Origin of the sequence: Bacillus sp. NTK034, from assembly GCF_017303275.1 — a bacterium.
GTDB lineage: Bacteria > Bacillota > Bacilli > Bacillales > Cytobacillaceae > Cytobacillus.
Genome location: NZ_JAFKOJ010000003.1, coordinates 1 through 115,343, shown reverse-complemented (window position 1 = coordinate 115,343; position 115,343 = coordinate 1). Strand labels below are relative to the sequence as shown.

113 protein-coding genes, 1 other RNA gene and 2 pseudogenes (1 of these 116 running past the window's edge) are annotated in these 115,343 nt (G+C 42.2%); 25 read left to right on the top strand and 91 right to left on the bottom strand.

Annotated elements, in window-relative coordinates; all coding sequences use genetic code 11:
- The 4 genes in view from JI665_RS11305 to JI665_RS11290 are tightly spaced (at most 13 nt apart) and all read right to left on the bottom strand, a layout consistent with a single transcriptional unit that may run on beyond the window.
- On the bottom strand, positions 1–1,111 hold the 5' portion of the coding sequence (locus JI665_RS11305) for a 6-phospho-beta-glucosidase (RefSeq protein WP_206839457.1). The gene continues 212 nt to the left of window position 1, outside the view; 1,111 of the gene's 1,323 nt are visible here — the first part of the coding sequence; it begins with the start codon at positions 1,109–1,111; its stop codon lies off the left edge, out of view.
- Positions 1,112–1,124: 13 nt separating this feature from the next.
- Positions 1,125–1,439, bottom strand: coding sequence for a PTS lactose/cellobiose transporter subunit IIA (locus JI665_RS11300; protein ID WP_206839456.1), 315 nt, complete (start codon positions 1,437–1,439; stop codon positions 1,125–1,127).
- Positions 1,440–1,451: 12 nt separating this feature from the next.
- On the bottom strand, positions 1,452–2,786 hold the full coding sequence (locus tag JI665_RS11295; protein ID WP_206839455.1) for a PTS sugar transporter subunit IIC: 1,335 nt from the start codon (positions 2,784–2,786) through the stop codon (positions 1,452–1,454).
- A 2-nt stretch (positions 2,787–2,788) separates the two neighbouring features.
- A complete protein-coding gene (locus JI665_RS11290) occupies positions 2,789–3,094 on the bottom strand; it encodes a PTS sugar transporter subunit IIB (protein WP_206839454.1) in 306 nt (101 codons plus the stop codon).
- Between the two features lie 284 nt (positions 3,095–3,378).
- Between JI665_RS11290 and JI665_RS11285 the strand changes: the two genes are divergently transcribed.
- Entirely contained in the window at positions 3,379–4,110 is a 732-nt protein-coding gene (locus tag JI665_RS11285; protein ID WP_206839452.1) for a GntR family transcriptional regulator, read from the top strand.
- 14 nt (positions 4,111–4,124) lie between these two features.
- Here JI665_RS11285 and JI665_RS11280 read toward each other — a convergent pair whose 3' ends face one another.
- From JI665_RS11280 to JI665_RS11270, 3 genes are all read right to left on the bottom strand, one after another.
- Positions 4,125–4,280, bottom strand: a complete 156-nt coding sequence (locus JI665_RS11280; RefSeq protein WP_206839451.1) for a hypothetical protein — start codon at positions 4,278–4,280, stop codon at positions 4,125–4,127.
- Positions 4,281–4,790: 510 nt separating this feature from the next.
- The gene (locus JI665_RS11275) at positions 4,791–5,312 is read right to left on the bottom strand and encodes a GrpB family protein (RefSeq protein ID WP_206839450.1); all 522 of its coding nucleotides are present in this window, start codon (positions 5,310–5,312) and stop codon (positions 4,791–4,793) included.
- A 24-nt stretch (positions 5,313–5,336) separates the two neighbouring features.
- Positions 5,337–6,035 (bottom strand): class I SAM-dependent methyltransferase, encoded by a 699-nt coding sequence (locus JI665_RS11270; RefSeq protein WP_206839449.1) that lies wholly within the window; start codon positions 6,033–6,035, stop codon positions 5,337–5,339.
- A gap of 343 nt (positions 6,036–6,378) precedes the next feature.
- On the opposite strand from JI665_RS11270, the gene JI665_RS11265 reads away from it, so the two are divergent.
- On the top strand, positions 6,379–6,654 hold the full coding sequence (locus JI665_RS11265; RefSeq protein ID WP_009334318.1) for a YqhV family protein: 276 nt from the start codon (positions 6,379–6,381) through the stop codon (positions 6,652–6,654).
- 31 nt (positions 6,655–6,685) lie between these two features.
- On the opposite strand, the gene JI665_RS11260 is transcribed toward JI665_RS11265, so the two are convergent.
- Together JI665_RS11260 and ssrS are read right to left on the bottom strand one after the other, a co-directional pair.
- On the bottom strand, positions 6,686–7,396 hold the full coding sequence (locus JI665_RS11260) for a polysaccharide deacetylase family protein (protein ID WP_206839448.1): 711 nt from the start codon (positions 7,394–7,396) through the stop codon (positions 6,686–6,688).
- Between the two features lie 93 nt (positions 7,397–7,489).
- Positions 7,490–7,685: non-coding RNA, 6S RNA (ssrS, locus tag JI665_RS11255), on the bottom strand.
- 220 nt (positions 7,686–7,905) lie between these two features.
- Here ssrS and JI665_RS11250 point away from each other — a divergent pair.
- Entirely contained in the window at positions 7,906–8,403 is a 498-nt protein-coding gene (locus JI665_RS11250) for a CBO0543 family protein (RefSeq protein ID WP_206839447.1), read from the top strand.
- A 21-nt stretch (positions 8,404–8,424) separates the two neighbouring features.
- Here the strand turns inward: JI665_RS11250 and JI665_RS11245 are convergent, their stop codons facing one another.
- From JI665_RS11245 to JI665_RS11225, 5 genes are all read right to left on the bottom strand, one after another.
- The gene (locus tag JI665_RS11245) at positions 8,425–8,934 is read right to left on the bottom strand and encodes a hypothetical protein (RefSeq protein WP_206839446.1); all 510 of its coding nucleotides are present in this window, start codon (positions 8,932–8,934) and stop codon (positions 8,425–8,427) included.
- A gap of 108 nt (positions 8,935–9,042) precedes the next feature.
- Positions 9,043–9,924, bottom strand: a complete 882-nt coding sequence (locus JI665_RS11240) for a LysM peptidoglycan-binding domain-containing protein (protein ID WP_206839445.1) — start codon at positions 9,922–9,924, stop codon at positions 9,043–9,045.
- Positions 9,925–10,407: 483 nt separating this feature from the next.
- A complete protein-coding gene (locus tag JI665_RS11235; protein ID WP_206839443.1) occupies positions 10,408–12,768 on the bottom strand; it encodes an FdhF/YdeP family oxidoreductase in 2,361 nt (786 codons plus the stop codon).
- A gap of 473 nt (positions 12,769–13,241) precedes the next feature.
- Complete coding sequence (locus JI665_RS11230) at positions 13,242–14,504, bottom strand: L-lactate MFS transporter (RefSeq protein ID WP_206839441.1); 1,263 nt, start codon at positions 14,502–14,504, stop codon at positions 13,242–13,244.
- 367 nt (positions 14,505–14,871) lie between these two features.
- Positions 14,872–15,711: a glycerophosphodiester phosphodiesterase gene (locus JI665_RS11225; RefSeq protein ID WP_206839908.1), complete on the bottom strand. Its 840-nt coding sequence runs from the start codon at positions 15,709–15,711 to the stop codon at positions 14,872–14,874.
- Positions 15,712–15,987: 276 nt separating this feature from the next.
- On the opposite strand from JI665_RS11225, the gene JI665_RS11220 reads away from it, so the two are divergent.
- The 3 genes from JI665_RS11220 to JI665_RS11210 all read left to right on the top strand — a co-directional run bounded on the left by JI665_RS11220 (position 15,988) and on the right by JI665_RS11210 (position 16,883).
- Positions 15,988–16,161: an aspartyl-phosphate phosphatase Spo0E family protein gene (locus JI665_RS11220; protein WP_206839439.1), complete on the top strand. Its 174-nt coding sequence runs from the start codon at positions 15,988–15,990 to the stop codon at positions 16,159–16,161.
- A 209-nt stretch (positions 16,162–16,370) separates the two neighbouring features.
- Positions 16,371–16,538, top strand: coding sequence for a hypothetical protein (locus JI665_RS11215; RefSeq protein WP_206839438.1), 168 nt, complete (start codon positions 16,371–16,373; stop codon positions 16,536–16,538).
- A gap of 18 nt (positions 16,539–16,556) precedes the next feature.
- Positions 16,557–16,883 carry a redoxin domain-containing protein gene (locus tag JI665_RS11210; protein WP_280516087.1) on the top strand — a complete coding sequence of 109 codons (327 nt, stop codon included), beginning with the start codon at positions 16,557–16,559 and terminating at the stop codon, positions 16,881–16,883.
- A 30-nt stretch (positions 16,884–16,913) separates the two neighbouring features.
- On the opposite strand, the gene JI665_RS29195 is transcribed toward JI665_RS11210, so the two are convergent.
- The 15 genes from JI665_RS29195 to JI665_RS11140 form a co-directional block, all read right to left on the bottom strand.
- A complete protein-coding gene (locus JI665_RS29195; protein ID WP_019381338.1) occupies positions 16,914–17,006 on the bottom strand; it encodes a putative holin-like toxin in 93 nt (30 codons plus the stop codon).
- A 349-nt stretch (positions 17,007–17,355) separates the two neighbouring features.
- Positions 17,356–18,426 (bottom strand): hypothetical protein, encoded by a 1,071-nt coding sequence (locus JI665_RS11205; protein WP_312886176.1) that lies wholly within the window; start codon positions 18,424–18,426, stop codon positions 17,356–17,358.
- A 116-nt stretch (positions 18,427–18,542) separates the two neighbouring features.
- Complete coding sequence (locus JI665_RS11200) at positions 18,543–19,802, bottom strand: ATP-binding protein (protein ID WP_206839434.1); 1,260 nt, start codon at positions 19,800–19,802, stop codon at positions 18,543–18,545.
- Positions 19,803–19,967: 165 nt separating this feature from the next.
- On the bottom strand, positions 19,968–20,975 hold the full coding sequence (gene pdxA / locus JI665_RS11195) for a 4-hydroxythreonine-4-phosphate dehydrogenase PdxA (RefSeq protein WP_206839432.1): 1,008 nt from the start codon (positions 20,973–20,975) through the stop codon (positions 19,968–19,970).
- Complete coding sequence (locus tag JI665_RS11190; protein ID WP_211202535.1) at positions 20,962–22,290, bottom strand: four-carbon acid sugar kinase family protein; 1,329 nt, start codon at positions 22,288–22,290, stop codon at positions 20,962–20,964. The genes pdxA and JI665_RS11190 overlap by 14 nt, the downstream gene beginning before the upstream one ends.
- Positions 22,283–23,275 (bottom strand): 2-keto-3-deoxygluconate permease, encoded by a 993-nt coding sequence (locus JI665_RS11185; protein WP_206839431.1) that lies wholly within the window; start codon positions 23,273–23,275, stop codon positions 22,283–22,285. Before JI665_RS11185 ends, JI665_RS11190 begins: the two co-directional genes overlap by 8 nt.
- Before the next feature lie 185 nt (positions 23,276–23,460).
- Positions 23,461–25,155 (bottom strand): sigma-54-dependent transcriptional regulator, encoded by a 1,695-nt coding sequence (locus JI665_RS11180; protein WP_206839429.1) that lies wholly within the window; start codon positions 25,153–25,155, stop codon positions 23,461–23,463.
- A gap of 83 nt (positions 25,156–25,238) precedes the next feature.
- Positions 25,239–26,471 (bottom strand): glutamate-5-semialdehyde dehydrogenase, encoded by a 1,233-nt coding sequence (locus tag JI665_RS11175; protein WP_206839427.1) that lies wholly within the window; start codon positions 26,469–26,471, stop codon positions 25,239–25,241.
- Entirely contained in the window at positions 26,462–27,631 is a 1,170-nt protein-coding gene (gene proB, locus JI665_RS11170) for a glutamate 5-kinase (protein WP_211202534.1), read from the bottom strand. Before proB ends, JI665_RS11175 begins: the two co-directional genes overlap by 10 nt.
- A 368-nt stretch (positions 27,632–27,999) precedes the next feature.
- Positions 28,000–29,799: an IucA/IucC family protein gene (locus JI665_RS11165; RefSeq protein ID WP_206839423.1), complete on the bottom strand. Its 1,800-nt coding sequence runs from the start codon at positions 29,797–29,799 to the stop codon at positions 28,000–28,002.
- Positions 29,800–29,811: 12 nt separating this feature from the next.
- Positions 29,812–31,140: a lysine N(6)-hydroxylase/L-ornithine N(5)-oxygenase family protein gene (locus JI665_RS11160; RefSeq protein WP_206839420.1), complete on the bottom strand. Its 1,329-nt coding sequence runs from the start codon at positions 31,138–31,140 to the stop codon at positions 29,812–29,814.
- Positions 31,112–31,699, bottom strand: coding sequence for a GNAT family N-acetyltransferase (locus tag JI665_RS11155; RefSeq protein WP_211202533.1), 588 nt, complete (start codon positions 31,697–31,699; stop codon positions 31,112–31,114). Before JI665_RS11155 ends, JI665_RS11160 begins: the two co-directional genes overlap by 29 nt.
- On the bottom strand, positions 31,683–33,464 hold the full coding sequence (locus JI665_RS11150; protein ID WP_206839418.1) for an IucA/IucC family protein: 1,782 nt from the start codon (positions 33,462–33,464) through the stop codon (positions 31,683–31,685). The genes JI665_RS11155 and JI665_RS11150 overlap by 17 nt, the downstream gene beginning before the upstream one ends.
- Positions 33,461–34,933, bottom strand: a complete 1,473-nt coding sequence (locus tag JI665_RS11145) for a pyridoxal phosphate-dependent decarboxylase family protein (RefSeq protein ID WP_206839416.1) — start codon at positions 34,931–34,933, stop codon at positions 33,461–33,463. Before JI665_RS11145 ends, JI665_RS11150 begins: the two co-directional genes overlap by 4 nt.
- Positions 34,930–36,279 (bottom strand): aspartate aminotransferase family protein, encoded by a 1,350-nt coding sequence (locus tag JI665_RS11140; RefSeq protein WP_206839415.1) that lies wholly within the window; start codon positions 36,277–36,279, stop codon positions 34,930–34,932. The genes JI665_RS11145 and JI665_RS11140 overlap by 4 nt, the downstream gene beginning before the upstream one ends.
- A gap of 340 nt (positions 36,280–36,619) precedes the next feature.
- On the opposite strand from JI665_RS11140, the gene JI665_RS11135 reads away from it, so the two are divergent.
- Positions 36,620–38,293: a ribonuclease J gene (locus JI665_RS11135; protein ID WP_206839413.1), complete on the top strand. Its 1,674-nt coding sequence runs from the start codon at positions 36,620–36,622 to the stop codon at positions 38,291–38,293.
- 105 nt (positions 38,294–38,398) lie between these two features.
- On the opposite strand, the gene JI665_RS11130 is transcribed toward JI665_RS11135, so the two are convergent.
- The 17 genes from JI665_RS11130 to JI665_RS11050 all read right to left on the bottom strand — a co-directional run bounded on the left by JI665_RS11130 (position 38,399) and on the right by JI665_RS11050 (position 56,548).
- Entirely contained in the window at positions 38,399–38,851 is a 453-nt protein-coding gene (locus JI665_RS11130) for a S1 domain-containing RNA-binding protein (protein ID WP_009334297.1), read from the bottom strand.
- Positions 38,852–39,262: 411 nt separating this feature from the next.
- Positions 39,263–40,225, bottom strand: a complete 963-nt coding sequence (locus JI665_RS11125) for a bile acid:sodium symporter family protein (protein ID WP_206839411.1) — start codon at positions 40,223–40,225, stop codon at positions 39,263–39,265.
- 111 nt (positions 40,226–40,336) lie between these two features.
- Complete coding sequence (locus JI665_RS11120; protein WP_244671154.1) at positions 40,337–41,953, bottom strand: ABC1 kinase family protein; 1,617 nt, start codon at positions 41,951–41,953, stop codon at positions 40,337–40,339.
- 121 nt (positions 41,954–42,074) lie between these two features.
- Entirely contained in the window at positions 42,075–42,839 is a 765-nt protein-coding gene (locus JI665_RS11115; protein WP_206839409.1) for an alpha/beta hydrolase, read from the bottom strand.
- A gap of 145 nt (positions 42,840–42,984) precedes the next feature.
- Positions 42,985–43,947, bottom strand: a complete 963-nt coding sequence (locus tag JI665_RS11110; protein WP_206839408.1) for a VOC family protein — start codon at positions 43,945–43,947, stop codon at positions 42,985–42,987.
- A gap of 30 nt (positions 43,948–43,977) precedes the next feature.
- Entirely contained in the window at positions 43,978–44,763 is a 786-nt protein-coding gene (locus JI665_RS11105; protein ID WP_206839407.1) for an SDR family NAD(P)-dependent oxidoreductase, read from the bottom strand.
- A 15-nt stretch (positions 44,764–44,778) separates the two neighbouring features.
- Positions 44,779–45,288 carry an aromatic-ring-hydroxylating dioxygenase subunit beta gene (locus JI665_RS11100; protein ID WP_206839406.1) on the bottom strand — a complete coding sequence of 170 codons (510 nt, stop codon included), beginning with the start codon at positions 45,286–45,288 and terminating at the stop codon, positions 44,779–44,781.
- A gap of 38 nt (positions 45,289–45,326) precedes the next feature.
- Complete coding sequence (locus tag JI665_RS11095; RefSeq protein ID WP_206839405.1) at positions 45,327–46,634, bottom strand: aromatic ring-hydroxylating dioxygenase subunit alpha; 1,308 nt, start codon at positions 46,632–46,634, stop codon at positions 45,327–45,329.
- Between the two features lie 86 nt (positions 46,635–46,720).
- Positions 46,721–47,503 (bottom strand): aspartate dehydrogenase, encoded by a 783-nt coding sequence (gene nadX, locus JI665_RS11090; protein ID WP_206839404.1) that lies wholly within the window; start codon positions 47,501–47,503, stop codon positions 46,721–46,723.
- A 12-nt stretch (positions 47,504–47,515) separates the two neighbouring features.
- Complete coding sequence (locus tag JI665_RS11085; protein ID WP_206839403.1) at positions 47,516–48,961, bottom strand: aldehyde dehydrogenase family protein; 1,446 nt, start codon at positions 48,959–48,961, stop codon at positions 47,516–47,518.
- Between the two features lie 13 nt (positions 48,962–48,974).
- Positions 48,975–50,693 (bottom strand): thiamine pyrophosphate-binding protein, encoded by a 1,719-nt coding sequence (locus tag JI665_RS11080; RefSeq protein ID WP_206839402.1) that lies wholly within the window; start codon positions 50,691–50,693, stop codon positions 48,975–48,977.
- A 27-nt stretch (positions 50,694–50,720) separates the two neighbouring features.
- Positions 50,721–51,512, bottom strand: a complete 792-nt coding sequence (locus JI665_RS11075; RefSeq protein WP_206839401.1) for an SDR family oxidoreductase — start codon at positions 51,510–51,512, stop codon at positions 50,721–50,723.
- A 23-nt stretch (positions 51,513–51,535) separates the two neighbouring features.
- Positions 51,536–52,450: a VOC family protein gene (locus JI665_RS11070; protein WP_206839399.1), complete on the bottom strand. Its 915-nt coding sequence runs from the start codon at positions 52,448–52,450 to the stop codon at positions 51,536–51,538.
- A gap of 164 nt (positions 52,451–52,614) precedes the next feature.
- Positions 52,615–53,151, bottom strand: coding sequence for a cupin domain-containing protein (locus JI665_RS11065; RefSeq protein ID WP_035329812.1), 537 nt, complete (start codon positions 53,149–53,151; stop codon positions 52,615–52,617).
- 147 nt (positions 53,152–53,298) lie between these two features.
- Positions 53,299–54,576, bottom strand: a complete 1,278-nt coding sequence (locus JI665_RS11060; protein ID WP_206839397.1) for an MFS transporter — start codon at positions 54,574–54,576, stop codon at positions 53,299–53,301.
- 292 nt (positions 54,577–54,868) lie between these two features.
- Positions 54,869–55,651 carry an IclR family transcriptional regulator gene (locus JI665_RS11055; RefSeq protein ID WP_206839395.1) on the bottom strand — a complete coding sequence of 261 codons (783 nt, stop codon included), beginning with the start codon at positions 55,649–55,651 and terminating at the stop codon, positions 54,869–54,871.
- Positions 55,652–55,729: 78 nt separating this feature from the next.
- Positions 55,730–56,548: an alpha/beta fold hydrolase gene (locus JI665_RS11050; RefSeq protein WP_206839393.1), complete on the bottom strand. Its 819-nt coding sequence runs from the start codon at positions 56,546–56,548 to the stop codon at positions 55,730–55,732.
- Positions 56,549–56,809: 261 nt separating this feature from the next.
- On the opposite strand from JI665_RS11050, the gene JI665_RS11045 reads away from it, so the two are divergent.
- Genes JI665_RS11045 through JI665_RS11035 form a run of 3 tightly spaced genes read left to right on the top strand, consistent with a single transcriptional unit; the run spans position 56,810 to position 59,947 of the window.
- Positions 56,810–57,373, top strand: coding sequence for a biotin transporter BioY (locus tag JI665_RS11045; protein ID WP_206839392.1), 564 nt, complete (start codon positions 56,810–56,812; stop codon positions 57,371–57,373).
- A gap of 35 nt (positions 57,374–57,408) precedes the next feature.
- Entirely contained in the window at positions 57,409–58,860 is a 1,452-nt protein-coding gene (locus JI665_RS11040; protein WP_206839390.1) for an AMP-binding protein, read from the top strand.
- Positions 58,856–59,947, top strand: coding sequence for an acetyl-CoA C-acyltransferase (locus tag JI665_RS11035; RefSeq protein WP_206839898.1), 1,092 nt, complete (start codon positions 58,856–58,858; stop codon positions 59,945–59,947). Before JI665_RS11040 ends, JI665_RS11035 begins: the two co-directional genes overlap by 5 nt.
- A gap of 168 nt (positions 59,948–60,115) precedes the next feature.
- Here the strand turns inward: JI665_RS11035 and JI665_RS11030 are convergent, their stop codons facing one another.
- From JI665_RS11030 to JI665_RS11015, 4 genes and pseudogenes are all read right to left on the bottom strand, one after another.
- The gene (locus JI665_RS11030; protein ID WP_206839389.1) at positions 60,116–60,703 is read right to left on the bottom strand and encodes a DUF6944 family repetitive protein; all 588 of its coding nucleotides are present in this window, start codon (positions 60,701–60,703) and stop codon (positions 60,116–60,118) included.
- Between the two features lie 12 nt (positions 60,704–60,715).
- A complete protein-coding gene (locus JI665_RS11025) occupies positions 60,716–61,372 on the bottom strand; it encodes a DUF6944 family repetitive protein (RefSeq protein WP_206839387.1) in 657 nt (218 codons plus the stop codon).
- Between the two features lie 232 nt (positions 61,373–61,604).
- A pseudogene (locus JI665_RS11020) lies at positions 61,605–62,152 on the bottom strand (GNAT family N-acetyltransferase).
- 91 nt (positions 62,153–62,243) lie between these two features.
- Complete coding sequence (locus JI665_RS11015) at positions 62,244–62,669, bottom strand: VOC family protein (RefSeq protein WP_206839386.1); 426 nt, start codon at positions 62,667–62,669, stop codon at positions 62,244–62,246.
- A gap of 194 nt (positions 62,670–62,863) precedes the next feature.
- Between JI665_RS11015 and JI665_RS11010 the strand changes: the two genes are divergently transcribed.
- Positions 62,864–63,088 carry a hypothetical protein gene (locus JI665_RS11010; protein WP_206839385.1) on the top strand — a complete coding sequence of 75 codons (225 nt, stop codon included), beginning with the start codon at positions 62,864–62,866 and terminating at the stop codon, positions 63,086–63,088.
- Between the two features lie 33 nt (positions 63,089–63,121).
- Here JI665_RS11010 and JI665_RS11005 read toward each other — a convergent pair whose 3' ends face one another.
- Positions 63,122–64,126 carry a LysM peptidoglycan-binding domain-containing protein gene (locus JI665_RS11005; RefSeq protein ID WP_211202531.1) on the bottom strand — a complete coding sequence of 335 codons (1,005 nt, stop codon included), beginning with the start codon at positions 64,124–64,126 and terminating at the stop codon, positions 63,122–63,124.
- 139 nt (positions 64,127–64,265) lie between these two features.
- On the opposite strand from JI665_RS11005, the gene JI665_RS28565 reads away from it, so the two are divergent.
- Complete coding sequence (locus JI665_RS28565) at positions 64,266–64,997, top strand: hypothetical protein (RefSeq protein WP_244671153.1); 732 nt, start codon at positions 64,266–64,268, stop codon at positions 64,995–64,997.
- A gap of 33 nt (positions 64,998–65,030) precedes the next feature.
- Here the strand turns inward: JI665_RS28565 and JI665_RS10995 are convergent, their stop codons facing one another.
- The 5 genes from JI665_RS10995 to JI665_RS10975 form a co-directional block, all read right to left on the bottom strand.
- On the bottom strand, positions 65,031–66,203 hold the full coding sequence (locus JI665_RS10995) for a Ger(x)C family spore germination protein (RefSeq protein WP_206839384.1): 1,173 nt from the start codon (positions 66,201–66,203) through the stop codon (positions 65,031–65,033).
- Positions 66,200–67,291 (bottom strand): spore germination protein, encoded by a 1,092-nt coding sequence (locus JI665_RS10990; protein ID WP_206839383.1) that lies wholly within the window; start codon positions 67,289–67,291, stop codon positions 66,200–66,202. Before JI665_RS10990 ends, JI665_RS10995 begins: the two co-directional genes overlap by 4 nt.
- Before the next feature lie 24 nt (positions 67,292–67,315).
- Entirely contained in the window at positions 67,316–68,878 is a 1,563-nt protein-coding gene (locus tag JI665_RS10985; RefSeq protein ID WP_206839382.1) for a spore germination protein, read from the bottom strand.
- 500 nt (positions 68,879–69,378) lie between these two features.
- On the bottom strand, positions 69,379–70,380 hold the full coding sequence (locus JI665_RS10980; protein WP_206839381.1) for an LLM class flavin-dependent oxidoreductase: 1,002 nt from the start codon (positions 70,378–70,380) through the stop codon (positions 69,379–69,381).
- 375 nt (positions 70,381–70,755) lie between these two features.
- The gene (locus JI665_RS10975; protein ID WP_206839379.1) at positions 70,756–71,709 is read right to left on the bottom strand and encodes an EamA family transporter; all 954 of its coding nucleotides are present in this window, start codon (positions 71,707–71,709) and stop codon (positions 70,756–70,758) included.
- 103 nt (positions 71,710–71,812) lie between these two features.
- Here JI665_RS10975 and JI665_RS10970 point away from each other — a divergent pair, with 103 nt between their 5' ends.
- The gene (locus JI665_RS10970; protein WP_206839377.1) at positions 71,813–72,691 is read left to right on the top strand and encodes an AraC family transcriptional regulator; all 879 of its coding nucleotides are present in this window, start codon (positions 71,813–71,815) and stop codon (positions 72,689–72,691) included.
- A gap of 10 nt (positions 72,692–72,701) precedes the next feature.
- On the opposite strand, the gene JI665_RS10965 is transcribed toward JI665_RS10970, so the two are convergent.
- Positions 72,702–73,310: a hypothetical protein gene (locus JI665_RS10965; RefSeq protein ID WP_206839376.1), complete on the bottom strand. Its 609-nt coding sequence runs from the start codon at positions 73,308–73,310 to the stop codon at positions 72,702–72,704.
- A 224-nt stretch (positions 73,311–73,534) separates the two neighbouring features.
- Here JI665_RS10965 and JI665_RS10960 point away from each other — a divergent pair, with 224 nt between their 5' ends.
- A complete protein-coding gene (locus JI665_RS10960; RefSeq protein WP_206839375.1) occupies positions 73,535–74,014 on the top strand; it encodes a DinB family protein in 480 nt (159 codons plus the stop codon).
- A 67-nt stretch (positions 74,015–74,081) separates the two neighbouring features.
- Here the strand turns inward: JI665_RS10960 and JI665_RS10955 are convergent, their stop codons facing one another.
- The 4 genes from JI665_RS10955 to JI665_RS10940 form a co-directional block, all read right to left on the bottom strand.
- Positions 74,082–74,267 (bottom strand): hypothetical protein, encoded by a 186-nt coding sequence (locus JI665_RS10955; protein ID WP_206839930.1) that lies wholly within the window; start codon positions 74,265–74,267, stop codon positions 74,082–74,084.
- A 383-nt stretch (positions 74,268–74,650) separates the two neighbouring features.
- A complete protein-coding gene (locus JI665_RS10950; protein WP_206839374.1) occupies positions 74,651–76,480 on the bottom strand; it encodes an LTA synthase family protein in 1,830 nt (609 codons plus the stop codon).
- A complete protein-coding gene (locus tag JI665_RS10945) occupies positions 76,467–78,077 on the bottom strand; it encodes a GNAT family N-acetyltransferase (RefSeq protein WP_206839373.1) in 1,611 nt (536 codons plus the stop codon). Before JI665_RS10945 ends, JI665_RS10950 begins: the two co-directional genes overlap by 14 nt.
- A 3-nt stretch (positions 78,078–78,080) precedes the next feature.
- Positions 78,081–78,659: a glycerol-3-phosphate acyltransferase gene (locus JI665_RS10940; RefSeq protein WP_206839372.1), complete on the bottom strand. Its 579-nt coding sequence runs from the start codon at positions 78,657–78,659 to the stop codon at positions 78,081–78,083.
- Positions 78,660–79,009: 350 nt separating this feature from the next.
- Here JI665_RS10940 and JI665_RS10935 point away from each other — a divergent pair, with 350 nt between their 5' ends.
- Genes JI665_RS10935 through JI665_RS29125 form a run of 4 tightly spaced genes read left to right on the top strand, consistent with a single transcriptional unit; the run spans position 79,010 to position 81,998 of the window.
- Complete coding sequence (locus tag JI665_RS10935) at positions 79,010–79,756, top strand: metal ABC transporter ATP-binding protein (RefSeq protein ID WP_206839894.1); 747 nt, start codon at positions 79,010–79,012, stop codon at positions 79,754–79,756.
- Entirely contained in the window at positions 79,756–80,613 is an 858-nt protein-coding gene (locus JI665_RS10930) for a metal ABC transporter permease (protein WP_206839371.1), read from the top strand. The genes JI665_RS10935 and JI665_RS10930 overlap by 1 nt, the downstream gene beginning before the upstream one ends.
- Positions 80,614–80,647: 34 nt before the next feature.
- A complete protein-coding gene (locus tag JI665_RS10925; protein ID WP_206839368.1) occupies positions 80,648–81,589 on the top strand; it encodes a metal ABC transporter substrate-binding protein in 942 nt (313 codons plus the stop codon).
- Positions 81,590–81,623: 34 nt separating this feature from the next.
- Complete coding sequence (locus JI665_RS29125; RefSeq protein ID WP_312886175.1) at positions 81,624–81,998, top strand: metal-dependent transcriptional regulator; 375 nt, start codon at positions 81,624–81,626, stop codon at positions 81,996–81,998.
- A 151-nt stretch (positions 81,999–82,149) separates the two neighbouring features.
- On the opposite strand, the gene xylE is transcribed toward JI665_RS29125, so the two are convergent.
- The 4 genes from xylE to xylA all read right to left on the bottom strand — a co-directional run bounded on the left by xylE (position 82,150) and on the right by xylA (position 87,647).
- Complete coding sequence (gene xylE / locus JI665_RS10915) at positions 82,150–83,550, bottom strand: D-xylose transporter XylE (RefSeq protein WP_206839365.1); 1,401 nt, start codon at positions 83,548–83,550, stop codon at positions 82,150–82,152.
- A gap of 96 nt (positions 83,551–83,646) precedes the next feature.
- A complete protein-coding gene (locus JI665_RS10910; RefSeq protein WP_206839364.1) occupies positions 83,647–84,684 on the bottom strand; it encodes an aldose epimerase family protein in 1,038 nt (345 codons plus the stop codon).
- Positions 84,685–84,705: 21 nt separating this feature from the next.
- Positions 84,706–86,208, bottom strand: coding sequence for a xylulokinase (gene xylB, locus JI665_RS10905; protein WP_206839363.1), 1,503 nt, complete (start codon positions 86,206–86,208; stop codon positions 84,706–84,708).
- 107 nt (positions 86,209–86,315) lie between these two features.
- Complete coding sequence (gene xylA, locus JI665_RS10900; protein WP_206839362.1) at positions 86,316–87,647, bottom strand: xylose isomerase; 1,332 nt, start codon at positions 87,645–87,647, stop codon at positions 86,316–86,318.
- A gap of 181 nt (positions 87,648–87,828) precedes the next feature.
- Here xylA and JI665_RS10895 point away from each other — a divergent pair, with 181 nt between their 5' ends.
- Positions 87,829–89,010, top strand: a complete 1,182-nt coding sequence (locus JI665_RS10895; protein WP_206839361.1) for an ROK family transcriptional regulator — start codon at positions 87,829–87,831, stop codon at positions 89,008–89,010.
- Between the two features lie 236 nt (positions 89,011–89,246).
- Here JI665_RS10895 and JI665_RS10890 read toward each other — a convergent pair whose 3' ends face one another.
- The 8 genes from JI665_RS10890 to JI665_RS10860 all read right to left on the bottom strand — a co-directional run bounded on the left by JI665_RS10890 (position 89,247) and on the right by JI665_RS10860 (position 95,687).
- Positions 89,247–89,747, bottom strand: coding sequence for a GNAT family N-acetyltransferase (locus tag JI665_RS10890; RefSeq protein WP_244671152.1), 501 nt, complete (start codon positions 89,745–89,747; stop codon positions 89,247–89,249).
- Between the two features lie 6 nt (positions 89,748–89,753).
- A complete protein-coding gene (locus JI665_RS28550) occupies positions 89,754–89,966 on the bottom strand; it encodes a hypothetical protein (RefSeq protein ID WP_244671151.1) in 213 nt (70 codons plus the stop codon).
- Positions 89,967–90,047: 81 nt separating this feature from the next.
- Positions 90,048–92,288 carry an ATP-binding cassette domain-containing protein gene (locus tag JI665_RS10885; RefSeq protein WP_206839360.1) on the bottom strand — a complete coding sequence of 747 codons (2,241 nt, stop codon included), beginning with the start codon at positions 92,286–92,288 and terminating at the stop codon, positions 90,048–90,050.
- 142 nt (positions 92,289–92,430) lie between these two features.
- Positions 92,431–93,279 carry a GNAT family N-acetyltransferase gene (locus JI665_RS10880; RefSeq protein ID WP_414635269.1) on the bottom strand — a complete coding sequence of 283 codons (849 nt, stop codon included), beginning with the start codon at positions 93,277–93,279 and terminating at the stop codon, positions 92,431–92,433.
- A 420-nt stretch (positions 93,280–93,699) separates the two neighbouring features.
- Positions 93,700–93,840, bottom strand: coding sequence for an FbpB family small basic protein (locus JI665_RS10875; protein WP_244671149.1), 141 nt, complete (start codon positions 93,838–93,840; stop codon positions 93,700–93,702).
- 34 nt (positions 93,841–93,874) lie between these two features.
- Positions 93,875–94,324 (bottom strand): flavodoxin, encoded by a 450-nt coding sequence (locus JI665_RS10870; RefSeq protein WP_206839359.1) that lies wholly within the window; start codon positions 94,322–94,324, stop codon positions 93,875–93,877.
- A 15-nt stretch (positions 94,325–94,339) separates the two neighbouring features.
- On the bottom strand, positions 94,340–95,227 hold the full coding sequence (locus JI665_RS10865) for a hypothetical protein (protein ID WP_206839357.1): 888 nt from the start codon (positions 95,225–95,227) through the stop codon (positions 94,340–94,342).
- Complete coding sequence (locus tag JI665_RS10860) at positions 95,220–95,687, bottom strand: flavodoxin (RefSeq protein ID WP_206839356.1); 468 nt, start codon at positions 95,685–95,687, stop codon at positions 95,220–95,222. Before JI665_RS10860 ends, JI665_RS10865 begins: the two co-directional genes overlap by 8 nt.
- A 275-nt stretch (positions 95,688–95,962) precedes the next feature.
- Here JI665_RS10860 and JI665_RS10855 point away from each other — a divergent pair, with 275 nt between their 5' ends.
- Positions 95,963–96,691 (top strand): TIGR02206 family membrane protein, encoded by a 729-nt coding sequence (locus tag JI665_RS10855; RefSeq protein ID WP_206839355.1) that lies wholly within the window; start codon positions 95,963–95,965, stop codon positions 96,689–96,691.
- Positions 96,692–96,859: 168 nt separating this feature from the next.
- On the opposite strand, the gene JI665_RS10850 is transcribed toward JI665_RS10855, so the two are convergent.
- Together JI665_RS10850 and JI665_RS10845 are read right to left on the bottom strand one after the other, a co-directional pair.
- Entirely contained in the window at positions 96,860–97,255 is a 396-nt protein-coding gene (locus JI665_RS10850; RefSeq protein WP_206839354.1) for a hypothetical protein, read from the bottom strand.
- The gene (locus JI665_RS10845; protein WP_206839353.1) at positions 97,252–97,389 is read right to left on the bottom strand and encodes a hypothetical protein; all 138 of its coding nucleotides are present in this window, start codon (positions 97,387–97,389) and stop codon (positions 97,252–97,254) included. Before JI665_RS10845 ends, JI665_RS10850 begins: the two co-directional genes overlap by 4 nt.
- A gap of 514 nt (positions 97,390–97,903) precedes the next feature.
- Between JI665_RS10845 and JI665_RS10840 the strand changes: the two genes are divergently transcribed.
- The 5 genes from JI665_RS10840 to JI665_RS10820 all read left to right on the top strand — a co-directional run bounded on the left by JI665_RS10840 (position 97,904) and on the right by JI665_RS10820 (position 100,178).
- On the top strand, positions 97,904–98,716 hold the full coding sequence (locus JI665_RS10840; protein ID WP_206839352.1) for a hypothetical protein: 813 nt from the start codon (positions 97,904–97,906) through the stop codon (positions 98,714–98,716).
- Between the two features lie 195 nt (positions 98,717–98,911).
- Positions 98,912–99,415 carry a sigma-70 family RNA polymerase sigma factor gene (locus tag JI665_RS10835; protein WP_206839351.1) on the top strand — a complete coding sequence of 168 codons (504 nt, stop codon included), beginning with the start codon at positions 98,912–98,914 and terminating at the stop codon, positions 99,413–99,415.
- Between the two features lie 64 nt (positions 99,416–99,479).
- The gene (locus JI665_RS10830) at positions 99,480–99,698 is read left to right on the top strand and encodes a DUF1659 domain-containing protein (protein ID WP_206839350.1); all 219 of its coding nucleotides are present in this window, start codon (positions 99,480–99,482) and stop codon (positions 99,696–99,698) included.
- Between the two features lie 43 nt (positions 99,699–99,741).
- Complete coding sequence (locus JI665_RS10825; RefSeq protein WP_206839349.1) at positions 99,742–99,960, top strand: DUF2922 domain-containing protein; 219 nt, start codon at positions 99,742–99,744, stop codon at positions 99,958–99,960.
- Between the two features lie 80 nt (positions 99,961–100,040).
- Positions 100,041–100,178 (top strand): YvrJ family protein, encoded by a 138-nt coding sequence (locus JI665_RS10820; protein ID WP_206839347.1) that lies wholly within the window; start codon positions 100,041–100,043, stop codon positions 100,176–100,178.
- Between the two features lie 54 nt (positions 100,179–100,232).
- Here JI665_RS10820 and JI665_RS10815 read toward each other — a convergent pair whose 3' ends face one another.
- From JI665_RS10815 to JI665_RS10740, 16 genes and pseudogenes are all read right to left on the bottom strand, one after another.
- Positions 100,233–101,360, bottom strand: coding sequence for an NAD(P)/FAD-dependent oxidoreductase (locus JI665_RS10815; protein WP_206839345.1), 1,128 nt, complete (start codon positions 101,358–101,360; stop codon positions 100,233–100,235).
- 15 nt (positions 101,361–101,375) lie between these two features.
- Positions 101,376–101,708: a DUF1904 family protein gene (locus JI665_RS10810; protein WP_206839344.1), complete on the bottom strand. Its 333-nt coding sequence runs from the start codon at positions 101,706–101,708 to the stop codon at positions 101,376–101,378.
- A gap of 87 nt (positions 101,709–101,795) precedes the next feature.
- Entirely contained in the window at positions 101,796–102,869 is a 1,074-nt protein-coding gene (locus JI665_RS10805) for an NAD(P)/FAD-dependent oxidoreductase (protein WP_206839343.1), read from the bottom strand.
- Complete coding sequence (locus JI665_RS10800; RefSeq protein ID WP_235192236.1) at positions 102,870–103,208, bottom strand: (2Fe-2S)-binding protein; 339 nt, start codon at positions 103,206–103,208, stop codon at positions 102,870–102,872.
- A 20-nt stretch (positions 103,209–103,228) separates the two neighbouring features.
- On the bottom strand, positions 103,229–104,308 hold the full coding sequence (locus JI665_RS10795; RefSeq protein WP_206839342.1) for an NAD(P)/FAD-dependent oxidoreductase: 1,080 nt from the start codon (positions 104,306–104,308) through the stop codon (positions 103,229–103,231).
- On the bottom strand, positions 104,298–104,621 hold the full coding sequence (locus JI665_RS10790) for a (2Fe-2S)-binding protein (protein WP_206839341.1): 324 nt from the start codon (positions 104,619–104,621) through the stop codon (positions 104,298–104,300). The genes JI665_RS10795 and JI665_RS10790 overlap by 11 nt, the downstream gene beginning before the upstream one ends.
- A gap of 15 nt (positions 104,622–104,636) precedes the next feature.
- The gene (locus tag JI665_RS10785; protein WP_206839340.1) at positions 104,637–105,437 is read right to left on the bottom strand and encodes an ABC transporter permease; all 801 of its coding nucleotides are present in this window, start codon (positions 105,435–105,437) and stop codon (positions 104,637–104,639) included.
- Positions 105,434–106,351, bottom strand: a complete 918-nt coding sequence (locus JI665_RS10780; RefSeq protein WP_206839339.1) for an ABC transporter permease — start codon at positions 106,349–106,351, stop codon at positions 105,434–105,436. The genes JI665_RS10785 and JI665_RS10780 overlap by 4 nt, the downstream gene beginning before the upstream one ends.
- 5 nt (positions 106,352–106,356) lie before the next feature.
- Positions 106,357–107,433 carry an ABC transporter ATP-binding protein gene (locus JI665_RS10775; RefSeq protein ID WP_206839337.1) on the bottom strand — a complete coding sequence of 359 codons (1,077 nt, stop codon included), beginning with the start codon at positions 107,431–107,433 and terminating at the stop codon, positions 106,357–106,359.
- A gap of 16 nt (positions 107,434–107,449) precedes the next feature.
- Complete coding sequence (locus JI665_RS10770) at positions 107,450–108,535, bottom strand: ABC transporter substrate-binding protein (protein WP_206839336.1); 1,086 nt, start codon at positions 108,533–108,535, stop codon at positions 107,450–107,452.
- 204 nt (positions 108,536–108,739) lie between these two features.
- Positions 108,740–109,459 (bottom strand): GntR family transcriptional regulator, encoded by a 720-nt coding sequence (locus JI665_RS10765; protein ID WP_206839335.1) that lies wholly within the window; start codon positions 109,457–109,459, stop codon positions 108,740–108,742.
- A 999-nt stretch (positions 109,460–110,458) separates the two neighbouring features.
- Positions 110,459–111,223 carry a LysR substrate-binding domain-containing protein gene (locus tag JI665_RS10760; RefSeq protein ID WP_370223192.1) on the bottom strand — a complete coding sequence of 255 codons (765 nt, stop codon included), beginning with the start codon at positions 111,221–111,223 and terminating at the stop codon, positions 110,459–110,461.
- An 85-nt stretch (positions 111,224–111,308) separates the two neighbouring features.
- Positions 111,309–111,677: a DUF2750 domain-containing protein gene (locus JI665_RS10755; protein ID WP_206839333.1), complete on the bottom strand. Its 369-nt coding sequence runs from the start codon at positions 111,675–111,677 to the stop codon at positions 111,309–111,311.
- Positions 111,678–112,256: 579 nt separating this feature from the next.
- Positions 112,257–113,551: pseudogene (locus JI665_RS10750) on the bottom strand (IS110 family transposase).
- 143 nt (positions 113,552–113,694) lie between these two features.
- Positions 113,695–114,468 carry an alpha/beta hydrolase family protein gene (locus tag JI665_RS10745; RefSeq protein WP_206839332.1) on the bottom strand — a complete coding sequence of 258 codons (774 nt, stop codon included), beginning with the start codon at positions 114,466–114,468 and terminating at the stop codon, positions 113,695–113,697.
- A gap of 233 nt (positions 114,469–114,701) precedes the next feature.
- The gene (locus tag JI665_RS10740; protein WP_206839331.1) at positions 114,702–115,184 is read right to left on the bottom strand and encodes a hypothetical protein; all 483 of its coding nucleotides are present in this window, start codon (positions 115,182–115,184) and stop codon (positions 114,702–114,704) included.
- Positions 115,185–115,343: the final 159 nt, after the last annotated feature.

Genomic DNA, 115,343 nt, shown 5'->3' with positions numbered 1-115,343 from the left:
CTATCGGCTTCGGTCCATCCTTCGTTATTACGCAGCTGACTTCAACGGCTGAATCAGACGGAAGGCCTGCAATGGCACCATTATTCCGGGTGTTAACCGGCTGTATATCCCTTTTATCAGTATATATCGAATGAATCAGCCTGCATGCTGCATCACTATAGTATGCCCCTCCCCTTTTTTCCAGCTGAGGAGGCTTTTCAGCAAGGTCTGGATTCTGATATAACTGGAACAGCTCTTCCTCGAGCTTTTTAACCACTTCAGCCCGGGTTCCGCCTTCTGATGCTGCCTTGACTTCTTCTTCCACCATTTCACGTGTCTTATAATAATAATTATGGTAAGGACAAGGAAGCACATTTAATGCCTGCAGAAATTCCGGTTCCCATCCCATTGCGTGGATATTTTTCATCGTGATCGAATGTTCTTTGTCCGTAAGCATTTTCAGCAGCTTTTCCTTGACGCTTACTCCATCGGCATAGACATCAAGTCCGTAGACAAGGTGATTAAGTCCGGCAAAATCAATCCTTACTCTGCTGTGTTCCACGTTCAATAAGTGGGCTGCCCCCATCTCCATCCCAATCGGCACGTTGCATAAACCAACCACTTTTTTGATATTGCTGTACCGCAGGACTGCTTCTGTTATCATTCCTGCGGGATTGGTAAAATTGATGAGCCATGCATTGGGGCACAATTCCTCCATTTCACGGCAGATCTCCATAATGACTGGAATCGTTCTGAGTGCCTTGGAAAATCCTCCCGGGCCATTCGTTTCCTGGCCCAGCACTCCATATTTCAGCGGAATTCGCTCGTCTTTTGCTCTAGCATCCAAAAGCCCGACACGGAATTGGGTTGTAACAAAATCGGCATTCGTAAGCGCTTTTTTCCTATCTAATGTAAGCTGAATCTGTATGGGAACCCCGGCTTTTTCAACCATCCGTTTCGCTAATTGGCCAACTATCTCGAGCTTTTTCCTTCCTTCCTCCACATCCACAAGCCAAATTTCCCTGACAGGCAATTCCTGATGTCTTTTAATAAAGCCTTCAATTAATTCAGGTGTATAGCTTGAACCTCCGCCTATTACAGCTATTTTTATACTATCTGGTTGCTTTGCCATTCGTTACCCTCTCTTAGTTAAGTTTCTTGTATAAGTCGATAAATTCCTGCGCCATGTCTTTGACAGTCAGGGCATTCATCAAATGATCCTGGGCATGGACAAGAATGATGGGCAGATCGATTTGATTCCCGGATGCCTCGCCCTGAATTAACTCAGTTTGATGTCTGTGTGCCAGCACAAACTCCTCCTCTGCTTCCCGGATTTTTGCTTCCGCTGCTTCGAACTTTCCGGCCTTTGCTTTCTGGATGGATTCCATTGCCAGACTTCTGGCATTCCCGCTGTGCAAAATAAGCTGAAATGATATTTGATAAAGCTTTTCTTTATCCATTCATTAACCCGCCTAACCTTGAATTGTTGGTGTTTGTTCCGGCTGCACCTGCTTCAGTTTCTTTTCGTCCATTTTCCCTGTTATATAGACGAATGGAAGATAGATGACAATGGAAATAGCTAAATTCACAAGTGCCAGCACTGCACCGGAAATATGTCCTCCTGTAGCAAGATAGCCGCCAATTCCTGCAGGCGTCACCCAAGGGATGCTTGCCACAACGACCGGATAAACAAGGCCCCATTTTATCGCAAGATATGCCACTACAGTCATAATGACAGGTGCCGAAATAAATGGTATTAGCCAGATTGGATTTAACACGATCGGAAGACCGAATAATAATGGTTCATTGATTTGAAAGATTCCTGGCGGCGTTCCCAATGCCAGCATTTGCTTGTGCCTCTTTCGTCCTGCAATAAACATGGCAATGATAAGGCCCAGCGTTGCCCCGGAGCCGCCTAGATATACGAAGGCATCCAGGAAAGGACCTGCCAAAATGGCATACTTATCAAGATCCGCCACACCCTGAGCATACAAATCTGTATTTTTGGTTCCGAGAGATGTGAATAAAGGCGTTGTAACACCTCCAAGAATATTAGGCCCATGGAGACCAACCGCCCAGAAGCCATGCACCAGAAAGACAATAAGGATCGCAAATGGCAATGAATCAGCTGCATTTGTCAAAGGTGCGACCAGGGTGGCATTGAGCCAGTCATTCAAAAATTCCCCATTTGTCATTTTTCTGAACAGTAGGCCTGCCACCCCAAATACGAAAATCGTCAGCATGCCCGGCACCAATTTGGCAAAAGCCCCTGCGACAGCTGGAGGGACTCCATCCGGCAGTTTGATAATAAACGCTTTTACTCTTGTCAGTCGTATAAATAATTCGGTTGCAAGAAGGGCTATCACAATCCCTGTAAACAAAGCCGTAGCATTAAAGTATCCATAGCCAATGAACCCCCAGACACCTTCTGTATCAGGCACCTGGCCAACCTGAGGGATTAAGAGGAAGAAGCATGCTGCAGCAACCAGCATCGCCTCGAATCCATCATCCCCATAGGATTTGGCAAGCCTGTGGGATATGCCAAACACGGCGAATATGGTTAAGAAGGCAAACGTGCCCCACCAGATATCTCCGCCCAGTGTTTTCCAGGATTCGCCGAAAATGCTTTCCATGAGTCTGCCGTACGGCTTAATGATTTCCCCCAAATTATTAAATAGAACAGCAAATGATCCTACCATCGTGATGGCGATCATCCCGATCAAGGCATCCCGGATAGCAAGCAAATGCCTGTTATTGCCGAATTTCATAGCATAAGGCATGATATATTTCTCAATAAACGTCATCATCACTATTCACCCTTTATTAATGAAATAGCTTGCTTTAATACTTCCTCGCCATTGCATAAGCCATAATGCATAGGGTTTATGGGAGCTACAGGAATCCTGCCGCCTGCCTCCTTCTTCAATTGCTCGGTCATAAACCGAATCTGCGGTCCAAGCAGCAGGACATCTGCCGAATCAATATGATTTCTAACCTCCCCGTTGCCAATAGCCCAAATTTTACAGTCGATTCCCTGGCTTTCAGCACTTGCCTGCATTTTTGTCACTAGAAGACTAGTAGACATTCCAGCCGAACAGCATAACAAAATATTCATGATTGACCCCCTTTTTCTGTAAGCGATTTCAAAATAATAGAATGATTGCTTATCCTAATAGTACCATCAATAAAACAGATTATTCAGTTAATTTAAATGAAAAACATTCCTTTTTTGAAGTCATTCACCCCCCTTCAATATTCTATGCTTGAAATCAATTGTAATGACAAATATATATTTTTTCAATACATTTTTAAAATTTGTTATTACAAATTATTTTATAATTGATATGACAATAAGTTTTATGGAATAATAGAAAGAAGAACAGAGTAGGAGGAACGGGTATGAAAGACGGTTTCACCGAGGATAGTGCCCTGCACTTGAAGGTTAAAGAAAGCATTCTTGAACTTATTCGAAATGGAGAATACAAACCGGATACAAAATTGCCGACAGAAGCGGAGTTTTGTGAAAAATATGGAGTCAGCCGGACGACCATTAGAACAGCACTCCAGCAGCTGAGCACAGAGGGCCATATTTATCGCCAGCAAGGCAGAGGCACTTTTGTATCAAGCAATAAAGTTAAGCAGCGGCTGACTTCTACAGTCGAAAACTTTTCAAAGCAATTGGCAATGCAGGGGAAAAACCCGCTTATAAAAGTAATAAATCTGGAAGTGATCCCTGCCGATCCCTTCTTAGCAGATGTTTTTGAGCTGTCAGAAGGCGATCCCGTAAATGTTCTCGAGCGGATCAGATATGCGGATGACGAGCCGCTTCAATATGAAAAAGCCTTTCTGCCATGGAAAAAGACCCCCAGCTTGAACCGGCAGGCCTGTGAAAAATCCTTATACAATTTGCTGCAGACTCAATACAACTTAAAAATCCAAAAGACCGTCGAGCATTTAGAAATTTCATTCCCGGAAGATGAAATTAGCGACCTGTTAAAAATCAAACCTGAAACACCGTGTTTCGCTCTTGAAACCTTTGCCCATATTGAAGACGGAAGCCTGATCGAGTATTCGAAAACGATGTTCCGCGGGGACTATGCTCATTTTATTATTGAACGGAATTATGAATAAAAGGTAGGCGGAGGCTACTGTAAATGCGGGAACTCTATTGTTGGCTGCAGAGGTGCAGCTGAATTGGGCAGCGTGATCTTTTTGGCTTTTTTGTTGAATGCGTGCCTGATTCGGACACCGTGAACACCGATTTGACCTTTCCTGTCCGAATGCATGCTTAATTCGGACACCTTCTTCTCCCTTTTGACCTTTTCTGTCCGAATGCATGCCTAATTCGGACAGAGTGAACTGTGATTTGACCTTTCCTGTCCGAATGAGTGCCTAATTCGGACACCTTCTTCTCCCATTTGGCCTTTCCTGTCCGAATGCACGCCTGGTTCGGACACCTTCTTCTCCCTTTTGGCCTTTTCTGTCCGAATGCGTGCTTAATTCGGACACCTTCTTCTCCCTTTTGACCTTTCCTGTCCGAATGCATGCCTAATTCGGACACCTTCAACTTCCATTTGACCTTTCCTGTCCGAATGCATGCTTAATTCGGACACCTTCTTCTCCCATTTGGCCTTCGCTGTCCGAATGCGTCCCTAATTCGGACACCTTCTTCTCCCATTTGACCTTCGCTGTCCGAATGCATGCCTAATTCGGACACCTTCTTCTCCCATTCGGCCTTCGCTGTCCGATTCAGGGTTTAAAAAGGTTTTTATGTATCCTCATTTTAAAAATTGATAGAAATAAATAATGGATTAACCCTCATATTCATACCACTTTATTGCCTTCATCTCAATTTCCCTCACCAGTGCTTCCTTCCCCTTTATGTATGCCTCAATGTCCAAGGGGTGCTGTTTCGCTAACTCCATTTTTAAAGCTCCATATTTTTTTGCTTCTTCTGCGTTTAATCTTAAATAATCACGAAATGCAAGATGCCGGGTGATATGAGGATTCCCTTTTTCGTAGATATGGACATGATGGGTCCGCTGATTGCCACCCTTCTGAAAATACCGCCGGCCAGGCAGTCCGTTTTCTCCGCGCGGTTCGTAATCCAGTGAAATCATTTCCGCATTGAAGCGATCAACCCTCTCAATATCATTAACTATAGGCATTAAATCGATGACCGGCTTAGCTGCCAGACCTGGAATGGACGTGCTGCCTATATGGTGAATGTCCAGAATCTCTCTTTTAAAAATAGTCTTGAGGAGTGCTGCCTCGCTTTTAAATAAGGATGGCCAATCGGGATTATATGGAGCAACTGCCACTTGCCTTGTCATGATTTCCTCCTAATCTGAAAACTTCTATTTTGGCCTCATCAAACAAGCCCATAAAAAATCTTCTCCAAATAGATTACTAGGCTGCTGAATCTTTTTCATTCTTCTAAACTCCATGAAAGTAAAATCCTTGTTAAATATCTCTTTCAAGCGTTCTTCAGTATACCCGATGCCTCCCTTTAAGCTGCCGCTGTGATATACCTCCCAGTCTGGAGTAGGAAGCGCGCCATCCGTATTAAAGCAAACAAGTCCGAACTTTCCGCCGGGCTTCAGTGCAGCTTTGATTATCTCCAAATATGTCAGCCTTCTATGCGGGGGGAGATGATGAAACATGCCGCTGTCATATATCAAATCATAGGTGTGAGGTTCAAATTGGAAATCAAAAAGAGATACGCATTTAAAGCTAATATCCGCTTGTGCTTCTTTTGCTCTTTCAGCAGCCCATTCCATCGCCTTTTCGGAAAAATCAATGGCATCCACTTGCGCTCCATTCTTCGCCAGAAAAATGGCATTCCTCCCTGGACCGCAGCCAATCTCTAGGGTTCTTCCCGGCCGCAAGCCATTTTGAACATACTCATCCAGGTTTTCATCTGGCCCATTCGCTATGAAAAATGGAATCTCTTTGTCCCGGTCTTCATAAAAATTTTCCCAGAAGGCTTTTGGTTCTCTTAACAATCCATCCAGCATTTCCAGTAAATCATCATATTGTAAAATAGCTTTCTCCACGGCAATACCCCCTTTCCTTTATTTTACTAAAACCCTCATAATCAAGGATTACATCTCCATTAAAAATAGATTATTTATGCAAAATCGACCTGTTAATCCTTCATTATTTTTCCAATTAGAGACCCTATAAGGGGGTCTTTTCAACTCAAATAGTCTAATAAATATTAAGTCTTTTAACATATGAAAACGCTCGGATACGCCCAATATGAACCTTTGGCGATCTTCACACTTTTACCATTTCGTAACATTCGAAACATTTATGAAATATTTTCTTCTCAAAACTTGTCCTTCATTTAGTGTAGCCCACATATAATGACTGACAAGAAGGTATAGGAGGTACATGATGTTTATTTTTCTTGATAAGGCGATTCTTGGGATGGCGATTCTGCGGCTAATATCTGGCAGCATTGAAATTTTTGTTGCCCTACTAATTATAAAAATGAATGATATCGAAAAGGCACTGGTTGTGAATAGTTCACTTGCCCTGATTGGACCGCCTGTGCTTCTCTTGACGACAGTGATTGGATTGACTGGAATGGCAGATAAAGTTTCACTAAGCAAGATCTTATGGGTACTTTGCGGAGTTGGCTGCATTCTTTATGGGGTAAAAGGCAACTAATCCAATAAGAAAAAGAGCTGTACAGACAGCTCTACTTCTGATGCTTAAGCAATTCGGAAACCGTAGTCATATGGTAACCCTGCTCTTTCAATGAAGAAATAATTGTCTTAACAGACTTCAAAGACTCTTCCCGGCTTTCATACATGACATGAAGAAGAATAATGGAGCCGGGTTCTATATTCTCAGCAACATGCTCCGTGATTTTATTGGCATCCCCTTCTATTTCCGGATGACTTTCAGGCTCAATGTTCCATAAGATCGTCTGACGCTCCTGTTTAGATAAGTAGTAAGGCAGAAAAAATAGTTTTTTTCCATATGGAGGACGAAAATGAATTTCTCCCTCATAGCCTGTCTGCCTGATCAAATCATCTGTTTTCTCAATTTCATCTTTAATAAAAGAGGGAGATTTTAGAACCATTCGTGTATGAGAATAGGAATGATTGCCAATTTCATGCCCTTCTCCGGCAATCCTTTTAGCGTCGTCCATATTTTGCTCAATCTCTTGCCCTGTCAGGTAGAAAGTGGCCTTAATTTCTTCTTCCCTCAGAATGTCCAATATTTCCTCCGTGTTGACTCCTGGTCCATCATCAAATGTTAATGCTGCCACTTTTTCCTCTGTTTCTGCTTTGTTTACAAGGCCGCCGAAAAACTGAAAGCTCCTTGACTTGGAAATTTCAAACAGCAAAAAGCAAAGTCCTAAAATCAAAATGATCAATAAGCTGATTTTTAGCAGTTTTTTCATAATTCCTCCTGACAGCTACAGTATCAGGCTAATTATAATTTCTATATAATAAAAAAACCAGCCCCCGATTGGAAACTGGTTTGTTAATATAAGTATGGAGCCGCTTTTGCCGTAACTGTTATAAGAAAGTTTTAAACCACCACTCCTCAAAGTGGGTGTCCGCAGAAACATTCCTGCCTGTCCTCCTTGTCATATAGACAGAGGCTTGTCATTCCTGTTCCGATGTTAAACTCCCTATTTCAGCTTAAAGGTTAAAACTTTAGTATGATTACGTACAATGCAGCTTGTTTTATTATAATAAAATAATTATGTGATGATTTCAATAGAAATGTTTTCCTGCTCTTTATAACCCCTAAATGGCGTCCCATGCTACATTTTTTCCCACTGCCTTATACAAAAATGATGGAATTTTTTACAATCCAAACCTTTGGAAAATATCGTATAATGCGGGTTAAACAACTTAACAATATAGGAAGACTGTTTAGGTTGTGTATAAGGGGGATTAACAATTGGGAAGAAAATTCGAAAGAAATCTATTGCGTTTGTTATTTATATTCGGAATTATGTCTTTCTTTAATTTGATTAGAAAGCCCCCAATGAAGGAATGGCTTATCATATTCTTTTTAAAAAGCTATATTGCCACCTTTTTAGATAATCTGCTAGTGCGTAAAGGCTATCTCAAATACCCGGTAAATCTGTTTAAAACCTTTGATGTCAGCGTGCTTTTCAGCTATATAATATTCCCGGTAACGTGTGTTTATTTTAATCAGCTGACAAGGAATAATGGTATTAAGGTTATTTTGTTAAAGTCCCTGATTTTCAGTGCTCCATCAGCAGTCGCTGAACATTTTCTTGAAAAATATACACAGCTGATCCGATATAAAAAATCATGGAATTCATATTATAGTTTTGTAACTATAATGGCAACATTTTTAGTGACACGCGGTATTATGGGATTAATTCGTAAATCTTCGGAAAACCAGCAAACATCAGCTCCAAAATCATAATCGGAAATTGGTGTTTTTTTTCTACGAAGACTTCTTATCTTCCCCAGTGCCGGGTGGTGCAGCCTTCCTGGCTAGAACACCTCCATCATAAAACTTGCCGTACTGTTTTAAGATATCTTTCACCTCCGCAACGGAAGGGATTGTCTCTTTTGCAGAGTATGTAAGATAGTAGTTTTTAGTGTTTTTCCGATGAATGATCCATGTGAAAAATTTCATTGCAAAGCCATGTGTATTGTGATTTCTGAATTTCGGCATCTGCTTTCCATCCCATATGGTCATGGTCTGCCCGTTTCCCTTCCATTCCTTCAGCTCTCCATTAAGTTCAGCATAGATTAGACCGGGTGCTTTTTTCATCTGATTCATTACCAATAAGGTCAGCACCTGATTAATAAACAACTGAATGAGATTTAATCCTTCCCCTCTTGTCAGAGAAATATATGCCTGTTCAGGCAGCATTTCCGGCTTATCGCCAAAAATCAGCGTATTTGATCCGTCCAATTCCTTTTTTGGTGTCCATTTTTTTTGCTTCATAGCCTTCCCTCCTGGTTTGGTAAAAAATGCCCAGATATATAAGTATTCTCCAAAAGGAAGAATATTCCTTCAAAAAAAAACGGAGGCTCAGGAGGCCTCCAAAAGGAATTATCGATAAGTCAGATCCGTTATTTCAAGAAACTGAACAGTGGCTTGATCCCTGTCAATCCGGGCTTTAAGTTCCAATTGATCCAGCTGGTAGGTTAATTCTTCACACTGGGCTGATTCGTAACATGTCACCGTTTTTGACTTGTTAGCATCACCGTACATTTTTACTACTTCGGCCTTAGTAAAGGGAAGAGCAGGAAACATACGCGGGCTTAAATATTCTGGATATACAGCAAGACTGCCTATTGTACCATCCTTCATATTTAAGGTTACCCTTAGCCCTGCTCCATCACCCTGATAGTAAAGGCTTTTAATATTGAGCTGGGTTTCAGTCTTTTTTGGCTTGCCCATTCTGGATACTATCTCTTCATAGGCATCTCCCGGCTTTAAGCCAAAAATATGAAGATCTTCTTTGGAAAGTATGAAGGCATCATTAATTCCTGCCTTTTTAACAGCCTCCAGCTGCTTCACAGCATTCTTTTTGTCTTTAAAAGCACCTGCCTGCACACGGTAATAGGTTTTGCCATCAATAACTGCCGTGCCAATTGCCGCCGGGATTTCTTTTTTCTTTAATTGTGCTGCCCGCTTTTCCGCATTCTCTTTTTTGCTGAAAGATCCGGCAATAATCTTATGGTATCCAGCTTCCTCCCCGGATAGAATGAGACGCTGCCCCGGATAGATTATCGTACCAGCTAAATGATTCAGCTCCTTAAGCTGCTCCACACTCATATGATGCTTCTTAGCCAAGGAATAAAGTGTATCCCCTTTTTTCACCACAGCTATTTCTTTATCTCCGCCGTGGTCCGCTAAAACGGCTCCCCCTGAAAAAATAACTGCCAGAGATATGACTCCTGCAGCAATTGCCTGTTTGATTTTCTTCATTATTTTCACCTCACTATATATGACGAAGGGAAATAATGGATGTCGCAGAGGGACGGGCCTATTTTGAAAATTGGGCATAAGCGGTGTTATAGATTTACTGCATTTTTTCGGCGCTATTTATTCGGATTAAGTGCCATTTTTCATGTTGTCACTTTTGGTCGGAATTCTTTCGGAGACTACTGCTATTTTTCTTAAGGCGGCTCTCTTTTCGGCTTTGTTCGCTCAGTTTAACTACCATTTCTCCTTAGGCACCTCTCTTTTCGGCTTTATTCACTCAGATTAACTACCATTTTCCCCGAGGCACCACTCTTTTCGGCTTTATTCATCCGGATTAACTACCATTTTTCTTGAGGCAGCTCTTTTTTCGGCTTTATTCATCCGGATTAACTACCATATTCATTGAATCATATTCAATTTGGTCGTTAATCGCAATTTCCTCTCAATACACAGAAAAGAGATGGCCTTAAGCCATCTCTCTCCCTTTTATGCTGGTGCATCTATTTCATCTTCAGCAATGTGTTTTTCGTTATAATCCACGTCTTTGCGTGCATTGTAGCGGTCTGCTTTTTCGAGGGTAACCGTGATGTTGTAGTCAGGGATACCAGCGAATTTTTCGTAGCGGCCCCTTGGCAATAGGAAGTTTCCTTCCGGGAAGTGGACTTCGACGTTGCCGCGGGCGATGTCGACGAATTTGGCTCTTCCCTGGAATACTCCGAATCCATTGTATAGGACGATCCCTTCACCCTCTGCAATGCTTAAATCCTTTCCATCTTCTGCGTTTATTAGTACATCATATCGTCCGGCACCATTCAGCGGGTCCACCTCTTTATAGACCATGGAATTAAACTGCTTCCCGCGGCGTGACGTTACAATGAATTGGCCTTCTTTCTTACCAAGGTCGGGAATATCCACGGTAATAAGTGTGCCTTTTCCATCCGGAGTCGGGCAGATGCCGTCCTCACATAACCATGCCCCGCCCCACTGGAAGACATCCCCAGCTTTTTTCAGATGCTGGATGCCATCATAACTAGGGTTAGCCACTGCAATTTCATCACGGATTTCCTGTGCATTTTTGAATTCAACAAGATGTGCAGTTTCAGGCTTTACGCGTTTGGCAAGATCAATGTAGATTTTCCATTCCTCTCGTGCCTCTTCAATTTTATTCTTATTCCCTTCAATTTCCGGGCTGAAGTATACCATCCGTTCTGTTGAAGTGGAAGTACCGCCGCCCTCCTGCTCATATCGTGTTTTAGCCGGAAGCACGATGACCGCTTCTTTCGCATCAACCAGTGTAGATGTATTCAAAATAATATCCTGGTGAACACGAATATCCAGTTCGGACAGTGCTTTTTCGATAAAATCAGGGTCTGGCATTGTCTCAAGGAAGTTACCTCCTGAAAGATAGTAAAGCTTGATTTTCCGTTCATGGTCTTCAGGGAGCAGAATATTCTCCAGTGTCACCCCGACAATATCACCCTGCCATTTCTCAAGCTCGAAGCCCCATAGATTTTGAATGCGGGAGAAATTGTCACCATAAAAGTCGCCGCCAGGCAATACGAATGGATCTGCACCCATTTCACCGCTTCCCTGTACAGATGAATGGCCGCGGAATGGCATAAGCCCATTATGTTTTCGGCCCAGATGACCGCGAAGCAGCGCAAGATTCGCAACCTGTGAAATGTTATCAGTGGCAAAAGAATGCATGGTCAGGCCAAGAGCCCAGGCATAGACGGCATTTTTGCTGTTCGCAAGCAGTTCCGCAAGCTCAATGATACGCTCTTTGCTTACACCAGAGGATTTAATAATCTCTTCCCATGACTGCTCTTTCACTTTCTTTTTCAAGTCTTCGTAGCCATTTACATGCTCGTTCACAAACTTATGATTGATGGCAGAACCGCGCTCCGCTTTCTCCATTTCAAACCAGTGTTTCATGATGCCATGCATAAAGGCAATATCTCCGCCGATATTTACCTGATAAAAATCATCTGCGATTTTTGTGCCGAACAAAGCAGATTCAGGATTTGACGGAATCCAGTATTTGTCCATCGCCGGCTCTTTATATGGATTGACGACTATAATTTTCGTGCCGTTCTTCTTCGCTTCAAGCATGTATTTGGATGATACTGGCGAGCTGTTTGATGCCACACTGCCCCAGAATAACAGGACATCTGTCCCAATCCAATCAAGGTAGTTGGCCGTGGAAGCCCCTACTCCGATGGAACGCTTTAACGCAGTTTTTGAAGGCGAATGGCAGATTCGGCTCGCATTGTCAATGTGGTTTGTGCCCAGGAAGCGGGCAACTTTTCCGGCCACATAATAGGATTCATTCGTAATTCCGCGGCTGGTCAGGTAAAACGCATACTGTTTAGGATCTAGAACCTTCATTTTTTCAGCAATCATGTTCATGGCATCATCCCAAGTAATCCGGGAGAATTTGCGCTCTCCCTTTCTGCGGATCATCGGATAAGGAATGCGGCCCAATTTACGAAGCTCGGTGCTGTCATACTTGCGCAGCTCATCGATATCAGCATGCAGAATTTCCGGTTTAATTGCGCCGGCCGTATTCAAACGAAGGACATTTAATCTTGTAGTACATACATGCGGCCCCTTAAGTGTCTGGTCATAAAGGCCGGAAACGCCAAGGGCACATCCGTCACATACACCTTTCGTTAAAATATTCGTGGCATACCCGATATTATCTTTGTTTTCCCACAGGATTTTTGCTGTATCCCTCATATGCTTCGGCTTTATTTTGCCGAGCCCAAATGGAATGGGGCTCACCCAATGCTTCGGATCCGGCATTGCCTTTTTATTCTGAGGTCCTGGATGCTTTGTTTTTCCCACCTAAAACACTCCCTTGATTTTTTCTATTTAATAGAGATCCTGAATCTCTTAATTTCCAATGTTTAAATAGCGTTTATTATTGTATATGGCCAAATGGAATAAATTTGACCTTTTTGCATAAAAAACCACCGCAAAAAGCCTCTACTACTAGATGCTGATTTCTGCGGCGGTTAGTCTTTAGCAGGATCGCTGCCAAGTGCCATACCATAAGAAAAGCGGAAGCGCCTTGCTGAGATGAACTTCAACTAAAAACCGCCACGTCCTGTGGCAAACGTTGAAGCCCGCACATCCTGTGCAAGTTCGACAGGCATAAGACGAATCACGCAGGAAACCTCCCAAACAAGCTTTGGTCGGGCGATGTATCGCTGACGAAGCGTTCCTTGTCCTGATTTCTGGAGTGATTTGGCTTATGACCCGAGGGGCTAGGCGCTGGAGCTAGACACTATCTATCTTGAATGCTGTTTTTATTTAATTTAACTTGCCATACGCTTATTTGCTTCATTTTGCTTGCGCAATTTTTTAATATCGAACCGGATCAGGATGGACACTATAAGCGCCACCACAAAAAGTCCAGCAAAGCTTGTCAGACTTGAAGCATAGCTTCCTGTTGAATCCTTCATCCAGGCTGCAAACATTGGACCTGCAAGTCCTGCGGCAGCCCAAGCTGTAAGAATGTATCCGTGAATGGCGCCAAGCTGCTTTGTTCCAAATACATCACCGATAAATGCCGGGATGGAAGAGAAGCCTCCGCCATACATAGTGTACACAATGGCGAGCATGATCTGGAATAAAATGGCTTCTTTTGTTATCGGCAGGAATAGGAACAGAGCAATCTGTGATACGAAGAAAATCGTATACGTATTCGGGCGGCCAATGTAATCAGAAATGGATGCCCATGCCAGACGGCCAAGTCCATTAAAGATGCCAAGCACACCGACGAGCGTAGCCGCTTCAGCTGTTGTCAGGCCAATGCTTTCCTGTGCCAGTGGCTTTGCAGCGGACAAAATCGCAATTCCGCAGGTTACATTAATGAACAGCATGATCCATAAATAATAGAATCTGGAAGTCTTTACTGCTTCATTCGCCGTTAACTGTGCCAAATCCTGTTTGATTTTGATTTTTCCGGCTGCAGCTTTTTCTTTCATGCCTTCAGGTGCCCAATCTGCAGGCGGTTTTTCTAAATATAATGATGATAATGTCATGATGATTAAGTAAGCTGCACCTAAAATGAAGAACGTGTTTGATGTCCCAACAGATTTAATCAGTCCATCCATGACCGGGCTCGCTACTGCTGCAGCGAAGCCAAATCCCATGATGGCGAGGCCGGTTGCGAATCCACGGCGGTCCGGGAACCATTTTACCAGAGTGGAGACCGGAGCAATATAGCCGACTCCCAGACCAATTCCCCCAAGAACACCATAGGTTATGTACAAAAATGGCAATGACCCCATATTTACTGCCACACCGGCTCCAAGCATGCCGGCTCCAAAGAATCCTGCTGCCAGAAGACCAGCCTTTTTCGGTCCATGCTTTTCAACAAAATGGCCAAGGAATGCGGCTGACAGCCCTAAGAATAGGATCGCCAAACTGAAGGTCAGCTGTACCTCCTTTGATGTCCAGCCAAACTGCTCAATCAATGGATTGGTAAAGTTGCTCCAGGCGTAAACCGAACCGATTGAGATATGAATCCCAACGGCCGAGGCGGCAATCAGCCACCGATTTTTTGTCTTTTTCACTCTTTTTCCCCCTCATAATGCTCGTATCCTGCTTTTTAAAGCGGTTACAGGATTGTTTCTTGAAATAAAAAAACCGCCAATCTCTCCCGCATTCCCGAATTTGGGCATGCCGAAGCAGGATTGACGGTTAGTATCAAGCAGGAATCGCTGCTTAAAGGACCAACTGTTAATCTTCATAGAATCTGATGACATTTTAACCGACGACAGGTTCGCTATCTCAAATCAAAATGTGACAGATTTTTGAACTATAAAAAATCATATCACTTTGAAATAACATGTTCAAGCCCTTTTTAGCAATTTTTCACTATGGCGGTGTTGGTTTATATACAAAAAGAACTCCGGAAATGATCCCCGAAGTTCTTTCTATTTATTTCCCTTTTTTCACTTCATGCAGCAAATCCGGATGGTTTGTGAACATACCGGTTACTCCCCAGTTTATCAGCTGCTTCATTCTTTCCTTGTCATTGACCGTATACGGGTGCAGTTCAAGGCCGCTGTTCACAACCTTTTGCACATATTCCTCATTCAAATACGTATGATTAGGACCGATGCCCATCGCGTATTGCTTGATTTCCTTAATCTCTGCATCAGTAATTTCTGCGTTCGCTTTATATGAAATTAATTGTACGAGTTTAATTGAGGAGTCCAATTCATTCATCACTTTAAGGCTTTGAGGACTGAAGGACTGTACTAGCAATTTATTTTTAATAATCTTATACTTATCAACCAGTCGAAGCAGTTCTTTTTCCATGCCAGGGTAAACATCCGGTGATTTTGTTTCAATGTAGTAGCTGTTGTTTTTTCCAAATTTCTTGAAAACCTCTTCAAGTGTCGGCACCTTTAAGCCTTCGTATTCCGCTTTTGCTGCATACGGGTACTTCTCGTTAAACCAGCTGCCTGCATCAAGCTGCTTAATTTCGTTTAAAGTATAATCCTTTACGGACCCTGTTCCATTTGTCGTCCGGTCAAGCGTCACGTCATGCATCGCAATGAGATGTCCATCCTTTGTCATCTGCAAATCAATTTCGATATAATCCCCATGCATTTTCTCGCCCATATCATATGAAGCGAATGTATGTTCAGGTGCATAAGCTGACGCACCGCGATGCGATACATTCACAATGTCCTTATGCATATCCTTTGCCAATGCTGCACCTCCTCCAAAAACATTCAGCCCAATGACAGCCGCACCAATTACCGAAATCATTTTCTTTTTCAATGTCTTCGTCCCCTATCTATAATGGTTTACACATTAAGAATAGTGACGAAATATTAACCCTGTTATAAGTCTATGTAAAGTCTGGAAGAATAATAGTTTACAGGAATATTAATACAAGCATTTCGAAATAGGCCTCATTCACTAGAAAGTCTTTAATGTAGAAACTTGTAATCTTTTTATAAGTTTTGTCGAATCTGTTTATTTGCAGTTTAATTTGTCGATAATAGAATATAGTATTTCATCCCCTGATTAGGAGCCGAATCAATGACCACAACTTCGACTACTATAAAAAAACTTCATCATGACATCGATGTCCTGCGCAAAAAGATGATTTCTGTTGGAAAAAGCAAGGGATTGTCACACCCAGAAACGCTCATGTACTCAGAGGAGCTCGATAAGCTCATTTATAGGGTGCAGCGCAGCAAATTCATCCTTTAGAATTTCCCCGGTTATTACCTCAAAAGTAATAAATATTCCATAAAACGCACACTCTTTTAAATAGGGGTGTGTTTGTTTTATGATTGAGCGCTTCCTCAGGAATAACTGGGAGAAACTACATTCGTTCGCACACTTAAGCATTTTTATTGAGAAAAACTAAAAATATAGCCATAATGAGAGGATAACAACTACAAGGAATTGGAGATCTTATGAAGAAAAAATTCATGATTTTATTAGGAATCCTGCTTCTTGTTCTGACAGCCTGCGGTAAAGATCAGGCACAGGAAGCGATCACCTTAAAGGACCAAACCAGCAATGAAGTTACCTTCCCGCAGGACAAGCCAAGTGTTTTCTTCTTTATCACGACATACACCTGAGGACTCTGTCAGCAGCAACTGGTCGAGTTGCATCAGAATATGGATAAATTAGAAGGCATGGACGCCAACATGTACATCGTCAGCAACGATCAGCCTGAGCAGCAGCTTGAGCTGTATAATGCGCTTGAAGAAAAAATGGGGCACAGCCTCCCATTTGTGTCAGATCCTGAAATGAAGCTCATTGAAAAGGCTGATATGAAAAATGGTGACGCAGCCTATAGAGGCTACGCTTTAATGGATACAAAAGGCAATATTGTGTTCAACAAGGTCAATGACCATTGGGGAGAAGAAATAGATAAAACCGCAGAAGAAATTAAGAAAGAATATGAGGAGCTTTCCAACTAAAGACGAAAAAAAACACGCTTGAGAGCGTGTTCATGAATCCCTGTCTCTATTTGTGAACTGGAGCATGGCGATAACAAACATACCGAAACTGATCATCAAAGACAACACTTCAAAGGTACCCATTTATACATCGCCTCCTTATCTTCAGCCTTCCCGGAACCAAACTTGTCCTATACTCAGGATAAGTGCCCATTTGAAAATCCGTCCAAAAGGCCTAAAAAGAGCCAGCCACATTGCAAAATTGCATGTGACTGGCTCTTTTTTGTGAAATTCCGCTATTTTCTTAAGCTTTCCTCAAAATCGCCTCACTCTTATGCGCGTTTTATTCAAGACTTATTTGTGCAAAGCTTGAATTTATATATGATTTCCAAATTTACTTGCGGATAAGCGATTATTACTTGCGGAAAGCCAAATTTATTTGCGGATAAGCGATTTTTACTTGCGGATAGAAAAATTTATGTGCGTTTTGCACTTATCCCGAACTTTCTTTTCCAAATGCCAGCGGAACCTTGACATGTTTCCTTCTTAATGAATCAGCACTTAAATATAATTCAACAATCAATAACATTAGAATGATCCAAATGCCAGTATTTAAGATAACTGCCTGCACCGGGCTTTCTATGAAAAAGGTAAACGTAAAGAACATCGCAAAAGTGAAAATTCGGCTCCACTGTGTCACATCGTATGTGAAGATGCCTTCCTTCAAGCCGTATATTCGAATGCGCCATACCAGCCTTACTATTTCAATAGTCTCCACCACAATGAAAACCAGGAAAACGGCAAGCCAAAACCAGGCAGCCGCCTGATGGGCTACAACGCCGGATTTATACATGGCGAGCCCGCTGATGGACAGGGCACCGTGAAAAATGCAATTGGTATTATTCCAATCCTTCGCAATGTTCCAGCCGCTAACGGCATAACGTTTAAGAATATACCACGCACTGATGGAGTAAAAAAGCAGACCGGAAATAATAAGAGCGGCATTTAGAACGCCAGGTACATCCGAGAAGACAGTATTGAATAGCAGCACAAGAGATTGTGTGCTGACCGTCGTCAGCAGCAAAACTCCATGTGCCTGCTGTCCAAAGGATGTATCCTTGAGCTCCTTGAAGCCTATTAAACTAATCCCAATATAAATAATCCATAATCCCGCATTGAGAATGGCCAGCGCCTGGGCTTCTGCACTTGCACCAAATTGCTTGAAGAACATGATTCCGCAAATCGACGTTCCTGCCACCCAGGTTCCAATGCCAAATCGGTTAATGGGATTAGTGTAATGCAGCTTCTTAAACTCTCCTCTATAAATGGTCATTCCGATCGATACCAAAATGGCCATCCATAAGGCTAAATCTGCTATACTTAAAATCTTACCGACGCTCCCCAAAAAGAAGGACAAACCGAAGAAATTCAGCAAAACTCCCTGTGTTACAATGCCAAGCGCCATCACAGCCGCCATTGCAGCCGTATGGATATTAACTTTTTTGCGAATGATAACCAAAACAGCCCCGATAAACAGAAGGCCAAGCAAAATGAAATAAAACACTATAATCACCATTAAAATGAATTTATTATAATTATAACATCCTATGCAAGTGACCCTTTCGGTGGGGATAAAAAAAACAGCGCATTTCCATGCACTGTCAGCCCCCGCTCAACTATTTAAATCAAAACGCTGTTCCGGTTTTGATTACCTTCTGCCTGTATCGAATCCCCCTCATATGGGAGTTCTATCTCAATCTTCGTGCCTTCCCCAACTTTACTTTCGACTATTAAGCGGCCATTATGGTTTTCAATAATTTTATAGCAAATCATCAGTCCCAGCCCGGTTCCTTTTTCCTTTGTCGTATAGAAAGGTTCACCCAGACTTGAAATGCGGTCTTCTGATATGCCTACACCCTGATCGATAAATTGAACGGAAATGGTATTGTCCGTCTTTTTCAAGACATTAATGGTTAACTGGCCTCCGCCTGGCATAGCTTCAATGGCATTCTTAATAATGTTAAGGAAAACTTGTTTCAATTGGTTCTTTTCACAATGAATCATGGGGTCGTGAAGATTATTTTCTACTGTTATTTCCACATTATTTAAAATGGATTGGGTGCTGCTCAGAAGAATCACTTCGTTGATTAATTTAGTAAGGTCCTGCTTTTCGAAAATGTCTGCAGTCGGCTTTGCAAGCACTAAAAATTCACCGACGATTCCATTTATGCGGTCCAGTTCCGATAGTACAATGTCAAAGTATTCGTCTTTTTGGCTATTTGACTTGAAGAGCTGAACAAACCCTTTGATCGAGGTAAGAGGATTGCGGATTTCATGCGCGATTCCGGCTGCCATTTGGCCCAGAAGTGCCAGCTTTTCCGATTTTTGCAGAAGCTTTTCCTGTTCCTCTTTTTTATCGGAAATATCAGTTCCGATAGAGAGTATGGCCTCTTTTCCTTCATATTCAACATATAGTGATGAAACTTCAAAATACCTCCTGGCTCCATCCAAACGTTTTACCTGATATTCTATATTGTTTAAAAGCTGCTTCTCTGACTTAATGTACTGATATCGCTCCTGCAATCGGCCCTTATAGTCCATTTCGATAAAGTCAAGAAGCGACCTGCCAATTAATGCATCTTTATCTGATGCCGACAATACGCTGACAGCAGAGGAGTTTGCATACAAAATTTCAAAATCCTTATGTATGAGCACGGAAACCGGAAGTGATTCCAGAAGCAATTTGTAGCTCCTCTCGCTGGCCCGCGCTTTTTCTGCATAGTACCTGCTTTTGTCAAACTGCCAGCCAACAAACCAGGCAATACATGTAAATAGAAAAAAATCAAAAGTAAAAAACGTTTCATGCGAGAAAATGGATTGATAAGAGGTAAATAGAACCGAAATAAGCACAAGTGAAATTTGACCTGTCCGTTTACTCATATAGTCCTCTTTTTGTGTTTTTTTCTATATTTTAGCATCAAATGTGAGGTTACCGATAACATTTTCAAAAAAAAATTAAATAAGTGAACAAGTCTATTATCTATTAAATTCCATAAAAAAACCCGCCTGGGGCTGCTGATAATCCCCGAGCAGGTTAAAATAAGCCTATTTCTTCTTAGGAGCAAGCTCTACTGCCTGACGCATGGCTTCCATTAAGCTTTTCTCGTCAGCTATGCCTTTTCCGGCAATATCGAAGGCTGTACCGTGATCAACACTTGTACGAATGATGGGAAGGCCGACTGTGATATTAACCCCGGCATCCAGACCCAAAACCTTAACAGGCCCATGCCCCTGATCATGGTACATAGCAACTACAATATCAAAGTCGCCCCGCACAGCTCTGAAAAATAATGTGTCAGCCGGCAGCGGTCCTATAGCATCAATACCCTCTGCCTGTGCTTTCTCTACTCCCGGAACAACTTTTTCTTCCTCTTCACCATACCCGAATAATCCATTTTCGCCTGCATGAGGATTGATTCCGCAAACAGCTATTTTAGGTGATTCAATGCCGGCTTTTTTCAATGTGTCATGAGCCAGCTTCAGCACGTGGTACACTCTTTCTGGATTGATCATTTTAACTGCATCAATAATCCCGACATGTGTTGTCACATGGATAACCCTTAAATTTGGTGCGGATAACATCATGGAATAATCTTTCGTATTGGTCAAATCCGCTAAAATCTCTGTATGGCCTGGATACATATGGCCGCCCTTTTGTAATGCTTCCTTGTTTAAAGGTGCAGTACAAATCGCATCAATCCGATTTTCTTTTGCCAATTCGATCGCTTTGGCTAAATATTGAAATGCTGCGTTTCCAGCCTCCGGAGATACCTGTCCAATCGGAAGGTCTTCCGGCAAAAGGTCCAAATCAAGGCAATGTACTACCCCATGCTTAAATGGGATCTCGTGTAATTGCTCTGCGCTTACCGCTTCAATAACAAGCCCGCTGTTAACAAAAGGTTTAGCCCGCTCTAAAATTTTTCTATCACCAATGACAAGCGGGTTGCTTATTTCATACATTTCAGCCTCTGCAAGGCTTTTTAAAATAATTTCCGGCCCTACGCCCGCTGCATCCCCCATTGTAATGCCAACTACCGGTTTAGTTTGACTCATTGCACTCAACCTTTCCTGTCATATAATGTATTGCGTTTACCAGGGATTGCTCATTGCCGAATCCCCCTGCTTTTGTTACAGCCCAATAGCTTTTTTCCCTGCTGCGAAGCCGGCCAAAAGGGAGACCTGGTTCTATTTCTGTATGGAGCTCCATTTCCTGGATTCCCAATTCTGAACAAGCAGCTTTTGCTATGTCCCCGCCTGTTAAAATCAAGCCGTCGAGTTCCGGGAACTTATTTACAAGTCTGTTTGCAATTTGCCCCAGTCCCATGGCAATCCTTTCCCCAACCTGCTTTCCTGATAATCCTATTGCTTCTCCCGCTAAACGGGCTGCATCCCGGTTCTGATTGCAAGAATCCACATAGACAACAAAATGGTTTTTATCCTGATTTTGTTCAATTTCTTTAATGACTTCTTCAAAATCTATTGAATGATTAACCAATTGGATTGGATTGATTTCAGCAAAATAAGATTGATCAAGTTCTCTAATCCGGGAAAGCTGATTTTTTGTAACCTGTGACAGACTCCCTGAAACGGTGAGAGTTTTCCTGATGTTATTCTCCTCATGACCTTTTTCTCGATGAGATATAAGCTTTAGTGCATCGGGTAAATATTCAACCAGGGCACCAGAGCCGGTCCAAATAATTTTTTTCTGAAGGCTAGTGAAAATCTCGGCAATTACCTGCAGATCCTCTTCCCTTTCACTGTCGCAAATAATCCAGGTTTTCCCCGCCGCAACAGCACCTTCAATGAATTGTAGAATATCTGCTTTATCTCCTCGGATCAATTTCAGATCAAGCAGTGCAATATCCTTTCCCGCATCCTTATTTAACAAGTGAGGCAGAAAGCTTTCCGTTACAGGGGTCTTTGGATCCCTTCCAAACTCTGTTTCTGTAATCAGTTCACCATTTACATAATGATGTCCAGATACCGTTGTACGATTCATTTTCGGAAATGCCGGGGCAATAACAACGATTTCCGGCTGATATACCTTTTCAAGCGCTGCCAGTTCAGCTGATATATTTCCTCTTAAAGTTGAATCCACTTTTTTATAGACATGAGCATAGCCTTTATCAAAAAGAAGAGAAGCAGCTTTTTCGACTGCTTCATATGCTTCCTCTTGTGTTTTTGCACGGCTGTCAGTATCAACAATTAAGACATCAGGGTCAGATTGAATGCTTTTCCCGGTAAGATCCATCATAACAGTGGCAGTCAGCCCTTTTTTCGCCAGCTGCACTCCTGAATCATTAGCACCAGTCAAATCATCCGCGATAATGCCAAATTTTTCAAACACAAGAACCACTTCCTTAGCCATTAACTTTCTTCAGGTTTCCTTCATTAAACTCATAACCTTTTCTCTCTAGACGCTTCACCAAAAACGCTATATAGAGCGGAAGCAGGATTGCGGTTGTCACAGTAGATGCCGCAACCTGAACTGTCGCCAACTCAGCATACTGCGCAAACCCTGCACTTGCCGCTGCAATGGCAGCTGGTGTTGCTACAGCATTTCCTGCAGTGGAGCCTTCAGCAGCACCTACAATTGGATTCCACTTAAACGCTTTAAACACTAGATATCCTGCTGTACCCGTTACGAATACTGTTAACAGGCCAAGTATAATACCTGATAGACCGCCTTCTACAATGGCACCGAAGTCAATTCCCATTCCAAGGGCGAAAGCGAAAAATGGAATGAGCATGGAGCTTCCATTATCAAGGAATACACGCATTTCTTCATCCAGGTTACCCAATACCATACCTACCAGGATTGGAAGCAGCACGGCAATGAAGGATTGTAATGAGAACATGCCATCTACAAAGCCCATAGCACCAAATATGGATAGGGCCACCATTGTTAAAAACGGACCGTCATTTAGAGCCAGCAATGAATAAGCTGCACGGTCTTCCTTGCTTCCGTACTGGCCGACAAGTGCGACGAATAGGCCGCCATTACTGTTCGTCATAGCTGCAATAATTGCAATTGGTGCCAAACCCAGCCAAAGGCCATTTTCACCTGCAAACATGTAAGCGATTAACCCGAATGCCGCACCGACTACCCACTTCGTAGCTAAAAGGGTTGCCCCTTTTCCTATTGAAACACCAAATGATTTTACGTTAATTTGAGCACCTGTACATAGCAGGAATAAAGCGATTAAAGCTGATGCACCGTCAACAAACAATGCTTGAGTAAAATTTCCGATACGGAGCAAGTCAGGTGCAAAAGTATTAAGTATTGCTGCAATTAGCAACGGAACTACCATCATCCCGCCTGGAATTCGTTCAAGAGTTGCTTTGATCTTCATAATTTTAACATCCCCTTTATATATGTTTCAATTTTAAACATCACTGAAAACGATTACAGTTTTATATCAAACGCTTTCAATGCAAAATTCAACACTTTTCACAGAAAAATAGTTTGGTATTTTCTAGTTTTATATTTTTTGTTGCAATTTTAAACACTTAAAAAAACAAAAAAAGAAGCTGAATACTACTGCTTCAGCTTCCTCCACAATGTCGACCGATTAATGCCTAACCGTTTTGACACCTTTGTTTGATTTTGGTTTTCTTCTTCCATAACTGCTTCGATAATTCGTTTTTCAATCTGATCCAACGTTCCATTTAACAGACTGTCTTCAATTTGAACTGGCCGGTGCTTCCGATTCAGCTGTCTTGAAACAGTCTCTTTACTGATGGTATAGCCTTTCTCAGCTGCTAAGACATCAAAAAGGAATGCTTTCAGCTCAGCCGTATTGCCTGGCCATTTATATTGCTCCAGCAGCTCCATCGCATCATCCCTGATTTTTACAGCCGAGGTTCCATACTGCTGATGAAAATGTGCAATAAAGTAAGCTGTTAAAGCTCTTATATCATCCTTGCGTTCTAATAAAGAGGGGATATAGATCCGAACGGTTTCTTCGTTATAAAGAAGGGCATAGAATTCCTGCATTTCACTGGGCAGGGATAGAATTACTTCTTTCCCTGATTCTGCCCAATTCTGACATTGCTTTAACAAATGGGGCTTCTCTTCTCCTGATATGTCCTCAGCGCCGTAAACATATATGGATCGGATATCGTCATCAAAGGGATCCAAACCTCTTCTTGCTTCCTTTGCATGTATAGAAAGCAGCAAACCGGACCCCTGGTGCTTTAAGTAATGGATATAGCGTGCTAATAATCCTTTTCCAGTGCCGGCAGCACCAATTAAAAGCCATAAATTTCGGTTTATTCCTGCAGAAATAGCAGCCAGACAATCTTTCATTGCGTCACTCTCATTGATGATCATCGGCAGCTGTGACACTGATTCCACGTTAAAATCTTCTGAAGAACTCTTCATATGATTAAGCTCTTTAATAATGAATTGAGTATAGGTTTCATCCGCAATTTCAAGGTTCGAAACCTGAACTTTAAGCATATCTCCCTTAATACCTTCAATCATTTCAACGGACTCTGCATTTCCCTTCCGGTGTACAAGACTCTGTAAATCACTTACGAGTATGGGAGGAGAAGAAAAAGTATTCCATTGTTCAAATACACATTCAGCATTACTGTCAAAAATGATAAGATTGTCAGTTTTCTCCTTGATAATTGCCCGAAGCAGGTCGTTTTCCTGCTGTTTTCTGCGAAAAGAATGATACACGGATTTCACTTTTTGGAACGAATCAAAGATGGCTTCACGGCCGGATTGTATCAGGATTCCCTCGAGCCCTGCTTTAGCGGCAGCTTCCATAGTTACAACATCACCCATGATCAATTCAAAGCCCTTGGATTTTAGTTCCAGAACAAGGGCTTCTACTTCCTCTTCCTTTTGAATCGTAAAAACCTCTATACCAATATCCAATATGTCAGTAATCGTTTTGGCGCCAAGCGTTATGTTGGAAAAGCCAACAATTGCTTTCTTACCTGGAAAATCATTGGCAAGGGTTAACACCCGAAGCATATCGTACCCGGATACCTGAATATCAATAACAGGGATATTTGTTTCCTGCTGGATCAGCTTTGCGGTTCCACCTCTGCTGATGATCATATCAATACCTTCAGATTCGGCATTATTCACATACGGGAGTGCCTGCCCCAGATTTCCGGTTGCTATTTTAATGTCCAGTTCTTTTTCCTCTTTCCTGCATTCCTCAATTAATGGAAGCATAGCAGGATAAGGGGCAATAAATAATGTCTTTATTTTCATCGCATTCACCTAAATGTATCTTACCATTCATTTCTAAGCGGCACCAATAAATAGGAAAACAGGTCATTGGTTCTTTTAAAAGCTTATTTCTTTATCTGCCCATTCCCTTTAACAATATATTTCGTCGAAGTCAGAGCCGGCAGCCCCATCGGACCGCGGGCATGGAGCTTTTGGGTGCTGATCCCGATTTCTGCGCCGAACCCAAACTCGAAACCATCCGTGAAGCGTGTGGAGGCATTATGGTAAACTGCCGCTGCATCGACTTCACTCAGGAATTTTTCCACATTATCAGGGTTTGCAGAAACAATTGCCTCAGAATGTTTAGTGCCGTAGCGGTTAATATGAATAATTGCCTCATCCACGCTTTTCGCCACTTTCAATGCGACTTCCAAGCCTAAATATTCAGTGGCCCAATCTTCTTCCACGGCTGGGATGATCTTTTCCCCGCACACACCTTCATCACCGTGAATAATAACCCCTTTTTCCTTTAGTGCAAGCACAAGATCATTCAGGCCATCCCACTCTCTGTGCACGATGATCGTTTCACATGCATTGCAAACGGATGGACGCTGTGTTTTCGCATTGATGGCAATGTTGATCGCCATTTCCTTATCAGCATCTTCATCAATATAGACATGACAATTGCCTGCACCTGTCTCAAGTACCGGGACTGTGGAATTCTCAACAACTGTCTTAATTAGCTTTGCCCCTCCCCGCGGAATCAGGACATCCAGGTATTCGTTCAGTTTAAACATCCCCGAAGCGGTTTCCCGGCTCGTATCCTCAATAAGCTGTACAGCATCAGGCGGCAAGTCGCTCTTTTCCAAGGCATGATGAATCACTTTCACAATTGCTTTATTGGAATGAATGGCAGTGGAACTTCCGCGCAGCATAACAGCATTCCCCGTCTTCAAACATAAGCTGGATGCATCGACCGTGACGTTTGGACGCGCTTCATAGATCATGCCGACCACTCCAAGCGGGACCCTTACTTGTGTAATGGCGAGTCCGTTCGGACGTTCCCATGAGGATAAAACCTCCCCAACCGGATCATCCAGATGAGTAAGCTGGAGTAGTGCGTCCGCCATATCCTGAATCCGGGCTTCATTTAAACGCAGACGGTCTAACAAAGCATCACTCATTCCATTTTTCTTTCCTGCGTCCAGGTCTTTCCCATTTTCTGCTAAAATAAAATTCTTCTCCTGCATCAGCTGCCCTGAGATCAGTTCAAGCGCATGATTCTTTTGCTTAGTAGTTTTTTTCGCCAGCTCTGCCGCTGCCTTTTTCGCTTTTTTCCCTTTTAAAATTAATTCCATGAGCTTTTCTCCTTTCTTTTTTGGCTTACCCAATGATCCCGATGAATAACTACACGGCGGTCGCTTCCTGCAATCTGCATTGCTTCCGAACTGGATAACCCTTTAATAGCCAACAGCTCTTCGGAAGAGAAATTAACCTGCCCTTTGCCGATCAAATCTCCTTTGGGACCAATCACTTCCACGACATCATGAACATGAAAATGGCCGGTAATGGTGGTCACTCCTGCAGGCAGAAGACTTTTTCCCTGAGTTAATATGGCTTGAGCAGCACCGTGATCCACTTCGATTTTCCCATTTGGGACAGAATGCAGTGCAAGCCATTGCTTGGAGGTTTTGACACTAGGCTGGGAGCTGGTTCCAATATAAGTCCCATCCCCCTTGCCTTCGAGGATTTCAATCAGCTTTTCCGTACCATTCCCAACCCCTATAAAAACTTGCACACCCAGTGCCAAGGCTGTTCTGGCAGCCGCGAGCTTCGTCACCATTCCGCCGGTTCCCACCTTTGAACCTGATCCTGCAGCAGCATTCATCAGGTCATCGGATATTTCTGGTATATAATTGAACTTTTTCGCATCAGGATTCGTGCGGGGATTTGAATCATAGATCCCGTTTACATCCGTCAGTATAATCAGCCGCTGTGCCTGAATCAGACCGCTTACAAGTGCAGACAGCATATCATTATCGCCAAAGGCCAGCTCTTCAATCGATACTGAGTCATTTTCATTAATGATTGGAAGGACATTCCGTTTCAATAATTCGGACAAGGTTGCATGTGCATTTTGGTATTGCTCCTTATGCAGGAAGTTTTGTCTTGTCAGCAGCAATTGCGCCGCTACGATGCCATGCTTTTTAAATTCTTCGGTATATCCCTGCATTAACAGCCCTTGACCGACAGCTGCGGCTGCCTGTTTTCCGGCGATCGTCACCGGGCGTGAAGGATAGCCAAGATCCGCAAACCCTGCGGCGACAGCCCCGGATGATATTAATATCACTTCATGCCCCTTCTCTTTCAGCAGGGAAAGGGCAGCTGCGTGTTCCTCCAGCTTTTCAATACAAAGTCCGCCATTCATATTTGTCAGCGAGCTGCTTCCGATTTTGACGACAATCCGTTCCCTTTTCACATTTACCACCACCTTTATAAATAAAAAAAGCCCTCCCATCCCTTTAAAAAGGACGGAAGAGCTTTGTCTTTCGCGGTACCACCTTCATTGGCACTTCACACAGCAAGTGCCCGCTTTGGAAATCCTTTAACGCAGGAAATTCGGCCAGGTTTGCCTGGCAGCTCAAGGGCTAGGTTCAATAGCTTTGCAGGCTGCAGGATCTTTCAGCCGGTGAATCCCGCTCTCTTCTAGCCTGAGTTCTACTTACTGGTTCCCTGTCATGGCTGTTGAATTCTTCTTATAATTAGAATTATTATGCATCCTACGGTATATTATGTCAATAATTAATTCGCTGATTTAAAGGATTAAATGAAAGCGCAATGCGCCTGGAGCTGGATAGTTTACTAACTTTAGAAGTTTATACTCTTTTACGCCATAATCCTTTCTTCCTTAATATCATGTAAAGCATTGCGCACTTTTCCAAATTCAGAGGCATGCGGCCGGTCTTCCCCATCACCGTAGCCATAGTCAACCATGCGGTTCCGGTTCAGGCAGAGTTTGGTCAGCTCCGGCTTGAAGAAATCAAACAACTTGAACCGTTCTTCAAGCTGCGGGAACTTTGCCTGATAATCCTGAATAGCTTCTGCCAGATAGGACCAGAATGTTTTTTCCTCCATCAAGTTATGATTGATCAGCACGTTTGATAAATAGCGGAGGTGGCAGATAAACAGGCCAGTAAAAATAAATTGTGTAAGACCCTCAGGCGGTTCACTGCGCAGCACAGCTTTCAGGTTCTCATCCAGCCCGGAAAGCTCCTGAAATGGCTGGTCTGATATATTAACGTCATCTACATAATCTTTAACTGCCAATCTCACGGGCTGTGAATCTTTTAAAATAAGAATGGTATTTTGCCCATGTGGGGAGAAGACGGTTCCATACTGATAAAGGAAATGCAGCAGGGGCGGCATGATGACATTGAAAAACTGCTTCATCCACTCATTCGCGCTTAATCCTGACTTCTCTATCAGACTTTGAACAAACGGTTTTCCATAGGCATCTTCATGATGAAGAGCTGCAAGGGTAATCGGTTTTTCCCCTACCTTCAAATACCCATAGATGCTTTCCCGCCAAATGGCGCCGAGCATTTCATTGTACTGATAAGGTGCTCCATTTAAAGAATTGTAATAAGGGTGATCGACATTGATGCTTGCGATTTCCCCCGGCAGCACAACCTCACACTCTTCCTTTAAGAAGCTGTCATTCTCAAAAATTCCTTTAATAAAGGCTGTAACCTGCGGGGCAATTACCGTCCGTTCGGAAGGAAGCCCGCGGTAGACCAGTGTATTTAAAATGTTCATTGGAAGCTTCACATGGTGTTTCCTCTTATCACTCATATTCACAAATGTCCGTATGGACTGCTGGGGCAGGTAATGGTCTGTCCCTTCTTCAAGAGGGATCATTTTTTTATTTGCCAAATCTTCCGGGAAGTTTTGGATCAGAATGTTTTTCCATTGCCATTCATGCACCGGCATAAAAAAGTATTCTGAGGGATCCAATCCATATTTTCTGACGATGTCTGAAAAATTTCTGGTCATTTCATCACCAAGTTCATTCTGAATCAGTTTCTCATAGTTTAGCCCAGTGACAGACTGGAATTGGGCACGCTCCCGGTGGATGGCTAACCAGAACAGCTTCGTTTCATTGTGATTTTCCGGAGCGAAGTTTAAGTAATCATCCATGCCAAAACCGATGCGTCCTTTGTTATAGGTAATCCAAGGGTGGCCGGTCATTTCGCCTTCCAATTCCGCATAATCAAGTTCCGTTAATTCATCAGCTTCTTTTCTGTGATGTACCATTAAATTTGCATCGGCAATCAGGGTATGATTCAATTCCCTGATCAAGTGCCCCGCTGTTTCGGATGACATGCCAATACTCTCCTTGATATCAGTGAGTAATTGAATCGCATTGACAGCCGGCTGCCATGCGTCCTTTTTAAAGGCTTCAACGGAATCCGCTTTTACATCAAAACTGTCAAATAACCGTTTTTCTGCCTTAAAGCGGTACCTGCGGCCTGTGGCTGTCTGTAAATAGTAAACATTGTCTTCTAATTCTGGCTGAATCATATCTTCATACATAAATTCTGAAAGCATTTTGGCCAGCAGATTTTGATTTACCTTTTCCCAGACTTCCTTCTGCAGTATTTCTTCAGTTTCATTGATATATAACATACTGTTCCTCCTTTATCTGACTGCGGCTGTCTTCCAGGATTCATCCGCTTCAAATGATTGAAATACATTCTTTTTGTTCACCTGATAGATTTCCCTGCCGTAGACCTGGTTGATGATGACAGCGTTCCGGTATGCCCCTAGCCCAAGGTCAGGTGCACCGATGCCATGTGTATGAAGTTCCCCATTTTGGATGAAAATCTTATTTTCTTTCTTGGTTCTAGTCTCCAAAGTATAATCGCGCATCACCTTGAAGCGATTATGATCATCCCAAACGATTTCGTCCTGCATCTGGAGAAGAAAATGCGGCATGGACGGTGCATAACCAGTCCCTAAAATGACGAAATCTGACTCCAGCTGAAATAATTCTTCAGAAACACAATGTTTTAATGTCAGCAAATGAGTGGCATTCCTTAGTTCGATTCCTTCAAGTTCTGTCATGGCGAGCAAATGAATCGGCGGCTTATCCCCGCAAGCTGTTTTATCATACAAAAGGTCATAAATATCAGCGATCGTATTCATGCTGATTCCCTTGTAAAGAAGATCCTGCTTAGAAAGCAGAGCCTCCTTCTTTTCCTCAGGAAGCTGGAAAAAGAAATCGATATAATCCGGCGAAAAATACTCCAGGCCCAATTTACTGTATTCCATCGGAAAGAAACCTTTTGACCTTGTGAACCAATTTAATTCATAGGCACCTTCATCCTGCTCCTGCAGCAAATCATAGAAAATCTCGGCTGCGCTCTGGCCTGAGCCGATCACAGTGATCGAACCTGCCTGCTCAAGCTCACTTTTACGCTCCATATACTGAGAAGAATGCATGACGTTTGGACCCAGATGCTCTTCCAGATGTGAAGGAACTGAGGGGCTAGTTCCAATTCCGACGGCGACATGTTTTGTCAGGTAAAATTCAGCTTCACCTGTTTGCACATTTCTGACAACAATTTCATATAGTTCATTTATTGGGCTGATTTTTTCCACCCGGAAGCCAAATCTGCAGGATGGCAGCTGGCCGGCTACCCAGCGGCAATAGTCATTGTATTCTTTTCGCGGAATGTGAAATTTCTCCAGAAAATAAAAATGGTAAAGCCTGTTATGGGTTTGAAGATAATTTAAATATGTAAATCTGCTTTGCACATCGGCCATACTGATTAAGTCAGCGAAAAATGGCACTTGAAGGGTTGTTCCCTCGATCAGCATCCCTTTATGCCAATTGAATTCCGACCTTTGTTCAAAAAACTGGACATCCTTTCCTCCTGTTTCTTCCATCATGGCGGCAAGGCCGAGATTGAATGGGCCGATGCCGACACCTATAAGGTCATACACTTTCTGCTGCTGTAAAGACATCCTTCCATCTCCTTTCAAACTGTTCTCTTTCACAGAACATCAGCATGCCCGTCTTATCCGGCAGCTCAATGGGCTTTATTTTTTCAAATCCGCATCTCTCAAAAATATGAATCATTTTCTTATTGCGGATGTCCGGCTCTGCGATTACTTTTTCTGTCCCCTGATGTAAAAATTGAAAATGGACCATTGAACGCAGGAGCGGAAGAGCATACCCTTTTCCCAAATAGTCTGATTCACCAATCAGCAGATGGATTCCCCGGTCTTCAGGATGAGGATCATAGCAGCTTTCAACCACATCCCCATTAACCCAATACGCTTCCCAATAGCTCATTGGAACTCCATCCATCAGGCCTAAAAAAAGTGTCTGGTGTGTATCAGCCAAAAAGCCTTCCAAATGAGTCCAATATTTTTCATAAGGGATGTTCAGATTCCAGAATGGACTGACATGACGCTCCTGGTGCCATTTATGAAGGGTCCCCGCATCCCTTTCCAGCTCGACTTTTACAAAGGATATGGCCTGATTCACTTCCCGATCATAAAAACTAAACTCCGGCTTCATCAGCAATCAGCACCTTTTGCAGCGGATTTGGGATTTTCGTATAAACAGATTGGGTTTCCAGTGAACCGACCAGTTCATCCATATCATAAAAACGTGTGAGCAGGTTGGCTTTGCAAGGAAGCTCCTTCAAATGGAGCAAGCTTCTAAGCAAGGCGGATCTCCCCCCGGTCTTTTGATCATGGTTTAAGAGTTTTTTCTTCAAAATGGCCAGGAGAGCTTCCTCATCAGCGAGTCCCGCTGTCCCAAAACCATTTATGAGCCCAAACAGATGGTTCATAAAAAAGTAATAGCGGAAGCGCTCGATTGCGACATCATCACTGCAGAGTGTAGAACTTTTCCGGCTCACATCCGGAATGATTTCGGCAAGCAGCTCAGCTTTTGATTCACTAAAATAATATCCCTGATTATCCCGGTAATAAAATGTGGACGGGTAGCCGTTGTCCAGCTGGACAATTGAATTTTGCTGATGAGCTTCCAGCGCTACCCCATAAGTTTCATACAGCCAAATCAAAGGATCGAGTGTAATGGATAGGTATTTTTCAAACCAATCCCGGCTGACTTCCTTCGTCATCCGATTTTCTTTTTCTGCTATTTCATGGATAATCGATTCCAGGCGGGTGCGCCCGCCATAACCATGATTCTGAACAAGGCCTGCTATTAAACTTATATTGCTGTCATTCTCATAAAAGGGATTTTCACGGATGACCACTTCAAATCCGGAGATTTCTCTATCCAACGGAATATTCAGGAAAGCAGGATCCTGAATGATATGGAAAGCTGGATACAGTTCCTGGAGCTTATTGCCCAACTGGGATTGCATCAGCCTCGTCACTTCTACTCCCCTGTAAAGTTCCTTTTCGAGATTCACCCGCAGTGAATTTGTAATTTTCACTGGAACTGAAAACTTAAACATATAGTGAAAATCCGGATTATAAACGGTCCTCATGGAAGACGTCGCCTCGAATGGCATTCCGTAAGGGCCGATATAGACCAGTTGACCTGAATGAATCAAATCCTGCACTTGCCTGTCTTTTAGCAGAACAGGCACCTGGAGCGGATGAACAGGGATGAAGACAGATTTAGGGTCCAGGCCAAACTTTTCTTTAAATCCTTCATCACTCTGCAGCAGCTCCATTATAATCTCTGCGGCACTGGCCAGATCAGCTGAGTCCTGAGAGACAATCGCCCGGTCCGCCTTAAAAAAGTGAAGCTGGAAGCTGCCCTTTAGTTCCGGAGAATAGGAAGACTCCGCTTCAAAGGACATTCCCTGTTTGCTTTTTGGCGTAGGATGGAGCAGGTGGCCAAATAACAGCGACTGCTCTGCTTCAATAAAGGTAAAGTCAGTTTTCTGAAGACTTTCTGAATCCCCTTCACGCTCCTGCAAATAGCGCTGAATATTGCGGCAGCTGAGAATCGCCCGCAGCATCAGCTCATCTTCCGCTCCTTCTCTTTCTGCAGATGCCAGTAATTCCTTGCTGATCAGGGAGACCAGTGTGACATAATCAAGAGGAACACTCTTCCCATTGACTTCCATAAAGAGCGGAAATTGAAAGGTATGGCTTCCAGTCAGAGACCAGTGCCTGACCGCAGCATAAATAACAATATCCAATTGGGCCAGTTTGATTTCCAGCCAAATAGAAGGTGTTTCTCCTTCCCATTCAGGCTTCCAATTTTCAGACACCCGAAACTGCTGTGTTTCTCTTAAATAGCAGTTTAAGAAACTCTGCATGCTTGCCTGCTGTGCTATTACAGTATGATCTGTCAAAGGGCTTCCTCCTTCTGTTTGAACTCTTTTGCAAATTGAATGAGAGATTCAAAAGCTAATTTTACTTCAGCCATAGTTGTCTGCGGATTTAATAGTGTGAATTTCAGAAACTGCAAGCCATCTACTCTTGTTTTAGCGATCAGTCCCTCTCCGCTATGCAGAAGTTTTTTATAAATGTACATGTTAAGTCCATCAGCATCCTTTTCATCGGATAACCGGAAGACAATAGCATTTAATTCAGGTTCAGGATTTACCACGTCAATCCCTGGTGTTTCCCTCAGCCATAGGGCGGTTTGTTTTGCCAGCTCAATCGTATGGTCAATCATCCTGGAAAAGTTTCTTTCTCCAACCATCCTTAGTGACATATAGAGCTTTAGAGCATCAAACCGCCGTGTAGTCTGGACCGATTTATTCACCAGATGAACTAGTTCATCTTCTTCTGGATTTAAATAATCTGCGTGGCAGGACAAATACCTGAAGATAGATTTATTTTTAACAAAGAAGGCTCCGCAGCTGATAGGCTGATAAAACATTTTGTGAAAGTCGATGGCCACCGAGTCTGCCAGATTGATTCCAGCCAATTTGCCGTGATGTTTTTCACTCATAACCAGAGCTCCGCCGTATGCAGCATCTGCATGCAGCCACATTCCATTTCGACTTGCGATATCCCCCAATTCCTCGAGAGGGTCAATGCTTCCAAAATCAGTCGTTCCACACGTGGCAGCGATGCACATAGGGTGATAACCGTCAGATTTCAGGCGCTTGATTTCTTCTTCTAAAGAAGAAATGCACATTCTCATTCCTGCATCGGTTTTGATCTTCACCACAGCCTGTTCACCGAGCCCGAGCTGGGAAGCTGATTTACTTACAGTAAAATGGGCTTTTTCTGAACAAAGAATCCGCAGCTTATGAGCTTCAGCAGGCAACCCCAGTTTTTTTACATCCCAATTCCACTGTGTCTGGCAATAATGATCCCGTGCCAGCAGCAATCCCATGTAATTTGATTGTGTACCTCCGCTTGTGAAGGTGCCGTCTGCACTATCGGCTAACGAAAGCTTTTCTGACATCCATTTCATCATTTTTTCTTCCAGATAAGTAGCGGCTGTGCTCTGATCCCACGAGTCCATAGACTGATTGAGAACAGCGATAATCAATTCAGCGGCGATGGCTGGGATCAGCGGGGGACAATGCAGATGCGCCATGCTGCCAGGGTGAGTTACATGGATACTGTTGCTTACGACTTTGTCCATTATCTCCTCAATTACCTTAGACGGAGACTCGCCATTTTGTGAACTGTTTGCTAATAGGACAATTTCCTTTTCAATTTCCTCTGCCTTTTTGCCGTTGAACACGTTCGGCTGCAGCCGGTAAAATTCACCCAGTAAATTCTGGACCTCAGAAAGGGTCCGCTGAAAGCTATTCTGGCTTTCAGCGTGGTGAGATAAGAAATACTGCTTAAAATGATTCATTTGACTGCTGCCTTTACAGCATCTGTAAAGATGCTTATGACCTCATCCAGCTGTGCATCTGTAATGGTAAGCGGAGGAAGGAAACGGACGACGCTGCCATGTCTGCCGCCGACTTCAAGGATTAAGCCTCGATCAAAGCATTCTCTCTGGATACGGCTTGCAAGGGCCTGATCTGCTTTGCATTCCCCTTTTCGGCCGGATGGTGCAGATGGATCAACAATTTCTGCTCCAACCATTAGCCCCCTGCCGCGAACATCGCCAATTTCAGGATATTCCTCCTGCAGAACCTTTAGCGCCACCATAAGCTTTTCACCTAAAACGCCAGCTTTTTCAGCCAATTTATTGTCTTTTATATAGCGAAGAGTGGCTGTTCCAGCGGCCATCGCCATCTGGTTTCCTCTAAATGTTCCAATGTGTGCACCCGGAGACCACTGATCAAGCATCTGGTTATAAATGACGACGGATAATGGCAGGCTTCCGCCAATTGCCTTTGAAAGAACAACAACATCAGGGATAATGCCTGCATGTTCAAAAGCGAAAAGCTTACCGGTTCTTCCAATGCCTGTCTGTACTTCATCGATTATGAGCGGGATATCCCTTTCTTTTGTAATTCGGCGAATTTCCTTTAGCCACTCGACCGGTGCCGGGATTGAACCTCCTTCGCCCTGAACCACTTCCAGAATGATGGCAGCAGGCGGCAGTATACCGCTTTCGGGATCATCGAGAAGGTTTTCAATATAGCGGCTGCTGATTTTATGTGTCTCTTCCCCGCCAACCCCGAAAGGACAGCGGTACTCATATGGATATGGCATAAAGTGGACATCAGGCATCAATCCCTGGACTTTTTCCTTTGGTGAAAGATTTCCCGACAGCGCCATCGTTCCATGTGTAGCCCCGTGATATCCTCCCTGGAAAGACAGGATGCTCCTTCGGCCTGTTGCCGTTTTAACGAGTTTGATAGCTGCTTCGATCGCATCTCCTCCGGTTGGGCCGCAGAATTGAATCTTCGCCACTTCGGCAAGTTCTTGTGGCAGGCTTTTAAACACTTCACTTACAAATTCTTCTTTTACAGGTGTTGTTAAATCCAGTGTATGTAAGGGCCGCTTATCATGAAGGACCTTCTCGATAGCCTCCGTAACGACCGGGTGATTATGGCCAAGGGCCAGGGTTCCGGCACCTGCAAGGCAGTCGATATACCTTTTTCCGTCTACATCCTTCACATAAACACCTTCGGCTTCCTCAATCGCAATCGGAATCCGCCGTGGATAGCTTCGTGCGTTCGATTCGCGCCTTTCCTGCTGTTTTAAATAAAATTCATTGGTTTTCTCTATTTGCAAAATGCTCATAAATTTATTTTTCCTCCTTAATTCTTGTTGAAAATGATTATCATTACTGATTACATGAACACTTTAAATGATAATGATTATCATCGTCAATAGGAGTTCTTCCCTAATTTACTTTCTTGTTTGAATTATTTCTATTTTTTTTTAAGTCTTCCGTTGGATAGTGATGCAGTAAAATTCGAGAACAATTTCAGTATTGGAACTCATTTGAAGCGGTAAAGGTTGTCACTAGGCTTATTAAGTCTTTTGTCACCGATTCGGCACTATTTTTTTCTCCCTGTTCTACATTTCAGACATCCAAATGGGAATGCTAAGAAAAATCTTAAAGTGGGAGGATTTACATATGGAGTCAAACGGTAAGCAGTTATCCATATTTTCTCTGGGCGGCATCAATGAAATTGGGAAAAACATGTATGTCATCCAATATCATAATGATATTGTCGTGATTGATGCTGGAGGGAAATTCCCCGACGAGACATTGTTGGGGATCGATTTGATCATTCCGGACATCACATACCTTGAGGAAAACCGGGAGAAAATCCGCGGGTTGATTGTCACTCATGGACATGAGGATCATATTGGCGGGGTTGCCTATCTTCTCAAAAAAATCAATATGCCGGTATATGCCACGAGATTTACGCTGGGGCTGATTGAATTAAAATTAACGGAGCATCGCCTGCTTGGTGATTCTGAGCTTATAAGCATTGATTCTGACTCTCGCCTTGATTTCGGGGAAGTTGGCGTTAGCTTTTTCAAGGTGAATCACAGCATACCCGACTGTCTGGGCATTGTTTTCAATACGCCAGAGGGCAATGTGGTCCATACGGGCGATTTTAAATTTGACTTAACTCCTGTAAATCAGGAGCATGCTGATATCCACAGGATGGCTGAAATCGGCCGCAGTGGAGTGCTTGCCCTTCTTTCAGAAAGCACAAACGCTGAGCGGACTGGCTTTTCGCCAACTGAGCATATTGTCGGGGAAAATATTGAGGAAGCATTTATGAAGGCTCCGCGCAAGATTATCATCTCAACTTTCGCTTCCAATGTGAGCCGTGTTCAGCAGGTTGTGGCCGCTGCGATTAAAACAAACCGAAAGCTGGTGCTGCTTGGCCGAAGTATGGTAAATGTTGTGGATGTAGCTATTGAACGAGAATACCTGACTGTTCCCGAGGGGATGATTGCCAATCCAAGAGAAGCGATGAATCTGGCCCCTGAAAAGGTGTGCATACTATGTACCGGCAGCCAGGGAGAGCCGATGGCTGCCCTCTCGCGCCTCTCTACAGGAAATTACCGTGATGCTGAGATTCATCCAGAGGATACCGTGATTTTAGCAGCTTCCCCAATCCCGGGCAACGAACGCGATGTCTCTAAAATCATTGATAATCTTTTTAAGCTGGGAGCCCGCGTGATATACGGTTCAGGCAGTTCAACAGGGATGCATGTGTCCGGCCACGGCTATCAGGAAGATTTAAAGCTTATGCTCACATTGATGAAGCCGAAATACTTTATTCCGATTCACGGTGAATACAGAATGCTTCACCATCATAAATTGCTTGCTGAATCCATCGGAGTTGAAGACGGGCATACTTTTATCATTAAAAATGGGGATGTCGTTGATATTGAGAACGGAGAAGCACGCCAGACAAGGCGGGTACCTGCCGGAGATACTTATGTAGATGGTGTGGGTGTTGGTGATATTGGCAGCATCGTGCTCCGCGACAGAAAGCAGCTGTCCGAGGATGGCATGATTGTGATTGTGCTGACCATGAGCAAGAGTGAGCGCAAAATGATATCGAGGCCTGATACGATATCACGAGGTTTTGTCTACGCACGCGAATCCGAAGATCTGCTGAGAGAAATAAATCGGATTGCGGAGAAAACCGTCAATGATCTTCCAGAACAGGATAAAAGCCAGTGGAATGTCATTAAGCAGGGCATTAAGAAATCACTGGGGCAGTATTTATTTGAAAAAACAAAGCGCAAACCAATGATCCTGCCAATCATAATTGAAATTTAAACGAAAAGAGGCAAGCCGTAAACGGCTTGCCTTTATCACAGGATAACTCCAATCAGTCAGGAAACTTCCCTCCAGATTGGAGTTTCCCATTATCTAAAGGGCTGCTTATCCGCGGCGTCCGCCTCGGCCGCCCCGCTTACCTTCAGTATTGCGCTTTAATGACGAAATATTTTCTTCACTCGATTTTAAGAATTTTGCCATTTTGTCTTCAAAGCTTTCCTTCGGCTTAAAGTTTCCTTTAGAACGGAAATCTCTGGAACCGCCGCGGCGATCATCTCTTCCCTGGCGCGGCGGGCGCTGAGAATAAGAAGATTGGCCTTCCGGTCTGTCCACTGCTTTTTTGATGGAAAGGGCAATTTTGCCTTCCTTCTCGCTAAGCACTTTAACAGTTACCTCATCGCCAACTTTTAAATGCTCGTTCACATCTTTAACATAGCTGTCCGCTACCTCACTAATGTGAACAAGACCTGTCGTGCCGCCTGGCAGTTCGACAAATGCTCCGAAATTTGTAATACCTGTTACTTTTCCTTGTACCTTACTTCCAATTTCGATTGACAAAAAAACTTCCCCCTCGGTAGTGTTAACAACGTCTTATTATAACTTTTTTTTAAGATAATTTCAACGCCCGCGATATTCCACCGATATTCTACCCGTTAAAATAAGGGATAAATCATATTTTTTGTTAAATTTTATTAAAATTTATGTATTTTATTTCATGTTAAGCCATGAAACTAACTAATTTTGTATGCAGATGGCACTCTTTTAGATTGAAAAAATTTTTTATGTGCGGATACCTCTTTTTTATGTGCGGATAAAAATTTTTATGTGCGCATAACGCTTTTTTATGTGCGGACAGCTGGATTTTGTGTGCGGAAGGTTAATTTAGCCAAATATTTAAATTGCAGCTTGAATCATTGATCCCATGACATAATGGCAAACAAAAAAGCTCCTGAAACAGGAGCTTAAACCCTACACTGAATGACCTTCCTGCAGAACCTTCCTGCTGAAATGGCGCTTCATGATAATCCCATACAGGGAAGCTAAAACCTGCTGAAAGAGCATGCCGATAACCACAGGAACGGCAACAGGAGCGGGAAAATACGTGACTGCCAGTACAGAGCCAACACTGATATTCCTCATTCCGCCATTAAACGTAACAGCCACAGTCGTGCCCTGATCGTATTTCAGTAAATTTGCTATGATGAAGGATATAAGATAGCCCATAAACGCTACACAAAATACAGTGATCCCAATGAGGACCAATTTAAGATTGACCTCCTTCAAATACGGGGCAACAACAGCTCCATTAAGCATAACCACAATGGCCATTCCAAGCTTTGAAAAAGGAGAGAGGCGGCTGCTTAAGGCTGCGGCGCTTTTTCCTGCAAACTGATTGAAGAGCATGCCAAGGAACGATGGCAGAACAACCATTCCGAATAATCCAGCCATCATCGGCACGGCATCGATCTGTACAGATTTCTGAAAAAACACAGACAATGTCAACGGAACAATAAAGGGTGACAGAAAGGTATCAACCAGAATGATGGACAATGTCAGCGGAATATTGCCGCGATAAATGGAAACCCAGATGAAGCTCGATATGCCGGTCGGAATAGCCATAGCCAGTACCAGACCTGTAATAGTTAAGGAATCATCACCGAACGCAAGTTTACCGGTGCTCCATGCAAAAAGAGGCATCAAGATATGAAGCAAAAACAAAATAAGAAAAAGCGGCTTAGGATGATGAATGATTTCTTTTAAACTGCTAAAACTGGAGTTCAGACTGCCAGAAAACGTCATAAACGCAAAAACCCAAGGAATGATAAAGGCTAAATCCTTGATATAACCAGCGAGCATAACACCTAGCACAACGCTTATTGGAGTAATCAATGGCATCATTTTCTCCAGCTGTTTATTTATTTGAAGTAGCACACTGAGTACTCTCCTTTTCCGAATAATTGTTTACCTAACTAATTATTTTATCATAAACTAGCTGGTTATATATCAAAATAGTGAAAAAGAGCCAAAAATAGGCTCTTTTGATTATCTGCGTCTTTCCGGCATATATTTCAGCCATTTTCGCAATCTCCAGCTATTCACTCCATACCCTGCAAGCCCAATGGCTGCTATGCCTGCGGATAACTGCATGATCTGTATTTCTTCTAAATAAATGCCAAAGCCTGACCCAGTTAAACCTAGCAAGAACAGCTGAAAGAGCTGCTTTTTCCGATTTTCATAGATGGTAAACTGAAACTCCCTTCTTTGCCCGGCCACTTTCATTGTTTCCAATTTACGCGGTGTTTCCAGGAATTCCGCTGCTGAATGAAATATTTTAAAGAGCGGCTGGGATTGAATAATACTCCAAATAAATGACCATTTATTCCCCTGGGAGCTTAACCACTCTGTAAAAACAGGTTTGCCAAGGTCAAGAAGATCATCTTCCGGTACCAGATGGCGAACAACCCCTTCTATTGTCATAAATGACCTGCCCAGAAAAACAAAGCGGGTTGGCACCTGTATGGGAAGAGCAGTAATCAGATCATTCAGCTCAAGCTTAAGAGCAATTAAGTCTATATCCTTTAATTGAGAAAAATCAAATGACATCCAATCCGAGAGCAGCTTTTCCATTGATCCCGCAACTGTTTCAGGCAGTAAAAACCCTAACTGTGACAGACAGTCAACAGTTTTACTGTAGTTTTTAGCGAGAATGGATTCAATTAAATTCTGAAAAGAGACTGCATCTTTTTTTGAAATTTCACCAGCCATGCCGAAATCGAGAAGAATAATCCGCCCTTCCCTTGTGAACAGCACATTTCCAGGATGGGGATCGGCATGAAACATCCCAGGTTCCAGCCATTGCGGCAGGAAGATCTTCATCAGACGGCGTGCCAGATCCTGACGGGATATTTCAAGCATTTCAACCGCTGCTGCATCATTAAGCCTTTTTCCCTCCACCCATTCCATGACAAGCACTTTTGAGGTGCAAAGCTCCTGATGGACATCGGGAATTTTAACTATCTCACTATCTTTAAATCGGTCTTTAAAATAAAGCAAGGTTTCCTTTTCCTTTGTAAAATCAAGCTCCCGCTCAATAACCTGCTTAAGCTCCTGAAATAGGACTTTTAAATTAATGAATCCCTTAGGAATAGGGACAAACCGATCCGCAAACCAGACAAGAATACTTAGGGTCCGGAAGTCGGTATGTACGATTGATTGGATATCAGGACGCTGCACTTTAATGGCAACAATTGAGCCGTCCTGCAGAGACCCTTTATATACCTCTCCAATCGAAGCGGATGCTATGGCTTCTTTTTCAATCGCCACCACCTTTTTAGAGAGCTCACTGCCCCATTCTTCGTTTAAAATCCTCTGGATTTCACTCCATTCCGATGGCGGTACATTATCGGTCAGGTCTTGAAGCTCCTGGATAAAAGCATGCGGAAGCAAATCAGATCGGATACTGATGAACTGACCAATCTTAATCAGCAGCCCTTCCAATTCAAAAAGTGTTGTCCGGAATTTTTTCCCGATGCCAGACCATAAATTTTCCCATTCTGCTTCTGATTTGCGGGTCCATTTATACCAGTAAATTTGAAAAATAATGAGAATTGCCAACGAAAACACTTTGTACATGCGGAGCCATTTACTTCTCGCCTTCATTTCCATCATCTTCTTCCCAAGTAAAATGTACTGTCTTATTCTGCAATAAAGGCTGAATACCCTTTTCTTTTAATACGGTATCATGTTTAAAAAGTTTCATAACATAAAAAACAGCCCGTCCTTACACAAAGGACAAGCTGCCTGCTTGATTCTCCTGGATATACTGATGAGTTATGCTGACAATCTTTTCTTTATCATGGTCCATGGATGCCACATGATAAGAGTTATAGAGCGATATAGCCTTCTTTTTCGCTGAGCCAATCTTCTCTAAAATAAAATCAGTACATTCTGCCGGCACAACATGATCTTCTATCGACTTAAAGCCTAACACAGGTGTTTTAATGGAAGGCAATAAGAATGGTGTTCTTTCCATGATTTTCTGCAATTCGAAGATGGAGGGGACCGGAACTTTCCCGTAAGTAATTTCTTCTACATCCACTTTTTTAATATCAGGTGCACCTTCATCAATGTACCTGGGATATGTTTTCCCTTTTAAATATTCATAACCCGGAACCCGAAGAGCGGCATTTATTAACAAAATACCTGCAATTTCCGGATATTTATTAGCCAGCCAAAGGGTCAATGCGCCACCCATCGATTGCCCTGCGGCATAGACAGATTTGCATCTGTCTTTTAGGAATTGATAACCCTTTTCAGCTTCAGCAAACCAATCCTCATGAGAGGTTATTTCAATATCTTTATAATGTGTGCCGTGGCCTTTAAGCCTTGGAGCAAAAACCGTATAGCCAAGCCTGGCAAATGACTCTCCCAAAAACCGTACACTCTGGGGAGTTCCAAGAAAACCATGTGTAATCAGGATTCCGACCTCATTGCCTTCATAGTAGAATGATTCTGCACCGTCCAAAACAGGATAACGTTCATTCATCAATCTGTTCCTCCCTCAGAATTAATTATTCACATTATATAACCAACTATTCCGACCTGTCAACTTGTATTTAAAGACTTATACCCCCACCTAAGAAACTTTTAAAAAACGGCTGCACTATTATGTGCAGCCGTTCGGCCATTCTTTAATATCTCTCAAGTAATTCAATAATCACTTTAAACATTGAGGTTGTATCCATATAGGCGTATTTGCCTTTCCCATTAAAAAAATTGCCAGTTTGTATGACAGGATATCCCATTCCTTCCAGCAATCTGATTTTTTCATCCAGGTTATCGACAACAAACGAAATATGATGGACACCTTCCCCGTATTTCTCCAGATGTTCCTGCCAAGTACTTGGTGAATCACCTGGTTCAATTAATTCAATTTGAATGAAGGGTGTATTGATGAACATATATCTAGATTTACCTTCTGTTGGCTGACCTCTGAAAATAACCTGTGTCTCTTCACTTGGGCCTGATTGTATAATGGGTGGCTTATCGGCACCGAGAAGCTTACAATAAGCTTCTGCAGCTAACTCCAGATCTTTTACCACGATTGCCAGCTGCTCGACTTTATTTGTTCCAAGCATCGGGCTTTGTAATTCTGGGGCAGCTGCAGTGTTTCTTGCCTCAGAGCTTTCCAGGAGTTCAACCAATATCTTGCAGTCCTTCAAGGTATCTGCATAAACATATCTGCCTTCACTGGCTGTAAACTCTCCACTTTGCAGTGATGAGTATCCGCTCTCCTCGAAAAACGGCATCCGCTCTATGATGGATTCCACATCAAAGGCAATATGGTGTATGCCTTCTCCGGCTCTATCCAAAAACTCCCGCATCGTGCCCGGTGCCTCATTCGGTTCAATAAGTTCAAATTGAACAGTTGGCGTATTTAGAAAAGCTAATTTGCTTCTTGATGCAGTAGGCTTTCCACGGTAAATTACCTTTGATACTTCCTGATCACCTGTTAAAAACCATTCAGGTTTCGGAACACCCAGTAAACTTGAAAAAGCTTCACTTGCCTCTTCAATATCCCGAACAACAAAAGCCAGCTGGTTAATGGACTGATTTCCTGCCAATGGCGCTTTAGCGGTTTTGCTTTCTGCCATAAAAACACTCCTCCTAAATAACGCTTCTCCTCAGGATAAACCCCGTACAGCAAGTCCTCCATCACTGGAAATCACTTCTCCTGTAATGGCACGGGATTGATCAGAAGCAAGCAATAGATACGCTCCAACATGGTCCTCACTGGTCATGGCTATGCGAAGTGGATTTCGGGATTTAATGCTTTTCGCTTTCGTATCAGGATCGACTGCTTTCACAAACGGCTTAAGCGGGCCAATGACATTGAGTGCCGTCAATGTGCCGCCGGGGGCGACTGCATTTATCCTGATATCTGGGGCTAATTCAAAGGCAAGCTGGCGCATTAAGCCGATTTGCGCGTGCTTGCTTGCTGTATACCAGACTCCGCCCCCGTCCGGGTAAAACCCGGCTCCAGAAACCGTGAAAATCATATTTCCATTTGTTTTTTTCAATTCTTCTGCAGAAGCTTTTGCACCATTGAAGTAGCCTTTGACATTAATAGTAAATAACAGGTCATAGGCGTCTGACATGGCCTCTGGCGGGACTTCGCTGAATTTGGCAAATCCGTCGAACACGCCCGCATTTGCAACGAACACATCCAGCTTTCCCGCCGCTTCCACAGCCGCTTCAACGGCGTGAATGTGATCCTCGTATTCAGTGACGTCCCCTTCCACGCATAGAACACGATCACCGAATTCCTTTTTCAATTGCTCGAGGCCAGCTGCTGACTTATCCAGGACAGTTACAAAGGCTCCTTCCTGTATAAAACTCTCTGTAACAGCCCTTCCAATGCCAGAGGCGCCCCCGGTCAAATAGACTGATTTTCCGCTAAGCAGTGCCATACTGGATGCTCCTCCTTATACAAAAATAGCAAGATTTCTGGTATTGAGTGTCGTCTGATCGACAATGAAAACCCTCTTGGACAATTTCCAGACTCCATCTTCATATATAAATTCATCACGCCGTTCTCCTGAAATCAGGTCATGATGGATGTCTGTACTGCGGCTGCGATAGATTAGAAGATAACTATTTACAGATGCTTTTTCATTCGGGACATAGTCGGAAAGCTTCACATTGCTTACATAGCGGCGAGTGCGGGAAGGCGGAATTTCCGCCCAGGCATAATCCGTTTTTAACCGTTCGACTCTCAGGCTCAGCAACTCTATATCATCATTAAAAGAAAACATATCTTCCGCATAATCCGGCCTTTCAGTGCCTTCTTTATTGACGCGTACAGGCATTTGATAACTCAGAGATGAATGCATAAGGCTGAACCAGCCATCAAAATCGATATGATCAAGCAGCTCAGCTTCTCTGTAGAGCCATTGTTCAAATTCATAGGTTGCGAGCATTTTCTCTAAACTCATTCTGTATTCCCCCATTTCCAGGCATCGTTCCAGTTTACTTAAGCGTTCATGAGATCAAGCCAGTAGTGATAGAAGTTCCTTTGATTTGCTTCAGAAAACTTATCATCGTAGACAACACCAGGACCGATGAAACCACTGACCGGTTCACGGTGCATCCCCATCGTATAATTGTAAACAAGTTCTTTCATAACAGGCATTGGACCTGATGCGGCAGCGGTTATGTCAGTAAATACTTCTGTATCATCCTGCTCGAAAATGCCTGAAGGGCTGAACGTTAAAATGAATGAATCCCTTGAACGTTTCTTCCAGTCCTCTGCCGCATTTTTCTCTACGAGGAACCAGGCTATCACTTCCATTTTATCAGGCCCAATTGGCCTCCACATCCGAACGGTTGTATTTGAAATCAGCTGCCCTTTCACTTTTGTATGCGAAATGAGGAAGCTCAGGTTGGGAAAGATGTTACCGATCATATTTTTCAAATTGGCCAGCACATCATATTGTTCATCTGTTAAATTGGATTTATATTCCGATTTCAGCTCTTCAGGGAATGCGAAGTCAGGATTAGGAGTGCCCAGATTTAATCCATGCCCGTTCATTGTGTGGATCTGGTATCCCTTTTTAGAATATGTTGCACTTGGCACCATGCCCAATTTTGCAATGGATCCATGAGTGACCATTGTGTGGTAGGAATCGCCGACAAAGTTATCTGCTCCTACCTTCCAATTCGAATGGATGATGAATCTTTGCGGAGGGCCGACGACCTCCATTTCTGCACGCCCGGCTAAAATGTCCAAATACCATTTGAAATCGCCCAAAAAATCTGAAAGAGACTCTGCTTCTTCATTCCAGGTTCCAAAAATAAGGCCTTTATACGATTCAATCCTTATTTTGTGGAGTCCCAGCTTGGACTTATCCAGGTCAGTTCCATAAATATCCTTCTGCAGAGGCACTCCAATCAGATCACCATTGTTTTTAAAATTGAATCCATGATAAGGACATACAAATGAGGATTTATTTCCTTTGTCAGCACGGCATAATTTCATCCCCCGGTGTGTGCACATATTGTAAAAGCCGCTTATTTCATTCTCTGAATCTCTTGTAATGATAATAGAGTAGCCTGCTAAATCTCTTAGCATATAATCATTTTTATTTGGGATTTCTGATTCATGGCCAATAAAAAGCCAGGTTTTCATAAACACCTTTTTATGCTCAATATCGTAAATCTTAGGATCTGCGAGGATAAAAGCAGGAATGGATCCAGCCTCAGGCTGGACTGTTTCGTTTAAGTAGCCGATTGTTTCTTTTTGGGTCATTTCTTCTAAGTTCTTAGTTGTCGTTTTAATCATATGTAAATTCCCCCTTCGTCTTAAAATAAGCTTCTCCAAGGAGCGAGGAAAAGAATTTACTATTCTCTTCCTCTATAGCAGCAGGCTCATCCAACCCGGATCATCTCATCCCTATTCTTCAATGAAGCCAGGATGCTTAGAGCTGCCAGGTAGCTTGTCTTTGGATTATTAGGCATCGGGTCATTTTCGACTTGAAGCGACAGCTTTCCGAAGGAACCTGCTGCCTCAATCGTATGGCTATTTTTCCTTACTGCTGGATCGGATATGATTTTTACTCCGGTATTCTCGGCACCTAACCCCGCGAGAGACAAAATTATGGATACATTGATATTCCTTGGGAATAATCTAATGGCTTCGGCGGCAGACCCCTCAAAAAGCACCTTTTCGCCATCAAGCGGGGCACCAGGAAGCGCCTGAGGAGGCTTCCTGGTGATAATGGATACAGAATCCAGTTCACCAATCGATTTAGCTGCTTTTAAAACATCCAGTCCGCCGATTGCCCCTGATGGCAAGTGAATTTTCGTATTATTTAAAATGCAAATTTCTTCAAGGCACTTATAAAATTCCCGGTCTGCCAGTGCACCAACACTGCTGACAACCAGATCTTTGCCTGAGAGCAAAATAGAAGCAGCGTACTCCTCTACAGCTTCAACAGTTGCTGCTTCTATAACCAGGTCGGCATGGGATTTTAAAAGGGATTCCACGTCTGCAAAGATTTCCGCACTAAATTCCAGTGATAATTCCTTTGCCTGTTCCTGGCAGCGGGTATGAAGGCCAATAATTTGCGCATTCGGTATTAAGCAGTCTTTATTAATGCTTTGAAGCAGGAACCTGCCTATATTCCCGCCTCCGATTAAGGCTAATTTCATATCGGTATCCCCCTAATTGGCAAACCCATAGGAATCTGCAAAAAACTCCAGGCCGCAATGCCGCGTTTCACGTGAAAGTCCGCTTTCCTTTAGTCCCGGGAAGTCCAGATGAAGATCCTGAAAAACGGTATGATTATTATGGAAAATGGCGCCGGCCTCTAACCGGTCTGCAAATTCGATTGCTTTGGATTCATCTGATGTCCAAACAGAAGCCCTTAAACCAAATTCACTGTCATTTGCAAGGCTGATGACTTCCTCATCCTCTTTAAATGGAAGGATCGGAATGACAGGTCCAAACTGTTCGGCACGAACAATTTCACTTTTCTGATCCACACCGGTAATGATTGAAGGAAGAATGTAATAGCCTTTATCCCAGGAATCAGGATCAAGCTGAATTCCCCCTGTGATGACTGTGGCACCGGATTTTCTGGCGCGTTCGATCAGGCCATTCACATATTCGTACTGAGCCTTATTGTTCAAAGGCCCCATCTCGGCATCAGGCTGAATGCCGTTTCCAACCTTAATATGCTGAAATTCTTTTCTAAGCTTTTCTGCCAGCTCACCGTATCGTGATTCATGGACATAGATCCTTTTAATAGCTGAGCACACCTGGCCTGCTGCCCGGAGAACACCGAAACGCAGGCGCTTAATAGCGCTTTCATCCAGATTGGCATCCTCGAGGATAATTGCCGCATCATTCCCGCCAAGCTCCATGTAGACATTTTTCACTGTGCCTGAAGCAGCACGCATGATTTCTTTGCCAGTCTCCGTACTGCCGACAAATGCAATGGTCCGGATTCGCGAATCTGAGCAAAGCTTATTGCCAATAACCCTTCCTGAACCAGTCACAACATTAATGACCCCGTCAGGGAAATAAGAAGCTACTGTCTTGAGAAATGACATGATCGTTAGCGGACAGCTCGTCGCCGGCTTTACAACGACTGTGTTTCCGGCAAGAACAGCCGGGATCACCCGCTTAAACGTAAGGATCATTGGTGAGTTCCATGGAGAGATCACCGCCGTTACACCACGGGGACGCTTGCGGATTTGAACCTTCTGGGAACCGGGAATGGATTCAGGCTTCCACCATTTCAGCAGCTCATCGGCAGCTTCCTTCATAATATCGACACAGCGCAGAAGGTCTTTTTTCGCTTCCACCAGCACTTTTCCATTTTCTCGGATCAGCAAGGTTACGTTCTCTTCGACACTTGCTTTAATCTCGTCCGCAGCCAGCTTCATCCGGTTAGCCCGATCCTCAATCTCACTTTTCGACCAGGTTTCAAAAGCTTTTGCTGCTGCTGAAATGGCCAATTCAACCTGCTCTTCTGTACATAAAGCAACTTCGCCCACGACTTCCTGATGATCAGCCGGATTTATAACATTTGTCTTTTTTTCTGCCTGGATCCATTTTCCGGCTATTAAATATTTTCCTGAAACAAATGGATACGTTGAAATCATCTCAATCACTCCCTTACAGCCTTTTCGGTTTGAAAGCTTCTGCCGCGCCCGGCGGCCCTCCGAATGGTTTCGCCATTGGCCCGACTGCTTCCATATCCACTACAATCATGGATGGTTTTCTCCTGTCCATTGCCTTCTCCAGTTCTGATGCGAATTCTTCAGGAGAACCGATTTTCGCAGAAGCAAATCCCATGGACTGAGCCAGCAAAACGAAATCTGGGCTAACTAAATCGACCGCTACCTGCCGTCCATAGGCTGCATCCTGAATATTCCGGAGAACGCCATATCCTGCATCATCAAACAGGATGACGATTAATGGAAGGTCTTCCTGTACTGCCGTTGCCATTTCACCCACATTGACCATGAAGCCGCCATCTCCAGCTAATAAAACAACTTGTCTATCCTTACATCCCATTTGTGCTCCGATTGCAGTCGGCAAACCTTGCCCAATCCCTCCGCCTGAAGCATGAATGGATGTACGAGGCTGATATATTTCAAATAATCGGCTGCCCCAGACATTTGCCTGTACCGTAACGTCACGCACCAATACAGTATCCCTCGGGAGCAATTTACGCATAGCATCAGCAATATTTTCATATGGTCCAAGCGTAGCTCTCAGCTGAAGACGCAGTTCTTTTCTTACTGAAAGCACTTCTTCCAAATATTCTTCGGATGGCGTCGTAAATGGTTCCTTAGCCAATTCTTCATTTACTTTTCTCAATATAAGCTTAGCATCACCTGCCAGCCCGATGGCAGCCGCATAATTTCTGTTCATTGCCTGCAGATCAGCATCAATGCTGATATGATTTTCAGGAACTCCTATTTTCCAGTTGGAGGTTTCATTCCCTCTGAATCTGACTCCAATGCTGATCAGGAGATCCGATTTCTTCACTAAATCCTTTGTTAATTCAAAAGATGCAAAGTGGCCAATACATTGAGGATGATCCTCCGGAATGCTGCCCTTGCCTGACTGGCTTGTAATAACGGCTGCCCCGATTCTTTCCGCAAGCTTCTGCAATTCTTTGGAAGCCCCGGCGCTAATGACGCCCCCTCCTGCCCATATGACCGGGCGGCGGGCCTGGCTGACTTTGGTTATCGCCTCTTTTGGAAGATACGATATGGAGCTGTATTCCTGCACATTCACTTCTTCCAATGAATAATCCTGTATAATCGCAGATTGGAAATCGATTGGGATTTCTACTGAAACAGGCCCTGAAGGTGCAGCAGCAGCTTCCTTAATCGCTTGCCTGATAACCGCTGCTGCCTGTTCAGGCCTTCTTAGCCGCATCGCTTTTTTGCAAGAACCCTCCATTATAGACAGCTGGTCTTTACACTCGTGAATATAGCCTCTGCCCGTTCCCAAATACGGTGATGCAACCTCACCTGTCAAATGAAGGACCGGAACACCTGCTGCCCATGACTCAATCAGTGAACCAGCTGCGTTTCCTGCACCAGTTCCCGTACTCGTGATGACCACTCCCAATTTTCCTGTCGCACGTGCATAACCATCTGCCATATTTGCCGCACCGCTCTCCCCGCGCGAGCATACCAGATGAATACTCCCATCACGAAGGATGGCATCATAGATCGGCATATTATGAATGCTTACAATCCCAAATGCCACCTCAACTCCAGCACGGACGAGTTCCTTCACCACTGCATCTGCTGCAGTAAATTCCATTGACTCATTTGCTTTTGCCGGCGCAATTTCCAATTGTTCCTGTTGGCTCATCCTAATCATTCCTGCCTTTGCTTGAAATTAAAGCGCTTTCCCCAGCGCTCCAGCTGTTTCAATGGTTGATCCTGAAACATAACTTGCCTGCTTTGAAGCTAAAAAGAGAATGACACTGGCTACCTCTTCTGCTTCTCCAACCCTGCCCAGCGGAATCTTCCGCTTTGCTGCAAGATCTTTGTAATATTCCTCGGCATCCATATCAGGTGCATTTTTTAATCGTCTGCGTTCCCACTGGTCTGTACGGATTAATCCAAGACTTACGGAGTTGACCAGGATATTGTCTGATGCAAGCTCTTGGGAAAGCGTTTTACTTAAGTTCAGAAGACCTGCCCTTGTAGCAGCTGTAGCAACCATATGTCTTTCAGGTTCCTTTGCGAGCGTCGCATTAATATTAATGATCCTTCCGCCTCCGCTCTTCACCAAATATGGATGAACAGCACGTACCGCATGGATAATGGCAAAATATTTTAACTGAATCTGCTCCTGCCATTGCTCATCTGTAATATCGAAGAAATGGCCCATAACACTTTGTCCGGCTGCATTAACCAAAATATCAATTCCCTGAAATCGGGCTGCTGCCGAATCGACAAAACGAGTAACATCCTCTTTATTTGTTACATCACAAGTGGCAGCAAGAATCGACTCCCGGGATCCGAAATGCAATAAATGGTCAAAGGCATTATCCTTCCTCTCTGCATTCCTGCCGCATACTGCCACATTGGCACCTTCCTGAAGGAACATTTCTGCTGTCTTGAGGCCTACTCCAGAAGTCCCGCCCATAATGACTGCTGTTTTTCCTTTTAAACCAAAGTCCATCACGATACCCCTTTCAAATATCTTTAGGTTAATGCTTTCACGCTGATCCAGCCCGGATCTGGCTTTCCGCCCATCGCCGCACGTGCTTCAGGTTTTGGAGGTCCGGCTATTCCCCATTGATCCATCAGGTGTGGAACCCTTTTCCATACTCGAGCCACCCATTCTTCCTCGTCTTCAATGGTTTCGAGATAACAAGTGTATTCCATGACAAATTTGGAAGGATCCTGGAAGTAACAGAAGATGTTATTTCCCGGTCCATGGCGTCCAGGACCCCAAAGCTCCTGATAGCCTGCCTTTCGGACGTTCGAAATCCCCCGCATAACTTCGTCCACTGTGTCCACCTCATAGGCAATATGATTGACAGATGCATGCTGGTCCTGGTTGAAGGCAATTGAGTGATGCTTCCTGTTGCAGCGGAGGAAGGACATTTGGTGTTCGCTCCAATCAGTAACCTTAAATCCTAAAATATTTGTATAAAAGTCTGTAATCATATCCAGGTCTGCCGTATTCATGACAACATGATTCAGCTTCACCGGATCAACATTCTTCTTATTCCAGATTGTCGTGTGCATTTCCACCCATGCTGAAAGTTCAATGCAGCGGTTTTCCGGATCAGCAAAGCGTAGCCCGTACCCTTTACCTTCTTCATCTAAATAGCCCGGCGGTGAAATAATCGGGATCCCCTTGGAAGCCAGAATCTCCGCAGCCCTGTCAACGGCGTTCTTATCAACCATTCCAAATGCAATATGATGAAGCCCCGCTTTTTCTCCCCGCTTCAAATGTAAAATATGATTCTCTGAACCAGCACCTCTGAAATAGACAGAATCCCCATCTTCGGATACCTTATCAAGACCCCAAATCTTCTCGTAAAATTCAGCCTGCTCCTCAAGAACTGGAGTAATGAGACTAATGTGCCTCAAGTGAGTAATGCCTAACATCCCATGCACCTCCAAAGTAATAAGTCTTTCATTCAATCAGTTGCATGCAGCCATGTGTATCAGGAAACCTTTTTTGTTAAAGGAACCGGGATGACCCGGCAAATTTAAGTGTTAGCGGTCCATCCCGGTAATATTTATTAGATTGCCAGTTTGCTTGAAAACGATTATTTTCCGTTGATAATGGCTTCTCTTTCTTTCGCACGCTGAATGCGAAGCTCCTCAAGAGCACTCCCCTTCGGATATGTAGGAAGATTTGGTTTTACGGCACCAAGCATAACCAGCATTAACGCTTCTTCATCGCCATCATTATGAATGCCGCGGTACACTCCTGGTGGAGAACTGATGCAATCGCGCTCATTGAGACGAATTTCATGAACTTCTTCCTTCCCTACTTCCTGGATAAGAGCCTTTACACTCCCCTTAAGAATAAAGAATACTTCTTCCACATCATCGTGAAGATGAAGAGGTCCAACACATCCAGCTGGAAGGACCATCGTGCTGAGTGTGAAATGTTCCGCTGCAATTACATTTGAATCATTATTCGCTGTTGCTCCGCGGCCAATATATCTCATTTGCGCCCTTTTATACTTTGGATCAATTTCTTCCTGAAATTTAAGAACATTCCAGTCCAGTGATCGGTCTTCCAGCCTTGCTACATATTTTTTTTCAAAAGCCTGCACATCAAATTTTTCAGCTGACATTTAATATCACTCCTAAACTATTATAATGTTTTATATACAAAACAATGTTTTACTTACAGGTTAATAATAAATCCCAATATTTAATATGTCAATTAAAAATATTGAGAAAAATTAAATTATTGAAACTTTGTTTTAAATATAAAACTTTTATACGATTACTTTTCTATTTGGAGGAATCTGTTCTATCCGAAGCTCCGCTGCCTCTTTTTTGATTGTGAATATATAAGCGATGAAGCCCAGACTCGCTGCAATAATAAGCATAACGATAGATGGGCCAAAATCCCCGCCTGCAAGGTCTCTCATCCATCCCATGATATAGCTTGAAAATCCGCCTAAAATATTTGTGAATCCCATAAGACCGGCAGCGCGCCCTGCTGTTTCCGGGGTCGAAAATTTCACGATAAATAAATTGCTTAAATGGAAGACTCCGCCTTGAGTTCCCATTGCGAGGCCCATACAAATACCTGCCAGAACCGGATGCGGTGCAAAAATAGCTGCTGTTAAGAATACTGCCGTTAAACTGAACAGAATCGTGGCCAGCAAGCTTGGACGTCTTGTTTTGTCTGCCAAAAATCCGCAGGATAATACAAACCCTAGAGCAAAAAGCCAGGATAATGAGGTAATCCCTGTCATTGCTTCTCTTGAGAAACTTTTCGCCTCAACGAGATAAGTAGGCAGCCAGATGCTTATTCCGAAAAACAAAAACGATGACATTAACATGCCAAACCAAACGATCCAGTAGCGGTAGTCCTGGGCAAAGCTTTTCTTTGTTTTTTCAGTGCCATCAGACTTGCGGATATACGCAAGCTCTTCCTTATCAATTGCATAATGTACCTCAGGAGTATCCCGGGTAAGGAACCAAAACATTGGAATAACAATAAATAGATTAAAAGCAGCCAGGAAGAAAAACGCAGCTTCCCAATGGAAAGTGGCAAGCACTAAAGTCAATATAACGGCACCACAGGCAGGTCCGAAATAATTGCCCGCGAGCCAGGTAGACTGTGCCCGGCCAAGTTCCCTCTGGTTAAACCAATTCGAAATGAATTTTCCGCAAACCGGAATCATCATCCCTTCACCGAATCCAAGAATAACCCTGCTGACTAAAAACATCTCATAGGAAGTTGACAAACCGCCTGCAATCATGGTCGCAGTCCAAATTACCAGCCCGAATACAGCGGTTTTCCGAGGGCCTGCTTTATCAATAACAAAGCCCCAGAAAATGTTTGAAACGGCGTAAGAGATTGTAAAGATAAATGTTATTAAGCCAATTTTGGCGTTTTTGTCTGCCCCTGTTAGCCCCAGATCACTAAGGAAGCCAGGATCCGTTTGAATAACCGAGATTCCCAGTTTATCAATTTGTCCAAAAAACCAGAAAAAGAATATAGGCACAGCAATATAGAGCCATCTTTTGTTCCCCTTCAGCATTTGTGATCCCCTTTCAAGAAACATATTCATTTTTTGTAACCGCTTTCAATAACATTCGATTCTCAAATATTATACTTCATAAGAAAAAAATTTTTTGGTGGTATTTTTTGCCCTCCTTTCAGCCATTCTGTGTTTTATATATAAAACAATGTTTACCACTTATTAATAGTGTAAAGTTTTTCGAAAATTGAGTCAATAAAAAATTTCAATTTGTTTCATTTGCTAAATGATGTTTTATATACAAAACAAAAAAGCTTGCAGTGCTGCAAGCTTTTAACCCTTCTTTTTATTCCTATAGATGATATCCCATATAGCCTGATAACTTTTTTGAAATCTCAAGCACTTTAGGCAGCGCTACATGTTCAATAAACTCATCATGGAATGTTGCCTCTGTTGCTACAACATTAATAGCAGCCATAATGCTGCCGGATTTATCAAATATCGGTGCCGCTACCGATTGAATCCCATGGTGAAGCTCTCCTTTTGTAATGGAGTATCCATTTCCCCTGATTATTTCAATTTCATTTTGAAAATCAGCCAGGGACGTTTTGGTCCGATCCGTATACGGCTTCAATTCGGACCCATAAAAAAGCTGTTTCAGCTTTTCCTGCGGCTGATAGGCAAGCAGCAATTTTCCATTTGCGGTTGCATGAGCCGGGAGCCTCAGTCCGATATTGACATTAATAGCAGATACCCCTCTGACAGGTGCACTGCCAACATACACCACTTCATTCCCATCCAGAATGGATAAATGGCAGGAAGCCCCTGTTTCATCTCTTAATGTTTCCAAATAAGGCTGGGCAATTTCCGGAAGTTTTAACGTACTTAAATAGGAAAAGCCCAATTCCAATACCTGGGGCGTTAAACTATATCTCTTTGAGTTTTCGTCCTGGTCAAGATAACCAAGCGATTGGAGGGTATACAATAATCGATACGGGACCGTTCGGCTAACATTCAATTCTTTTGCAATTTCAACCAATGACAGAGTTGGACGCTCTTCATTAAAGAGCTTTAAGATTTCCAATCCCCGTACCAGAGCATTGGCATTATACCGCTCTTTTTCCTCTTTTGCCATGCAAGTCACCCCCTGTGTTTACATTTTTACTAACATATTAACAAAACCAGGATAGAAATAGGAAGTATTTCTCTATGGTTACCTTTCTGCTAATTCTTCGTTTTTGTATGCTCCCTGCAGGAAATTCAAAATAAGGGCATTAAAATAGTCCGGATTCTCCTGATAGCATAAATGCCCTGTTTTCGGAATGGTTTTCAGAATTGAATTTGGGATGTACTGATGGAAAATTTCTGATTCGCTTACAGGAGTAACCTTATCCAATGCCCCGCAAATAACAAGGACAGGAACAGGAATGGAAGGCAGAATATCCATTTGATTTAAATTTGAAAGTGAAAAAGCCACAGAGCGATAGCCCATCGGCCTCACCTGGGACATGATGCGTTCTGCTTCCTTCTTTACTGCTGGATCCGGGTTTGGCGCAAGAAGCTCTTTTACTCTTAACTGAGCCAATTCCTTTGGATCCAATTTATCAATATTATGTAAGCGGTTCTTCAGCCTTCTTTCGTTTTCTTCATGACTCTGCCCAGCGGCACCGCGAGTGGCATCTGCAATAATCAGCCTGGTCACCATATCGGGATAACGGCTGCAGAAATCAAGCGCGATGGCTGAGCCCATTGAATGGCCTAATAGATTAACAGATTGATAATGCAGCCCTTCAATAAAGCCCTTCAAAACATCAGCAAATTGGCTGAACTGTGTAAATTCCTCCCCAGGATCAGAACTCTTGCCATAGCCGGGCGCATCCCAGGCAATAACAGTAAATTCCTTACTCAGCCCTTCCAGCTGCTTTTTCCAGGATTGTGAATTGTTTCCCAGTCCATGAAGAATAACAAGCGGCTCACCATTTCCTTCTACTTCATAATGAATAGTTAAATCATTGACATCAATAAATGGCATTTTATTAACCTCCACACATGTTTGTTTTGTAAGTAAAACATCGTTTCGGTTAACCTAATCATAAATCATATTCTGGAATAGTCAACTGAATAATCAAAATATATTATATCCATTTACTCATTGTCCATTAAGATTTAGTTAACACCTTTTCAGTCCTTCCTAAAAACAAGTGTAAACTGCATTATATATCAGGTTGACAAACTTTTATGTAAACCATAAAATAAAACCAGTTAACCTATTAATCTGTATTGGAGAGTTATTATGAAAGTTAAAGAGATGACATTTGTAGCACTATTTGCGGCTGTTATGGGAGCACTTGGTCTTGTTCCTCCCATCATGCTATCTTTTACACCAGTTCCGATTACCTTGCAGACACTTGGAGTCCTTTTGGCCGGCGGTATTCTAGGCGCAAGGCTTGGTGGAATCAGCATGGCATTGTTTTTACTCTTGGTTGCTGCCGGTGCACCATTATTATCGGGTGGCCGCGGCGGCATTGGGGTTTTCTTCGGGCCAAGTGCAGGGTATTTGATTGCCTATCCGATTACCGCATTTTTTATCGGCTATTTACTTTCACGCTTCAAAACTTTAAAATTAATGAATATCCTACTCATAAACCTGACTGCCGGAATATTCCTAATCTATCTATTTGGCATTCCGGTACAGGCATTTATGATGAACATTCCTTTAGCTGATGCAATCAAATTAAGCCTTGTTTATATCCCTGGAGATGTGTTAAAAGCAACCCTCGCCTCATTCCTGGTTTACAGGCTGCTCAAGCATCCGATAATCAATAAGCAATTTTCTAAATCTCTGGAGACACTTTAAGGTGTCTCCTTTTCCATAAGGAGAGGAACAACCCGTTGACTAATATTACAGCTAATATACAAAAACTCGCTGAAGAATCTCCATCTAAAGCCGCATTCATTTCAAAAAGCCAAACTTTAAGCTATAAAGAATGGAGCTCTCATCTCAGCAAAACTGCTAACTGGCTTAATTCTCTATCTGTAACCAATAAAACTGCAGCAATCCTGCTGCCAAATGGAATTCCTTTTCTGCAATTATTCATAGGTGCCTCCATGGCTGGATGGACAGCTGTACCTTTCGACTTAAAATGGAAAGCCGAAGAACTTAACCAGCGAATCGAAATATCCAGCCCTGCTATCGTGATCACAGTTAAAGAATACTATGATCAGATTGCCCGCCTTCACCCTTTCGTGCTTATCTGGGAGGATGCCCTGGAGGAAATCTGCGGTCAGAGCACTAATTTTCACATCGATTCAGAAACTAACTCCCCATTTTATATGGGATTTACTTCAGGAACGACCGGAAGCCCAAAAGCTTTTATCCGTTCCCATAGTTCCTGGGCGGCCAGCTTCGAGGTGAACCATTATGATTTTAAGATGGATGAGAAAGAGCACGTACTGATACCAGGGGCACTTATCCATTCTCATTTCTTGTATGGTGCGGTAAGTACGCTCTGTACGGGCGGAACGGTTCACCTGCTCGAAAAATTCAGTGCACCACAGGTTCTCTCATGTATCGAGGAGCAGCCCATCAGCACACTTTATACAGTTCCGACGATGGTTTCAGCTATTTTAAGAGAAAAAAGAATCATAGATAAACCGATAAAAATCTTTTCCTCAGGTGCGAAATGGGATGAAACGTCGAAGCTGGAAATCAGCAAAATATTCCCCCAGCTCTCCATGATCGAATTTTATGGAGCGAGTGAATTGAGCTATGTAACATTTCTTGCTGATGAGGATAAGGCAGGATCAGTCGGAAAGCCCTGCCATGGTGTTGAAATCGAAATTAGAGGAACAGACAGCAGGAAGCTCGCTCCTTATGAAATTGGCAAAATATATGTCAGAAGCGAACTTATTTTCGATGGTTACCTTTCAAATGAAATAATCCATTCCATAAGGGATCAGGATGGATGGGCCACCGTTGATGATATGGGCTATGTTGATGATGAAGGATATTTATACATCAGCGGGAGGCAAAAGAACATGATTTTATATGGGGCAATTAATATCTTTCCTGAAGAAATTGAAAAAGTGATCAGTTTGCACCCGGATGTCGAGGAGGCTGCCGTGATTGGACTGGAGGATCAATATTGGGGGCAAATTGCAGCTGCGGTTATCAAAGGCAAAACGGATGTCCTTGAGTTAAAGCGACTATGCAAAAAACATCTAGCCTCCTACAAAGTACCGCGCAAATGGATCTTCACTGAAGAAATGCCCTACACAGCCGGCGGAAAAATTGCACGTGCCCAGCTGAAGGAATCCATCGAAAGTAAGGTGATTAGCCATTAAGAAAGCAGTGATTGTACAGGCAAGAAGAACACCTATCGGAAAAGTAAATGGGATGCTTAAAGACTATGAACCTCATGAACTCGCTGCCCCGCTTCTAAATTATCTGGCTGCAGGTATAGAAGAAAAAATTGATGATGTCATCTTGGGCAATGTCGTTGGACCTGGCGGAAATGTAGCACGCTTGTCAGCATTGGAAGCAGGACTCCCTCTGTCTGTTCCGGGCTTAACCCTGGACAGGCAATGCAGTGCGGGTCTTGAAGCCATTCGCTTGGCATGCTATTCCATCCAGGGAGGTGCAGGGACTTGTTATATAGCTGGTGGTACGGAAAGTGCCAGCACCTCTCCCTTTTCCAAAAGAGCCCGATTCTCCCCGGACAAAATCGGAGACCCCGATATGGGTGCAGCAGCGGAAAATGTGGCCGAGATGTACAGCATATCAAGGGAAAGTCAGGATACATACGCACAATTGAGCTATGAACGGAGCTGGAATGCCTTTGAAAATGGACTGCTGACAGAGGAAATGATCCCAATTGGAAGCCATCTGCATGATGAAGAGTTTTTTAGAAAAAGAAAAATGGATACTCTTCTTAAACGTGCAAAGCCTATATTTAAAAAGGATGGCACTGTAACAGCAGCCAATAGCTGCGGCATACATGACGGGGCATCTGCTGTGCTGGTCATGGAGGAAGAAACAGCAATTAAAAATGGATACAGGCCCATTCTGCGTTTTGCCGATAGTGCAGTAGCTGGTGTACACCCCAACTATCCGGGATCTGCGCCTGTCCCAGCAATACAAGCGATCCTGGAAAGAAATTATTTAACGATTGACGATATTGATTTAATAGAAATTAATGAAGCATTCGCCTCAAAAATTGCTGCATGCTCCAATGAGCTCTCAATTCCATATGAAAAACTGAATGTTAATGGAGGCGCTCTAACAATTGGCCATCCTTATGGAGCTTCAGGTGCTGTAATGGTTACAAAATTATTTCATGATGTCCAAAGAAGATCTCCTTCCAAATATGTATTAGCTGCCATTGGAAGCGGAGGAGGCGTCGGGGTTGCTGTTTTGTTTGAAGGTGTATAATAAACCTGTACGTAAGCCTGGAGTATTGTTATTCCAGGTTTTTTGAATAATCAACGATAAATTCGACATATTAGCACAAAAATATCACCTGCTAGCATTTTGCTATTCGACACATATCAACTGATATCATCATGATAACAGGTTATTTTCTTTATTAATGCAGCAAAATCATACAGTTTCATCAGCTGCCTGGATTATAACATAAGCGCCCAGAGAAGCACCAATGAATTCCAGCCATCCCCCTGCTGCCAGAAGCAGTCTTTTTTGTATGCTCTCTTCATCTTCTATAAGAATTCCTAAAGCGTCAAGGATGGCCGATACGGATATTAATGAGTAGCCCAGTGTCTCGAGATTGCTGAGAATATTGTTCTCCTCGTTTGCCACTCCCGCAGCTTCCAATGCTGCCCCCATCGATTGAATGGTACTGCCCAGTGAATTAAAGCCTGACACAGAGACTGATGGATTTTGAATTTCGATATTGTTTGCAGCTGTGTTGATTGAATTGCCGCCTGCCTGTGTAAAGCTACCGATAATTCCATATAAATTAGCAGCTTCTTCATTAACTTCAGCCACGCTTATTCTTCCAAATCCCTGCAGGCTATTGCCAACTGCCTGGACTCCGTTTCCGTCGCGTATTAATTTTTTGTTGAAATTGTTTTCATCTGGCTTCATGGTTTCACCAATCGCAGAAATAAATGTGCCCGCAACCAAAAAATACGCTCCGATAGTTAATAGATCATCTCCTTCAAGATACATGATTACCCCTCTCTAAAGAAGTTCTTCATTTAGCCACACAGAAGGTTTTGAGTCAGCTTCATTGTTTTCTTCACTGCTCTCAGAAGTGCTATCAGAAGTTATCTCCTGATTTTCCTCCTGAATCTGGCCAATTACTGATAAAACAGAGCCGACAGCCTGAATCCAGCTTCCAACGGCAATAATATTATTTGCGCTGTCTCCCGATTCTCCCAGCTCTTTTTCCTTGAGATTTATCGTGCCCCCATATGCCTGAAGGGAATTGCCAATCGATTGAAGTAGATTGCCATTTATATTAAAAATCTGACCGGCTGCAGTGGGATCTTCAAATTCATCTCCAAGTGCTGCCGCTCCGCCAAGAGCCTGAAGCCAGTTTCCTGCGATCACTAATTTCTCTTCATTTTCATCCTCTAAGTCTAAAGTTAATCCGGCGATGACAGTACTGTTTCCGATTGCCTGTATCTCATTCCCGACCTTTTCAAGTGACGGTCCGCTTTGCCCATCCGCCTGAAGAGCGTTACCTGTTCCTTGGAGGCTGTTTCCCACGATATCAAGGCCATCAAAGAGTTTTTCCATTTTTTCTGACTTTGCGGGTATGGTTGAGACAGCTGAAATGATCGTTCCGATCGCAGCTAAAGTCGCTCCGACGATCTCTTTTAGTTGATTGTCCATAACATACTCCTTAGCTGACGTATGTTAAATTATATTCAATTAATAAATAAGGGGTACGGAGTTGTGTAAATGATGGGAAGCAGTCCGGGGTCCGATAAAATGAATTAGAATGCAGACTGGGATTTGATAGCCAAGAAAACAGCGAACCAAAATGCTTCGGGATGAGTCCGCTGTGCTTTATACTTTTGCTCCTTCAAGTGTTCGCATCTTCCATTGATACAAGCAAAAATTTTCAGCTTAGAGTTTTGTTATTAATCCTTCCCATTGCAATGGTGCTGTAATATCTGCCATCAGACAGCTGTTTATCCATTTTTAATATTCCTTCAATTTCGAAGCCATTTTGCTCATAAAGCTTAATCGCCTTCTCGTTTGTTTCAAGAACATTTAAAGTAATCTTCTTAATATGATTGGAGTCCGCCCATTGAATAGACTGAACTAAAAGATTTTTTCCAATAGCAAAGCCCCAGAATTCCTTGAGTACACATACTCCAAATTCCACTTTATGCCCGCTTCTTTTCAGTTCGCTGCCTTCACATCTGGAGAAGCCGGCAATTTTCCCATTCACTTCAGCAACCAAAAATAGATTCCGGCCACTAATGGAATCTTTATTAACTAACTCCTTAAAATCAGTTTCATCTATGTATGCTTCGCCTGCTTCGCGGTCCATGTTCTCCGTTTCTCCACCCTTACTGCAGATAGTTCCTTTGCATCTTCCTCGACAGCAGATCTTATAATATAGTTAAAATTTTTAACAATGTATTCTTTTGGTTTTATAATCATAAAATTCCCTCTCTTTTTATCTTGAGAAATATCACGAAGTTCAAGAAGAAGAGCCATTTCTCCTCCATAAAAGAATGGCTCATACAGTTAATTAATGGTCGCCTTCTGTATAGATTTGAAAATTCACTCCGAATTTGTCGATTACGCTGCCATATGCAGGGCTGAAAAATGTTTCCTGAAGAGGCATCGTCACTTGTCCGTCCTGCTGCAGTGCTTCAAAAAATTTCTTCGATTTTTGAGAATCTGATGTAGAGAGGCAAATGGTCACCTGATTGCCTATTTGATGACTCTGGCCAGGGAATGTATCGCTAAACATGAGTTCGTTCTCCCCAATCTTTAAAGTTGCATGCATAATGCGGTTCTTTGCATCTTCTGGAAGTGGATATTCAGGGTTTTCCGGCCCTTCCTCAAATGTTTGCTTATACAGAACTTCCGCTTCCAGCGCCTCTCTGTAAAATTCAATTGCTTCAGTCGCATTTCCGTCCATCACTAAATATGGAATCACTTTAACTGTCATCTTAATCAGCTCCCCTAATTTTTTCATTTTTCTTAACATTTATTACAAAATTGATTTTACTACAAAGAACATACGTTCGCAACTGTTTTTTAAAAAAATAAATATAATCGGTCTATTTTATTCACTAATTCTATATTTTATAGGAAAGGTGCAATAACTTGTACCACATTCCATAGAAAAAAGGTGTGATGAGAGTGTTTACGGTGTATTATCTTGATGGGAGAAATGTTTTATTAAATCAGCTTCGCAACAGTGTTCCAAATGAAGGTGAAGAGGTTAAGATCAAAGGACGAAAAGGCAAAGTGACCAGTGTAACGGCAGTAGAGGAAAGAAAAATCCATATTCAGGTAGAGCTTGAAAGTGTGAATAAAGCGAAGCTTGCAGCAGAAGATGATAAAAAGAAAAAGAAAAAGCGATGAGAAAAACCCGCCAAATTCTGCGGGTTTTTCATATTAGTGCAATGTTTCTCTGATTTCCTGCATTTTTTTCCTGATTAGAGGATAAAAATTATTCTTAGCGCTTGCAGTCGAATTCCCGCCAAAGAATTCGGTGCCGGGACAGGTTTTCACAGCATGCCCATGACTGCTGTCCAGCACCCGCTCACCGGAGTTAATATCCCACCAATGATGATAGGTGATGCTGTCTATGGATGGTGCCAGGCCATATTTCATCATCAGGAGAGCTGTGACTGTCACGATTGTTTCTTTTTGTTCAGCAGTCATATGATTATCGTCAAAATTCCCAAGATTTTCAATCGCTATCGCATCCGCTTCAATCTTGTGCATAGCTTCTTTATTCTGAAGTCCAAATGATCCTTCCGGTGCTATATCGAACGGCCTCCCCACTGCCACCTTTCCATCCGGGAAAGTCGTCAGCTGCTGGCTGATCATACTCCACTTCATGCCGCTTATATGATACTCCTCCATTCCCTTCATTAAAGCAAAATGATTTGAACCATTGAACTGTTTGTAAGAAGGCTGATAAGTGTGATGCTGCTGAACTTTAGCCACTTTTCTCGTGAACTTCTGATTGAATATCCAATCCCGGAATTCCTCTCTTGTCATGATGACAAACTTTCCATTCATGGACAATTTCCTGGGAACAATCCTTAGCTTTTGCCCTGCATTTATGGAACTGGATGATAGCCCATTTGCTGACTTAATAATCGGCACGGCTGAATCATATTTTTCCGCCAGCATCCATAGTGTATCTCCGTGTGCTACTTTGTACATGATTGGAACACGGAGCTTTTGCCCTATTAAAAGCCTGTCTGACTGCAAACCGTTGTATTGCTTCAAGTCCCCTGTGGTTGATCCATATTTTTTTGCAATTAATGTCAGGGTATCCCCCTGCTTTACCTCATAAATATTGCGGGGATTGTTTTCTGCATGTACAGAGATCCAATTGAATTGCCAGATTAATGCAAGACTAAAGACTAGAAAAATGCATTTTTTCATTCTCAATGTCCTTTCCATTCGTTTTTATTATTTTTATTTAACTAAAGGAATTTATCCTAACTTTTTGGCATGACCAAAAATCTGCAGGGTATTTTCTATAGCAGGGAAAACTAAAAAAAAATGTAAGGTGTGTATCAGCATGAAAAATGATTACTTCTCAGAGGTTTGTGTACATGTTCAGATTCCTGGTGGATTTAGGCCGGCAGAAATAGAACAATCAGATTTTACTTTCGACCGTGAAGACCGCTTTATCGATTACCGGCTCGAAAAAGATGGGCAGGATTATGATGTCAGCATGGATGACAATGGGCAGTGGTATTTTTTCACTTCATTCGTTTGTGATTCACTGGATGAGCTTAAGCTTTCCAGACAGATCTTCAGGCCGCCCTATTTAAAGAAGGAGGAATTGCCCCTAGCGGATTTAATGGAGAAAATACAAATCAGGCCGTTATACGAAGGACATGATAAAGCATACGGGCACGCTTTTGCTTTATCAGATAACCTGTCTTCTGTCCCTGCATTTCGACAGGCAAGAATGGCCAATTATGATGGTTCGGATGATCCCGCGATAATTAAAAAAATCCATTATATCCAAAATGAATACAAGGGTAAAAGCACACGGTTTATTTCAGGATTTGAGACACGTTCTTTTGCGACCATCACGGAAAATGATTACTATGCCAGGGAAATACACCTGCCGAATAATGCTAGAATTTATTTGAAACTGTTTGTTTACTTTTCAAGATATGGTATTATTCCTTCACAGCAGATGATGCCGCGCTTTCTGGCGAATTTGTGGGCGTCTGCACAGAGTTTGAATACTGCGGCCAACCCTGCCCTTTATAGAGAAGAAAATATAGAAACATATTAGGGCAGCTGCACTCAGCCGCAGCTGCCCTTCAACTTAGCCTGATGTCCCCATTTCTTTTATTGATACGTTAATGCTGAATTTAACCGGAATCTCACTAAACGTTTCATCCCAATTATTTTTAACCTTATTCCACACTTGAGGATAACTGATTTGAAGAGTTCTTCCAAATCCCATGACATCCATTTTATACTCTTCCTGTGTTTTCGCTAATACATTTTTTACCAGACGCTCAATTTCTTTTTCTGCAGCTTTTTCCGCCCTTTTCATGTACTTGCTGTCAAATGCTTTTCCACTGATATCCCAATGCTCACCTATACGCCCTTCAGTTTCAATTTTAACCGTGAAAGAAATCGAATCTCCTTTTACAGTGGGTTTTATTTTACTTTTCATCGATAAACTCTCATATACAATTGGCAGATGCGCTTCATCATCATAGCTCCTTACAAGCCCGCCTTTCCCTTTCCCTGTTATCCAGGATACTCCTTCAGTTTCCTGATCATTCAAGAATGCACGGAGAGTCTTCGTATTTCCGTCAATCATTGCAGCACCTGTAAGCTTTCTATCATTATTTTCTGTCGCAACTGTCTGCAAGAGAAAGCTATTTCCTGAATTCAGCTGCCCTTCTATTTTGGCTATTGGCGTGGGAGTAAGGATTTTCGTGGTCCGTTCCATACCTTGTACCATTTCGACAACCTGGATTGCAGGAATAACAGTTGCCTCGGCAGATTCCAGGGTTTTACTTGCACTGCCTTTGGCAATAACAATTAGCGTACTTGGCCGCATCTCCTGTTCTCTGCGAAAAAAATCGAGCACCTGTTCAAGATTATAGCTGCGGGCAAGTTCCTCCCCAATAACGATGACTTTGGCATGTTCTCCAAAAGCACGTTTGTCAATTCGCAGAATCATATTTCTCAAAGCAGGGAGAACCGCATCTCCTGTTTCCGTAATATTTTTATATGCCCTCACTTGTGATTGCCCGCCATTCATTGCATTATTGGCTGTCTCTGCCGTAATAAGCTGATTCGTCAATTTGAAAACATCACCATTGGTCATGCCTCTTTGGCGATCTTCAAATTCCCCTTCATTGTCCAAGTCAATGGCCGTACCTATTATAAGTCCAAGCTCCTCGATTTCCTTGCTGCTCCAGCAGCCGGATAAAAATATAACCACCAGTATAAAAAGCAGGACTTTCTGAGTCAGTTTCATGCTTTACCACCCTTTATTTTTGAAATGATAAGCAAGGCGATGGGCAAAACACCAAATAATAAAAGAGCCGTATTTCCAATCATATCGCCCATTGCAAACACTTCATTCATATTGGCAGGAATCATTCCTATGAGGTAAATAACAGGCAGCAGGCCAAACTGAAATGGTCCGATTTTCTTTTTAAAGATTTGAGAAAGACCCAGCGAAGCTGCATAAAAGGTGATAGTAAAGGTTGTAAAGATCTGCATGATCCAAATAGTCAGCAATAAAGACTCAAATCTTTCAAAAATGAGCCCTTGGATTTCAAAACTTCGGATCAGATCTATCGTTGGCCAGGTTTTCGTTAAGACGCCATCCACAGACAGTGCTCCAATAACCATAACCACTGTAATCAAATAAAAGCACATTGAAGTTCCTGTGCCAACTAAGACTACCTTCACTGCCTGTGATGGCTTATCCATAAAAGCGACAATGACAAGCATAATCTCGATTCCTAAGAAAGCGACAACTGTCGTACTCACACCTTTTATAATAGGAGTTATTCCTGAACCTAAAACCGGACGGAGATTATCAAGTTCAAAGATTCCCATACTCATGCTGATGACAATTAGAAAAATGATTACGGTAATCGGAAGAATCAGTTCAAATAGACGGGCAATTGGGTCAATGCCCCCGACGATGAGATAAAGGCCTATCCACATAAATGGCATAATGATCGCCCAAATAGGGGTGCCTTCAAGCAAAAATAAACTTGTTACCTCTGAAAGTACCCTTACTTCATAGGCAGCAAGGCTAAAGAAATAAATGACCATGACCAGACTGAGGAAACTGCCGATCCATTTGCCTGCTATTTCCTGACTATATTTATAAATGGTCCTGCCAGGATACCTTTGGCTAAGCTTCGCGATTATTACCCCTGATCCCATAGCTAATAGACCGCCTAGAATTACTGTTATCCAAACATCAGGCGATTTCAATTTTTCTGCTGATGATCGCGGTAAGGTAAGTATGCCTGCAGCAAGAATATAATTAACCAGGATGACAGCTGCTTGAAGACTTGAAAGCTTCTCCTTTGAACCGATTTTCAAGCGGATAACCTCCTGTGAAATAGTCTATCTTTTCCGAGTCGGATCTTTTGGATGAAACATACTTGGCCTTTCTTTCAATACTTTTAAAGGGAATCGTACGATAAAGTCCTTCCAGTCACTAAGCCGGTAAGGAACGGCCAGACTGATATAGGGGACACCAAAACTCTTGAGCTTGACTAAATGACTGCTGATAAAAAGGAAAAACAAAATAACTCCATATAAACCAAAAACAGCAGCAAAAAACATGCAGGCAAAACGAAGATAGCGCAGAGAAATCCCTAAGCTATATTCAGGAATAGCAAAAGATGAAATGGCGGTAACCGCAACAACAATGACCATAATTGGGCTTACGATTCCTGCTGAAACTGCTGCTTCCCCAATAATTAAAGCGCCGACAATGCCGATTGCAGGGCCAATTGGCTTTGGCAGCCTCAGCCCGGCCTCACGAAGAATTTCTATTGCCACTTCCATAATCAGAGCTTCTATTATAGAAGGAAAAGGAACCCCGTCCCTGGTGCCGATAATGGACATCGCTAATTTAGTCGGGATCAGTCCCTGGTGGAACGAGACAAAAGATATGTACAGCGCAGGTCCAAAAAGAGATATAAAGATGGCAATAAAACGCAATAATCGGATGAGCGAGCCGGAAATCCAGCGTTCATAATAATCCTCAGAGGCTTGAAGCATCATGCTGAATGTTACAGGAACCAGGAGTGCAAATGGGGTGCCATCCAGCAAAATGGCCACTCTCCCTTCCATTAAAGCAGCATTTACCCTGTCAGGCCGTTCAGTATTCTGCACCTGGGGAAATGGACTAATGTAATTATCCTCAATAAGCTGTTCTACATACCCTGATTCCATCACATTGTCGATGTCAATTTCCCTGATTCTCGATTTTACTTCCTCAACTATTGATGGATTTGCAATATCTTCAATATAAGCAACAATAAGGTCCTTTTTTGAGCGCTTTCCGACTATAAACTTTGTGAATATCAGCTTTTCCGTTCCTCCATTTCTCCTTAATAGAGCTGTATTATCACTAAGATTTTCTGTGAAGCCTTCACGCGGCCCTCTGACAGCCTGCTCGGAAACAGGCTCTTCAATATTTCGTGTTTTCCCCTTTGCGGTACCCAATATAAGCATTTTTGAGGATCCATCCAGGAGAAGTACAGCAGAGCCCTTTAAGATTTGCGGTACCGTTTCTTTTATAATAGAGGCAGTATAAATATCACTGAGGGATAGAATATGATTTTTTATATAATCGACTGTGAATTTCTCATTTACCTCATGGCTGCCATAATGCTGTGTATCTGTAAAATCCTGCATTAGCGACTTCATGATATGTTTATCAATCAGCTCTTTATCTGAAAGGCCGTCAATAAAGATTAGTGCACCCCGAATACTCGTCAGCCCAATATTAAACTCCCGAAAATGAACGTCTGAATTATGGCCAATCTCCTTTTCGAATACTTCCAGATCTTTATGAATATCACCAGAAAGGCTATAAGCAGTTTCACCTTCATTTATCCCGCCATGTTTCCTGATGCTGTTTTTTAGTGGTTTCTTTTTTATCTGGTAAATTTTCATTTTAAAGAACCATCCTTTGAAGGCCCGATTTTGCGAAATAATGCTGAAATCCCTAAAGGTACAATTAGCACTGCAAAACTCTGGAAGAGAATCTCCCAATCAGGCAGATGGGAAACGATAGCTTTCCACATTTTATTCACCCTTTAAATCAGCTAAAATGCTGCTGAACGGTACAGGAATTATTACTGATGTGATTAGGCTTCCACTTCATTCATTCAAACATCCATTCAAATACCATGTTTAAAGAAATTTTTATAGAGCTCTCAATGCAGTTTTTTTGTTTTTTTATGTAAGCGTATCCATTTCGCCACAAAGAGCCATTTTCCGACCTTTCAGCGCAAGAAAAGTCTAATCCTGCGCTTTCCCGAGAAATACGAAAAGCGCAAAGCGCCTTGCCCGCCCCGACACCTAAAGGGGGCATGCTGCTTGCACTAGACAGTTATCGAAGTTTAAAACTTTAACAAATATTAAATGAAAAAAGCGGGGAATAATTTCCCCGCTCATTTGCCGTCTGTAATTTCTTTGAATATTTCATATGATCGTTTTTGTTTTTCTTCATCATAGATATAAGAAACCGCCATGATTTCGTCAACATTGTACATATCCTGGAACTGTTCCAGCTGCCCTTTGACTGTTTCTTTGCTCCCCATAAAGGTCACGCTTGACATTCCCTCTGCCGCTTCCTTCTCCATTGGGTTCCAGATCGAATCCAAGTCCTCAACTGGCGGGCTCAATTTCATGGAAGTTCCTCTGACAACATTCAAGAAGAACTGCTTCATCGTGGTTGATAAGAATTCGGCTTCCTCATCCGTTTCCGCTGCAATGACATTTAAGCAAACCATCATATATGGTTTATCGAGATACTTAGAAGGCTTAAAGTTGGCACGGTAGATCCGGATGGCATCCTCCATCCATCTTGGCGCAAAGTGTGAGGCAAATACATAAGGAAGCCCCAGCTCAGCAGCCAAATAGGCAGAATCTGTCGAAGAGCCAAGAATATAAATTGGAATGTTCGTTTCCACTCCCGGGTGTGCTTTTACATAACTTTGCTCCTCTAATGGACCAAAGTATGTCAGCAGCTGCTTCACATCTTCCGGGAATGTATAAACAGAATCATTTTTCGAGCGGCGAAGCGCATTAGCCGTCATCATATCCGTACCAGGTGCCCTTCCAAGACCAAGATCGACACGATCCGGATAAATGGTCGCCATCGTTCCGAACTGCTCGGCAACAACTAATGGTGCATGGTTAGGCAGCATAATTCCGCCGGAGCCGATTCGAATGGTTTTTGTATGTTCCAATGCATGCTTTATAAGTATAGCAGTGGCAGAACTGACCAGTGTCGGAGTATTATGATGCTCCGCAATCCAATAGCGTTTGTAGCCCATCACCTCTGTTGCCTGAGCCAGATCAACCAGATCCTCGATCGCCTGTCTGCTTTCCTTCCCCTCTCGTATTGGGGCAAGATTCAAAACAGAAACAGGTATTTGTATATTTGTCATTTTATTATCTCCTTCATGAAGAATTGATTTTATTTTAACAACCGAAATAAATTTAGGAAAATATAATGCTTAGTGTGAGCAAAATTATAGAGGAGAATTTATTAAGAATTAAATTATAAAGGTTATGAGCGATTTTCTTCGGGTTATGAGCGGAAATGCTATTTTATGCGCGATTTTCCTCGGGTTATGAGCGAAAACCATATTTTATAAGCGATTTTCCTCGGGTTATGAGCGAAAATCCTATTTTATGAGCGATTATCCTCGGGTTATGAGCGGGAACCCTATTTTATGAGCGAAATTGTATCCATGTCCAACATCAGATTTTACCCACAGCCTAAGTATGAAAAAACCAGCCCCTTCTATAGGGGCTGGTTATCAGCTTACTCTTAACGGTTCTTCGTTCTCAGGACAATCACTGTTCTTTGCAGGTTCCTTTTTACTCAAAGCCAGCAGCAGAATCATTCCAAAGATACAGGCTGTACCCGCCCATTGGAACATGCCGAATGGTTCATTGAGCCAGATAACAGTAGTAAATACTGCAGCGAGGGGCTCCAGGCTGCTTAACAGACTGGTTTCCGTTGGAGAAAGGGTTTGGAGACTTTCAATATAGAACCAGAACGCAAGCATTGTTCCAAAAATAATTACGAAAACCAAATACAGGAATGCTTCGGCCGATAAGCTGCCGAAATCCATTTGCCATGGGGGATGGATGAAACTCAATGCAGATCCGCCAATGACCATCGCCCATCCAACCACGACAAGGGAATCATATTCCTTCAGCAGCGGGACGGCATACAAAGTATAAAACGCCAGTGCCACACCAGATAGAACTCCCCAGACAATGGCCGGTGCCGGTACGGACAGCTGAGAAACAGAACCGTTGGTCAAAAGAAAGAAGCAGCCTGACAGGGCAAGGGTAATTGTTACAAAATCCTGTCTTGAAAACACCGTTTGTTTCCGTAAAACCAGGTAAATGATAATCATAGCAGGTGCCAGATATTGAAGCAGTGTGGCAACAGCCGCATTGCCATGATGGATGGATGCCATATAGGTATACTGCACGGCTAGCATTCCTGCGAGACCAAAGATCAAGAGCATGATGGCTGCCTTTTTATTTTTCCAGACTCCAAATACCTGTGAGCGGTCTTTCAGCAGAAATTGAACGGCTAACAGAAGAACACCTGCTGTCAGCAGACGGGCAGTAACAAGCCAATCAACAGAGATTCCAAATTCCTGAAAAAGCTTTTGCGCAACTGTTCCGCCAACACCCCAAAATGAAGCTCCAAAAATAACAAGCAATAAACCGGTACTCCTTGAACGACCCCTCATGTAAATTCCACCTTAAATATAATAATAGTGTTATAATAAGCCAAATGCTGTGATAAAAATAGCTAAATACAATAAAAAAATATAACTATATTGAGGTGGCATTTTGCAGATTAAAGATTTTAAAGTGGATGAAAGCCTGAAAGAGCTTACCAGCCACAGGACAGTGGTGCTGCCTGTCGCCTGCTACGAAACGAAGATTGCAGATAATATACAAGGTAAAATCCCTTTGCACTGGCATGAGGAGATTCAATTTATCCTGTCAGTAAAAGGCGATGCTATGGTCCATATAAATGAGGAGAAATTGGCGGTTAAAGAAGGTGAGGGCATTTTCATCAATAGCGGATGTCTCCATTCGGCCGAGGATGTTAGCGGAGATTGCGTATATATTTGTTTAAATGTCTCCCCTCATTTCCTGCTTCCAGAGGAATTATACAGCAGCTATATTTTTCCATATATATCAGCAACAAATCTCCCATACATCATCCTGAAACCCAGCGAGGATTGGGGAAAAAGCATATTAGAAAGCATGATGGAAATCAAGAAATTAATTAATGACAATTCTCCATTTTACGAGATTAACATAACCAGTCTGCTGACATTCATTTGGCAGCAGTTAATCAGAAACGGATTCCAATTGGAATACAGCCAGACTGAAGTGGAAAAACATAAGCGGATGAAGGAAATGCTGAATTGGATCCATCAGCATTTCGCTGAAAAAGTCACGCTTGCTGATATCGCCAAAGCTGGCAGGCTGAACAATTCCGAATGCTGCAGATACTTTAAAAAAATCTTAAAGACGACACCCATTAACTACTTGATTCATTATCGCATCCAAAAAAGTCTCCCCCTGCTGCAAGAAAGAGACTCCAATGTCACAGAAGTTGCTTTTAAAGTAGGATTCAACAGCAGCAGTTACTTTATAGAAAAATTCCGCAAGTCTATGAATATGACACCTTTAGCGTATAAAAAGAATCGAAATTAATTGCAGCACATCAGGAAATGGCCATTGATTGTCCGAACTGTTCCTGCCCGGGGGCTGAAATATATGTGTTTATTTCTAATGTCCGGCTGTCTATATTCAAAAAATACTCTTTCAGGTTTCCCTGATATACAACATGGAAATCTTCCATTTCCATAAACTCATGCGGTATAATCAGCGACGGCGGTTTAGTAAAATGAACAATTTCACACCTCTGCAGGACAGTTGCTACAAATTGTGAGCAGAAAAAAGCATTATTTCTTGAGAGCTGTTTATTAAACATGATTGCAAAAAGCCCCAGCAGATTATAGCCGTAATTGTCTTTTTCAGTTTCTATCTTATTTATGAATGCTTTAAGCTTACTCTGCTGTGCATCTGTAACAGAACAGCTAATAATCGTACATCTTGAGTCACAAAAAAATTCTCCCCGGATATTTTCTTTAACAAAACCGCCTATGAATGGATTTTTCGCCGTTTTTCTGCCAAAACTGTATACTTCTTTTAATTCAGGATCAAGTGAGATAGATGCATGATTATACGGCTTTCTTGTGTAAAGCTTAATAAGCCGGGTAAATAACGTTCCGGTATCCGTAAGGAGTATATAGATTTTTTGATTAGACATAACGTATCTCCTTATCAAAATTATGATTATATTTTTATAATAAAGAAACACGGTCTATAGATTAAGAAGCCAGCGCTGTATATGCTTCTAGGGCTTGAGACTTATGGCTAATGGAATAATTTTCATTCATAGCACTTTTAGATAAAAATAAATATAAATGTAGGAAAATGAAGTGGAAGTCTAGAACTTTATGCAGTGAGCATGAATATGGAGGGTGAGTTTATTTGGAACAGACTATTTTTCACCATATGGAAACAGTGCGGGGCATAACTGAAAAATCGATCAAAAGTATTCCTGAAGAAAAATCTGATATCATTCCCGAAGGATTCAACAATAGTATCCGCTGGAATTTCGGTCACATTGCATTTGTGCAGGAAAAGCTGGTATTTGGAATATCCGGTGAAGAAATGAACGTCCCGCTGAACTATGAACGGTTATTTGGCGCTGGAACAAAGCCTGCAGATTGGACCGAAACACCGCCTTCATTTGATGAAATTTCATCTGTCTTATCTGAACAAAAACCCAGAATACAGACATTTCTTCATGGACGTCTTCATCAAAAACTGCCCAGACCATTTACAAACCGCGGCGGAATAACTTTTCACACAACTGGAGAGGCATTTCTGTTTGGATTTTATCATGAAGCGATGCATATGGAAACAATCAAACGCATCTATCGATCCATTTCTTCTATGCTGGACTAAATATCTATGAAAAGACTGTTGAGAAAGAAAATTCTCAACAGTCTTTAATCAAACCTTTAAATTCAGTTTACCATGGACACCTATTTCTGCGTCTTCTATCATCATCACTTCTTCTGCGATCTTTTCTATCATCCTCGACAACAATAACCCTATTCGCACGGATTAATACATTATCAACTTCAATTTCTCTTCTTCTGTCATCACGATCAAATGCACCTGCTACATCATCAAATCTTCTTCTTCCACATGACATCTAAATCACCTCCTTGTCCCATTTACATTAAAATATGCATTCTTTGAAAGAATGCTTGTATTAGCACCCTGATGAAGATATCTATTTTTTAATAAGGGAAAGATTCATTTTTTTGAATTAGAAAATCCTCTTGTGTGGCTCAGTTCTTTCTTAAAAAAACCCCACAATATTCTTACCGTAGAATCAATTAAGTAAAAAAAGCATATGAAGTTTTTTCGCGAAACTGCATAGAAAATGGTTCCAGCAAATAGCTGGAACCACCTTAATATTATTACGCGAATTCACTTTAATGAATCATACATTTCCTAAAATACCAGTAATACTAATCACTTCTCATAGCGTTAAAAAACGGATTCCATGCAATCCTCTCTTTATTCACTATTTTATTCCATAAACCTCATCAAATCCCCATGAACAATGTCATCAGACAGCCCAAGCTCTTTTCTCGAGATATCCATCAGTGGTTCACAGCTATTAATGTCTGTTTCTTCCTCCGATTCGCTTTTAAAGCATTTACCGGCTTTGTAAAAATAGTCTTTAGACATAAAGCTTCCATCCCGGAAAATAACTGGATGATGAGGATCCCTTGTAAAAAGGTTTTGCCCGAAGCTGAAGTTATCCTCAGCACTAATGCCGAGCAGATGAAGGATTGTTGCCCTGATATCGACTTCCCCGCCAATGTTCGAAAACGTTTTGCCTTCCACTCCCGGCACATGAATAATCAGCGGCACACTCTGCAGCTGCATGCGGTTAACAATGGTATCTTCCTGCCCCAGCAGCTCCAGAACGCCATGTTCGTATTTGTCCGAGATGCCATAATGGTCGCCGTACAATACAAACATTGTATTTTCATAGAGTCCGCTTGCTTTTAAGTCCTGGAAGAATGTTTTAATGGCTTCATCCTGGTATCTAACGGTTGTCACATAGCGGTTGACGACCATTTCACTGGTGCTGGCTTTAGAAATGAACTGATCCTCCTCCTCCAGCAAAAATGGGAAATGGTTTGTCAATGTGATAAACCTGGCATAGAAAGGCTTTTGCAGTTTTTCCAGATGCTGAATGGACTGCTGGAAAAATGGGATGTCCTTTATGCCGTAGTTCACTGAGTTCTCTTCTGTGACCAAATAATCGGCTTTTGAAAAATAACGATTATACCCCAGAGAATCATACATGGCCTCCCGATTCCAGAACGAAGCGTCATTCCCATGGAAAACGGCTGAGTAATACTTCTCATCAGATAGAATATGCGGCAGGCTTCGATAAGCGTTTTCCGTTTTTCTGACAAACGCCGATCCGCTCGATAACGGATAAAGACCTGTATCGATCATGAATTCCGAGTCGGACGTTTTCCCCTGTGCTGTCTGATCATAGACACTGCTGAAATAAAAGCTGTCTTCAATCAGTGAATTAAGGAATGGCGTTATTTCCTGGCCATTCACCTTCTGATTAATAACAAAGTTCTGTGTGGACTCCATACTGATGAGAACGACATTCATCCCTTTTGCCGCACCAAAGTAATCGGATGGCTTATCTTCTTGTGATTGGACATACTCCGCAGAGGCTTCTGCGTCGGATGGACTGGCAAAAGCGCGATTGAGCGGATATGATGCAGCGATGCCAATATCATAAAGATGATACTGATACAAGCCAATATGCTTAACAAGCTGCTGGCGATTATATGATTCCGAAAATAAATGAGGCACTTTCACCATGCCGAGAATGATGGTCATCAATACAAAAAACACACTGACAGCCGTGTAAAATCTTTTTGATTTAGCTGTGATTTGCTCATGCACTGGCTTCCGTTTTATATAGAAAAGCCAAAAAACGGCCAGATCAGCAAATAATAAAAGATCCCATGGGCTAATCAATTCAAGTGTGCTCGGTCCAATCCCTCCCACATTTTTAAACTGAAAAAGAATCGGTACGGTTACAAAATCAGTATAAAATCGATAATAAAGCAAATCCCCGAAAAGAATGCCCGTCAAAATCACCATCGTTGAACATATGGCTGCCGGTTTCACCTTCCGCTTAAAATAAATATTAACTCCAAGAATGGCCATTATGGCCCCAATCGGGCTCAAAAGCATAAATAAAATATCAGTCCAGTTCTCCGGATGCAGATTAAATCCGATAAAGGAAACAATGATCGTTTTAATCCAGATTAAAATGACGGCAAACCATATGGGTGAAAGGCTTTTAAATAACTTCATAATCATACCGCTTTTCATTTTGTTTTTCTAAAATACCTGTCATTATTTCGAGGGATGACATGACCTTCTGCTCATCCTGCGCCCCCATAAGAGCCACCTGAACCCAATTTCTATCAAGCAGGTACCTGCTTTCATAGCTTAGGAGAATTCCTTTCTGTTTGCATGCGTCTCCAAACTCCCTGCTGGAATTGCTCTGCGGCAGACAGATCGTCAGGATGCCAGGGGAATAATCGTCGTCTCCAAGAACGGAAAAACCGCTGTCTTCCAGCTTCTTCCTTGCTTTTCCAGCCAATTGATTTAATTTCTCATAATCTATCAGCTTTATACTCTCCTTTAATGCGCTGACCAGATTGGAAGAATGGGTGTATGGAATGCTTTGATTTTCTTCGTACATCTTTAAGTCCAGATATCTTGGAACTGCGCTGTTGCCATTAATCTTGTCACGATGGAATACGATTGCCAGACCCGGATAGGAACCAAATCCCTTTCCGCTGACGGTCGATGCAAAATAAATATTCTTAAGGTTCATCGGCAAAATACCGGCCGTGCTGCAAGCATCCACACAAAGCTCGGCATCATGCTCCCCGCATAGCTCCTGAATGCCGCTGATATCGAATACATACCCGGTTGACGTTTCACAATGCACCGTCCATACCCATTTTATAGAGGGGTTTTCTTTCAGCATGCAGGCTATTTCTTCGCGGGTAATCGGTTCATTCCACTCTTTTTCAATGGTTTGAAAAGATAATTGAAACCTTCTTGCATGATCAATTAGACGAAAGCCAAATTCGCCATTGGCCAGGATCAGCCCATCCCCCTCCATGTTTTTCAGCTGTGCTGCCACCAGATCATTGGAAAGTGTTCCTGTGCCAACAACAACTTCTGCATGAGAGGCATTTGTTATCTTGCATAATTGAGAACGCAAGTCTTTCAAACCGAGTATAAAATCAAGATTGCGATGAGATACGGCTTCTTTGGAAAAAGCCCTTTTCACTTTTGCATGAATGGGCACAGGACCCGGCAAAAATGAATGCTGATCGGCAGGTGCTGAATTTCTGGCCATTAAGCGTTCAAAGGCTTTCGTTGAACGTTCGAAATTCTCTTTTGTTAAATACATGGGCTGAAACCGGGCTCCTTCCTCTCCTGTCAGAGGACCAAAAGGCAGAAACCCCATCCGCTTATACAATTTCAGCTGTGTGACTGTGCCGGATATAAGCGCCATCGTATAATTTTTTTCAAGGCAAAGCTCTACAAGCCTTTCACAAAGCTGATAAAAAACACGGGTGCTGCGATACTCTTTTTTGACTGACAGCAAGCGGATCTCACAAAATTCTCCCTTAACTGGCAAGTATTCTTCGAGATTAGGAAGTTTATAATCAAGCGAAAATGGCCTTTTGGCGCGGATCGCGATCATTCCGGCAACTTCCTCGCCAGACTTGGCAATGACATATGTATTTTCTTCATGAAATTTATCGATTAAATGCTGATCTTCATTTTGCTTATGCTGAGGAATTTCTTCCACAAATGTCTGGTAGTTCAGCTGATGAATTTGTTCTAATTCATCAGGTTCGGTTGCGATTTTGCAGATAATATTCACAGTTTACCTCCTATGTTTAGGCATGATGAAATGGGTATGGGAAATGAGAACAATCAAAAGCAGAAGCAAAAGACCTGCAGAAATGATGAATGAATCACCAATCACCCAGGCTGTTATGGGAATCGAAGCCATGGCGATAAAACCTGATCGTGTATACTTCCGGAGAACTGCATAGGCAATTCCCATCGTGATAGCCATTATCGCTATTGTCATGGGCTCCAAAAACAAAGCGGAAGCCAAGTAGACCACCACTCCTTTTCCCCCGTGAAAGCCCAGCTGAATGGGAAATAAATGGCCAATAAGCACACAAACTGCGCTAAGGATTAATAAACCCTCACCTTCAAACATAAGTCCAGTTACATATAAAGCGGCCCATGCCTTTACAGCATCTATTGCTATTGTGAGCAGGAACCCCTTCTTGCCGATAGCTCTGCCTGCATTGGTAGCACCTACATTCCCGCTCCCCTTTTTTCTTATATCCTCTTTTGCTATGTATTTAACCACATAATAAGCCCCGGTTACGCTTCCCAATGCGTAGGAAAAGATCATAACCATCAGGGCTGTCCACACATCATCGATCATAAGCACCTATCCCGCCTTATACTAATTAAACGATCAAAAAGGGTAAAAAGTTTCATATATTTGCAAAATTACAATCTATAATCTGCTACAGATAGTATAACACCCCTAATTTTACCATTAATCAAATTGAATGCCAGAGCCTGATTTCATAATTCTCCTATTTTATTGCCAACATTAAACTTTCTGTAAAAATAATTATTTAGTGTTGACATTGTTTAGCAATCGCATATAATTTGCATTAAGGCAAAACTTTTTAACAAAACCATAAATCTTGTCCATGTGACGTATAATTGCACATAAACAATTAATTTGGGTTAATTTAAATATGGGAAATAAAGGGGGATAAAATGATGAAGGATCCAGCAATCAGCATAGAGGATTTGCATGTTTCCTATTTCGGAAATGAAGCGGTGACAGGAGTCAGCCTTTCTGTTAATACAGGAAATCTGGTAGGAATTATCGGGCCGAACGGCGCAGGAAAATCGACTTTTTTAAAGGCCATGCTAAATCTCATACCAAAAGATAAAGGGGCAGTAAAAGTGCTGGGAAAACCCATTGCTGAAGTACGCAAAAGTATCGCCTATGTCCCGCAAAGGAATGACATTGACTGGGATTTCCCCATCACTGTGCTGGATGCGGTTCTTATTGGGACCTACCCCCATTTAAAACTGTTCCGCCGTCCAAAGAAAAAGGATAAAGAGTGGGCCATGGAATGTCTTCAGCGAGTTGGGATGCAGGAGTTCAGCAGAAGGCAGATCGGGGAACTGTCAGGCGGCCAGCAGCAGAGAGTTTTTCTTGCGAGAGCACTAGCCCAAAAAGCGGATTTGTTCTTTCTGGATGAGCCATTTGTTGGAGTTGATGTATCCAGCGAGGAAACTATTGTGAACATTTTGAAGGAGCTCTGCAGACAGGGAAAAACAGTGATTGTCGTACACCATGATTTAAGTAAAGCAAATGATTATTTCAATCAGCTAATTCTCCTAAATAAGGAATTGATCAGTTTTGGGACCGTTGAAGAAGTGTTTAAACCTGAAGTAATTGCAAAAGCATACAAGGGGCATTTTGCTTTTATGAATGAGATTGGGGTGTCGTTATAATGGCTTTTATTGAAGCGGTCATGCAATATGGATTTCTGCAAAAAGCGTTATTAACCTCGGTTATGGTTGGAATTATCTGTGGAGTCATCGGGTGCTTTATCATCCTGAGAGGAATGGCTCTCATGGGAGATGCCATATCACATGCTGTTCTTCCGGGAGTGGCTATTTCATATATGCTGGGAATTAACTTCTTCTTTGGCGCAGTCATAAGCGGCGTGATTACAGCTATCGCCATTGGCTTTGTATCCCAAAACAGCCGGATTAAGCATGATACCTCGATTGGAATTATGTTTACAGCGGCATTTGCTTCAGGAATCATTATTATTACCATGTTAAAAAGCAGTACAGATCTATACCATATTTTATTTGGCAATGTACTGGCAGTAAGATTATCAGACATGTGGATCACACTAGGCATCAGCCTGGTTGTATTGGTGGCTGTATACCTCTTTTACAAAGAATTATTGGTCACATCGTTTGATGAAACAATGGGAGCCGCTTACGGACTGCCAGTTCGTTTCATTCATTATTTCCTAATGACTCTCTTGACAATGGTGACCGTTGCTTCCCTCCAGACTGTTGGTATCGTCCTGGTTGTTGCCATGCTGATCACCCCTGCAGCGGCAGCTTATCTCTTAACCGAGCGGCTGTGGATGATGATTTTCCTTGCCTCTGGCATTGGTGTGATTTCATCCATCGTGGGACTTTACTTTAGCTTCACCTACAACTTAGCTTCAGGAGCAACGATCGTCATATCATCCACTGCTATTTTCATTCTCGTTTTCCTATTCTCGCCAAAGCATGGGCTAATATGGAAAACGCTGAAAGTAAAGAAAAAGAGAGCTTCATTAGTTTAATTTTCATAAAATCAAATTTTCAGGAGGTAAGACTATGATTAAAAAAGGCTTTCTATTATTAGCTGCATCCCTTCTTTCTGTGTTATTCCTGTCTGCCTGCAGCAGCGGAAAAAGCAGCACATCAGCAAATGAAGATGGAAAAATTCAAGTTGTCACTACCTATTCGATTGTGTATGACATTGTTAAAAATGTAGGCGGGGATTTGGTTGAGATTCATAGTTTAGCGCCCATTGGTTCCAATCCCCACGAATATGACCCGCTTCCTGAAGATGTGCAAAAAACAACCGATGCAGACGCTGTATTTTACAACGGGCTGAATCTGGAAGCAGGCAACTCATGGTTCAATAAGCTGATGGAAACTGCCGGAAAAGACGGTGAAGATGCGCCAGTCTTTCTGATGAGCAAAGGCGTTGATGCCATGCACCTAACCACAAAGGGCAAAGAAAGTGAAGAAGACCCCCATGCATGGCTGGACATTAGAAATGGGATCAAATACGCGGAAAATGCCAGAGACGGACTTATCAAAGCAGACCCGGACAACAAAGAGGTTTACGAAAAAAACGCGGAAGAATATATTGCAAAGCTTCAGGAGCTGCATGATAAAGCGGTGGAACAATTTAATGAAATTCCAGAAAACGAACGTGTTCTCGTAACAAGTGAGGGTGCTTTTAAATATTTCAGCGAAGCCTACGGATTCCAGGCAGAATACATCTGGGAAATCAATCAGGAAAACCAGGGAACACCGGAGCAAATTACAAGAATTGTGGATATTATTAATGAAAAAGCAATTACAGGACTATTCCTGGAAACAAGCATTGATGCAAGAAGCATGGAAGCTGTATCCGATGAAACCAATGTTCCAATCATGGGAAAAGTGTTTACAGACTCTCTGGCAAAGCCGGGTGAAGACGGAGATACGTACATCTCGATGATGGAATGGAATATTAAAACCATTAAAGAAGGCTTGACCAGGTAATAAAGTTCACAATTCCAGCAAGCAGGTGAATCATGTGATCCCCATTAGTTCAAAGAGATATCTTCTCGAGATTTATCTATTACAGGAAGCACATGGGCATGCGACCATCTCCGGCATTGCAAAGGTATTGAGAGTCACCGTTTCAGCTGCATCTAAAATGGCCGGAAAGCTAAAATCAGACGGTTACATTCATTTTCAGCCCTATGGAACTGTCAAACTGACAGAACAAGGTTTAGAAATTGGCAAAAACCTATTTCAGGATCATCAGGTTTTAATGGAGTTTTATCAAATAATTGGGGTTGAAGAGAAACTGATCCGGAAGAAAGTTAGAGAAGTTGAAATGCATATTGGAACGGAAGTGGTTTATAAAATTAAGAGCTTTATAGAAGATCATAAGAAAAACGCTTGAGATGTTCCATGAACATTCAAGCGTTTTTTTGCCCTAGTGAAGAAAATGATATAAGCAGCATCTAGCAGAAAAAAGACTGTCCCTACTGAATATCACATTCAGAAGGGACAGTCTTTTTCATTGTTTAATAGAAAACTGCCAAAGGACTCCATTAGGCAGTTTTTTTCCAGATACTCTCCATGTTCTCAAGAGTTTTCCCTTTCGTTTCAGGTACGAACTTCCATACAAAAATGGCTGAAAGAACACTCATCAGTCCATAGAAGCCGTAAGTTAAGCCGCCGCTGAATTCCATCATCATCGGATAAGTCGATGAAATGAAATAGTTTGCAGCCCATTGTGCAGCAACAGCTACCGCAACTGCCTGTCCGCGGATTTTGTTCGGGAAAATTTCCGAGATCAATACCCAGCAGATCGGCCCCCATGACATCATGAAAGACGCTGTGTAAACGATAATAAAAATTAACGTTCCCATTCCGATTAAATTGGAAAAAGCCATTCCTGCAACACCAAACATCCCGATCGCCATGCCAATGGAACCTGTGATCAATAATGGCTTGCGCCCCCATTTATCTACAGTTAAAATGGCCACAACTGTAAAGATGACATTTATGACACCCATAACAATCGTCTGCAGCATCGAGGCATCCTTTGCTGCTCCCATGCTTTCGAAAATTCGCGGTGCATAATACAAAGCAACGTTGATTCCGACAAATTGCTGGAATACAGACAGCAGAATTCCTATCACAATCACTAATTTTCCGTATGCAAACAGCTTTTCTGCTGGAACATTGGCTGAGGCTGCTACCGATTTTTTGATTTCACCCAGGATCGTTTTAGCCTCTCTTGCACCATTAATTTTCGTAAGCACTGCTAAAGCTTTATCATCATGATTTTTAATGGCCAGGTATCGGGGTGTCTCCGGAACAAGGAGCAGCAGCAGACCAAAGGCAAGGGCCGGAATGGCTTCCGAAGCAAACATGTACCTCCAGCCAACATCATTGATCCATTCCAATGGACGGCCGCTGGCAATGCCCCAGTTTACAAAGTACACGACAAGCATCCCGAAAATGATCATAAACTGATTGAATGAAACCAGGCGTCCGCGGATATCGGCAGGTGCAATTTCGCCGATATACATGGGAACAATGGCTGACGCCAGCCCAACCCCAATTCCGCCAATGATGCGATAAAGATTAAACGTCAATAATAACGAGATGGTCGGTTCCCCTTTAGTGAAAAATAAAAATTCAGGAAAAGCGGAGCCTAAGGCAGATAAGAAAAATAATACAGCCGCAGCAATCAGCGATTTTTTCCGCCCAAACCTTGACGCAAAATAACCGGATATTAAACCGCCAATGATACAGCCAATTAATGCACTGGAGGTTGTAGCCCCATGAGCCAGCGATCCTAATCCCAAACTATCGATCAAATAGATTTCCAGTGACTTTTCAGCTCCGGAAATTACAGCTGTATCATATCCGAAAAGCAAACCGCCTATCGCAGCAACCAATGTAAGTGAACCAATATATAGAGAGTTCCGATTCTGTTTCATAGTTTGTAAAAGACAGATTTGAACCAGAATAGAGCGCTTACAATTTTTACATTACTATAATTCAAATCTATCTTTACTCCTTTCTAGTAGAAATGTTTAAACAATGAGAAACTTGAAGCTGGTTTTTGTTTTGAAGACCTCATTTTTCTCCAGGACAATAGAAGGAAAGTTTTCGTGATGAACAGCATCAGGCGGACATTGAGTTTCGAGACACAGCCCCAAATGCCTTTTTGACTGAACCCCTCTAATTTGAAATTCATTTCCCAGCATGTTCGCTGTATATAAAACAACACTCGGCCTATCCGTTTCCACTGTCAGTTTTCGCCCGCTTGCAGAATCCACTACAGTCATTTCACCTGTATTTAATAGAAATGGATGATCATATCCTCCGCCCGCAAGCATGTTCTGCTGATGGCCGGACTTTACGCCTTCTTTGATTTTCTTCCCTGCTCTGAAATCAAAAGGTGTATTTTCAACATGTATGAATTTCCCAGTAGGAATCAATGTTTCATCAAGCTCCAGAAAGTGATCACTTTGCATGGTCACCTCGTGCTCAAGAATGTCGCTCTTCAAGTCCCCGCTCAGGTTAAAATAAGTATGGTTTGTCAGATTGATAATCGTTTTTTTGTCAGATATCGCTTCATAACTAATGACCAGTTCATTCTCATTGTTCAGTGTATAGTTTACCGTTACCTCAAGTGTCCCAGGATACCCCTCTTCCCCATCCGGGCTTATATAGGAGAACCTGATATTCGCCTCATTCATGCCCTTTTCGGCGGCCGAGTCCCAAATGACATTGTGAAAACCGCCTGTACCACCATGCAGATGGTGTTCGCCATCATTTTTTGGCAGCTGGTAAGCAGCTCCATCAAGAGTGAAAGCCGATCCTGCTATCCTTCCGGCCACCCTTCCGATAATAGCACCGAAGAATGGTGAATGATTTGTATATTCTTCAAGTGTGTCGTACCCCAGGATCACATTCTCTCTATTTCCTTCACGATCGGGGACAGATATCCCGGTAATGATTCCCCCGTAGTCGATACACGATACGTTCATTCCATGATCATTGCTGATTGTATAGGATTTAACCTTGTGTCCGTTCCATTCGCCAAAGATGCTTTCAGTTATGTTCATGTCGATCTCCCTCAAGTCAGCTTACTTTTTCCTAAAACCGGCCAAACCCTCATTCAGCTTCCTGGTTTGCGCATAAACTTCTTTGTATAACTGGTAAAGCTCCTGATATTTCTTTACGTTTTCAGGGATGGGTGTATACGTCTTCTCATAAGTTATGAAGTCATCGGCACAGGCTTCCAGAGATTCATACCATTGGCATCCGTATGCCGCCAGCATAGCCGCACCTACAGCAGGTCCCTGTTCACTTGAAAGCTTTACAATGGTGCTATTGAAGATATCGGCCTGGATTTGCAGCCAGGCATCACTTTTGGCTCCTCCGCCGATTGAAATGATGGTATCGACAAGCTTGCCGCTTTCCCTGAATATTTCAATCGATTCATTTAAAGAAAAGGTAATTCCTTCAATAACTGATCGTACAAAGTCAATTCGGTTATGTGAGGAGTCCATGCCGATAAAGCTTCCCCGAATTTGCGAATCTGCATATGGCGTGCGCTCACCGGCTAAATAGGGTGTAAACAAAAGGCCGTTCGATCCAATCGGAACCTCGCTCATTTCAGCCAGCAAGGAGTCGAATGATTCCATTTCTGCAAACGTATCTTTAAACCAGCTCAAACTATGTCCTGCTGCCAGGGTGACACCCATTGTATAATAGGCATTTTCTTCACCATGATTAAAATAATGGACTTTCCCCTGAAAATCCTTGTCATTTTGTTCTTCATAGGATAAAACGACTCCGGAAGTGCCAATACTGCATAATGTTTTGCCTTCGGACAGAATACCTGAACCGATCGCACCGCAGGCATTGTCAGCCCCTCCTGCAAATACCTTCGTTAAAGAAGATAATCCCGTCTTCTCAGCAATCTCAGGCTTTAACGTCCCTACACATTCATGGGACTCAACTAAAGGCGGACAGATATTCACATCAATCCCGGTTAGCCCGCATATCTCTTCACTCCACATTTTCCGGCCGGCATTCAGCAGCAAAGTGCCCGCTGCATCACTATATTCACTATGAATCCTTCCAGTCAGTTTAAAGCGAAGATAATCTTTAGGGAGCATAAATACAGCCGCTTTTTCAAAAACTTCCGGCTCATATTGCTTCACCCAAAGCAGCTTTGGTAAAGTGAAGCCTTCCAGTGCCGGATTCTTTGTGATTTCAAGCAGACGGCTCTCCCCAGCCATGTCATAGATCTGTTTACACTGCTCTGTCGTGCGGGTATCATTCCACAGAATTGCATTGCGCAGAACCTTATTCTCTTCATCCAGAAGGACCAGGCCGTGCATTTGGCCAGAAAAACTGATTCCCTGTATGTCTTCCGCACTTCCATCAAACTGCTCTGTAAGTTCTTTAAGAGCAGCCACTGTTTTATCAACCCATTCAGCAGGGTCCTGTTCACTATAACCCGACTTTTCATGAATGAGCGGATAAGACCTGGAAACTTCGCTGCATACTTCTCCCTTTTGATTCATTAATAAAACTTTTACCGAGCTCGTGCCAAGGTCAATCCCGATTACATATTTCATGATTGATCATCCTTTAGATAATGGAATGTATGCTAAGCTTTACTTTTTAAAAATGTACTGGGACACTTTTGTATTCCCAGTACATTTAATCTTTTTATATTGATCTCTTACGCTTCTACACTCGCATAGGCTTCGAGAATGTATTTATTTAAGACAGCTTTTAGCTGTTCCTGTCTTCCTGATTTGTTTTCAATCTTTTCAAGCTGAAGGGCATGCTTTTCAAGCTTATGGAAGTCTGCCTTTCCTTCAACGATTTCAAGTCCGATGCCTTCTGTATAGCTGCTGTACCTGTCAGCAACAAAGTTGTCTAATACTTTATCTTCAATTAAACGCTGTGCAACTTTTGCGCCAACCGCAAATGTGTCCATTCCTGCAATATGAGCATAAAACAGGTCCTCAGGGTCAAATGATCCTCTTCGTACTTTGGCATCAAAGTTAAGGCCGCCTGTTCCAAGCCCGTTATTTTTAAGAATTTCTACCATTGCCAGTGCTGTAGAATAGATGTCTGTCGGGAATTCGTCCGTATCCCATCCCAGCAGGGTATCTCCCTGGTTGGCATCCACAGAACCAAGCATTCCATTTATGCGTGCTGTGTGCAATTCATGCTCAAAAGTATGGCCGGCAAGTGTCGCGTGGTTTGCTTCAATATTGAATTTAAAGTAGTCTTTTAAGCCGTAAGATTGCAAGAATGATAAACTGGTTGCCACATCAAAATCATATTGATGTTTGGTAGGCTCCTTCGGCTTTGGCTCGATTAGGAATTGTGCGTCAAACCCAATTTCCTTCGCATAATCGATTGCCATATGGAAGAAGCGTGCAAGATTATCAAGTTCAAGCTTCATGTTCGTATTCAGCAGTGTTTCGTATCCTTCGCGGCCGCCCCAGAACACATAGTTCTCAGCACCCAGCTCCTTGCCGATCTCAAGTCCCTTTTTCACTTTTGCAGCAGCATAGGCAAATACATCAGCATTAGGTGCTGTCGCCGCACCGTGCAGCCAGCGCGGATGTGAAAACATATTAGCGGTATTCCATAATAGCTTTGTTTTGCTGGATTTCATGTATTCCTTAATCATGGCCGTAATTTCATCTAAGTTCTTAAACGTTTCTCTTAATGAATCCCCTTCAGGCGCAATATCAGCATCATGGAAGCAGAAAAACGGGACGTTCAGTTTTTCATAGAATTCAAAAGAAGCTTCTACACGCGCCTTGGCCAAATCCATTCCGGAAAATCTGTCATAGGAACGGATCATCGTTCCATCTCCGAAAGGATCAGTGCCTTCCGCCGTAAATGTATGCCAGTAAGACACTGCAAAACGGAGAAGGTCTTCCATCTTTCTGCCGTTGATCATTTCTTCAGGATTATAATATTTAAAAGCTAATGGATTATTAGAATCTGGACCTTCGTATTTTACTCCGCTCACATTATTAAAATAGTTCATGTTCATTCCTCCATCTTCTCTTTTCATTTGTTATCGCTTTCATTTGATTACAAATCGATTTTACCACCTTGAACTTAGTTTGTCTATTGAATGAACTAAGTTTTATTTTTATTTTTAATTATGGTATAAATGGAATATGATTGTAATAGACAAAGAAATTGAGGATTTGAGGAGAAAGATAATGACTTGGAATCAGCAGATGGTAAAAATGAAAAACAAATCACGCGTTCTGCAGACGATCATCGACCAATCCCCTATCTCACGGGCTGATATCGCACAGCATTTGGGACTGACTAAAGGTACTGTTTCCTCTTTAGTCAACGAGCTGATTGAAGAAAAAATCTGTTCCGAAACGGGACCAGGCAAATCGAGCGGAGGACGTCGCCCTGTGATGCTGCTCTTTAATGAAAAAGCAGGCTATGCGATTGGAATTGATTTAGGGGTTAACTATATTCTAGGTGTCATGACTGATTTATCGGGCAATATTGTGAGCGAACATTTAAAGCATATGAATAGCATGAGATATGAAGAAACCATTCTTGTCATAAAAGAAGTCATCCAATCCTTATTGGACTCTACCCCTGAGAGCCCCTATGGTGTGATCGGAATAGGTATTGGAGTGCCGGGAATCGTAAATAAGGAAGGCAGTAATATCCTGCTGGCACCTAATCTGGGCTGGACAGATATCCATTTGAAGGCAGAAATTGAGACAGAGTTTCACCTTCCCGTTATCATCGACAATGAAGCGAACGCCGGAGCATACGGGGAAAAGCGTTTCGGAGCCGGAAAAAACTTTGAAAATCTCATCTACGTAAGTGCTGGAATTGGCATAGGAGTCGGCTTTATTTTACAAAATAGCCTTTATCGTGGCGCTGAAGGCTTCTCCGGTGAAATGGGCCATATGGTGATCGATATAGATGGAAAAGAATGCAGATGCGGCAGCAAAGGCTGCTGGGAATTGTATGCTTCTGAACAGGCTTTATTAAACCAGGCAAAGAATATTCAATCCTATTTAAAACGGGATGATCTGAACCTGGAGTCATTAGTTGAAATGGCGGAAGAAGATGAGGAAGTAAAGGATCTGTTCCGGCTTATTGGCCGATGCCTCGGCATTGGCATAAACAATATCATCAATACATTCAATCCCGAGCAGATCATTATAGGAAATCGCTTAGCCATTGCCAAAGATTTATTACTGGATTCGATTATGGAAGTTGTCGAGACCCATTCCTTAAGATTTAATCAGGAAAACGTAAACATTACATTTGCAGATTTATCGATTTACTCCACAGCACTTGGGGCTTCAGCTTATGCCACAGAAAACTTTCTGAACTCGGATCTGCAGGAAAACCTGAATAAATAGACTGCCTGTATCCTATAAGAAAATTGGTGAAAGATGAAAAGAATGTCCCGGATGTGCGGGACATTCTTTCATGTTTCTTGATTGTGTCAAACCAGCCTGAATTAATTCCTGATCAATCCTTTTTTTACAGTTATGAAAGAAACCACTATTTAGTAGGCAGCAATGACACTTTTCATCCACCAGAATATATACCTGCTGAAAACGACTGAGCCTTTTTCATACATCATTCTTGATTATCAAGAAAAAGAATACACTAAGGTAAAAACAGAATTGCTCTCCTGTGTACATCCATTTGCTTCCATAATCTTTCTCATGGCGGCATTATCAGCGCTTGTTGCCCCGAGATATTTTTCAGCTTTATATTCATACTGCAATCTATGAAGTCCTATTAAATGCAGGTTCTTACCATACCCTTTACCCTTGAAATCAGGGTGGATGCCGATCCAAAACATCCTTCCTTCCCGGTCCCGGTCAGGTTCCAAATGAGGAAAAACGGCTCCAGCCGGTTCTGAATGAACTGTATAAACCGTAAACATATTATCTGCTTGTTCAGGGAGCTCTGCTTTCATGCTCTTTAAAAATTTCTCAGTTTGTTCATAAGTAAAATTCATAACTTCAGATAAAAAAATAATGGAACTATTGTTAAGGAGCGGCCAAACTTCATAAGGAGGGGCTTGTTCAATCTTGGATTCTGCAAACTGCTTTTTAAAAATAACTCTCTCACCAATCACTTTCATTTTTCCTCACGAAACCATTAATTCATCCAAAATTGCTTGAGGGCACTGAAGCTTTACTTTTTCAATTCTGCTCTCATCCATGGTAAGAAGCCTATTAATTAAATAATCTGCTTTATTGGGACTTATTCGTTCATCCTGAAAGATTTCCAGAATAATCTCTGAATCACCTTTAATACTGTGTACACCTGCTGCCTTCAGGTCTTTTAATAGTTTATCCATAGTAATCACCTCCACTTAAGCGATAAAGAAAATGGCCATTGAAAAAATTCCATGGCCATTTGATCTCTTTTACATATTCCATTACAGATGCTGTGCAGTAACCGAACGTTCACATTCCAAAATTCCTGCCGGCGGTCCTTCATACAGGATTTCTCCGCCTCCAGCGCCTCCATCCGGACCTAAATCAACGATCCAATCACTTTTTCGGATAACATCCAGATTATGTTCTATGACTATAACGGTATTGCCCTTTTCCACCAATTTATTAATGATGTCCAGAATATTAGCGACATCTGACATATGCAATCCCGTAGTTGGTTCATCAAGTATATAAATGTTTCCTTTAGTATTCAGTTCCTTTGCAAGCTTAAGTCTTTGACATTCGCCTCCTGACAAGGTGGTCAGCGGCTGTCCCAATGACAAATAGCCAAGACCGACAGTCTCCAGGGCTTTGAGTTTTTTCTGAATGTCTTTTGCATCAAAATACTCCACAGCGTCCGCTATAGACATCTCCATGATTTCAACAATATTTTTGCCCTTATATAAGTATTGAAGCACGTCCTGCCTAAAACGGCTTCCATGACATTCACTGCATTCGACTTCCATTGTATCCATAAAAGATAAATTGATCTCGACCGTCCCGGTGCCTCCGCATGTCGGACACCCACCGGTCGAATTATAGCTGAATAATCCGCTCTCCACTCCATTGGCATCTGAAAAAGATTTGCGAATCGAATTCATAATGCCAGTGAAAGTTGCCGGATTAGACCGTATGTTGGCGTGGACCGGGCTTTGGTCAATACGGATTGCCTCAGGAAAATCTTTTGCAAACACTTCGTTCACAAGTGTGCTTTTCCCTGAACCCGCTACTCCTGTAATAACAGTAAAAACCCCTCTTGGAACTGAAAGACTCACATTCTTCAAATTGTGAAGAGTGCTTTTCCTGCATTCCATTAACTCGGAAACCGGTCTCGGATTGGCGTTGATTTCTGCACTGCGGTTCAAATAATTGGCAGTCAATGTATCAGAAGATAAGAAACCCTGATAACTGCCGGTATACATAATCTCTCCCCCATGTGTTCCGGCTTGAGGCCCAACATCAACGATATGGTCGGCTATTTGGATGACGTCTGGATCATGCTCGACAACTAAAACGGTATTGCCCCTTTCACGCAGCCGAACCAGCAATTCATTTAACCGATAGACATCCCGCGGATGCAGTCCGGTGCTTGGTTCATCAAATATGTACATTAAGCCTGTTAAGTTACTGGATAAATATTTTACCATTTTCACCCTTTGGGATTCACCGCCCGATAGTGTTGGCGTTTCCCTTGTCAGATCCATATAGCCCAGTCCAATATCACATAGATTTTCCAATCGTTCCATGATCCCGTCAACAATTGGCTTAGCTTCAGGTGATGTAATCTTTGGAAGTGTATTAATTAGCTGATCCAATTGCATGGATGTAAGGTCATATATGGAATAGCCTTTGATTGTGGATGAAAGCACCTTCTCATTGTACCGTTTTCCTCCGCAGGAAGGACATTTCGTCATGGTGCTGAAGTTCTTCAGGAGCTTCTCGCCTGTTTTTGAAGTTTCTTTGTCCCTCTTCACATGCTGCCTCATAAATTTGACTGCCAGGCCTTCATAGGTTGCATTCATATCATTATTCATATAACTCACTTTTACTTTTTGCGGCTCCGCATAGACAAGCTTATTAAATTCTTCTTCTGTATATTCATTTATTTTCTTATCAATATCGAAGAATCCGGATTCCGCATACGCTTTCCATTGCCATGTTCCAGGTCCAAATCCCGGAAGCAGAATAGCTCCTTCATTTAAGCTTTTTTCCTTATCAAGAGCAGCATCAAGGTTTAGCGTAATAATTCTCCCAATCCCTTCACATTTCGGGCACATGCCGCTGGGATCATTAAATGAATATGCGTTGCTGTAACCTATATGAGGTTCTGCAAACCGGGAGAAAAACAGGCGAAGAAGAGGATTAATATCTGTAGCGGTTCCAAGTGTGGATCGTGCATTTCCGCCGAGCCGTTTTTGATCGACTACAACGGCAGTAGAAAGATTATTAATTTCATCTGCTTCCGGACGGCTATATTTTGGAAGAAAAAGCCGCTGAAAACTGCTGTACGTCTCATTTAACTGGCGGCCTGCCTCCTGGGCAATCGTATCAAAAACGATGGACGATTTGCCCGAACCGGAGACACCTGTAAATATCGTGATCTTTCCTTTTGGAATCTGCAGATCAATATTTTTCAGGTTATTTACTCTGGCATTGAAAATTTCAATGAATTCCTGCTTCACACAATCAGCTCCTTTTGATATCACTTTTCTTATGTAAGAAATTTGCGCGGAGAATAATCATACCAATAGTGGAAATCAAATTGCAACAATATTCTATAATTATTTTTAAGTTTTAGGGAAAAACGACTCTTCCGGTGATTGATTATATAGAAGGAATGACAACAGCCCTGCAGGCTTTCTCATAAAACTCAATTGGCCCTGCTCCGCCAATAATGGCATATTCATATCCTATTTCTTTCATATCTTTTAAGCAGTGATGAAGCAATGCATTTCCTATGCCTTTTACCCTCCTGTTTTTTACTACACCCATAGGACCGAAATATCCCTTTTTGTTCTGGCATACATCAAATGCTGCAAAGCCAATAATCCTTCCTTCTTCATCACATGCGATATAGATTGACGGCTTTTCCTTCTGAAATCCCCCCTGAATGGTATGTTCCCATTCTTTAGAAAAGTTTTTCTCTATAAAGTCTGCAAGCTCCCTCTCATCACCTTGATGAACTTTTCTGACAAAAGGGGTGTTCATTTGAGGAAAAGTATAGCTGCCAAGGTGAGTGATCATGTCCCTGGAGGACGTTCCGAGGGTTAAGATGGTTTTTTTCATATCCTCAGATAGCCTGCCAGAAATGGTGGAATCAGCAAGTAATGCTTTAAGTAAGTGCCCTTCATTAACAAAAACCTGATTATATCTGTGCATAAAAGCAATCGCTGTATCAAAGATGTCTATAACCTCATCGGTTACTGGGATGCTGAAAAATTCACTTTGCGTTAATCTTTGCGTATTTTGAACTGCTCCGCTCAGCAAGCCTGGGTTTAAATTGCATTTCAAAGATATTTCCCCCAATGCGCCTCCTCTTTCTTCCAGACACCCAATTAGCAGGTGGAAAGGATGAATCACATTAAAATCTGACATACGGGCTTCCTTTTCTGCACTCTTTATAATGCTTAGCATTCTATCCGTGAATTTTGCTGAATGGCCCAAGTTAAACACACCTTCACTATTTTTTGTCCTCAAACACCTTGCCTTGAAAAATGAATTCTCTTAAAATACAATAATTCCTGCCAAATCTTAACAATCGAAAAAATTCCAAAGGAAAATGGAAGAAATTAACGAAGTAAAAGGATAAGGAGGTGAAAAACGATGACTCTCCTTTTTTACAAAGCGATGGAGGCGTTCAAGAAGGATGCGGAGCGTCTTGAAAAAGAAAAGCTTCAAAAGGAAAAGTCGAATGAGAAAAAATCAAAATAATGAGTTGTTCTTTCATTCCCCATGGGGGAATTTTTTTTGAAATTTTAAAACAGCAGCCATTTTCACAATGCCCAAATGGTGGACAACTGGCTGCTGACATAAAGTATGCGTCCCTGCCTATTGCAGAAACGCATACTTCTTTTCCAGCCTGCCTGGATATTCCTATTGAGTTACTTTTGTTTTTTCTGTCTCCATCAAAATATTTTCATCAATCCTCCGATATATTTCTTCCAATTGATCTTTATCTTTTAGGATATTTTTCATGTTTTCTTCTACGAGCTTATGAAATGTTTTCTTTTTCATTAACGCCATCCTTTCTAAGCTTTCTGCCATATACTCAGCAGGTTTCTTTTAACATCAAGGCTTCAGAGACAAACTTTTTTATTATCTCTTCATCTTCCGGTTCCGGGTTGAACTCTATTCTCAGGGGATTCCCGACAACTGTTCCACCCTGTTCTTCTATAATTCTCTGAAGCTGATCAAGGGCGCCGCAAAAATCAGGATAGGAGGTATCTCCTGATCCAAAGATGGCAAAGGGTTGCTTTTCAAGATCAAGCTGTTCGATTTCTTCAATTATATCCAGACATTCATCCGGATAATCCCCGTCTCCCCATGTATACATTCCAATAAAAGTAAGATCATAGTTTAGCAGTTCGGAAGCACTTTGAACACTCATAAAATCTTCTAAATCCACATCATGATTTTGATCTTTCAGTTCCCCCGCTATTATATCTGCAATTGCTTCTGTGTTCCCGGACATACTTGCATAAAATACGCCAATTTTCATTCCTTTTCACTCCTATCAATGAATTAGTGCTGATGTGTTATACCTGTGGCTGATCCATTTACTTTCTCTATGTGAACAGATAAAAAGCTGGTCTTCAAAGCCTGCACCTCTGAATCCATGTCCAGCTACGGTTTCAATGGGAATCAGGGACATGCTATTCTTATGGACTTCATAGATTCTTGAAAAACCGTCTACATCCTGACTTGTCGTGGCATATACTTTTTCATTTGCCTCAAAAATATCCAGGAAAGCTCTTTCTGATATAGGCTGCTGGCATACATCCCATTTTTTTGTAAAAGGATTCAGAAACTCAATCGTTCCCATACCGGATCGGGCGTTTCCTTTTGCAATGATAAGAAGGTCATTTTCATCTCTATAAATAGAGGAAATCATCGAATGCTTTTCTTTTTTTATGAGCTGCAATTCCCCTTTTCTAACATAATATCTCCATAACCCTCCATTCTGGGAATTGATTTGTGTCCCAATATAAAGGATTCCCTGATGATATAGCAGAGATCGGATAAGGGGCTTTTGCGGCATATTTTGAAATGGTCTAATAACAGACCAATCGGAGCCAAAATTAGTTGATATGTATAGGCAGCTGCCGCCATGGGTTACGATGAGTCCCTTGCGGTTTCCTGTAATATCCCACAGCCGCTGGGCAGTCGGGAATGAGGTTTGATTCCACTTTTTTCGCTGCAGATCGTATCGGATAATTGTGCCATTGTCTCCGATTCCGAATATGAAATGACCTAATTGCACAAGTTTGTATATATTTTGAGTTAATCCATACTGAAGGAGCCAGTCTCCATCCTCAAAGGAATAAATGCCCGCCTGCTTAACTGCTACAATGAAAGGAAGATCCTGAGTTGATAGAACTGCAGTGGAGCCTTTGTCAAACATGTTCCATCTCCTCATTTTTCACTGTCCATTCATAGGCAGCTTCTGCAAATTGCTGACACTCAAGGATTTGCTCATCTGTTTCCGGATTGAGTTCTATCTTTAACTTTTGCTGAAAAACATTAGCTCCTCTTTCTCTTAATTTGTCTGCAAGCGTATCCACTGCTGCACAAAATTTTGGATAAGCATGATCCCCAGAGCCAAAGCACGCAACATGTTTTCCTGTTAAATCGTGATCATTCAATTCTTCAAAAAAATCCTCAGCTTCATAAGGAAGATCCCCATCCCCCCATGTATAAGCACCAATGAAAATAAAATCATAGGCAAGGATACTATGGATTTCTGTCAAATCCAAGCTTTCCATATCCACTTCACATCCTTTAGATACAAGAACATCTTTCAGGATTGAAGCCATATCTTCCGTATTTCCTGACATACTTAAATATCCAATGAAAGCCTTCATTTCATCTCGCCTCCTAATTGATAACGATTTTCATTTATTGTTAAACTGATAATAAATGATAATGATTATCAATGTCAATGGGCAATTTAATTTTGTGAACTTTTTCCTAATTGGTATGATAAAAAAATCAAAGGGTGGAAATATGCGTCGCATAAGGAGTCAACCTGGCAGCTGCAAATATGCTTCATCGATGAAGGTACAGAAAAGCTGTATAAAAAATATAGGAGATGCACATCTTATGCCTGATTCATTAAACAGAGTTGGGGTGTGTGCGGATGGAGTGGTTTGGCAAAAGTCATAAGTCTTTCCATTTTGAAATGTTTTCAGCCAGTCATCTTGTTACATTGGCAATCTTCTTTTTTGTATCATCTGCCATTTTTCTATTCCGGAAAAAGCTGAATGGTGATGGATGGAGAAGGCTTGAAGTTGAATCGGCCATTTCCTTAATATTTGCCGAGATATTGAATCACGTATGGATGTTAGTGAATGAAGTATGGAAATTGGGGCGGTCCATGCCATTGGAATTGTGTAATATCGGACTTATATTATGTATCCTTTTACTATTGACTAGAAAGAAGTATATTTTTGAACTATTAATTTTTATTGCAATATTGGGTGCTACTCAGGCTATACTTACTCCAGCATTAACATATGACTTTCCTCACTTTCGCTTTTTTCACTTTTTTTATGCACACATGATGGTTGTATGGGTGGCCTTATATTTTTTGTGGGCCAGAAAATATTATCCATCATTCCGATCGGTCATAAAACTAATTGTTTTTATCAATCTGCTTTTGCCTGCAATCCTTCTGATTAACAATCAAACGAAGGGAAATTATTGGTTCTTGCGTCATAAACCTAAGACCCCAAGTTTCTTTGACATATTGGGTGACTATCCATGGTATATCTTCACATTGGAGAGCTTACTGATTATCCTGAGCTTAATTACATGGTTTATCTTTCGAAAATGGGAGAAAGGCCACAAAGAACGTTCTCATTTTTAATGAATGGGGATGATTTTAGACAAAAATAAAAGCTGCCAGGAGATAGCAGCTTTCCTTAGATGGCCTCTTAAAAAACGCCCGGTCAGGAACATACAATGATAGACTATCCAATTGAGAAAAACATAAAGCTAACGCTCTCATGATAGCTTCATTGTTTTTTTATTCACTTTAGATGGCCTTGGCCATGTAATATTCCAATTCCTCTTTCAGACTGCAGGTTTCGCGCAGCTTTCTGCTATTCTCTGCAAAAGAGTCCTTGTCCCCCGCTTCAAGATCCTGATCAATTTTATATTGCAGATAATTGATTTTCAGGTCTATATCTAGCTGTGAAGATATGAATTCACTCATGAAATATCTTTCAATATCCTCTTCAGCCAAGTAAAATGCCTGCTGTCCATTAATCACCACAAGCGCATACCATCCCAGCATTGTATATTTCCGCTCAGGAGTGACCTCAATTAAATCCCCCTTTTGAAAATGCAGTATATTCACATGATCAGCATCAGGGCAAAAGCAATCGATTTGATGATCAAAATGTTCTATTGCGATATAAAGTCCACTCATTTTTCAACTCTCCTATATGTCATATTCCGCTGCCTCGATAAAATCCAAACCGCAGCAAGGGCATTGGGCATCGTTATTTTCATCTGAATCCGTATCCGCCATATAACCGCACCAGCAGCAAATGTAAAGTTCAATCGACTTATACCCCTCCCTCAGATTAGATTACTATCATGTAAATAGAATATAGTGATAATGATTATCATTGATAAAATCAATTTTAAATGAAAATGATTATCATTGTCAAGAAAATAGGAAAAGTGGTGATAATAAGTTTTAGGTATTGGCGACTGATTTTAATTGAGCTTCCGATTTTTCGTCGTCATTAACCGCTTATGGCGACATTTTGACTGGGGACCTTCGAGTTTCGTCGTCATAGACCTCTAATGGCGACCATTTTGACTGGGGACCTTCAAGTTTCGTCCTCATAGACCTCTCATGGCGACCATTTTGACTGGGGACCTTCGAGTTTCGTCGTCACAGACCTCTTATGGCGACCGTTTCCATTGAAGCTTTGTAATTTCGCCGCCATGTTTCCATAGCTATTTCAAAAATCAGCCGTGTTCACGATTCCTTCACAATCCCCCAAATAGCCCCTGTCTTTTCCCTCCCATCCTTTGTATTTAGAAGGTGAAAGGGTGGTGCATTAAAATGAATTTAAAATCAGGCAGTATTGAGCAATTTGAAGGATATTCCCAATTTAAGGATCTTACGGAGTTTAATGCGCATGTGGAGATGTGGCTTTCGGTGCATAAGAAAAAGTTCTCAAAAGGTGAACTGGTTGGTTTAAAGAGGCTGGTTCGTTTTGCTGCGAAAATCCCTGGAGTCTCCAATGCTAAAATCGCCACCGTTTTAAAAGCCATTCACGAAGAATATAACGGAAATGGAATTTCCCGATCCACTTTTAAAAGGATGATTGTCAAAGCATTAGAGTCAGGGATTATCACTGTTCTTGAAACCGAAAGAAAAAACGGGTCCCAGTCCAGTAATTTGTATGTTTTTAATCGTTTTCCCAAGAGTGAACCACCTAAGAAAGAAAAGTTGGACCACCCTAATAAAACCATTAATCTTTCTAAAGCTAATAAAAATCAAAAGATTAATAAACGTAACGAAAACGTCCTTGATCACACCTATACAAGTGATCGTGTACCACAATCATTTACCAGCACTGTAAAATCCTTTTTTCCGGAAGCAAAGCAAATTGAGGAGTTTTGGAGAATGGCATCCATAGCAGCCTATAAAAACAATTGTGACCAAAGAGTAAACGCTGTTTTGGCTGCAGCCATCCATTCGTTTAAGCAGCTGATCAGGAAGATGAAAACCCGCGCCATTGCTAATCCTGTCGCTTATTTCTATGGAATCTTGACTAAGAAATTTGAAGAAATGTACTTTGAGGATTTGTTTGAATTGGGATTTTTGGCTGAAGAAAATGACTTCTTCATGAATTTTTTTTACAAAAAATAAAAAAACAGGCTAACTACCCGTTTTTCGTGAGTTATACCCCCTAAGTCCGGACTTAGACCCCTTAACTCCGGACTTAGGGGGGTTAACTCACTGATCTGGGACTTTTACTTGATTCGCCAAAATTTGGTTAACAGACTATGTTTGAACTACCCGGGAAAACATAGAGAGCGCGCTTTCCTTGAAGGGACCGAATTCATGGAGAGTTTTGAACAGTTAGAAGCACAATATGAGAGGATAATTCATCAAATCATGCATAGTCTGAACATCTATAAAAACAAAGAGGAATTCTACCAGCTGGGATTAATTACACTATGGCAGGCGTGGAAAAATCATGACGCTGAAAAAGGGACCCTGCTTTCCTATGCTTACAGTATGATAAAAGGAAATATCATGAACGAATTAACAAGACAACATAAACAAAGCCAGCAATGTTTCTATCCGAAAGATGAATTCTGGGAACTTATTGAAGACCCCTCATCATTCCCCTCCACAGATCTTGCACACGAGCTGCTAAAAAGATGCGGGCTATTAACTCCCAATCAAATGAAATGGCTGCAGTATACTTTATGTGATCAGATGTCTGTAAAGGAAATAGCTGAAAAAGAACAAGTCACCCCGTCAGCAGTCAAAAACTGGCGGCAGGGTGCCCGTGCGAAGCTGAAAAATATAATGAAAAATAATCGCTTTTTAGAAGATTAATCAAATTTACCCTGTCCTTATCTCCCAGCAATATGTATATAGAGGGTGAAAGGAGGTGAACAACATGGCACAAGCAATTATCACTGATTCCAAACTTCGCCTGGTGTTTGAAACAGGCCTTAACGGGCAGGGCAAGCCAATCCACAAATCCAAAACCTACAGCGGCGTAAAACAATCGGCAACAGCAGACCAGCTTTTCACAGTGGGACAAGCGATCTCTGGACTAAGCATCTATCCGCTGGCTGGAATTAATAGAAATGACAGCTTCGAAATTCTGGGCTAATTCATTCTATTAAAATACTTTAAACATAAAGGAGGGAATAAAAATGGCGAAATCATTAGAAATGACTTTTCTGTCAGAACTGGGCAAGCCAACGAAACTATCCGTTGATAACCCAATCGAACCGATTGATCCTGCAGCTGTGAAAGCAGCCATGGAACAAATCATTGCTGCCAATGCTTTTGACGGCAATGGCGGTGATTTGGTTTCAGCGGAAAGCGCCAGATTGGTTGAGCGTAATGTAACTGATTATGAATTAATGTAAGGTGCAGTGGCCGGATTCCTTGGAACCCGGCCATTTTTTACAATGGGGTAAAATGAATTCACTAGAAAGGAGCAGCTGCCATGGGACAGATGGTTACATTGATCAGCGAACTCGGCTTCCCGATCGTTGTCACATTGTTTTTGCTGAACCGGATCGAAGCGAAGCTTGATGTTGTGGTGTCTTCCATTCAGGGTTTGCCGGATCGTCTGAAGGAATAGGAAAAAAACAAATAAGCTGCCTTAAAACAGTATGGCAGCTTATGCTTATTAAATTCACTTTATTTCTGCTTCCAAGCCTTTTCTTAATGGATCATAAGGTGACAGATCTATTTCCATCTCCCTTTTCAAAGCAAGATCTGCAGCCAGGGTGCCCACGTAAGGTCCCATAGTAAGCCCTGAAGCCCCTAATCCTGTTGCGATTACCAGCCCCTCTGCAGCTGGAACCGTACCCAGCAGCGGCAAAATATCTGGCCCAGCCGGGCGGAAGCCAATTCTTACCTCTTTTAGTGTGCTTTCAGCTAATCCTGGTGCAACTGTTAATGCTTCATCCAGCACTTCTTTCACACCTGCCGCAGTAAGTCTATAATCAAACCCGGATCCCGTTTCCCTGGTTGCTCCAGCCACCACTTTGGAATGGTCGAAAGCCACTAAATAATGAGAGCTTTGCGGAAGGACAACCGGCCAGCTGGAGGTGTCCATACCGTCCATTTTCAGATGGGCAATTTGTCCGCGCTGAGGCTCGATTTTAAGATCAATGCCTAACGGGGCAAGTAAGTCTTTAGCCCATGCACCGGCAGTAACGATAACTGCATCGGCAGCAATGACATCCCCGTTCACTTTTACTCCTGTAACCTTATTATTATGAAATACAAGGTCACCTTCACCTTCAAGTAATACAGCACCATGTTTTTTTGCACCATTTAGCATGGCGTCCCTTAACAGCCTGCCATCCAGCCTCGCTGCACCCGTAACATGGACAGCCTGCAGATCCTCACGGAGCGGCGGATAAAGTTCCCGGGCTTCCTCTGCTGTTAATCTCGTAATCTCCCCAACCTCAGGCGTTTCAGCCTTTTTTTGCCGGACACTTTGTTCGATCGCATCCAGTTCATCCGAACTGCTGCTGACTGCCAGAGCTCCTACCATTCCAAATCCAAAATCCTCTTCTCCATCTTGTTTTAGGTTGGCTATTAAAGATGGGTAGTAAAGAGCGCCTCTTCTTGCAATGGTGTACCAGTCTTTATGATCTACTCTGGAAATCCACGGGCAGATGATTCCTGCGCCTGCTGCAGTTGCCTGTCCCTGATGTGCCTTATCAATAATGACTACCTCTGCACCCTCCCTTGAAAGGTAATAGGCTGAACTTGAACCGACAATTCCGGAGCCTATGACTGCTATTTTCATGGTTGAACTCCCCCTTTAATCCGCAAAACTCTTCCCATTCAAATAATAATCCGCCTCTAAAAAGGCTGAAAATGCGACTTCTACCTCCTGCACTCCAAGCGACTGAACATGATTCGAAACAATCCCGGCAAATTGATTTTGAACTGCCTTGCCCCTGTCAAACCATTTTACTTCTATAAATGGATATGCTGGAACTTCATTTTTATCAAACACAAAGGTTGAGTTCAAAACCTCCAATGTAAAGTTATCTTCTCCGCAGTCACAAAGCTCAGCCAAATCCTTCACCAGCTGTGTACTGATTTCCTTCGTCTGATCCACTGAAATTCCCCTTATAAACAAATGCGGCATCCTGTTTCCTCCAATTTAATTTACATAATATTTTTCCTGACAACTGGAATAAAAAAGTTATAATATTATAACTTAATAACATTCACTCTAACCAAATCTGCTTAAAGAATACCTGTCGATTGGTATGGATGTTTCTCCATCCACGATTAATTCTGTTATTAACGTTCCTATTAAGGGAGAAAGTGTAACTCCGCTATGGGTCGCTGCTACATACAGGTTTTCATGACCGGGTACTTTACCAAGAATCGGAAAGCCGTCCTCAGGCATGGCCCGGATTCCGGAAAAGGCGCGGACAATTTTGGCTTTTCTTAATCCAGGAACATAACGGACTGCCATATTGGCTGTTTCCTGAATCACATCAAGAGTTGTTGCCCGATTAAAGCCTGCTTCTTCCATTGAATACCCCATCAGAACTTCCCCATTGTTTGCCTGCCTTAATCCGCTGATTGTAAAATTTAAGAAAGGCTTCAATGGTTCAGACACCAGGATCTGCCCTCTTAATTGGTTGACTGGAATCTTAACTCCAAGCATGTCACCGATTTCTCTTGACCAGGTTCCGCCAGCAAGAATAAGGTTTTTACATTCAAACGCACCCTTATCTGATATAATTGAATATTTTCCATCCTGCTTTTTAATCTCTGTTACTTTATTATAAGTAGAATACTGGACGCCATTTCTTTTAGCTGCTCGCATGTACATATCAATCAAGCGAAATGGATTGACATTGCCATCAATGGAGCTGTAGGTAGCCCCTGCTACTTCCGGATTCATATAGGGCTCTTTTTCGAGAACTTCTTCTCTGGATAATACTTTAATTTTGATGCCGATTTTCCGGTAGGATTCCGCGAGCTTCTGTGCCTTTTCACGGTCACTTTCATTGAAAAAAGGCGATAGCCCTCCTGTCCGCTTGTATTCAACGTCCCCGATCTTTTTAGACAGATAAGGATAGAGTTCGGCACTGTACATATTAAATTCCGCATACCAGGAAGGTGTTTTATTATGTACCCATACCCAGGCCTGGGTGGATCCGGATGTTCCTGACATGGGGTATTTTTTATCAAGCACAAGCACGCCTTCTTTGTACCGCTCAGAAAGGTGGTAAGCAATTCCGCTGCCCACTACACCCCCTCCGATAACAATTGTTTCATAATTGGTTTCCAATTACCTCACCTTCCCTTCTTCCAATTCCACCTCATCAAGAACAGACTTGACGGTACTAAAGGATGTACTGTTCGTTGCCAGTGTTTCAAGCTTAATAGGGGATAACGGCATCCGCATTCTCGGCAGCGGAATCTCTGAAGGTGACAGCCCAGTCTGCTGGTGAATAATTTCTGCCACCATGCTGGTGCAGATTTTAGCCTGGCAAGGACCCATTCCGCATCGGGTAATCCTCTTCACATCATCAAAGGTCCTTCCACCATTGCTGATAACCTCTTCCACTTCTTCACAGCTGATTTCTTCACATCTGCAGATGATCGTCGTTTTATCCAACTTATTCACCTTCTTCTCTCTTTTCCTATCTAGGAGATAAATTGATCTTTCAGTACCGGGCTTGCGAAGTTCTCGAGATGCTTGACTCTTCCGCTATACACTTCTCTGTACTCCAATAATCCGAGTTCTTTCCAAAGTGCCTCTCTCATCTCATTGGCCTCTGCATGGCTGATTGCCTGCAGTTCTTCACTTACACTGATGCCGGCAATCATTCCTGTTAAAAGCAACGGACCCTGAGTGCTGATGCCAGCCGCATTCCCGGCTATAAATACATCCTCTCTGCCGGTTTGTAAACTATTATTATATTGCGGAACCCAGCCGCCCAGCTCTTCTAGAAACCCAAAGGAACAGCCCAGCTGGTAAAATACATCCAGTATAGGTGCCCTGCCTCCGTCAATGCAAACGAGGTCTACATTCAGGGTTATGACTTCATCCGGCAGCTCAATATCAATCTGTTCCACCTGCCCATTTCCTCTTGCTTCTTTTATAAAACTATTAAAATAAAATGGAATTCCATTCCTTGACAGTTCACTCACTTTTTCCTGCTCTTTTGCTAAAGCTTCACTTTGTTTTTCTATGATCGCCTTCACCCGAGTGCCCACAGCCATCAGCTGCATTGCCGTTTCCATGGCAAAATCACTTGAGCCCACAATAACAGCTTCACTCCCAGGCAACACAAAATCACGATTGATCATTGTCTGTGCAGCACCGATTGTCATAATCCCCGGCATGGTCCATTTTGGAAATGCCACAGCCTTTTCAGCCGCTCCGGAAGCCACAATAATCTTTTTTGCTTTTACCGGGAATACATTATCTTCATCGGTAATTCCGGCACTTCCATCTGCGTAAAATCCAACCACACGGTGATTAAGGAGCGGTCTTACATTACAACCCTTAATTTGCTCAATTAGTTTATTGGCCAATTCAAAGCCACGCATAGGTTCATATACAGATGGAAGCTGACGCATCACTTGAGTCTGCTGGTTTAGCTGCCCGCCAAGCTGGGAAGCTTCGTCAACAATGGTTACATCCAGTCCCCTTGATGCTGTCTCAATTGCTGCTGATAGACCTGCAGGACCGCCTCCAATGATCAGTACATCAGTCTTCATCAATCTCTCTCCTTATCTCGGGATCATCCATATTCGGGTATATTCGCATGCCATCTTCAACTTCTGTCATACAGCTCCGTACATGGTCCTCCCCATCAATGGTCATATAGCAGCTGCAGCATCTCCCCCGCGAACAGAATAATCCTCTGGATTGGACCAGCTTTCGGCTGACACCCAATTTCTTAATTCCATTTGCCATTAACGCGGCAGCGACAGATTGCTGCGTATAGGCCTGATATGGCTGGTCATTGAAATAAATGGTTACAGGCTTTTGAAGCTGCCTGCCCAGAACGGGATGTTTCTCAATGTGCATAAAGACCTCTCCTATCTAATTTTTCGAGGAAAACACTTTCCCAACACCTAGCACTCTTTCAATTATGAGCATTAATACGACAGTGAAAAGAATCATGATGCTTGATACGGATGTAATAATCGGATCATATTGATATTGCATGTATGTGTAGATCCGCACTGGCAGTGTCACAACGTCAGTGCTGACAATGAATAAGGCAACTGTTAAATCATCAAATGAAGTAATAAAGGCAAAAATGGCTCCGGCTATCACGCCTGATTTAATGATCGGCAGAGTGATTTGAAAGAAAACCTTCATCGGGCCTGCACCAAGGTTCAGGGCCGCTTGTTCGATAGAACGGTCAAAACCTACTAAACTGGCAACAACCAGGCGCATCACAAAAGGAACTGTTAAGATGATGTGACCCAAAATTAATGCAAGCGGGCTCGCAGCCAAACCAATCCATGAGTAAAACTGCAAGAGAGCCACACCAAACACAACCGATGGAATCAAGAGAGGCGAACCCACTAATTGAACAATCGCTGACTTCCCTTTAAATTGGCGCCGGACGACCGCAAGAGATGCCAATGTGCCAATGGCGGTGGAAATAATGGCGGTTCCGAACGCCACAATAATGCTCAGCGTAAAGGACTGCATAAATTCCGGATGTTCAATTAATTCTGTGTACCATCTGAGGGTCAGGCCTTCTGGCGGGAATACAATGTATTCGGTAGTCGTTAAGGAAGAAAGCAATACAACCACGATGGGAGCCAGCAGGAAAATATAAACCAGTATACAAACAAAATTAAAGAAATACTTGGGCAGCTTCCTGCTCATTGTATGGCCACTCCTTTCTCAGACCTGGCAAGGATTTTGCTGTATGCGATGATGGTAATGGTGGCAATCAGGATTAACAGGAAGCCAATTGCGCCTCCATACGGCCAGTTCAGCATCACAGCTACTTGTTCATACGTTAAATAGGACATAACCTTCACCTGCGGGCCGCCTAAAATGGCAGGTGTAACAAATGAGCTGACGCTTAAGCTGAACACCATAACCGATCCGGCAAAAACACCAGGCAAGGTTAACGGAAGCAAAATGGAAAAGAAAGTTCTGAAGGAGCTGGCCCCAAGATTCTGCGAGGCTCTGATGACAGAAGGGTCTATTTTTTCGAGTGAACCCATGATGCTCAGCACCATGTACGGAAATAATACATGAACCATCCCAATGACCACACTCAATTCGGTGTATAAGAGGGTTAAAGGCTGATCTATCCAGCCCAGCTTTAATAGTGTATTGTTGACTACACCATTGTTGGATAAAAGAATCACCCAGCCGTAGCAGCGGATAACCATGCTGATCAGAAGCGGGGAAAGCACCAGAAGGGTTAAATAATTTCTGGCTCTTCCTTTTGACCTGGAAATCTGAAAAGCTACCGGGTAAGAGATAATGATCGTAATCAATGTTGTTAAAAGAGCGATTTTCACCGTGCGCCAGACTACTCCAAGGTAAAAAGGATCTGACATGAACTTGATGTAGTTCTGGAGTGTCCACTCATTACCCACTCCGGTGCTCGCATCAAAATTTTTAAAGCTTGTAATAAATAAGAAAAACAATGGCAGCAAGAAGAAGAAAATGAAGATTCCCAGCGTCGGAAGCAAAAGCAGCCACGTATCAAGCCGTTTTTTATTCAAATTCTTTTTCTTTTGCTGAAGCAATAAGTCATGTTCCGTTCCGATTCCGGCTTGCATGTGATTCACCTCGCCATTCTGGAAGGCAACAGGTCTTCAGGGTTCCAATACGTGTAGACACTGTTTCCTTCTTTAATTTCGGTAGGATTTAATACGGTATTGGAAATATCTGCAATCAGATGCCGATCATGTACCTTCAAAATGTATCTTGTCTTGGCTCCGAGAAACATTTTACGTTCCACCCTGGTTTGAAAAGCCTCATTTCTTTCATTTGATCCGGCTAAAGCGATTTGGATTTTTTCCGGCCTGATGAAAAAGTGAACTTCGGAATTTTTTACAGATGGGACTGAAACAATCTGTTCATTCCCAAAAAAGTGCATTTTGCATTTCTTATTTTCATAGGTTTCCAGGACTTTCCCCTGGATGTGGTTGACTTCCCCTATGAACTGAGACACAAAGTCAGTCTTTGGATGGTTATAGATGGATGCCGGATCATCAACCTGTTCAATCCGGCCCTCATACATGACCGCAATACGGTCCGATATGGCCAATGCTTCCTCCTGGTCATGTGTGACAAATATCGTTGTGATCCCCACCTGCTTTTGGATATCAACAATTTCTTCACGCATTTCCTGGCGAAGCTTGGCATCAAGATTGCTCAATGGCTCATCCAGAAGAAGCACCTTCGGCTTAATGACCAGGGCCCTCGCCAATGAAACACGCTGCTGCTGCCCTCCGGAAAGTTCCTTTGGATAACGTTTTTCATAGCCAGCCAGGCGAACCATCTCCAATGCTTCAAACACCCTTTTGCTGATTTCACTTTTTGGCACTTTACGGAGCTTAAGCCCATAGGCGACATTATCAAAAACCGTCATGTGCGGAAACAAAGCATAGTTTTGGAACACCATGCCCATTTCTCTTTTATTGGGAGGAAGCAGGTGAACGGGTTTGCCGTCCACCTCAATCTTCCCGCCATCCACTTCCAAAAATCCGGCGATCATATTTAGTGTTGTCGTTTTTCCGCAGCCCGAAGGCCCCAAAAAGGAGACCAGTTCCCCTTTTTGGATGTCAAGGCTTAGCTTTTTAACGACTTCTGTTTTATTAAATGTCTTAACCACGTTTTCCAGGCTTAAGTAACTCATTCGTTTCCCCTCTCTTTTAATGGGCTACTTCGATTTCTTTATTGGCCCGTTCTGTCCACTCTGCCCGTTTTGCATTAACAGTTTCCCAGTCAACTTTGATCAATTTGGCAATCTCCTCTTCCCCATAAGCCACTTTATCGACGATGTCTCCTTCAAGCTTCACATTCTTATTAACCGGACCGTCAAACAAGGAGTTGGCAAATAGAAGCTGTGCTTCTTCATCCAGAACAAAATTGACAAATTCCTGAGCAAGATCCCCATTTGGAGCATCCTTCACCACACTGACCGTGGCCATCAAGGCTGGAGCCCCTTCTTCCGGAATGACATACTCAATCGGGAATCCGCTATCCTGAAGGGTAAACACCCGGCTGCTTCCCCATGCACTTGCAACTGTCTGCCCTTGCAGGAAGTAGTTGGATACGTCAGCCGTTTTATCAAAAGTGATCGCGTTTTTGGCAATTTCCTTCATTTTTTCAAAGCCTGGTTCAATGTTTTCTTCATCTCCGCCATTTGCAATCGCAGTCATGAGCAGAAAATGAACTCCATACGTATTGGCAATGGAAGGCAGTACGAGTTTTCCTTTATACTTCGGATCGGCCAAATCATTCCATGATGCAGGCGGTTCCCAGCCATTCTGTTCGAAGACATCCTTGTTATAAGCCAAGCCGGTTGAAATGATTCCAAATCCAACACCAACATTATCTTTGTCTTTTGCAATATCATAGACATCTGCCAGATTCGTAACAACACTTTCATCCAATGGTGCCAGCAATCCAAACGCCTTTGCCTGAGCTTGAGGTCCATCATCAAGGAAAGCTACATCAATTTGAGGATTATCCTTTTGTGCCTGAAGCTTGGATAAGGTATCAACAGAGCTTCCCGTAATATATTTCACCTTTACGCCATGCTCTTTCTCAAACTTAGGGATCAAGTCCTCCTTCATCTTTTGCTCATAGCTTCCTCCATATGCCGCTAAGACAAGTGTCTTTTCATCACTTTTTCCCGATCCTTCATCAGCAGAACTTCCTGTTTGGCCGCTGCATCCTGCAGCCGTGACAAGCAATAAACAAAGCAATACAATTAAATAAGCTTTCTTTTTCAACTCATTTTCCCCCTCGTTTATTTTTGCTTTCGTGAACTTAAGGAGCTGTTCTAAGATGAAGACTTGATAAAACCGATACCCCCTTTTTAATTTAGATCAATCTATAGAAAGAGATTGATTTCTATATAAAATATAAAGATATAATATTATAACTTTATATCTTTTATATTTATAAATTGTCCTATGGGCTTTCAGCAATTTTTTTTACAATTGAACCTCTGTATAATAAACCTCTTTATCACTGCGGATATAGAATTTGGAGAACTCAATGATGTCTTCCTGCTTTGTGTATGTAGTACGCTCCCACTCAAACACCGGAGTGCCCGGTTCCACATGAAGCAGCTTTGCCTGGTGACTGGGAAGAATATAAGGCCGGATAAATACCTTAGCCCGGTTTAGCGCTATATGGAATCTATTTTTTAAGATGTTAAAAATTAAGTCGTTATTGATCATCTCAGGTGTAAGCCCCTGACATTTATCCGCCGGAAGATAGGTATATTCCAGCGCGAGAGGATCATTGTTTTCCACTTTTAATCTCTCAATTTTAATCACCTCATCCTCAGGATCAATCCTTAACTTCTGCGCAATTTCAGAACCTGCTGTTTCATATTTAAAGCTCAGCATTTCATGCGGATGTTCCTGTTCCGAACCGGTGGAAAGCGAAATAATGGAATTGAGGTCCTGCTCTTTAGCAGCTCCGGATACAAAGGTTCCCTTGCCACGCTGTCTGAAGAGATAACCTTTATTCACAAGCTCAATCACAGCTCTTTTAACCGTAATGGTGCTGACATCGAATCGATCTGACAGCTCCTGCTCAGTCGGCAGCTGGCTCCCAACCTCCCATTGTCCGGATATGATTTTCTCTTCCAGAATCTGTTCTACTTGTCTATATAGGGGTATATGTAAACTCTTATCTATCTGCATCTATGTATCTCCCTTGAAAGAATATAATGTTATAACTTTATATTATTTTATAATTTAACTGTTTTTTGGATAGTTGTCAATATTTTTTGAAAATTTAATATTTAGAACGAGTATATAATTTACAGTATTGTTCAGTACACACAAGGATCTGATTTATCCCTAGTTTTAACTAATAGCCTAGTTTCAGCACTGTTGCTTTTGTTTAACGCCCCTTCTGATGACTGGCTTCGGGATTTGTCTTTATTCCATTTGATTAACTCCCATTTTGCTGGCTTGATTCGGCATTTCATCTTCATTCCCTTTGATTAACTCCCATTTTGCTGGCTGGCTCTGGCATTTCGTCTTTATTCCCTTTGATTAACTCCCGTTTTGACAGACTGGTCCGAGTTTTTCATATTTATTCCCTTTGATTAACTCCCGTTTTGACAGACTGGTCCGAGTTTTCGTATTTATTCCCTTTGATTAACTCCCATTTTGCTGGCTTGATTCGGCATTTCGTCTTTATTACCAGAGATCAATTCTCCTTACCCCTTATGAAGATGGAATTTATGTACTTAATGATTTTTGGGTCTCATGAACCCCCCATGGCGACCATTTCCTCTGCTCTCCAACCATTTTGGGTCTCATGAACCCTCCATGACGACCATTTCCTCTGCTCTCTAACCCTAACCATTTTGGGCCTCATGAGCCCTCCATGGCGATACAACAATAGGGCCAAATTGCTGAATAATACCTTTAAGAAAAATGGGTATCTATGTTAATATTTTGAAGAGCTTGTGAAGAAATATACTTAAAGTAACGGGGTGGAATAGTTTAAGTGAAACTCTTACCTTAGTGAGTGGCTGTTAGAACCTTCTATTAAATAAAACTACAAAAATACCTCATTATTTATATAGGAGTATAAGTATAGCATCTTAGTTATCACACCCAGATGCCTTATTATTACATTTCCTGATAGAAAGTATCAATTAGTTTGCCAACGAAATATCGCTGAATAGGCTAAGCAGTTCTATTCACCTCCTCAATAGCTATAACTTCTCTTGCTGCTTCTATGAAAGATAATATGATTGGTGAAAGCCATTTGTCTATATGCCATGCCATATGTGTATATACGTGCAAGTCCGGAATTTGCCATGGTAGAGCAACAAGTTCACCCCGTTCAACTTCGGCTTCCTCTGTTATTTCCGGAAGAAAGGCTATGCCGATTCTCGTAATTGCACATTGTTTAATGGCTTCGGCATTTTGAAACTCTAAATAAGTAATATCATCAATGCCCTTCTTCTCAAATGACCGGTCAAACATGGTTCGATAGGTACAACCTTTTTCATTGACCAGGAACACTTCTCCGTGAAAATCTTCCAGCTGTAGTACAGTTAGTTTCGCGAGAGGATGATCTGGAGCGACGAAAAAGCGGAAAGTTTCTTTTAGTAACGGTTCCACTGTAAGCCCCGTTGAGAGAATGGTTTCGTCCAGCATAAAGACGACATCCGCGGTTCCCTCAAAGAGCGTTTGCTTGAGTTCCTGATTTGGGACAGATCGGAAGATGAGACGAACTCCTGGATAGCGTGAACGAAATAGCTGGAAGACAGTTGGAAGACGATAGGCGCAAAGAACCTCGTTGGCACTTATCGTTAGGGTGCCACTTAGATTTTCATTGTCATGAACGGCACTGCGAGCTTCGTCCAATTTGTCTAGAATACTTTGGACATGAGTTAAAAAGCGCTTACCCGCCAAAATGACAGCCCTGATCTTCAACTCTTGCACCCATTAGTTAGATAAAATACTCAAATTCTACAAAAGGATTGAACTCACTTATTACAGTTTCCTATTTAATGTGAGCATTTTTTTGCTATAAATTGCTAATCATTTCCTTTATTTCATCACGTTTTTGAATGGTTGTATCGTTTTCGTTGGGGAAAACCGCTGTGGCACCACCGTCATTTTCAATATCAACTAGTAAATCGTCTAAAAAACTTGAAATTGGAATGTTGAACGCTTCGTATGACTCATCTAAATTGGCAGCCTTCATTTCAGCAAAGCTCCTGCTTGGCCAAACAGGTAGTAAAAATGCATATTCCCCATCATCTTCTAAGCATAATAGATCGCCATTTTCATCACGTAGTAACCACACCTGTTCATCCGTTGCAACCATACCATAAAAATATGCAAGCCGCTTTTCAGCTGGTCGGTTTAAAATAAATCGTTTAATTAATTTCATATTAGCCATTCCTTTACGATAATTATTTAAAAATATATCAAATTATATAGATAGTTACTACTTTTATTTCATTTCCGAGCATAGTTAGTTACATGATCTTCCTTTCTTACAATTCAAAATCCAGTCATGATAAATTAACCAAATACCTTATTCAACTAACCTCCCTCAATAAAAGAAACGTACACACCCGATTACTCCTGGTTTCTTAGATTTTCATAGCTATTTACCTACCGGTAAATGGATTTCAATTGGAGGATAGTCACTGAAAAGGATATATTTGGGCACACTGAGAAAAATGAGCTACAACCCACTAACCAATCTATTACAGAAATTGGTGGAGTAGTAAGAATATGACCGCACTGGTAGATGTCCACATATCTCATGGAGGTCAACCCTCCCATGCCTCACAGAGTCTTCGCTCTCAAATTCCTTCGTCCAACCTTTCCATGAGGTGGATGTCGGCCATGCTGCCCCACAGGGTCCATGCCCGTAATTTAGTTGCTTTGCCGACTAATCCGTGCTTCAAATGTCTCCAAAACTATAAGCCAAGAACTATTTCTAATCTAAACGAAACCAGAATTAAGTGGCCAGTTCTGCCTTCTTTGATCCTGCCAAGTGAGGGATATCTTTTAACATCTTTTCTTCACTAAATTCAAATTGCTTTTTACTTATACTAAAGAAAATACGAATCAATTTATTACACAAAGCGATAAGGGACTGCATCTTCTTTAGCGGGTTGTCTGGCCGTTGTGTAAAGTAAGCATGCAGGGCCTTAAAAGCTGAATTTTTGGCAACGAGAATCATGCAAACCCTAAACAACAGAGCCCTTAGCTTCTTCCGTCCTCTCTTGGAGATGGTGGTTTTTCCCTTATGCTTTCCAGATGTATTTTCCTTCAGACTCAAGCCAGCCAGCTTAATAATTTGTCGGGGGTGAGTGTACTCACGAGGGTCACCCACTTCCGCAAAGAAACCAGCGACTGTATCTCTTCCAACACCCTTGATCGCTAACATTTGGGCTACACCTGGAATTTCATCAATCAGGTAATCTATTTTTCCGTCCAATTCTTCGATTCCTTCTGAATCAAATCATATTTAGCCAGAAGAGTTTTCAGCTCCAGTTTTGCCATCTCAGAGCCTTGGCGAAGTCCGATGGACTGACTCGCTGCTTGCTTTAACTCCCGAATCTTATTAGCACCTACACTTCTTTTTACGGATTTTCTTAAATGGATAAGCAATTCATCTTCTGTGAAATTGGCTATTTCATGCGGTAGAGCATAAAGCCGTAAGAATTGTAATGCAGCCTTGCCCTCCCACTTCTTAAAGACCTTCAGAAATTCCGGAAAATACCGGTCAATCCAGTTATGCACCTGGCCCTGGACCGTTTGAAGGTCCTCCGTTAAAAGATCGCGTATTTTCTTTGCCACACGGAGTTCGGCATAAACACCTTGCGGTATGGTAGGTTCGGCGTATCTTCCGTCCTTGACCAGTTGGGCAATGACCTTGGCATCTTTTACATCATTTTTAGTTGGAGAATTATCATCAAGTTCCTTGCTTTTCTTTACGTGCAAGGGATTTACAGCTACAAACTTAATCTCGTTCTCTTTTAAAATATGAGCCAGGTTAAACCAATAATGACCTGTTGGCTCCATACCGACAATCACTTTCTCCATACTACGTGCTTTCTTCGTTTCCGAAATCCAATGAAGAAAATGCTCAAAACCTTCTTTTGTATTTTCAAAATAACAAGGGGTTCCAAACTCCATTCCCCTGAAATCCTGGGCACGTGCCACATGCTTGAATTTCGCGATATCCACCCCTATAATCAGGGTGTAAGGAGTAATTTGAGCAATCTTCTTATTCTGGTTATAATTCATTTTAAAGCCTCCTGGTATTTGAGTAATGTCCTTTTCGCTTGCCGGCTTCAGGACTCTCTCATTCTACCAAGAGGTTATTTTTTTGTTCAAACTCCATTTTCCTTCATTACAGGAATGCTGCCCCTATAGTTCAATATAAGCAACTATATTGAGTTAATAACCGAAGTCCATGCAGAAGAAGTTGGTTCAATAATTTTAAAGTGGTCTATATTTGGGAGAATAACTAGCTTTACATTTTCTCCGTTTTCTACAGCATATTCGTAATAATCCTTACTTAAATATACCGGAACGTGACGATCTAATTCCCCATGTATTAATACTTGTTCAACATTTATTGGCAACAATAATTCAGCTGGAGAAGACAACTTATAACGTTTAGGAACCTCTTTAGGGGATCCCTCTAATAGTGCAGCTGTGTGACTCTTCATTTTCTTTTGTTCATGTATATTCCACATCTTTACTAAGTCTGTAACTCCTGCTAAGCTAATCACTTTTTGAATATAAACACGTAGTTGATTAAAGGAACTATCATTTGTAGTAGATTTTAATCTTGAAGCTAACCAAAGTGCTAAATGTCCACCAGCAGAATGACCAATAACAATAACTCTTGAAAGATCTATTGGATGTGACTCATCAATTTTTAATAGATGATTTACAGCATTAATAACGTCATTAAACGTTCCAGTCCATCCTCCCCCCTCTTCTCCCACACGTCGATATTCGATATTCCACGTTGCATAGCCTTTTTGGGTTAAATCATCAGCAATTGGATTATTCTCATCTAAGTTATATTTTGCCTGCCAAAATCCTCCGTGAATTAACACTATTACTGGACATGAGTGTGAAGTCTCAGGCATTCGCAATACACCAAATTGAGATTCATGTTCTCCATAATAGACCTTACTTTTATTCACCATTTACTACTCCCCTTGTAGCATATTTTAATTACAGTTTACTTCGATAAAAATAGCCACACTTCCTTTAAAGAAGAGTAGCTATTAGCGTATCGCTTATTTAACTAACCTGCCCCTTTTGTAGAATAAAAAGGACAGTTGTAAAGGCAGCCGTTCTTTAAGCAGTGCACATTAGTTGAAGATAAACTCTTACTGTCTTAAGAGAACAACGACACTGTTTTTAGCTGAAAATTTATTTACTTATGGACCTTAACATACACACTTCCAAATAGTTTATCTCCAATATAAGCATCTAATTTCCACATTCCACTCTTTGGTAATGACATATTAGATGGGGCGTGTCGATCTGCTCCGTTATTTTCACCACCTAGTCCGCCTTCTATCACAGTTATTTGCTCTTCATCATTCTCGTGTAAAGCAACTACTTTAAGTTTTCCATTAAACTCATAGTCTTCTCCCCAAAAATGCCACATATACTTTTGAGTTTTATTTGGATAAAATCTAACAACCTCACTATCATCATAAATGAAACCTAAACGCCCTTTTTCACCAATCATAGTGTAATTACTAGATTTGAATAAAGGACTTTGATTCCATTTTTGTACTGAATTTTTATTTTCCACATTTGTATTTATGGTTTCCTTATTCTTATTTGTACACCCAACAGTAGTTAAGATAACAATAATCGAAATAATTGCAACAAAACTTTTTCTAAACATAAACACCACTCCACTCTTTTTATGAATATATTCTCAGCTAGCTTCAAATATCCTTTATTAAACTCCCTCAGTTTAATACGGTTTACTCACGAATGCTCGCTTATTCGCAGGATTTCATCCCCCATGGATATATATTTCTAAATTGAAAAGAGTAGATTC

Excerpts from the sequence above, each read along its gene's own strand:
- JI665_RS11070 (WP_206839399.1), bottom strand. The coding sequence starts at position 52,450 with ATGTTAGGCATTACTCACTTGAGGCACATTAGTCTCATTACTCCAGTT.
- JI665_RS10745 (WP_206839332.1), bottom strand. The coding sequence starts at position 114,468 with ATGGTGAATAAAAGTAAGGTCTATTATGGAGAACATGAATCTCAATTT.
- JI665_RS10830 (WP_206839350.1), top strand. The coding sequence starts at position 99,480 with ATGGCACAAGCAATTATCACTGATTCCAAACTTCGCCTGGTGTTTGAA.
- xylE (WP_206839365.1), bottom strand. The coding sequence starts at position 83,550 with ATGAAACAGAATCGGAACTCTCTATATATTGGTTCACTTACATTGGTT.
- JI665_RS11300 (WP_206839456.1), bottom strand. The coding sequence starts at position 1,439 with ATGGATAAAGAAAAGCTTTATCAAATATCATTTCAGCTTATTTTGCAC.
- JI665_RS10740 (WP_206839331.1), bottom strand. The coding sequence starts at position 115,184 with ATGTTTAGAAAAAGTTTTGTTGCAATTATTTCGATTATTGTTATCTTA.
- JI665_RS11110 (WP_206839408.1), bottom strand. The coding sequence starts at position 43,947 with ATGGCAGAAAGCAAAACCGCTAAAGCGCCATTGGCAGGAAATCAGTCC.
- pdxA (WP_206839432.1), bottom strand. The coding sequence starts at position 20,975 with ATGAGTCAAACTAAACCGGTAGTTGGCATTACAATGGGGGATGCAGCG.
- JI665_RS11160 (WP_206839420.1), bottom strand. The coding sequence starts at position 31,140 with ATGTCTTTACAGCAGCAGAAAGTGTATGACCTTATAGGTGTCGGCATC.
- JI665_RS10925 (WP_206839368.1), top strand. The coding sequence starts at position 80,648 with ATGATTAAAAAAGGCTTTCTATTATTAGCTGCATCCCTTCTTTCTGTG.
- JI665_RS11155 (WP_211202533.1), bottom strand. The coding sequence starts at position 31,699 with ATGAAGCCGGAGTTTAGTTTTTATGATCGGGAAGTGAATCAGGCCATA.
- JI665_RS11165 (WP_206839423.1), bottom strand. The coding sequence starts at position 29,799 with ATGTTATATATCAATGAAACTGAAGAAATACTGCAGAAGGAAGTCTGG.
- JI665_RS10910 (WP_206839364.1), bottom strand. The coding sequence starts at position 84,684 with ATGAACATAACTGAAAGCATCTTTGGCGAATGGAACGGACACAAGGTT.
- JI665_RS28550 (WP_244671151.1), bottom strand. The coding sequence starts at position 89,966 with ATGGATAAACTATTAAAAGACCTGAAGGCAGCAGGTGTACACAGTATT.
- JI665_RS11145 (WP_206839416.1), bottom strand. The coding sequence starts at position 34,933 with ATGAATCATTTTAAGCAGTATTTCTTATCTCACCACGCTGAAAGCCAG.
- JI665_RS11100 (WP_206839406.1), bottom strand. The coding sequence starts at position 45,288 with ATGAGTTTAGAGAAAATGCTCGCAACCTATGAATTTGAACAATGGCTC.
- JI665_RS10860 (WP_206839356.1), bottom strand. The coding sequence starts at position 95,687 with ATGAAGGCTTTCATTGGATATTTAAGTATGTCAGGAAATACGGAAGAT.
- JI665_RS11105 (WP_206839407.1), bottom strand. The coding sequence starts at position 44,763 with ATGGCACTGCTTAGCGGAAAATCAGTCTATTTGACCGGGGGCGCCTCT.
- proB (WP_211202534.1), bottom strand. The coding sequence starts at position 27,631 with ATGGGAGGGCTTTTTTTATTTATAAAGGTGGTGGTAAATGTGAAAAGG.
- JI665_RS11200 (WP_206839434.1), bottom strand. The coding sequence starts at position 19,802 with ATGAGTAAACGGACAGGTCAAATTTCACTTGTGCTTATTTCGGTTCTA.
- JI665_RS11075 (WP_206839401.1), bottom strand. The coding sequence starts at position 51,512 with ATGGACTTTGGTTTAAAAGGAAAAACAGCAGTCATTATGGGCGGGACT.
- JI665_RS10865 (WP_206839357.1), bottom strand. The coding sequence starts at position 95,227 with ATGTTTGACAAAGGCTCCACTGCAGTTCTATCAACTCAGGATCTTCCT.
- JI665_RS10890 (WP_244671152.1), bottom strand. The coding sequence starts at position 89,747 with ATGAAAGTGATTGGTGAGAGAGTTATTTTTAAAAAGCAGTTTGCAGAA.
- JI665_RS28565 (WP_244671153.1), top strand. The coding sequence starts at position 64,266 with ATGAAAAATGATTACTTCTCAGAGGTTTGTGTACATGTTCAGATTCCT.
- JI665_RS11065 (WP_035329812.1), bottom strand. The coding sequence starts at position 53,151 with ATGTCAGCTGAAAAATTTGATGTGCAGGCTTTTGAAAAAAAATATGTA.
- JI665_RS11120 (WP_244671154.1), bottom strand. The coding sequence starts at position 41,953 with ATGAAGGCGAGAAGTAAATGGCTCCGCATGTACAAAGTGTTTTCGTTG.
- JI665_RS10755 (WP_206839333.1), bottom strand. The coding sequence starts at position 111,677 with ATGAAATTAATTAAACGATTTATTTTAAACCGACCAGCTGAAAAGCGG.
- JI665_RS11080 (WP_206839402.1), bottom strand. The coding sequence starts at position 50,693 with ATGAGCCAACAGGAACAATTGGAAATTGCGCCGGCAAAAGCAAATGAG.
- nadX (WP_206839404.1), bottom strand. The coding sequence starts at position 47,503 with ATGAAATTAGCCTTAATCGGAGGCGGGAATATAGGCAGGTTCCTGCTT.
- JI665_RS10785 (WP_206839340.1), bottom strand. The coding sequence starts at position 105,437 with ATGAGCAGGAAGCTGCCCAAGTATTTCTTTAATTTTGTTTGTATACTG.
- JI665_RS10835 (WP_206839351.1), top strand. The coding sequence starts at position 98,912 with ATGGAGAGTTTTGAACAGTTAGAAGCACAATATGAGAGGATAATTCAT.
- JI665_RS10810 (WP_206839344.1), bottom strand. The coding sequence starts at position 101,708 with ATGCCGCATTTGTTTATAAGGGGAATTTCAGTGGATCAGACGAAGGAA.
- JI665_RS11055 (WP_206839395.1), bottom strand. The coding sequence starts at position 55,651 with ATGGCAAAAGAGGAAAAAGAGCGGTATAATGCCAATGCTCTGGTACGG.
- JI665_RS10895 (WP_206839361.1), top strand. The coding sequence starts at position 87,829 with ATGACTTGGAATCAGCAGATGGTAAAAATGAAAAACAAATCACGCGTT.
- JI665_RS10870 (WP_206839359.1), bottom strand. The coding sequence starts at position 94,324 with ATGAAAATTGGCGTATTTTATGCAAGTATGTCCGGGAACACAGAAGCA.
- JI665_RS11115 (WP_206839409.1), bottom strand. The coding sequence starts at position 42,839 with ATGAATGAACGTTATCCTGTTTTGGACGGTGCAGAATCATTCTACTAT.
- JI665_RS11215 (WP_206839438.1), top strand. The coding sequence starts at position 16,371 with ATGAAGAAAAAATTCATGATTTTATTAGGAATCCTGCTTCTTGTTCTG.
- JI665_RS10820 (WP_206839347.1), top strand. The coding sequence starts at position 100,041 with ATGGGACAGATGGTTACATTGATCAGCGAACTCGGCTTCCCGATCGTT.
- JI665_RS11175 (WP_206839427.1), bottom strand. The coding sequence starts at position 26,471 with ATGGAATTAATTTTAAAAGGGAAAAAAGCGAAAAAGGCAGCGGCAGAG.
- JI665_RS11290 (WP_206839454.1), bottom strand. The coding sequence starts at position 3,094 with ATGAATATTTTGTTATGCTGTTCGGCTGGAATGTCTACTAGTCTTCTA.
- JI665_RS11050 (WP_206839393.1), bottom strand. The coding sequence starts at position 56,548 with ATGCCATTTATTGATGTCAATGATTTAACTATTCATTATGAAGTAGAA.
- JI665_RS10965 (WP_206839376.1), bottom strand. The coding sequence starts at position 73,310 with ATGTCTAATCAAAAAATCTATATACTCCTTACGGATACCGGAACGTTA.
- JI665_RS10795 (WP_206839342.1), bottom strand. The coding sequence starts at position 104,308 with ATGAAGACTGATGTACTGATCATTGGAGGCGGTCCTGCAGGTCTATCA.
- JI665_RS10850 (WP_206839354.1), bottom strand. The coding sequence starts at position 97,255 with ATGAGTGGACTTTATATCGCAATAGAACATTTTGATCATCAAATCGAT.
- JI665_RS11185 (WP_206839431.1), bottom strand. The coding sequence starts at position 23,275 with ATGAAGATCAAAGCAACTCTTGAACGAATTCCAGGCGGGATGATGGTA.
- xylB (WP_206839363.1), bottom strand. The coding sequence starts at position 86,208 with ATGAAATATGTAATCGGGATTGACCTTGGCACGAGCTCGGTAAAAGTT.
- JI665_RS10775 (WP_206839337.1), bottom strand. The coding sequence starts at position 107,433 with ATGAGTTACTTAAGCCTGGAAAACGTGGTTAAGACATTTAATAAAACA.
- JI665_RS11140 (WP_206839415.1), bottom strand. The coding sequence starts at position 36,279 with ATGAGCATTTTGCAAATAGAGAAAACCAATGAATTTTATTTAAAACAG.
- JI665_RS11295 (WP_206839455.1), bottom strand. The coding sequence starts at position 2,786 with ATGATGACGTTTATTGAGAAATATATCATGCCTTATGCTATGAAATTC.
- JI665_RS11030 (WP_206839389.1), bottom strand. The coding sequence starts at position 60,703 with ATGTATCTTGAAGGAGATGATCTATTAACTATCGGAGCGTATTTTTTG.
- JI665_RS10995 (WP_206839384.1), bottom strand. The coding sequence starts at position 66,203 with ATGAAACTGACTCAGAAAGTCCTGCTTTTTATACTGGTGGTTATATTT.
- JI665_RS10875 (WP_244671149.1), bottom strand. The coding sequence starts at position 93,840 with ATGAAAAAGAAAACATTTCATAAGCTCGTAGAAGAAAACATGAAAAAT.
- JI665_RS10765 (WP_206839335.1), bottom strand. The coding sequence starts at position 109,459 with ATGCAGATAGATAAGAGTTTACATATACCCCTATATAGACAAGTAGAA.
- JI665_RS29195 (WP_019381338.1), bottom strand. The coding sequence starts at position 17,006 with ATGGGTACCTTTGAAGTGTTGTCTTTGATGATCAGTTTCGGTATGTTT.
- xylA (WP_206839362.1), bottom strand. The coding sequence starts at position 87,647 with ATGAACTATTTTAATAATGTGAGCGGAGTAAAATACGAAGGTCCAGAT.
- JI665_RS10815 (WP_206839345.1), bottom strand. The coding sequence starts at position 101,360 with ATGAAAATAGCAGTCATAGGCTCCGGAATTGTCGGTTCAAGTTCAGCC.
- JI665_RS11260 (WP_206839448.1), bottom strand. The coding sequence starts at position 7,396 with ATGAAAAAACTGCTAAAAATCAGCTTATTGATCATTTTGATTTTAGGA.
- JI665_RS11220 (WP_206839439.1), top strand. The coding sequence starts at position 15,988 with ATGACCACAACTTCGACTACTATAAAAAAACTTCATCATGACATCGAT.
- JI665_RS10840 (WP_206839352.1), top strand. The coding sequence starts at position 97,904 with ATGAATTTAAAATCAGGCAGTATTGAGCAATTTGAAGGATATTCCCAA.
- JI665_RS11285 (WP_206839452.1), top strand. The coding sequence starts at position 3,379 with ATGAAAGACGGTTTCACCGAGGATAGTGCCCTGCACTTGAAGGTTAAA.
- JI665_RS10855 (WP_206839355.1), top strand. The coding sequence starts at position 95,963 with ATGGAGTGGTTTGGCAAAAGTCATAAGTCTTTCCATTTTGAAATGTTT.
- JI665_RS11265 (WP_009334318.1), top strand. The coding sequence starts at position 6,379 with ATGTTTATTTTTCTTGATAAGGCGATTCTTGGGATGGCGATTCTGCGG.
- JI665_RS11025 (WP_206839387.1), bottom strand. The coding sequence starts at position 61,372 with ATGGACAATCAACTAAAAGAGATCGTCGGAGCGACTTTAGCTGCGATC.
- JI665_RS10825 (WP_206839349.1), top strand. The coding sequence starts at position 99,742 with ATGGCGAAATCATTAGAAATGACTTTTCTGTCAGAACTGGGCAAGCCA.
- JI665_RS11095 (WP_206839405.1), bottom strand. The coding sequence starts at position 46,634 with ATGATTAAAACGACAACTAAGAACTTAGAAGAAATGACCCAAAAAGAA.
- JI665_RS10980 (WP_206839381.1), bottom strand. The coding sequence starts at position 70,380 with ATGACAAATATACAAATACCTGTTTCTGTTTTGAATCTTGCCCCAATA.
- JI665_RS11045 (WP_206839392.1), top strand. The coding sequence starts at position 56,810 with ATGAAAGTTAAAGAGATGACATTTGTAGCACTATTTGCGGCTGTTATG.
- JI665_RS11180 (WP_206839429.1), bottom strand. The coding sequence starts at position 25,155 with ATGAAAATAAAGACATTATTTATTGCCCCTTATCCTGCTATGCTTCCA.
- JI665_RS10780 (WP_206839339.1), bottom strand. The coding sequence starts at position 106,351 with ATGCAAGCCGGAATCGGAACGGAACATGACTTATTGCTTCAGCAAAAG.
- JI665_RS11005 (WP_211202531.1), bottom strand. The coding sequence starts at position 64,126 with ATGAAAAAATGCATTTTTCTAGTCTTTAGTCTTGCATTAATCTGGCAA.
- JI665_RS11085 (WP_206839403.1), bottom strand. The coding sequence starts at position 48,961 with ATGATTTCAACGTATCCATTTGTTTCAGGAAAATATTTAATAGCCGGA.
- JI665_RS10790 (WP_206839341.1), bottom strand. The coding sequence starts at position 104,621 with ATGCACATTGAGAAACATCCCGTTCTGGGCAGGCAGCTTCAAAAGCCT.
- JI665_RS10930 (WP_206839371.1), top strand. The coding sequence starts at position 79,756 with ATGGCTTTTATTGAAGCGGTCATGCAATATGGATTTCTGCAAAAAGCG.
- JI665_RS10985 (WP_206839382.1), bottom strand. The coding sequence starts at position 68,878 with ATGAAAATTTACCAGATAAAAAAGAAACCACTAAAAAACAGCATCAGG.
- JI665_RS11240 (WP_206839445.1), bottom strand. The coding sequence starts at position 9,924 with ATGAAGAAAATCAAACAGGCAATTGCTGCAGGAGTCATATCTCTGGCA.
- JI665_RS10935 (WP_206839894.1), top strand. The coding sequence starts at position 79,010 with ATGAAGGATCCAGCAATCAGCATAGAGGATTTGCATGTTTCCTATTTC.
- JI665_RS11225 (WP_206839908.1), bottom strand. The coding sequence starts at position 15,711 with ATGATTTCGGTAATTGGTGCGGCTGTCATTGGGCTGAATGTTTTTGGA.
- JI665_RS10955 (WP_206839930.1), bottom strand. The coding sequence starts at position 74,267 with ATGTCATGTGGAAGAAGAAGATTTGATGATGTAGCAGGTGCATTTGAT.
- JI665_RS10940 (WP_206839372.1), bottom strand. The coding sequence starts at position 78,659 with ATGATCGATGATGTGTGGACAGCCCTGATGGTTATGATCTTTTCCTAC.
- JI665_RS11190 (WP_211202535.1), bottom strand. The coding sequence starts at position 22,290 with ATGGCTAAGGAAGTGGTTCTTGTGTTTGAAAAATTTGGCATTATCGCG.
- JI665_RS11060 (WP_206839397.1), bottom strand. The coding sequence starts at position 54,576 with ATGCTGAAGGGGAACAAAAGATGGCTCTATATTGCTGTGCCTATATTC.
- JI665_RS10950 (WP_206839374.1), bottom strand. The coding sequence starts at position 76,480 with ATGAAGTTATTTAAAAGCCTTTCACCCATATGGTTTGCCGTCATTTTA.
- JI665_RS11135 (WP_206839413.1), top strand. The coding sequence starts at position 36,620 with ATGGAGTCAAACGGTAAGCAGTTATCCATATTTTCTCTGGGCGGCATC.
- JI665_RS11015 (WP_206839386.1), bottom strand. The coding sequence starts at position 62,669 with ATGACAGTTAAAGTGATTCCATATTTAGTGATGGACGGAAATGCGACT.
- JI665_RS11275 (WP_206839450.1), bottom strand. The coding sequence starts at position 5,312 with ATGACAAGGCAAGTGGCAGTTGCTCCATATAATCCCGATTGGCCATCC.
- JI665_RS10975 (WP_206839379.1), bottom strand. The coding sequence starts at position 71,709 with ATGAGGGGTCGTTCAAGGAGTACCGGTTTATTGCTTGTTATTTTTGGA.
- JI665_RS11245 (WP_206839446.1), bottom strand. The coding sequence starts at position 8,934 with ATGAAGCAAAAAAAATGGACACCAAAAAAGGAATTGGACGGATCAAAT.